Source organism: Bradyrhizobium sp. AZCC 2230 (genome assembly GCF_036924495.1).
Lineage (GTDB): Bacteria > Pseudomonadota > Alphaproteobacteria > Rhizobiales > Xanthobacteraceae > Bradyrhizobium > Bradyrhizobium rifense.
This window is the reverse complement of the sequence record NZ_JAZHRS010000001.1, coordinates 2,610,506-2,722,158: the sequence shown is the minus strand read 5'-3', so window position 1 is coordinate 2,722,158 and position 111,653 is coordinate 2,610,506. Positions and strand designations below refer to the sequence as shown.

At 63.9% G+C, this 111,653-nt stretch carries 111 protein-coding genes and 1 riboswitch (1 of these 112 cut by a window edge); of the genes, 52 read left to right on the top strand and 59 right to left on the bottom strand.

The genetic code is table 11. The features are described from left to right. On the top strand, nt 1–317 hold the end of the coding sequence (locus V1280_RS13360; RefSeq protein ID WP_334524250.1) for a dihydrodipicolinate synthase family protein. Its footprint begins 613 nt before the window's first position; only the last 317 of its 930 coding nucleotides appear in the window; the start codon falls outside the window, past its left edge; it ends in the stop codon at nt 315–317. On the opposite strand, the gene V1280_RS13355 is transcribed toward V1280_RS13360, so the two are convergent. The 6 genes from V1280_RS13355 to V1280_RS13330 are packed head-to-tail and all read right to left on the bottom strand — an operon-like array spanning nt 314 to nt 5,869. Then, nucleotides 314–1,618 carry an LLM class flavin-dependent oxidoreductase gene (locus tag V1280_RS13355; protein WP_334524247.1) on the bottom strand — a complete coding sequence of 435 codons (1,305 nt, stop codon included), beginning with the start codon at nt 1,616–1,618 and terminating at the stop codon, nt 314–316. The genes V1280_RS13360 and V1280_RS13355 overlap by 4 nt on opposite strands. Before the next feature lie 4 nt (nt 1,619–1,622). Then, the gene (locus tag V1280_RS13350) at nt 1,623–2,381 is read right to left on the bottom strand and encodes an ABC transporter permease (protein WP_334524244.1); all 759 of its coding nucleotides are present in this window, start codon (nt 2,379–2,381) and stop codon (nt 1,623–1,625) included. Continuing rightward, entirely contained in the window at nt 2,378–3,193 is an 816-nt protein-coding gene (locus V1280_RS13345; RefSeq protein WP_334524241.1) for an ABC transporter permease, read from the bottom strand. Before V1280_RS13345 ends, V1280_RS13350 begins: the two co-directional genes overlap by 4 nt. Continuing rightward, nucleotides 3,190–4,206: an ABC transporter substrate-binding protein gene (locus tag V1280_RS13340; RefSeq protein ID WP_334524238.1), complete on the bottom strand. Its 1,017-nt coding sequence runs from the start codon at nt 4,204–4,206 to the stop codon at nt 3,190–3,192. Before V1280_RS13340 ends, V1280_RS13345 begins: the two co-directional genes overlap by 4 nt. Nucleotides 4,207–4,229: 23 nt before the next feature. Then, nucleotides 4,230–5,009, bottom strand: a complete 780-nt coding sequence (locus V1280_RS13335; protein ID WP_334524235.1) for a class II aldolase/adducin family protein — start codon at nt 5,007–5,009, stop codon at nt 4,230–4,232. Continuing rightward, entirely contained in the window at nt 5,006–5,869 is an 864-nt protein-coding gene (locus V1280_RS13330; RefSeq protein WP_442895231.1) for an ABC transporter ATP-binding protein, read from the bottom strand. Before V1280_RS13330 ends, V1280_RS13335 begins: the two co-directional genes overlap by 4 nt. A gap of 263 nt (nt 5,870–6,132) precedes the next feature. On the opposite strand from V1280_RS13330, the gene V1280_RS13325 reads away from it, so the two are divergent. The 8 genes from V1280_RS13325 (at nt 6,133) to V1280_RS13290 (ending at nt 13,179) form a co-directional block, all read left to right on the top strand. Continuing rightward, the gene (locus V1280_RS13325) at nt 6,133–6,810 is read left to right on the top strand and encodes a GntR family transcriptional regulator (protein WP_334524229.1); all 678 of its coding nucleotides are present in this window, start codon (nt 6,133–6,135) and stop codon (nt 6,808–6,810) included. A 66-nt stretch (nt 6,811–6,876) separates the two neighbouring features. Next, entirely contained in the window at nt 6,877–7,656 is a 780-nt protein-coding gene (locus V1280_RS13320; RefSeq protein WP_045007058.1) for an SDR family oxidoreductase, read from the top strand. A 7-nt stretch (nt 7,657–7,663) separates the two neighbouring features. Next, nucleotides 7,664–8,809: a pyridoxal phosphate-dependent aminotransferase gene (locus tag V1280_RS13315; RefSeq protein WP_334524221.1), complete on the top strand. Its 1,146-nt coding sequence runs from the start codon at nt 7,664–7,666 to the stop codon at nt 8,807–8,809. Between the two features lie 11 nt (nt 8,810–8,820). Further along, nucleotides 8,821–9,702 (top strand): alpha/beta fold hydrolase, encoded by an 882-nt coding sequence (locus V1280_RS13310; RefSeq protein ID WP_334524218.1) that lies wholly within the window; start codon nt 8,821–8,823, stop codon nt 9,700–9,702. A gap of 4 nt (nt 9,703–9,706) precedes the next feature. Next, a complete protein-coding gene (locus V1280_RS13305) occupies nt 9,707–10,960 on the top strand; it encodes a Zn-dependent hydrolase (RefSeq protein ID WP_334524215.1) in 1,254 nt (417 codons plus the stop codon). Between the two features lie 2 nt (nt 10,961–10,962). Further along, complete coding sequence (locus V1280_RS13300) at nt 10,963–11,493, top strand: flavin reductase (protein WP_334524212.1); 531 nt, start codon at nt 10,963–10,965, stop codon at nt 11,491–11,493. Between the two features lie 122 nt (nt 11,494–11,615). Next, a complete protein-coding gene (locus tag V1280_RS13295; protein WP_148772216.1) occupies nt 11,616–12,437 on the top strand; it encodes a helix-turn-helix domain-containing protein in 822 nt (273 codons plus the stop codon). A 76-nt stretch (nt 12,438–12,513) separates the two neighbouring features. Continuing rightward, nucleotides 12,514–13,179 (top strand): DsbA family oxidoreductase, encoded by a 666-nt coding sequence (locus tag V1280_RS13290; protein WP_334524205.1) that lies wholly within the window; start codon nt 12,514–12,516, stop codon nt 13,177–13,179. A 7-nt stretch (nt 13,180–13,186) separates the two neighbouring features. Here V1280_RS13290 and V1280_RS13285 read toward each other — a convergent pair whose 3' ends face one another. Further along, the gene (locus V1280_RS13285) at nt 13,187–14,350 is read right to left on the bottom strand and encodes a GNAT family N-acetyltransferase (RefSeq protein WP_334538291.1); all 1,164 of its coding nucleotides are present in this window, start codon (nt 14,348–14,350) and stop codon (nt 13,187–13,189) included. A gap of 172 nt (nt 14,351–14,522) precedes the next feature. On the opposite strand from V1280_RS13285, the gene V1280_RS13280 reads away from it, so the two are divergent. Together V1280_RS13280 and V1280_RS13275 are read left to right on the top strand one after the other, a co-directional pair. Beyond that, nucleotides 14,523–14,951 (top strand): YeeE/YedE family protein, encoded by a 429-nt coding sequence (locus V1280_RS13280; RefSeq protein ID WP_334524202.1) that lies wholly within the window; start codon nt 14,523–14,525, stop codon nt 14,949–14,951. A gap of 5 nt (nt 14,952–14,956) precedes the next feature. Then, a complete protein-coding gene (locus V1280_RS13275) occupies nt 14,957–15,424 on the top strand; it encodes a DUF6691 family protein (protein WP_334524199.1) in 468 nt (155 codons plus the stop codon). 56 nt (nt 15,425–15,480) lie between these two features. Here the strand turns inward: V1280_RS13275 and V1280_RS13270 are convergent, their stop codons facing one another. Both V1280_RS13270 and V1280_RS13265 read right to left on the bottom strand, forming a co-directional pair. After that, complete coding sequence (locus V1280_RS13270) at nt 15,481–15,816, bottom strand: hypothetical protein (protein WP_148772220.1); 336 nt, start codon at nt 15,814–15,816, stop codon at nt 15,481–15,483. 112 nt (nt 15,817–15,928) lie between these two features. Beyond that, nucleotides 15,929–16,333, bottom strand: a complete 405-nt coding sequence (locus V1280_RS13265) for a hypothetical protein (RefSeq protein ID WP_334524182.1) — start codon at nt 16,331–16,333, stop codon at nt 15,929–15,931. A 152-nt stretch (nt 16,334–16,485) separates the two neighbouring features. On the opposite strand from V1280_RS13265, the gene V1280_RS13260 reads away from it, so the two are divergent. Both V1280_RS13260 and V1280_RS13255 read left to right on the top strand, forming a co-directional pair. Then, nucleotides 16,486–16,719, top strand: a complete 234-nt coding sequence (locus V1280_RS13260; RefSeq protein WP_334524180.1) for a hypothetical protein — start codon at nt 16,486–16,488, stop codon at nt 16,717–16,719. Further along, nucleotides 16,667–18,766 carry a pyrroloquinoline quinone-dependent dehydrogenase gene (locus V1280_RS13255; protein ID WP_442895123.1) on the top strand — a complete coding sequence of 700 codons (2,100 nt, stop codon included), beginning with the start codon at nt 16,667–16,669 and terminating at the stop codon, nt 18,764–18,766. Before V1280_RS13260 ends, V1280_RS13255 begins: the two co-directional genes overlap by 53 nt. A gap of 44 nt (nt 18,767–18,810) precedes the next feature. Here the strand turns inward: V1280_RS13255 and V1280_RS13250 are convergent, their stop codons facing one another. Further along, the gene (locus tag V1280_RS13250; protein ID WP_442895122.1) at nt 18,811–19,059 is read right to left on the bottom strand and encodes a PilZ domain-containing protein; all 249 of its coding nucleotides are present in this window, start codon (nt 19,057–19,059) and stop codon (nt 18,811–18,813) included. Nucleotides 19,060–19,238: 179 nt separating this feature from the next. Here V1280_RS13250 and V1280_RS13245 point away from each other — a divergent pair, with 179 nt between their 5' ends. After that, nucleotides 19,239–19,532 (top strand): HdeA/HdeB family chaperone, encoded by a 294-nt coding sequence (locus V1280_RS13245; protein ID WP_187436784.1) that lies wholly within the window; start codon nt 19,239–19,241, stop codon nt 19,530–19,532. A 116-nt stretch (nt 19,533–19,648) separates the two neighbouring features. Here V1280_RS13245 and V1280_RS13240 read toward each other — a convergent pair whose 3' ends face one another. Next, nucleotides 19,649–20,113 carry a PaaI family thioesterase gene (locus V1280_RS13240; protein ID WP_334524175.1) on the bottom strand — a complete coding sequence of 155 codons (465 nt, stop codon included), beginning with the start codon at nt 20,111–20,113 and terminating at the stop codon, nt 19,649–19,651. A 343-nt stretch (nt 20,114–20,456) separates the two neighbouring features. Here V1280_RS13240 and V1280_RS13235 point away from each other — a divergent pair, with 343 nt between their 5' ends. Together V1280_RS13235 and V1280_RS13230 are read left to right on the top strand one after the other, a co-directional pair. Beyond that, a complete protein-coding gene (locus tag V1280_RS13235; protein WP_334524172.1) occupies nt 20,457–20,756 on the top strand; it encodes a hypothetical protein in 300 nt (99 codons plus the stop codon). 102 nt (nt 20,757–20,858) lie between these two features. Further along, the gene (locus tag V1280_RS13230) at nt 20,859–21,113 is read left to right on the top strand and encodes a hypothetical protein (protein WP_334524169.1); all 255 of its coding nucleotides are present in this window, start codon (nt 20,859–20,861) and stop codon (nt 21,111–21,113) included. 42 nt (nt 21,114–21,155) lie between these two features. Here the strand turns inward: V1280_RS13230 and V1280_RS13225 are convergent, their stop codons facing one another. Next, complete coding sequence (locus V1280_RS13225) at nt 21,156–21,344, bottom strand: hypothetical protein (RefSeq protein WP_334524166.1); 189 nt, start codon at nt 21,342–21,344, stop codon at nt 21,156–21,158. A 964-nt stretch (nt 21,345–22,308) separates the two neighbouring features. Beyond that, complete coding sequence (locus V1280_RS13220; protein WP_334524163.1) at nt 22,309–22,476, bottom strand: hypothetical protein; 168 nt, start codon at nt 22,474–22,476, stop codon at nt 22,309–22,311. Between the two features lie 210 nt (nt 22,477–22,686). On the opposite strand from V1280_RS13220, the gene V1280_RS13215 reads away from it, so the two are divergent. After that, nucleotides 22,687–22,866 (top strand): hypothetical protein, encoded by a 180-nt coding sequence (locus V1280_RS13215; protein ID WP_334524160.1) that lies wholly within the window; start codon nt 22,687–22,689, stop codon nt 22,864–22,866. Nucleotides 22,867–23,590: 724 nt separating this feature from the next. Here V1280_RS13215 and istB read toward each other — a convergent pair. From istB to V1280_RS13195, 4 genes are all read right to left on the bottom strand, one after another. Continuing rightward, nucleotides 23,591–24,334, bottom strand: a complete 744-nt coding sequence (gene istB, locus V1280_RS13210) for an IS21-like element helper ATPase IstB (RefSeq protein ID WP_334518610.1) — start codon at nt 24,332–24,334, stop codon at nt 23,591–23,593. Between the two features lie 11 nt (nt 24,335–24,345). Next, nucleotides 24,346–25,884, bottom strand: a complete 1,539-nt coding sequence (istA, locus tag V1280_RS13205; protein WP_334538124.1) for an IS21 family transposase — start codon at nt 25,882–25,884, stop codon at nt 24,346–24,348. Nucleotides 25,885–26,244: 360 nt separating this feature from the next. Continuing rightward, nucleotides 26,245–26,409 carry a hypothetical protein gene (locus tag V1280_RS13200; protein ID WP_334524157.1) on the bottom strand — a complete coding sequence of 55 codons (165 nt, stop codon included), beginning with the start codon at nt 26,407–26,409 and terminating at the stop codon, nt 26,245–26,247. 114 nt (nt 26,410–26,523) lie between these two features. Further along, nucleotides 26,524–26,724: a hypothetical protein gene (locus V1280_RS13195; protein WP_334524154.1), complete on the bottom strand. Its 201-nt coding sequence runs from the start codon at nt 26,722–26,724 to the stop codon at nt 26,524–26,526. Nucleotides 26,725–27,834: 1,110 nt separating this feature from the next. Between V1280_RS13195 and recA the strand changes: the two genes are divergently transcribed. The 3 genes from recA (at nt 27,835) to V1280_RS13180 (ending at nt 30,962) form a co-directional block, all read left to right on the top strand. Then, on the top strand, nt 27,835–28,923 hold the full coding sequence (gene recA, locus V1280_RS13190) for a recombinase RecA (RefSeq protein WP_334524151.1): 1,089 nt from the start codon (nt 27,835–27,837) through the stop codon (nt 28,921–28,923). A gap of 289 nt (nt 28,924–29,212) precedes the next feature. After that, nucleotides 29,213–30,013 (top strand): hypothetical protein, encoded by an 801-nt coding sequence (locus tag V1280_RS13185; protein WP_334524148.1) that lies wholly within the window; start codon nt 29,213–29,215, stop codon nt 30,011–30,013. 10 nt (nt 30,014–30,023) lie between these two features. After that, nucleotides 30,024–30,962 (top strand): hypothetical protein, encoded by a 939-nt coding sequence (locus tag V1280_RS13180; RefSeq protein WP_334524145.1) that lies wholly within the window; start codon nt 30,024–30,026, stop codon nt 30,960–30,962. 211 nt (nt 30,963–31,173) lie between these two features. Here the strand turns inward: V1280_RS13180 and gcvP are convergent, their stop codons facing one another. The 3 genes from gcvP to gcvT form a co-directional block, all read right to left on the bottom strand. After that, entirely contained in the window at nt 31,174–34,053 is a 2,880-nt protein-coding gene (gcvP, locus tag V1280_RS13175) for an aminomethyl-transferring glycine dehydrogenase (protein ID WP_334538288.1), read from the bottom strand. 176 nt (nt 34,054–34,229) lie between these two features. Further along, nucleotides 34,230–34,598, bottom strand: coding sequence for a glycine cleavage system protein GcvH (gcvH, locus tag V1280_RS13170; protein WP_334524143.1), 369 nt, complete (start codon nt 34,596–34,598; stop codon nt 34,230–34,232). 246 nt (nt 34,599–34,844) lie between these two features. Beyond that, nucleotides 34,845–35,993 (bottom strand): glycine cleavage system aminomethyltransferase GcvT, encoded by a 1,149-nt coding sequence (gene gcvT / locus V1280_RS13165; protein WP_334538287.1) that lies wholly within the window; start codon nt 35,991–35,993, stop codon nt 34,845–34,847. Nucleotides 35,994–36,138: 145 nt separating this feature from the next. Continuing rightward, nucleotides 36,139–36,227: riboswitch (glycine riboswitch) on the bottom strand. Between the two features lie 222 nt (nt 36,228–36,449). Here gcvT and alaS point away from each other — a divergent pair. Then, nucleotides 36,450–39,128, top strand: coding sequence for an alanine--tRNA ligase (alaS, locus tag V1280_RS13160; RefSeq protein WP_334524141.1), 2,679 nt, complete (start codon nt 36,450–36,452; stop codon nt 39,126–39,128). Between the two features lie 25 nt (nt 39,129–39,153). Here alaS and V1280_RS13155 read toward each other — a convergent pair whose 3' ends face one another. The 3 genes from V1280_RS13155 to V1280_RS13145 form a co-directional block, all read right to left on the bottom strand. After that, nucleotides 39,154–39,657 carry a DUF3455 domain-containing protein gene (locus tag V1280_RS13155; RefSeq protein ID WP_334524138.1) on the bottom strand — a complete coding sequence of 168 codons (504 nt, stop codon included), beginning with the start codon at nt 39,655–39,657 and terminating at the stop codon, nt 39,154–39,156. 97 nt (nt 39,658–39,754) lie between these two features. Continuing rightward, nucleotides 39,755–40,969 carry an NADP-dependent isocitrate dehydrogenase gene (locus V1280_RS13150; protein ID WP_334524135.1) on the bottom strand — a complete coding sequence of 405 codons (1,215 nt, stop codon included), beginning with the start codon at nt 40,967–40,969 and terminating at the stop codon, nt 39,755–39,757. 219 nt (nt 40,970–41,188) lie between these two features. Next, nucleotides 41,189–42,916, bottom strand: coding sequence for an alpha/beta hydrolase family protein (locus V1280_RS13145; protein WP_334524132.1), 1,728 nt, complete (start codon nt 42,914–42,916; stop codon nt 41,189–41,191). 297 nt (nt 42,917–43,213) lie between these two features. On the opposite strand from V1280_RS13145, the gene V1280_RS13140 reads away from it, so the two are divergent. Beyond that, nucleotides 43,214–44,413, top strand: a complete 1,200-nt coding sequence (locus V1280_RS13140) for a TrmJ/YjtD family RNA methyltransferase (RefSeq protein WP_334524129.1) — start codon at nt 43,214–43,216, stop codon at nt 44,411–44,413. 216 nt (nt 44,414–44,629) lie between these two features. After that, entirely contained in the window at nt 44,630–45,685 is a 1,056-nt protein-coding gene (locus V1280_RS13135; RefSeq protein ID WP_334524126.1) for a hypothetical protein, read from the top strand. 87 nt (nt 45,686–45,772) lie between these two features. On the opposite strand, the gene V1280_RS13130 is transcribed toward V1280_RS13135, so the two are convergent. Continuing rightward, nucleotides 45,773–46,156: a nuclear transport factor 2 family protein gene (locus V1280_RS13130; RefSeq protein ID WP_334524123.1), complete on the bottom strand. Its 384-nt coding sequence runs from the start codon at nt 46,154–46,156 to the stop codon at nt 45,773–45,775. Between the two features lie 45 nt (nt 46,157–46,201). Continuing rightward, nucleotides 46,202–46,954: an SDR family NAD(P)-dependent oxidoreductase gene (locus V1280_RS13125; protein WP_334524120.1), complete on the bottom strand. Its 753-nt coding sequence runs from the start codon at nt 46,952–46,954 to the stop codon at nt 46,202–46,204. Between the two features lie 115 nt (nt 46,955–47,069). Here V1280_RS13125 and V1280_RS13120 point away from each other — a divergent pair, with 115 nt between their 5' ends. Both V1280_RS13120 and cynS read left to right on the top strand, forming a co-directional pair. Then, nucleotides 47,070–47,963, top strand: a complete 894-nt coding sequence (locus V1280_RS13120) for a LysR substrate-binding domain-containing protein (protein ID WP_334524115.1) — start codon at nt 47,070–47,072, stop codon at nt 47,961–47,963. A gap of 294 nt (nt 47,964–48,257) precedes the next feature. Then, nucleotides 48,258–48,746 (top strand): cyanase, encoded by a 489-nt coding sequence (gene cynS, locus V1280_RS13115; protein ID WP_334524110.1) that lies wholly within the window; start codon nt 48,258–48,260, stop codon nt 48,744–48,746. Between the two features lie 67 nt (nt 48,747–48,813). On the opposite strand, the gene purB is transcribed toward cynS, so the two are convergent. Beyond that, nucleotides 48,814–50,265 (bottom strand): adenylosuccinate lyase, encoded by a 1,452-nt coding sequence (gene purB / locus V1280_RS13110; protein ID WP_334524107.1) that lies wholly within the window; start codon nt 50,263–50,265, stop codon nt 48,814–48,816. A gap of 83 nt (nt 50,266–50,348) precedes the next feature. Further along, on the bottom strand, nt 50,349–50,672 hold the full coding sequence (locus V1280_RS13105; RefSeq protein ID WP_334524104.1) for a DUF1476 domain-containing protein: 324 nt from the start codon (nt 50,670–50,672) through the stop codon (nt 50,349–50,351). A gap of 322 nt (nt 50,673–50,994) precedes the next feature. Between V1280_RS13105 and purC the strand changes: the two genes are divergently transcribed. Both purC and purS read left to right on the top strand, forming a co-directional pair. Beyond that, nucleotides 50,995–51,762, top strand: coding sequence for a phosphoribosylaminoimidazolesuccinocarboxamide synthase (purC, locus tag V1280_RS13100; RefSeq protein ID WP_173015815.1), 768 nt, complete (start codon nt 50,995–50,997; stop codon nt 51,760–51,762). 11 nt (nt 51,763–51,773) lie between these two features. Next, nucleotides 51,774–52,013 (top strand): phosphoribosylformylglycinamidine synthase subunit PurS, encoded by a 240-nt coding sequence (gene purS / locus V1280_RS13095; RefSeq protein ID WP_148773046.1) that lies wholly within the window; start codon nt 51,774–51,776, stop codon nt 52,011–52,013. Nucleotides 52,014–52,028: 15 nt separating this feature from the next. Here the strand turns inward: purS and V1280_RS13090 are convergent, their stop codons facing one another. Continuing rightward, nucleotides 52,029–53,045: a magnesium and cobalt transport protein CorA gene (locus V1280_RS13090; protein ID WP_334524098.1), complete on the bottom strand. Its 1,017-nt coding sequence runs from the start codon at nt 53,043–53,045 to the stop codon at nt 52,029–52,031. A gap of 167 nt (nt 53,046–53,212) precedes the next feature. Between V1280_RS13090 and purQ the strand changes: the two genes are divergently transcribed. From purQ to V1280_RS13075, 3 genes are all read left to right on the top strand, one after another. Continuing rightward, nucleotides 53,213–53,914 (top strand): phosphoribosylformylglycinamidine synthase subunit PurQ, encoded by a 702-nt coding sequence (purQ, locus tag V1280_RS13085; RefSeq protein WP_334524095.1) that lies wholly within the window; start codon nt 53,213–53,215, stop codon nt 53,912–53,914. Further along, nucleotides 53,911–54,882 (top strand): tripartite tricarboxylate transporter substrate binding protein BugD, encoded by a 972-nt coding sequence (locus V1280_RS13080; RefSeq protein ID WP_334524092.1) that lies wholly within the window; start codon nt 53,911–53,913, stop codon nt 54,880–54,882. Before purQ ends, V1280_RS13080 begins: the two co-directional genes overlap by 4 nt. A gap of 199 nt (nt 54,883–55,081) precedes the next feature. Beyond that, the gene (locus tag V1280_RS13075) at nt 55,082–55,819 is read left to right on the top strand and encodes a tetratricopeptide repeat protein (protein ID WP_334524089.1); all 738 of its coding nucleotides are present in this window, start codon (nt 55,082–55,084) and stop codon (nt 55,817–55,819) included. 42 nt (nt 55,820–55,861) lie between these two features. Here the strand turns inward: V1280_RS13075 and V1280_RS13070 are convergent, their stop codons facing one another. Together V1280_RS13070 and V1280_RS13065 are read right to left on the bottom strand one after the other, a co-directional pair. Beyond that, nucleotides 55,862–57,949, bottom strand: a complete 2,088-nt coding sequence (locus V1280_RS13070) for an alpha/beta hydrolase domain-containing protein (RefSeq protein ID WP_334538286.1) — start codon at nt 57,947–57,949, stop codon at nt 55,862–55,864. A gap of 148 nt (nt 57,950–58,097) precedes the next feature. Then, nucleotides 58,098–58,583, bottom strand: coding sequence for a PaaI family thioesterase (locus V1280_RS13065; protein WP_334524086.1), 486 nt, complete (start codon nt 58,581–58,583; stop codon nt 58,098–58,100). Between the two features lie 184 nt (nt 58,584–58,767). On the opposite strand from V1280_RS13065, the gene purL reads away from it, so the two are divergent. Next, nucleotides 58,768–60,978: a phosphoribosylformylglycinamidine synthase subunit PurL gene (gene purL / locus V1280_RS13060; protein ID WP_334524083.1), complete on the top strand. Its 2,211-nt coding sequence runs from the start codon at nt 58,768–58,770 to the stop codon at nt 60,976–60,978. A 110-nt stretch (nt 60,979–61,088) separates the two neighbouring features. Here the strand turns inward: purL and V1280_RS13055 are convergent, their stop codons facing one another. Further along, a complete protein-coding gene (locus tag V1280_RS13055; protein WP_334524080.1) occupies nt 61,089–62,279 on the bottom strand; it encodes an acyltransferase family protein in 1,191 nt (396 codons plus the stop codon). A 190-nt stretch (nt 62,280–62,469) separates the two neighbouring features. On the opposite strand from V1280_RS13055, the gene V1280_RS13050 reads away from it, so the two are divergent. Beyond that, nucleotides 62,470–62,643: a DUF1328 domain-containing protein gene (locus tag V1280_RS13050; RefSeq protein ID WP_027534540.1), complete on the top strand. Its 174-nt coding sequence runs from the start codon at nt 62,470–62,472 to the stop codon at nt 62,641–62,643. A gap of 18 nt (nt 62,644–62,661) precedes the next feature. Here the strand turns inward: V1280_RS13050 and V1280_RS13045 are convergent, their stop codons facing one another. Further along, nucleotides 62,662–63,765 carry an alpha/beta fold hydrolase gene (locus V1280_RS13045; RefSeq protein ID WP_334524067.1) on the bottom strand — a complete coding sequence of 368 codons (1,104 nt, stop codon included), beginning with the start codon at nt 63,763–63,765 and terminating at the stop codon, nt 62,662–62,664. A gap of 67 nt (nt 63,766–63,832) precedes the next feature. After that, nucleotides 63,833–64,192 carry a DUF427 domain-containing protein gene (locus V1280_RS13040; protein ID WP_334524064.1) on the bottom strand — a complete coding sequence of 120 codons (360 nt, stop codon included), beginning with the start codon at nt 64,190–64,192 and terminating at the stop codon, nt 63,833–63,835. A 210-nt stretch (nt 64,193–64,402) separates the two neighbouring features. Here V1280_RS13040 and V1280_RS13035 point away from each other — a divergent pair, with 210 nt between their 5' ends. Both V1280_RS13035 and V1280_RS13030 read left to right on the top strand, forming a co-directional pair. Further along, nucleotides 64,403–64,639: a BolA family protein gene (locus V1280_RS13035; protein WP_015685068.1), complete on the top strand. Its 237-nt coding sequence runs from the start codon at nt 64,403–64,405 to the stop codon at nt 64,637–64,639. 38 nt (nt 64,640–64,677) lie between these two features. Beyond that, nucleotides 64,678–65,871 carry a low temperature requirement protein A gene (locus tag V1280_RS13030; protein ID WP_334538285.1) on the top strand — a complete coding sequence of 398 codons (1,194 nt, stop codon included), beginning with the start codon at nt 64,678–64,680 and terminating at the stop codon, nt 65,869–65,871. 13 nt (nt 65,872–65,884) lie between these two features. Here the strand turns inward: V1280_RS13030 and egtD are convergent, their stop codons facing one another. Then, a complete protein-coding gene (gene egtD, locus V1280_RS13025) occupies nt 65,885–66,856 on the bottom strand; it encodes an L-histidine N(alpha)-methyltransferase (protein WP_334524056.1) in 972 nt (323 codons plus the stop codon). A 51-nt stretch (nt 66,857–66,907) separates the two neighbouring features. Continuing rightward, complete coding sequence (gene egtB / locus V1280_RS13020; RefSeq protein ID WP_334538284.1) at nt 66,908–68,206, bottom strand: ergothioneine biosynthesis protein EgtB; 1,299 nt, start codon at nt 68,204–68,206, stop codon at nt 66,908–66,910. A 240-nt stretch (nt 68,207–68,446) separates the two neighbouring features. Here egtB and grxD point away from each other — a divergent pair, with 240 nt between their 5' ends. Genes grxD through V1280_RS13000 form a run of 4 tightly spaced genes read left to right on the top strand, consistent with a single transcriptional unit; the run spans nt 68,447 to nt 71,925 of the window. Continuing rightward, nucleotides 68,447–68,773, top strand: a complete 327-nt coding sequence (grxD, locus tag V1280_RS13015) for a Grx4 family monothiol glutaredoxin (RefSeq protein ID WP_148773058.1) — start codon at nt 68,447–68,449, stop codon at nt 68,771–68,773. A 3-nt stretch (nt 68,774–68,776) separates the two neighbouring features. Continuing rightward, nucleotides 68,777–69,328, top strand: coding sequence for an O-acetyl-ADP-ribose deacetylase (locus tag V1280_RS13010; protein ID WP_334524051.1), 552 nt, complete (start codon nt 68,777–68,779; stop codon nt 69,326–69,328). Nucleotides 69,329–69,374: 46 nt separating this feature from the next. Continuing rightward, nucleotides 69,375–70,661, top strand: a complete 1,287-nt coding sequence (locus V1280_RS13005) for a serine hydrolase domain-containing protein (RefSeq protein ID WP_334524048.1) — start codon at nt 69,375–69,377, stop codon at nt 70,659–70,661. 1 nt (nt 70,662) lies between these two features. Next, a complete protein-coding gene (locus tag V1280_RS13000) occupies nt 70,663–71,925 on the top strand; it encodes a serine hydrolase domain-containing protein (protein WP_334524045.1) in 1,263 nt (420 codons plus the stop codon). Between the two features lie 113 nt (nt 71,926–72,038). Here the strand turns inward: V1280_RS13000 and V1280_RS12995 are convergent, their stop codons facing one another. The 6 genes from V1280_RS12995 to murI form a co-directional block, all read right to left on the bottom strand. Continuing rightward, complete coding sequence (locus V1280_RS12995) at nt 72,039–73,106, bottom strand: threonine aldolase family protein (RefSeq protein WP_334524035.1); 1,068 nt, start codon at nt 73,104–73,106, stop codon at nt 72,039–72,041. Between the two features lie 353 nt (nt 73,107–73,459). After that, complete coding sequence (gene rpsD / locus V1280_RS12990; protein ID WP_334524032.1) at nt 73,460–74,077, bottom strand: 30S ribosomal protein S4; 618 nt, start codon at nt 74,075–74,077, stop codon at nt 73,460–73,462. Between the two features lie 198 nt (nt 74,078–74,275). Continuing rightward, on the bottom strand, nt 74,276–75,043 hold the full coding sequence (locus V1280_RS12985) for an acyltransferase (RefSeq protein WP_334524029.1): 768 nt from the start codon (nt 75,041–75,043) through the stop codon (nt 74,276–74,278). Between the two features lie 123 nt (nt 75,044–75,166). Continuing rightward, a complete protein-coding gene (locus V1280_RS12980; protein WP_334524026.1) occupies nt 75,167–75,550 on the bottom strand; it encodes a cupin domain-containing protein in 384 nt (127 codons plus the stop codon). Nucleotides 75,551–75,621: 71 nt separating this feature from the next. Continuing rightward, the gene (locus V1280_RS12975; RefSeq protein ID WP_334524023.1) at nt 75,622–76,395 is read right to left on the bottom strand and encodes an HpcH/HpaI aldolase family protein; all 774 of its coding nucleotides are present in this window, start codon (nt 76,393–76,395) and stop codon (nt 75,622–75,624) included. Between the two features lie 61 nt (nt 76,396–76,456). Continuing rightward, nucleotides 76,457–77,254, bottom strand: coding sequence for a glutamate racemase (murI, locus tag V1280_RS12970; RefSeq protein ID WP_334524020.1), 798 nt, complete (start codon nt 77,252–77,254; stop codon nt 76,457–76,459). A gap of 170 nt (nt 77,255–77,424) precedes the next feature. Between murI and V1280_RS12965 the strand changes: the two genes are divergently transcribed. Further along, nucleotides 77,425–77,976 (top strand): cytochrome b, encoded by a 552-nt coding sequence (locus V1280_RS12965; protein WP_334524017.1) that lies wholly within the window; start codon nt 77,425–77,427, stop codon nt 77,974–77,976. A gap of 234 nt (nt 77,977–78,210) precedes the next feature. Beyond that, the gene (locus V1280_RS12960; protein WP_334524014.1) at nt 78,211–78,852 is read left to right on the top strand and encodes a glutathione S-transferase family protein; all 642 of its coding nucleotides are present in this window, start codon (nt 78,211–78,213) and stop codon (nt 78,850–78,852) included. Nucleotides 78,853–78,859: 7 nt separating this feature from the next. Here V1280_RS12960 and V1280_RS12955 read toward each other — a convergent pair whose 3' ends face one another. Together V1280_RS12955 and V1280_RS12950 are read right to left on the bottom strand one after the other, a co-directional pair. Then, nucleotides 78,860–79,666: a Crp/Fnr family transcriptional regulator gene (locus V1280_RS12955; protein ID WP_187436907.1), complete on the bottom strand. Its 807-nt coding sequence runs from the start codon at nt 79,664–79,666 to the stop codon at nt 78,860–78,862. 268 nt (nt 79,667–79,934) lie between these two features. Further along, entirely contained in the window at nt 79,935–81,014 is a 1,080-nt protein-coding gene (locus V1280_RS12950; RefSeq protein ID WP_334524009.1) for a SecDF P1 head subdomain-containing protein, read from the bottom strand. 247 nt (nt 81,015–81,261) lie between these two features. Between V1280_RS12950 and V1280_RS12945 the strand changes: the two genes are divergently transcribed. Then, nucleotides 81,262–83,169: an acyl-CoA synthetase gene (locus V1280_RS12945; RefSeq protein WP_334524006.1), complete on the top strand. Its 1,908-nt coding sequence runs from the start codon at nt 81,262–81,264 to the stop codon at nt 83,167–83,169. 69 nt (nt 83,170–83,238) lie between these two features. On the opposite strand, the gene V1280_RS12940 is transcribed toward V1280_RS12945, so the two are convergent. Then, on the bottom strand, nt 83,239–84,579 hold the full coding sequence (locus tag V1280_RS12940; RefSeq protein WP_334524003.1) for an ABC transporter substrate-binding protein: 1,341 nt from the start codon (nt 84,577–84,579) through the stop codon (nt 83,239–83,241). Nucleotides 84,580–84,811: 232 nt separating this feature from the next. Here V1280_RS12940 and V1280_RS12935 point away from each other — a divergent pair, with 232 nt between their 5' ends. Beyond that, nucleotides 84,812–86,665: an ATP-binding protein gene (locus V1280_RS12935; RefSeq protein ID WP_334524000.1), complete on the top strand. Its 1,854-nt coding sequence runs from the start codon at nt 84,812–84,814 to the stop codon at nt 86,663–86,665. 140 nt (nt 86,666–86,805) lie between these two features. Then, on the top strand, nt 86,806–88,131 hold the full coding sequence (locus V1280_RS12930) for an LVIVD repeat-containing protein (protein ID WP_334523996.1): 1,326 nt from the start codon (nt 86,806–86,808) through the stop codon (nt 88,129–88,131). Between the two features lie 127 nt (nt 88,132–88,258). Here the strand turns inward: V1280_RS12930 and V1280_RS12925 are convergent, their stop codons facing one another. Next, nucleotides 88,259–89,431 carry a M20 aminoacylase family protein gene (locus V1280_RS12925; RefSeq protein ID WP_334523993.1) on the bottom strand — a complete coding sequence of 391 codons (1,173 nt, stop codon included), beginning with the start codon at nt 89,429–89,431 and terminating at the stop codon, nt 88,259–88,261. A 618-nt stretch (nt 89,432–90,049) separates the two neighbouring features. On the opposite strand from V1280_RS12925, the gene V1280_RS12920 reads away from it, so the two are divergent. Next, complete coding sequence (locus V1280_RS12920) at nt 90,050–90,637, top strand: TetR family transcriptional regulator (RefSeq protein ID WP_334523990.1); 588 nt, start codon at nt 90,050–90,052, stop codon at nt 90,635–90,637. 444 nt (nt 90,638–91,081) lie between these two features. On the opposite strand, the gene V1280_RS12915 is transcribed toward V1280_RS12920, so the two are convergent. The 3 genes from V1280_RS12915 to V1280_RS12905 all read right to left on the bottom strand — a co-directional run bounded on the left by V1280_RS12915 (nt 91,082) and on the right by V1280_RS12905 (nt 94,398). Continuing rightward, nucleotides 91,082–92,113, bottom strand: coding sequence for an MBL fold metallo-hydrolase (locus tag V1280_RS12915; RefSeq protein WP_334523987.1), 1,032 nt, complete (start codon nt 92,111–92,113; stop codon nt 91,082–91,084). A 259-nt stretch (nt 92,114–92,372) separates the two neighbouring features. Then, complete coding sequence (locus V1280_RS12910; RefSeq protein ID WP_334523984.1) at nt 92,373–93,023, bottom strand: response regulator transcription factor; 651 nt, start codon at nt 93,021–93,023, stop codon at nt 92,373–92,375. Between the two features lie 7 nt (nt 93,024–93,030). Next, complete coding sequence (locus tag V1280_RS12905) at nt 93,031–94,398, bottom strand: sensor histidine kinase (protein WP_334523981.1); 1,368 nt, start codon at nt 94,396–94,398, stop codon at nt 93,031–93,033. A 181-nt stretch (nt 94,399–94,579) separates the two neighbouring features. Here V1280_RS12905 and V1280_RS12900 point away from each other — a divergent pair, with 181 nt between their 5' ends. The 5 genes from V1280_RS12900 to V1280_RS12880 all read left to right on the top strand — a co-directional run bounded on the left by V1280_RS12900 (nt 94,580) and on the right by V1280_RS12880 (nt 98,944). Further along, entirely contained in the window at nt 94,580–95,365 is a 786-nt protein-coding gene (locus V1280_RS12900) for a MotA/TolQ/ExbB proton channel family protein (protein WP_334523978.1), read from the top strand. Further along, nucleotides 95,362–96,048, top strand: coding sequence for a hypothetical protein (locus tag V1280_RS12895; protein ID WP_334523975.1), 687 nt, complete (start codon nt 95,362–95,364; stop codon nt 96,046–96,048). The genes V1280_RS12900 and V1280_RS12895 overlap by 4 nt, the downstream gene beginning before the upstream one ends. After that, on the top strand, nt 96,041–96,646 hold the full coding sequence (locus tag V1280_RS12890) for a hypothetical protein (RefSeq protein ID WP_334523972.1): 606 nt from the start codon (nt 96,041–96,043) through the stop codon (nt 96,644–96,646). The genes V1280_RS12895 and V1280_RS12890 overlap by 8 nt, the downstream gene beginning before the upstream one ends. A gap of 117 nt (nt 96,647–96,763) precedes the next feature. Further along, entirely contained in the window at nt 96,764–97,504 is a 741-nt protein-coding gene (locus V1280_RS12885; RefSeq protein ID WP_334523969.1) for a metallophosphoesterase family protein, read from the top strand. A 6-nt stretch (nt 97,505–97,510) separates the two neighbouring features. After that, nucleotides 97,511–98,944: a serine/threonine protein kinase gene (locus V1280_RS12880; protein WP_334523966.1), complete on the top strand. Its 1,434-nt coding sequence runs from the start codon at nt 97,511–97,513 to the stop codon at nt 98,942–98,944. A 6-nt stretch (nt 98,945–98,950) separates the two neighbouring features. Here V1280_RS12880 and V1280_RS12875 read toward each other — a convergent pair whose 3' ends face one another. The 4 genes from V1280_RS12875 to rpe all read right to left on the bottom strand — a co-directional run bounded on the left by V1280_RS12875 (nt 98,951) and on the right by rpe (nt 100,339). Then, nucleotides 98,951–99,142 carry a hypothetical protein gene (locus V1280_RS12875; protein WP_334523963.1) on the bottom strand — a complete coding sequence of 64 codons (192 nt, stop codon included), beginning with the start codon at nt 99,140–99,142 and terminating at the stop codon, nt 98,951–98,953. A gap of 22 nt (nt 99,143–99,164) precedes the next feature. Further along, nucleotides 99,165–99,344, bottom strand: a complete 180-nt coding sequence (locus V1280_RS12870) for a hypothetical protein (protein ID WP_334523960.1) — start codon at nt 99,342–99,344, stop codon at nt 99,165–99,167. Nucleotides 99,345–99,348: 4 nt separating this feature from the next. Next, entirely contained in the window at nt 99,349–99,486 is a 138-nt protein-coding gene (locus V1280_RS12865; RefSeq protein WP_334523957.1) for a hypothetical protein, read from the bottom strand. Nucleotides 99,487–99,637: 151 nt separating this feature from the next. Then, nucleotides 99,638–100,339, bottom strand: a complete 702-nt coding sequence (gene rpe / locus V1280_RS12860; RefSeq protein ID WP_334523954.1) for a ribulose-phosphate 3-epimerase — start codon at nt 100,337–100,339, stop codon at nt 99,638–99,640. A 255-nt stretch (nt 100,340–100,594) separates the two neighbouring features. Between rpe and V1280_RS12855 the strand changes: the two genes are divergently transcribed. After that, the gene (locus V1280_RS12855) at nt 100,595–101,431 is read left to right on the top strand and encodes an EF-hand domain-containing protein (protein WP_334523951.1); all 837 of its coding nucleotides are present in this window, start codon (nt 100,595–100,597) and stop codon (nt 101,429–101,431) included. Between the two features lie 16 nt (nt 101,432–101,447). Here V1280_RS12855 and V1280_RS12850 read toward each other — a convergent pair whose 3' ends face one another. Continuing rightward, on the bottom strand, nt 101,448–102,443 hold the full coding sequence (locus V1280_RS12850) for a P1 family peptidase (RefSeq protein WP_334523948.1): 996 nt from the start codon (nt 102,441–102,443) through the stop codon (nt 101,448–101,450). Nucleotides 102,444–102,494: 51 nt separating this feature from the next. Next, nucleotides 102,495–105,299: a PAS domain S-box protein gene (locus V1280_RS12845; RefSeq protein ID WP_334523945.1), complete on the bottom strand. Its 2,805-nt coding sequence runs from the start codon at nt 105,297–105,299 to the stop codon at nt 102,495–102,497. 239 nt (nt 105,300–105,538) lie between these two features. Here V1280_RS12845 and V1280_RS12840 point away from each other — a divergent pair, with 239 nt between their 5' ends. Continuing rightward, complete coding sequence (locus V1280_RS12840) at nt 105,539–105,925, top strand: response regulator (RefSeq protein WP_334523942.1); 387 nt, start codon at nt 105,539–105,541, stop codon at nt 105,923–105,925. A gap of 75 nt (nt 105,926–106,000) precedes the next feature. On the opposite strand, the gene V1280_RS12835 is transcribed toward V1280_RS12840, so the two are convergent. From V1280_RS12835 to V1280_RS12815, 5 genes are all read right to left on the bottom strand, one after another. Continuing rightward, nucleotides 106,001–107,119, bottom strand: coding sequence for a branched-chain amino acid ABC transporter substrate-binding protein (locus V1280_RS12835; protein ID WP_334523939.1), 1,119 nt, complete (start codon nt 107,117–107,119; stop codon nt 106,001–106,003). 171 nt (nt 107,120–107,290) lie between these two features. Next, nucleotides 107,291–108,034 carry an ABC transporter ATP-binding protein gene (locus tag V1280_RS12830; RefSeq protein WP_334523936.1) on the bottom strand — a complete coding sequence of 248 codons (744 nt, stop codon included), beginning with the start codon at nt 108,032–108,034 and terminating at the stop codon, nt 107,291–107,293. Beyond that, on the bottom strand, nt 108,031–108,864 hold the full coding sequence (locus V1280_RS12825; protein WP_148773095.1) for an ABC transporter ATP-binding protein: 834 nt from the start codon (nt 108,862–108,864) through the stop codon (nt 108,031–108,033). The genes V1280_RS12830 and V1280_RS12825 overlap by 4 nt, the downstream gene beginning before the upstream one ends. Beyond that, a complete protein-coding gene (livM, locus tag V1280_RS12820; protein WP_148773096.1) occupies nt 108,861–110,186 on the bottom strand; it encodes a high-affinity branched-chain amino acid ABC transporter permease LivM in 1,326 nt (441 codons plus the stop codon). The genes V1280_RS12825 and livM overlap by 4 nt, the downstream gene beginning before the upstream one ends. Nucleotides 110,187–110,199: 13 nt before the next feature. Then, nucleotides 110,200–111,117 (bottom strand): ABC transporter permease subunit, encoded by a 918-nt coding sequence (locus V1280_RS12815; RefSeq protein ID WP_148773097.1) that lies wholly within the window; start codon nt 111,115–111,117, stop codon nt 110,200–110,202. Between the two features lie 286 nt (nt 111,118–111,403). Between V1280_RS12815 and V1280_RS12810 the strand changes: the two genes are divergently transcribed. Beyond that, on the top strand, nt 111,404–111,562 hold the full coding sequence (locus V1280_RS12810) for a hypothetical protein (RefSeq protein ID WP_187436909.1): 159 nt from the start codon (nt 111,404–111,406) through the stop codon (nt 111,560–111,562). Nucleotides 111,563–111,653: the final 91 nt, after the last annotated feature.

Genomic DNA, 111,653 nt, shown 5'->3' with positions numbered 1-111,653 from the left:
TGACGAGCTATCTCGTCGGTTCCGCCGGCAGCCAGGTGAGCCTTGCCTGCGTCGTGCCGGAGCTTGTCGTCAGCCTCTGGAACGCGGCGGAGGCCGGCGATTGGGAGCGGGCGCGGGCGGCGCACGAGAAGCTCTATCCGCTTGCTGTCGCGATCTACCGCGATGCGCCGGGAGGTCGGGCGACGGTGCGACTCAAGGCCTCCCTGAAACTGCTCGGGCGTCTCTCGTGCGACGCAGCACGTCCACCGCAGCCGCCGGCGAGTTCAAACGAATTGCAGGCGCTCGAACAGGCGCTGCGGAGCGCCGGCGCGCTCTAGGTTGCGAAGAACGGATTGGCCGGCCGCGCGAGGCCGAGGTGATCGCGCAGCGTGGTTCCCTCGTAGTCCGCGCGGAACAACCCGCGCTCCTGCAAGATCGGCACGACGAGCTGGACGAAATCCTCGAAACCTTCGTGGAAATAGGGCGGCATGACGTTGAAGCCGTCGGCGGCATGCTCTTCGAACCAGAGCTGGAGCGTGTCGGCGATGCGCTCGGCCGAGCCGCACAGCACCCAATGGCCGCGGGCGGCAGCTGTGAGGTTGTAGAGGTCGCGCAACGTCATGTTCTCACGGCGGCCCTTGGCCAGCATGACGCTGGCGAAGCTGTGGTAGCTGTCGGACGGCGCGATGTCGGGGATCGGCCCGTCGAGATCGTAGGCAGACATGTCGCGCCCGAAGCGGTCGGACAGGATCGCGAGCGCATTGCTGCCGCTGACGAAGCTCTGGAGTACGTTGAGCTTCTCGAACGCTTCCTTGTCGGTACGGCCGACGACGGGCATGACGCCCGGCAGCACCGTGACATCCTCGGCCTTGCGGCCGCACGCCGGCAGCCGCGTCTTCAGCGAGGTGTAGCCGGCTTTGGCTTCGTCGATGTCCTGCACCACGGAGAATACGATGTCGGCGGTGCGCGCGGCGAGCGCTTGCCCGGCCTCGGAGCCGCCAGCTTGCAGCACGACGGGGCGGCCTTGCGGGCTGCGGCCGATGTTGAGGGGGCCCTTCACCTTGAAGAACGCGCCGTCATGGTCGATCGCACGGAGCTTCGCCGGATCGATGTAGACGCCGCTGGTGCGGTCGGCGACGATGGCATCATCCGCCCAGCCGTCCCACAGGCCCTTGACGATGTCGAGGAACTCGCCGGCCATCTCGTAGCGGCGGGCGTGGTCGGGATGGGTGGTGCCGAAATTTGCCGCCGTTGCCGGATTGGCCGTCGTCACCGCATTCCACGCGGCGCGGCCGTTGGAAATGTGATCGAGCGAGGCGAACACGCGCGCAACCGAGAACGGATCGCTGTAGGTGGTGGAGACGGTGGCGCCGAGGCCGATATGGCTGGTCGAGGTCGCAAGCGCGGCCAGCATCGTCAACGGCTCCAGCCGCAGCGTGTAGGAGGGATGGGCGGCGGCATCGGCATAGAGATTGTCGCCCATGAAGATCAGGTCGAACTTGCCGCGCTCGGCGGTGCGGCCGATCTCCAGGATCGCTGGGAAGTTCTGGAAGCTGTCGACAGCGCCGGGATAGCGCCAGCCGGCGACGTGGCTGCCGGTGCCCAGGATGAACAGGCCGAGATGCATCTGTCGTTTCATGGCGTCATGTCCAGAACAGGATTTTTCGCTCGAGGAAGCCGATCAGGCCGAAGAAGGCGAGGCTCGCGGCAGAGGCGACGAAGATCGCCGACCAGACCTGGACGAAGTCGATCTGGAGCACGGCCTGGTAGATCACCCAGCCGAGCCCACCCTGCGCGCCAAGCATTTCGGTGACGATCGCCACGATGACGCTGCGTACCGTTGAGACGCGCATTCCGGCCAGCAGCAACGGCAGCGCGGTCGGCAGCCGCAGGCGCCACAGCACACCGAAGCGGCTCGCACCAAAACTCTTCATGAGGTCGACGGCGCGGCGATCGACACGGTCGAGCCCGGCCAGCATCGACAGCAGGATGGTGAAGCTCACCGCCATCGCCACCATCACGATCTTCGAGCTGACGCCGATGCCGAACCAGAGCAGGATCAGCGGTGAATAGCCGACCACGGGCACCGAATTGATCGCGGTTGCGAGCGGCAGGATCGAGCTACGCAGCGCCGGCACCAGTGCGATGGCGACGGCTAGCCCGATGCCGATCAGGCAGCCGAGCCCATAGCCCGCGAACGCTTCGAGCAGCGTGTAGCCTGCGGCTTCAATGAGGACCGCGCGCTTGGACCAGAGGCCGAGGAGGATGTCGCTGACCGCGGGGAGCACATAAGCCGGCAGATGCAGTCCGCGCGCAGTGCCCTCCCAGCACGCGATCAGGAGGACGGCGCCAAGAATGCCGCGCTGGACGGCGAGCGAGGGGGAAGCGAGCGCGCGGCTCATTGCTCGGCGTTCCAGAACACGAGGCGCCGCTCGACTGCGGCGACGACGGCATAGAAGCCGGTGCCGAGCAGGGCGGCGGCGAGCAGTGCCGCCCAGATCGCGACGACGTTCTCAGTAAACATGGCCTGGAGCAGCAACACGCCAAGCCCGGTGGTGTCGCCGAACCATTCGCCGACGATGGCGCCGACGAGGCTCAGCGATGCGGCCAGTCGCAGCGCCACGAAGATCTGCGGCAGGGCAGTCGGAAGCTGCAAGCGGAGCAGGAGCTGGCGGTTGGAGGCACCAAAGCTGCGCATCAGGTCGACCTGCTTGGGGTCGACGGTCTCGAGGCCCAGCAGCGTGTTCACCGTCACCGGGAAGAAGGTCAGGTAGAACGCGATGATCGCCTTGGCGAGCAGCGTGTTGCCGAACCACAGCACGACCAGCGCGCCGAAGGCGATGACTGGAATGGTCTGCGACACCACGAAGATCGGAAAGATCATCTCGCGCAGCGCGCGGACGCGGAAGAACACGACGCCCATGAACACGCCGAATGCGCCGCCGGAGGCAAAGCCGATCAGCGTCTCGGCGAGGGTGCGCAGGAAGCCGTCGACATAGGCGCGGGGCGTCGCCGCCATCGCCATCAGGATCGTGCTGAGGCGCGGCAGATAATAGGGGCGGATGCCGAACAGCAGCACCGCACCTTCCCAGATCACCGCTGCGATGGCGAGGCCGAACAGGAGCCGGATCAGCTTGCGCAGCGAATCCGGCATCGTGATCGACCGTGCAGCCGCGCGGCCGTCACCAAGCGATGTCGCGGCCGGGCTACTCACGGCAGCCGGTCCGCCGCCGGGATGCTTTGGATGAAGCTGGCGTCATAGGCGGCGGCGAGGTCGAGCGGCTTGGAGATCACGCCGTATTTCAGGAAGAAGTCGTGGGCGGTCTTGACCGCGTCGGCGTCGATCCAGAACATGCCGTTCTTCGAGGCTGTGCCCGCTGTCATCAGGCGCTTCACCTCGGTCAGCATGAACTCCTGCTGTGCGCGGTCAAGCGTCGGGGCTACGGCCATCACGGTGTCGACGGCGCCCTTCGGATCGGAGAACGCATCCTTCCAGCCCTTCAGCGAAGCACGCAGGAAGGCCTTGACGAGCTCCGGCTTCTCCTTGGCGGTCGCCTCGGCCACGATCAGCGTGTCGCGCGGGAAGGTGATGCCGTAATCTTCGGCGACGAAGGTCTTCAGGCTGTCCTTCGGCATGCGCGACTGGATGGTGTAGAACTCGTTGTAATAGGTCGCCGTGATCACGTCGACGTTGCCGTCGACGAAGGGCGTCACTGACACCTGCTGCGGCTGGATCTTCAGTTCATCCGGCTTGATGCCTTCCTTGGCCAGCATGCCGTTCAGCACGTGATTGGCGCCGGTGAACCAGGTGGTGACGGTCTTGCCCTTGAAGTCCTGGATCGTCTTCACTGGGCCGTCCTTGCGGGTAACGAAGATGAACGGCGTGATCTGGTGCGAGATGCCGATGCAGACGATCGGCAGTCCCTTGTCACGGGCGGCAAACACGCTGTCGGTGCCGCCGGAGAGGCCGAATGTGTCGGCACCGGTCGCAACCAGGTTTTCGGTGAGCAGATTGGGCCCGCCCGGATTGATGGTGAGGTCGATGCCTTCGGCCTTGTAATAGCCCTTGGCGGCCGCGACGTAGAAGCCGGCGAACTGCGCTTGCGGCAACCATTTCAGGCGCAGGCTCGCCTTCTGCAACTCGGCGGCGGGCGCAGGCGCGACGAGCGAGCCGGTCGCCAGTGCGATGGCGGAGAGGACGGAGAAGGCGTGGCGTCGGCTCAACATGGTCATACTCCAGGCAATGACAATCAATTGCGATAGGATGGATCGGTGCGGTCGAGCTGGCGCATCAGTGCCGGCCATTCGCGTTCGCCGGGCACGAGAATGTCGCCCTGCAGTTCCCAGAATTGGCGGGCTGCCTTCTCGCAGACCTCGTGCGGCGGCATCACGAGCTTGGCGCCGGCTGCGGTCGCGGCCTGCATCTGGAGCTGGATCCGCGCGGCGCGCTCGAAATAATAGAGCAGCATGAAAGCTTCGCCTGGCGTCCGGCCGACAGTGAGGATGCCGTGATTACGCATCAGCATCACCTTGTGCGGGCCGAGATCGCGCACCAGGCGAACTTGCTCGTCCAGGTCGATGGCGACGCCCTCGTAATCGTGAAAAGCCTGGCGATCGTAGAAGCGCATCGCGAACTGGCTGAGCGGCAGCAGGCCCTTCTCCTGTCCGGAGACTGCAACGCTCGCGTCGGAATGGGTGTGCAGCACGCAGGCCGCATCATGGTTCGAGGTGTGGATCGCGGCATGGATGACGAAGGCGGCGACGTTGACGGCCTGCGGCGTGTCGTCGAGCTTGTTGCCCTTGGTGTCGATCTTCACCAGGCTCGAGGCTGTGATCTCGTCGAACAGCAGCCCATAGGGATTGATCAGGAACTGATCGTCATGGCCGGGAACGCGCATCGAGATGTGATTATAGATCAAGTCGTCCATGCCGAGCTTGGCGACCATGCGATAGCAGGCGGCGAGCTTGATGCGAGCGTCCCACTCCGCCGGATCGATCCCCCGCGGTTCTCTCGCTGACATCGCGTTCATTGCGACTTCTCCTGCGCGATGGAGGATTGGAACGATTTCATGCTTTCCTCCTCGATCGCATCGAGCAGCGTGCGCTTGAGGCGCACGAATTCAGGGGAGGTGACGATCTCGGGCTTGCGCGGGCGAGGAAGATCGACGACCTGTTCGAGCTTCACCGAGCCGGGACGTGCGGTCATGACCAGCACGCGGTCGCCGAGGAAGATCGCCTCGTCGACGTCGTGGGTGATGAAGAGAATGGTGCGGCGGTATTTCTGCCAGACATCGAGCAGCCAGCGCTGCATCATCGCCCGCGTCAGCGCGTCGAGCGCGCCGAACGGCTCGTCCAGCAGCATCAGGTCGCGCTCGAACAGGAAGGTGCGCATCAGGGCGACGCGCTGGCGCATGCCACCCGATAATTGATTGGGATATTGCTTCTCGAAACCTGCGAGCCCGAACTCGGGCAGCATCTTCAGCGCCTTGGCACGCGCCTGGTCGCGCGGCATGCCCTCGACCTCTAGCGCGAGGATGGCGTTGTCCACCACGTTACGCCAGGGAAACAAGAGGTCGCGCTGCGGCATGAAGGAGACGCGGCCGAGCAGGTCGGCGGCATGGCAGCTCTTGCCTTCGAAGCGCAGGATGCCGCCGGCGTCGGGCTCCTCAAGGCCGGCGACGATGTTGAAGAGGGTGCTCTTGCCGCAGCCGCTGGGGCCGACGACGGTGACGAACTCGCCGGGGGCGACGCTCGCCTGAAGTCCGGACAGCGCCACGACGGAGCCAAAGGTCTTGTTGATCGCACGCATTTCAAGCAGCGGCTCAGGCTTCGGCTGGGCCTGCGGGGCTTCGGTGGTCGGTCCGGGATTGGGGAGGCGGGCGGCCTGCACCGGCATGTCCTTGTATAATGGCGGCGGCCATTCGCATACGACAGCGGACCGCATCGAAATCTCTTAGCAACTCGTGTGCCAGTGCCATTTCCAGGCAAATCAGGCATAAGACTTGCGAGCCTCTGAGACGAAGGCGCGCGAGTCGTGTGTGTCCGAGACGGAAATCAGCCGTTTCGCTGGAGTGTGGGTGCCATTTTGTATACGTATATTGTTCTTGGAGAAACATGATGGCGGATATTGGTGCACATAACGGAGGCAGGCGCGTGAAAAATGGGCACGATGCCTTGGCACCAGGCCCCGGCATGACGCTCGCCGAGAGCCTGCGCCAGAAGCTCGAAGGGGCGATCGCGGCGGGGCATCTCGAGCCGGGCAGCCGGCTCGACGAGCAGGAGATCGCCCAGCGTTTCGGGGTCTCGCGCACGCCGGTTCGGGAGGCGTTCCGTCTGATGGCCGCCAACAATCTGGTCGAACTGCGCGGGCGGCAGGGAGCGACGGTCCGCAGCATCAAGGCGCAGGCGCTGATCGAGATGTTCCAGGTGATGGCGGAGCTCGAAGGCCTCTGCGCGCGGCTCGCGGCGCGGCGCGTCTCCCAGGCCTGGGGCAGTGAAATCGGCGAGATTCATCAGCGGCTTATGACGGCAGGCGAAACCGGCGACGTCGATGTCTTCTACGACATCAATCAGGAATTCCACGAGGCGATCTACGAGGCCTCGCGCAATGCCTTCCTTGCCGACCAGACCCGCAAGCTGCGCAATCAGGTCGCCGCCTATCGCCGCCGGGTGACGCGCATGCCGAACCGGATCGCCGACACCATCCGTGAGCATGAGGCGATCATGCAGGCGATCCTGGCCCATGATCCGGACCGCGCGCACACCGCCATGCGGGACCACGTCAACCTGCTCGGCGACAATTTGCTGGACTTCCTGGCCGCCTTCGAATGACCTCCCGGCCTCTTGGTATGCAAATTGCTAGACCTTGTATATCTAGCTCGCATCCTGGAGACCCCTGTGGACCTGAAGCTGACGAACAAGACCGCCTTGATTACCGGCGCGTCGAAAGGAATTGGACTTGCGGTGGCCGAACTCTTCGCCGCGGAGGGGTGCCATCTGCATCTGGCCGCCCGCAACGGCGAGGCCATGCTTCAGGCCAAGCGGGAGCTGGAATCCCGCCACGGCGTAAAGATCACGATCCATGCGCTCGACCTGTCGAGCACCGCTGCGATGGAGAAGCTCGCGGCCGAAGTCGGCGACATCGACATCCTCATCAACAATGCCGGTGACATCCCAGCAGGCTCGCTGGAGATCCTCGACGACGCGGCCTGGCGGCGCGGCTTCGATCTCAAGGTGTTCGGCTACATCACGTTGTCGCGTCTTTATTATCCCCGCATGAAGGGCAAGGACGGCGTCATCATCAACATCATCGGCAATTCGGGTGAGAACTGGGACGCGAGCTACATCGCGGGCTCGACCGGCAATGCGGCGCTGATGTCCTTCACCAAGGCGCTCGGCGGCCGCAGCCTCGATCACGGCGTGCGCGTCGTCGCGGTCAATCCGGGGCCGGTGGCCACCGACCGCATGCTCAAGATCATGAAGCGGAAGTCGATCGACATGCTCGGCGACGAAAGCCGCTGGGAGGAGCTGTTCGACAAATATCCCGGCAAGCGCCCGGCAACATCTGAAGAGGTCGCCGATCTCGTCGCGTTCCTGTCCTCACCGCGGTCCGGCTACATCACCGGCACCGTAGTGACGATCGACGGCGGCATCGCCGCGCGCGGCTCGGTGATCTGAGGCGCCGATGTCAGGACCTCAATCGGCGGCGCTCGTCCGCAACCGCTATTTCGACGAGCTCTCGGCGACGCCGGGACTCTGCTGGCTCGGCCAGAACACCAACCACATCGAGAGTCACCCCGCCGTGCGCGAGGCGATGCTGCGTTCGATCGAGGCTGGCGAGTTCAATGCCTACGCCCCGCCGCTTGGCTTCGAGGCACTGCGCGCCGCGATCGTCGCTGATCTCGGGACGCCCGGCGCTGAGGCACTGGTGACTGAGGGCGGCGTCAACGCGCTGGCGATGATCTGCCGCGCCCGCTGCAAGCCCGGCACCACGCTGGTGACGACCGATCCGACCTGGAAATGGCCGTGCCTGTTCGCGCGCCAGCAGGGCGCCGAGGTGATCGAGATTCCGATCTACGATCCCGCCTGCAATTACCGCCTGACGCCCGAGGCGTTGAAGGCGCATGTCGATGAGCGCACCGCGATCATTTATCTGGTCGATCCCAACAATCCGCTCGGCATCCGCTACACCCGCGAGGAGATCGAAAGCTTTGCGGCGATCGCGCGCGATTGCGGCGCGCTGCTGGTGCACGACTGCACCTATCGCGATTTCGCCGACGGCCACACGCCGGCACTTCATGTGGCGCCGAAAGGCTCGGTGGTCTCGACCAGCTTTTCGAAATGGCTCGGGCTCGCCGGCCTGCGCATCGGTGCGCTTGTCGCAGCGCCCGACCTGTTCGAGGAATTGGCGCAGACCTCCACCAGCGTGCTCGGCGCGAGCGTCATCGCCCAGCGCGCCGCGCAGGCGGGCTTGTCGGTCAAGGCCGAATGGATGAAGAAGGTCCGCAGCACCGACCGCGCCAACAAGGCGATGATCCAGGAGGCGGCGGCCGGTATCGAGGGACTCGCGCTGCCGATCATGCCCTCGCACGGAAACTTCCTGGTGCTCGAAACCATCGCGGCGGGCATCCGCCCCGAGGCGCTGGTCGAGTGCTATCGCCGCCAGGGCATCATGATCCGCCAGGGCACTTATCACACCCAGCGCTTCGGCGACCGTTTCGTGAAGATCAGCACCTCGGTGCCGCAGGCCTGGGTCGAAAAGCTCTGCACGCTCCTGCCGGAGATGGTCGCGCAGGCACGCACGCTCAACGACCTGCCGCCGCAATTCTAGGGACGATGCCGATGACGATGATCACAACGAAGGACGGCGTGAAGCTTCATGTGGAAGAGGCGGGCGAGGGCACGCCGATCCTCTTCATCCACGAGTTCGGCGGCAATCACGAAAGCTGGGAGCCGCAGCTCCGCTATTTCAGCCGCCGCCACCGCTGCATCGGCTACGCCGCGCGCGGCTATCCGCCGTCGGACGTGCCCGACAGCGTGGAGGCCTATTCGCAGGCGATCGCTGCGGACGATGCGGTCGCCGTGCTCGACGCGCTCAAGATCGAGAAAGCGCACATCGTCGGCCTCTCCATGGGCGGCTTCTGCACGGTGCATTTTGGCCTGCGCACGCCGGAGCGCGCTTTGTCGCTCACCGTTGCCGGCGCCGGCTATGGCTGCGAGAAGGAGTTCGAGGAGTATTTTCGTGGCGTCTCGTTGGAAGTCGCGGACAATTTCGAAAAGCAGGGCGCGAAAGAGTTTTCGAAGATCTATGCGCTCGGTGCGAGCCGCGTTCAGTTTCAGAACAAGGATCCGCGCGGCTGGCAGGAATTCGCCGATCGCCTTGCCACCCATTCCGATCGCGGTGCCGCCAACACTATGCGCGGCGTCCAGGCGCGCCGACCGTCTTTCTACGATCTCGAAGACGGCTTGAAGAAGATGACGGTGCCGACGCTGGTCGTCGTCGGTGACGAGGACGATCACTGCCTCCAGCCCGGCATCTTCCTGAAGAAGACTATTCCGGCCTGTGGCCTCTCGGTGTTCCCCAAGACCGGCCACACGCTCAATCTCGAAGAACCGGCGGCATTCAACGCACTGCTCGCCGAGTTCATCGCCCAGGTCGAGGCCGGACACTGGCTGCCGCGCGATCCCCGCGCGCTGCCGGGCCAGATTATGCGTACGAAGTAGGTCGATGACGAGCCAGCCTCTGATCAACGCAGATCGGCTTTGGGCGCGACTGATGTCGCTCGCCGAGATCGGCGCGACGCCGGCCGGCGGGGTCAACCGCCAGGCGCTGAGCGATGGCGAGATCGCGGCGTGGCGACGTGTCATCGGCTGGGCGCTTGAGGCAGGATTGACACCGTCGACGGATGCCGCGGGAAACCTGTTCCTGACGCTGGCCGGCCGCGACCGCGCCGCGCCGCCGCTTCTCCTTGGTAGTCATCTCGATAGCCAGCCGACCGGCGGCAAGTTTGACGGCGCGGCCGGCGTGATGGCGGCGTTGGAGGCGGCCGTCTCACTCGCCGAGCAAGGCGAGAAGCCCGCACGCGATGTCGTCGTCGTCGCATGGATGAACGAGGAAGGCTCGCGCTTCGCCCCGGGCATGATGGGTTCGGAGGCCTTTACCGGCGAGCGCGACATGGACGCGATCCGCGCCGCGCGCGATGCAGACGACATCACCGTCGGCGAGGCGCTCGATCGCCTCCATCAGGCTTTTCCCGATATGCCGCATCGACCACTCGGCTTTGCGGTCGGAGCCTATCTCGAATTTCACATCGAGCAGGGGCCGTTGTTGGAAGCCGCCGCCTGCACCATCGGTGTCGTCACCGGCATCCAGGGCAAGAAGACCTTCCAGGTGGTGGTCGAGGGTGCCGAGGGCCATGCCGGCACGCTGGCGCAGTTGGAGCGGCGGGATGCGCTCGCGGCCTTTGCCCGGATGGCGAAGGCGCTGCATACCGAGATCGGCACCATTGACGCGGACGTCAAATTCACCATCGGCCGGGTTATAGTCTCGCCGAATGCGCCGTCCGTGGTGCCGTCGCGCGTCAGCTTCAGTATCGATCTGCGTCACCCTGACAATGCCGTGCTCGAAGCGGCCGGTGCGCGTATCAAAGCTCTTTGCGAGGAGAACGCCTCACCGTGCACGGTCACGGTGACGCCGCTCGTCGATGCGCCGTCGAACGCCTTCGATGAGCGCCTGCGGGCGAGCATCGCAGAGGCGGCGCGTGAGCAGGGACATTCCGCCATGACGATCCTTTCCGCGGCCGGTCACGATGCCCGTCATCTCGCCAAAATCTGTCCCGCTGCGATGATCTTCATCCCGTGCCGCGACGGCGCGAGCCATGTCGAGCACGAATGGGCCGAACCTGATCACGTTGCCGCCGGCGCGTCCGTGTTGGTGCAGGTGTTGCGCAGGCTCGCCTTTGCGCCTGCCGTCGAGGCGTAAGGATGCAGGACGTCGCCCCTCAAGACTACCGCGACGCGATGGCTTGTCTCGGTGCGGTCGTCAGTATCGTCACGACCGACGGCGGCGCGGGCCGTGCCGGATTTACTGCATCTGCGATTTGCAGCGTCACCGACGATCCGCCGACGCTGCTGGTCTGCATCAACCGCGGCTCCTCGGCCTATGCCAGCGTGACGCGCAACAAGTTGGTGTGCGTCAACGTGCTCTCGGCCCGGCACGAGCCACTGTCCCGCCTGTTCGGCGGCAAGGTGCCAGCGGAGGAACGGTTTGCCGCGGCCGCGTGGTCGACGCTCGAAACAGGCGCGCCGGTGCTGGCCGACTGTGCTGCCGCGTTCGACTGCCGGATTGCCGATATCGTCAATGTCGGCACGCATGATGTGCTGTTCTGCCGCGTCGTGGCCCTGCAAAAATCCGGCTGCACCGACAATCTGATCTATTTTGGCCGCGCCTATCATACGGTCGGGGTGACCGATCCAGCCTGGACTGGACCCGAATCCGCTCTTGGCCGATCCTGATGGGGCCGGCGGCGCGACGTGCGGCACTTTTGATGGTCGATGAACCATTGGTGGTTGCATAGCAATATCCATTACCTCGGGGGTAATGGATGGGCCGAAATGCACGTGGTAGGTTTGTGACCATGAACGCACATGCATCCACGGCACGCGCCGAACCCAGCCAGCCGGTCCATATCGGCGACCATTTGCGCGAATGGCGGCAGCGCCGCCGCATGAGCCAGCTCGATCTCGCCGGCGAGGCCGAGATCTCCGCGCGCCATCTCAGCTTCGTCGAAACCGGCCGCGCCGCGCCGTCGCGCGACATGGTGCTGCGGCTTGCCGAGCGCCTCGACGTGCCCTTGCGCGAACGCAACGTGCTGCTGGTCGCGGCCGGCTACGCGCCGGCCTTTCCGCAACGCCCGCTGGAGGATCCCGCCTTGAAATCAGCCCGTCAGGCGATCGACCTCGTGCTCAGGGCCCACGAACCCAATCCGGCACTGGCCTATGACCGGCACTGGAATCTGGTGACCGCCAACCGCATGGTGGCGCCGCTGCTCGAAGGCGTTCCGGAGCGGTTGCTCGGCCAGCCCTTCAACGTGCTGCGGCTCGCCTTTCATCCGGAGGGGCTCGCACCGCGCACGGTCAATCTCGCGGAATGGTGCGCGCATCTGCTCGAGCGCCTGCACCGGCAATGCGAGGCGACGGCCGATCCGGAGCTGATCAAGCTCTATCACGACCTCAAGAGCTATCCGATTCCGGCGCGCTCGGGGCCGCTGGGAAGCGACAATGTCGCGATCCCCTTCAAGCTGCGCCATGACGGGGGGATACTAAGTTTCTTCTCCACCACCATGGTGTTCGGGACGCCGGTCGATATCACCCTGTCGGAGCTCGCGCTGGAGACGTTCTTTCCGGCGGACGAACGCACCGCCGAATGGCTGAGACAGACGGCCGCAAAAGTGGCCTAGCACCCTCTAGCACCCTTGCCTCGGGCGGCGTTCGGCTTATCTTCCGACAAAACCGCACCGCCCGAAGGAGGCGCAAATGAGCACGCTGAAACCGCTTCAGATCGATGTCGTCTCCGACGTGGTGTGCCCGTGGTGCTATATCGGCAAGCACCGGATCGAAAGCGCGCTCGCGCTCGTGCCCGACGTCCCGGTCAAGCTGAATTTCCGTCCCTTCTTCCTCAATCCCTGGGTGCCCCGCGAGGGCATCAGCCGCGAGGACTATCTCACCCAGAAGTTCGGCTCGGTCGAGGCCTACAAGGGCATCGCGGGGCGCGTGGTCGCTGCCGCCAGCGAGGAGGGGCTCGTCTACAAGCCTGAGCTCGTCGCGCGCCAGCCCAACACGACAGACTGCCACCGCCTGATCCTGTGGGCCGAGGCGGTCGGCAAGGCGCCCGAGATGAAGCAGCGCCTGATGGAGCTGTATTTCCGCGACGGCGGCGATCTCACCGACGTCAACGTGCTGGTGCAGGCGGCCGCCGATGTCGGCCTCGGTGCCGACGACGTGCGCAAGCGCCTTGCCACCGACGAGGACGTCGCACGCGTCTCGGCCGACGCGCAGGAGGCTGCCGAGAAGGGCATCTCGGGCGTGCCGACCTACGTGTTCGCGCAGAAATACGCCGTCTCCGGCGCGCAGGATCCGAACCTGCTTGCGCGTGCCATCCGCCAGGTCTCGGCGGAGATCAACGCGCAGGCGGCGGAGTAGCCCACGTCTACTTGCGGAGCAAATGGATCGCGCGGCGTGCTGTGTCGCGCGCGAAGCTGCGCGCAATCAGCGCCGCATGGATGAGTGCCACCATCGGATTGTTCCGCCGCAGCGGGATCAGCACATCACCGATCGCAAAGCGGCCGCGCCAGATCGGGTTGATCATGGGGTGATCGGCGCTCGCGGTGGAGTCGGCGCTCGCAATGGTCGGATCGGCACAGAGATGACGCGTCAGGTCGAGCGTGAGCTGCACGCCCGGCGAATATTTTGCAAAACGCTCGTCGATGCCGAGCTTGAAGAAGAAGGCGCGATCCTGATGGCGCAGCACGATGCCTGCGGCAACCGGCGTCGCGCCGGTGCGCAAGGTGACGATCTCGCATTGCGCGGTCTCGGCGAGTGCAGGGACGGCGCGGCGGATGAAGGTCGCATCGCCCGCGTCCTGAATCAGGGCAGTGCCGCGTTCGCCCTTCCAGCCGCTGACTTCGAGTTGCAGGAACGTCTCGAGCGCGGGCTTGATCTCGTCCGGCTTGCGCGCAACGTCGAAGCTGATCGCGCCGTACTCCTGCAGGCGATGGCGCTGCCGGCGCAGCTCCTTGAGCTTCTTCGTACCAAGCGCCTCGTGCAGCAGCCGGTCGCCATCCTGTGTCGCATCGAGGCTGGCGCGGACATAGGAGCCGAGCACGCGTGGCTTCAGGCCGGCCTGGCCGAGCGCTTGCTTGAGCGATGCCATCGCCGCGCCGTCGAGCGCGACGTCGCGCAGGATCAGCGCATGTGCGCCGGCCTCGCGCGCCCGCTGCAGCAGGCGCGTCGCGGCCTCGAGCGAAGCATCGCGATCGATCAGCGGGCTGCACAGCGTGCCATAGGGATGCGCGCTCACCAGCGCGGGTAGGGGGATCTTCCAGGCCTGCCAGAGCGACACAACCGGCATCAACCCGATCAGCCGCGTCGAGGAACCGCTACAGACGGACAAGGCCGAGGCGCCGATCCGCCCCCGCGCGGTTGCGCTGACGGCGAGCTCCCAGGCGGGCAAATAATAGCCGTTCGGCTCGACCGTCCGCTGCGCCAGCGCGCGCCATTGGCCGGGCTCGATCGCCGTCAGCGAGACGAGCGCGGGCGTTGCATCCTTCGCCGATGCCGGATTGATCGCAGCCTGATGCGCGATGTCGACCACGTCCCGTCGTTCCCCGTTCACGCCGGCATTAGCCTGCGTTACGCGAGTATGCTTAGCGCAAAGATTGGAAAATCCCGTTGGGACGCCGCTTCAATTCGAGTGGTATTGTTAACGTCTCATTGAGCATCCGGCCGGCCCGCTGGCGGATGCTGTCTCGATCCGGAGGATCAAAATGGTCGCCACGTCTTTCACGCCGATTGCCTCGCTCCTCGGGGGCGCGCTGATCGGCTTGTCCGCCGTGCTGCTGATGTGGGCGACGGGACGGATCGCCGGCGTCAGCGGCATCGCGGCGCGGTTGTTTCCGCCCTACGAGGACCGCGAATTTGCCGGCCGGCTCGCCTTCGTCGCCGGCCTCATTGCTGCCCCTTTGCTGGTGCGACTCGTAACTGGAAGCCTGCCGGCTCAGACGATCGCCGCAGGAACGCCAGTGCTGATTGTCGCAGGGCTGCTCACCGGCTTCGGCGCGGTGTGGGGCAGTGGCTGTACCTCCGGCCATGGCGTCTGCGGCCTGTCGCGATTGTCGGTGCGCTCGCTGGTCGCGACCATCACCTTCATGGCGACGGGCGTCGCCACCGTCTTCGTGATCCGGCACTGGAGCTGAAGGCAATGACCATTCTCGTTCAATTCGCAATCGGGCTGCTGTTCGGCCTCGGGCTGATCGTCTCCGGCATGTCGAATCCGGCAAAGGTGCTGAACTTCCTCGACCTCGGCGGCATCCCGGCGGGGATATGGGACGCGAGCCTCGGCTTCGTGATGGCCGGCGCGGTCGCTGTGACCTTCGTCGGTTTCAGGCAGGTCCTGAAACTTGCACACCCCTTCTTCGCCGAACGCTTCTACGTGCCGACACGCCGCGACATCGATCCGAAAATCATCGTTGGTCCCGCGACCTTCGGCATCGGTTGGGGATTGGCCGGCTTCTGTCCTGGACCGGCCCTGACCGCGCTGGGCTTCGGCTCGACCTCGGCCGTCATCTTCGTTGTTGCGATGTGCGCCGGCATGGTGCTTGCTCGCTTCGCCGCGCAGCCGCAATCATCGACGCGCGTCGCTGCGCCGGTTCATCCGCTCGAGTCCTGACGCAGGCAGGACCGGACGAGCGATCTCGTCCGGTCCCGTCCATCATGCTGTGTTGCTTACCAGCGGCCGCCGCCGACACCGACGCCCACGCTGACGCCCGGCGCGCGAATGCCGACGCCGCCGTGCGGACCATCGTCCCAGTCGTGATCGCGATAGGTGCGGCGCTCGTAATAACGCTCGCGCGGCATGGCGTCATAGGAGTCGCGTACGATCACGCGCGCGCCGCCGCGGGTGCGATAGCAATTGCCGGCGTCATCGCAGACGAGACGGACCTCCTGAATGAGATCCGGGCTGGTGTATTCGCTGGTCGTGTACAGATCCGCAGCCTTAGCGCCGCTCGCCGCAGCGAGAGCCCCGACACCGGCCAGCAGTGCAATTGTGAACGTCCTCATCCTGTCCTCCTCCGAAACTGCCCTCTGCGGTAACAAGAATGGGAGGCGACGATCGTTCCGGCAAAATGACATGTTTTTCCCGGAACTTATCGTCGTGTGTTGCGATCAATCGCTAGATCGGCTCGTAGGCTTCCGACCCGCAGATGTCATCGACTTCCGCGCGCCGCCGGTCGATGACCTTTCCGCCGTTGATCGTCACGACGTAGGTCTGGGCACCCAGCGCCGAGCCGGTGGCCGAGGTGAGTTGCGCGCGGACACAGGCCGTCCAGCCTGGTCCGCGGACCTCGTGATGGGGCAGGGCGACTTGCACCTCGCGCGGGTAGGAGGTGTTGAGGAAGACCACATCGATCTGTTCGCGGACCACGCGCTTGACGTCGGGCGGCGGTTCGGGCGGCGGCTGGTCGGCTTCCTTGAGGCGCATGAAGTCGGGCACGGGCGCGCGGCTGTCGGCAAAGCCGCACGCGCCGAGCGCGAGCGCACTGGCGAGCAGCGCCACATGAGCAACAATCCGCAACATTCGTGAAGGTCCCCTGCGGGCCAACAGATAGGCGCGAATTCGACGGGACGAAGTCCCGGCCGATCAACATTTGCTGAAGGGATAGAGCCCGCCACATTTGCTATTACGGGATTGCAGGCTAGTTTGTACCCCGGATGAAGGGGATTGCACCAATGAGAATTCTGGTCATAGCGGCCGCGGTGCTGGCACTGACGGTTGCTTCCGCGCAGGCGCAGATGGGCGGCGGCCGGCGCCACCAGCAGGATAGCGACCAGAAGGCGGACAACAAGCCCAAGGTCGATGACAAGGCCTACAAGGCCGCGCTCGAGCGCATTCCGGACCCCAAGGAAAAGTATGACCCGTGGGGCGGAGCGCGTCCGAGCGAGCCCGCCAAGAAGCCGAAATAGCGCGAGGCGCGTGGTGGCGGGCCGGCTGCGATACCTGATTGGCCTCGTCGTTCTGCTTGTTGCGCGGCCGTGCGTCGCCTGGGAGAGCTGGGGTGGCGATCCCGGCGGTTCGCGCTTCTCGCCATTGCGCGAGATCACGTCCGACAATGTCGGCCAACTGATCCGCGCTTTCGAATTTCGCACCGGCGATGTGACGGCGCGTCCGCCTGAGGTGATGCGGCGAACCAAGTTCGAGGCGACACCGCTGTTTGTCGAGGACAGCCTGATCTTCTGCTCGCCCTTCAACGAAGTGATCGCCCTCGATCCGGGCACGGGAGCGCAAAAGTGGCGCTACGATCCGAAGATCGCCATCAACCAGCGTCCGGCCAATCGCTATGTCTGCCGTGGTGTCACCTACTGGGTTGACGACACCGCGCCGCGAGGCGCCGCTTGCCGATCGCGCATCTTCATGGGAACGAACGACGTTCGCTTGATCGCACTCGATGCCAGGACAGGTCTTCCCTGTGCGGATTTCGGCAAGGGCGGCGAGATCAAGATCGATATCGGCATGCCGCTGGAGTGGCCCGGCGAATTCCAGATCACGTCGCCGCCGGCGGTCGGCCGCGGTGTTATCGTGGTCGGCTCCTCGATCGGCGACAACCGCCGCGTCGATGCGCCGAGCGGCGTGGTGCGCGCGTTCGACGCGCGCAGTGGTGAACCGCGCTGGATCTTCGAGCCGCTCAAGCGCGACGGCATCGAGGCTGGCCATGCCAATGTCTGGGCGGCCATGTCGGTCGATGCAGCGCGTGGGCTCGTATTCCTGCCGACGTCTTCACCGTCGCCGGATTTTTGGGGCGGCAAGCGGCCCGGCAATAACGCGCACGCCAATTCGGTTGTCGCGTTGCGCATCGAGACCGGCGAACTCGTCTGGGCATTTCAGACCGTGCATCACGACGTCTGGGATTACGATCTGCCGGCGCAGCCGACGCTCGCGCGCATCGACGCGGACGAGGGTTCGCGCGATGTCGTGATCCAGCCGACCAAGCAAGGTTTTGTCTTCGTGCTCGACCGCGACACGGGCAAGCCGGTGTGGCCGGTCGAGGAGCGCGCGGTGCCGCAAGGCGGCGCCGAGGGTGAACGACTTTCGCCGACGCAGCCGTTCCCGACACATGTGCCGGCGCTGACGTCGCAGACGATCTCGACCGACGATGCACTCTCGCTGCTGCCCGGCCTGCGCCGCTCGTCCTGTGAACGTCAGTTCGCAGAAGCGCGCAACGAAGGTCTGTTCACGCCGCCCTCGACGCAAGGCACGCTGGAGTTTCCCTTTACCGGCGGCGGGGTGAACTGGGGCAGTGCGGCGTTCGATCCCGTCAACCAGATCCTCTATGCCAACACCAGCCGCGCCGCTCATCTCATCAAGCTGATCCCGCGCGCGGAGGCGGCCGGATTCAACCCGCCGCCCGGTCATGATTTCGGCCAGCAAAGAGGCGCGCCCTATGCGATGTCGCGGTCGGTGGTGATGTCGCCGCTCGGGCTGCTCTGCAACAAGCCGCCCTGGGGCGAAATGGTCGCGGTCGATCTCAAGGCCGGCAAGATCCTCTGGCGTTCGACCGTCGGCACCACCGAGGATGTGGCGCCGCTCGGCGTGCCGCTGCCCTTCGGCGCGCCGCTGATGAACGGGCTCGCGGTGACCGCAGGCGGTGTCGTCTTCACCGGCGCGATGGATGCTTACTTGCGTGCCTTCGATGCGCGAAGCGGACGAGAGCTGTGGCAGGGGCGGCTGCCGGTGCCCGGCGTTGCCAACCCCATGACCTATGTCTGGAAGGGCGAGCAATATGTTGCGATCGGCGCCGGCGGTCATTCCGAAGCCGGCACCTCGATTGGCGACAGCCTCGTCGCGTTTCGTCTCGCGCGCCCGGGCGAAGCGCCGTCATTGTGGTCGTGCACAATCGATCGCCCCGGCGGGCGATTCTTTGCGGCATCGTCGGCGGTTGCACTCGCGATTGTCGCGCTGGTCGTCGCGTGGCTGCGCTGGCGTCGTCGACGTCGTCGTATCAGGTCGACATGATGATTGCGTGCATGCGATGCGAACAGTCATTCACATCGTACGCGCTATTGCACGAAGGCGAGGCCGATGCGCTTGTCGTTGCGCCACACGGTGCGGCAATTCCGCACGAAATTGTCGCGTGAAATCGACAACGTGAACGATTGCGGCAATATGACAGGGTTTTCGAGATCGATCGCGGCGCCGCTGTCAGACATGTTGCGTACGGTGCACGCGATACCGCTGTTTTCATAGGTGATCGTGCCACCCTTGAAAACCCGGTAACGTTGCGCTGCACGCTTCTCGATCATCGGCATTAATCCATAATGATGATTGTGAAATAGTGCATGGAAATTGCGTTGATCTAAACTCAATACTGGCGCTACTTGCACAGCGCTTCAGACTTCGTTTACGACGTTGAAGCGTCGAGTCACTTCCCGCCGAGTTTATCCCGCAAGCCTTTCCTTTATGGCGTTACGCGCCGATGGAGATTCCGATGAAGACCACGCTTTCGCTTCTGTTCGCCGCAGCGCTCTCGCTGTCGTCCATGCCCGCCCACGCCACCAAGCTCGATCTCGCGACCATGAGCTGCAAGCAGTTCCTCGAGAGCGGCGACGACACCATCAAGATGGTGCTGACCTGGATGGACGGCTGGTACAAGGGCGACGAGGACAACGCGATCATCGACACCGACGTGTTCGTCGAGAACGCCAAGAAGTTCGGCACCTATTGCGGCACCAATCCGAACGTCAGCATCGTCACCGCCGCCGACGAAGTGCTCGGCAAGTAATTCTTGAAGCGTGTCGACTGAGGCGTGATCGCGATCGCGCCTCAGTCTCGCTTCGACGTCATCGAGAGCCGCGGTGCGTTTTGCGCTCATGCGGCTCTCTTCGTTTCGGATGATGCTCAGCCCGGCAGCATCGCGAACGCGCTCGACACCATCGCCACCTGCTTGTTGTCCGTAGCAGAGAGCAGGGTGACGCGGCCAAAGCTCATGGTGCGTCCGAGCCGCACCACGCGCGCGTCCGCCAGCACGTCGGACGAGGAGACCGCGCGCATGAAATGCGTGGTCTGGTCCACCGTCGTCATCGGACGATAGCCGCGATTGGCGGCGAGGTTCGCGATCACCATCGCGGTGTCGGCGAGCGCCATCAGCGCCTGGCCGCAGACCACGCCGCCGTTGCGGCACAGCCGCTCCGAGAACGGCATGCGGAGCAGCGCGCCTGGCTGCCAGTCCGGCGCGTCGGCAGGTGGGGTGTGCTCAAGGCGCTCGACGGAGAGGTTGAGATCCTGGACCCAGGGCGCAAAGACCTCGCCGAGGATGCGTCTGGCCTCGGTGATGCCGAACTCGGCGTCTGGCTGCGGTGGCATGGCTATCGTTCCCTCCTGTGTTGCCGGATGTTTCGCTCATTCTCCCCGCTCGGGCGCGGCAAAGTCACCTTGGCCGTCGGCTTGAAAATGCCCGACTTCGCCCGATATGATGGCACGCTTGGGAGCGGGTGGACGATGTTGCGTCGATGTGTCCTTGTCATTTGCCTGGCCGTGCTTGGTCTGGCGCTGAACGGCTGCACCAGGTGCGGCCCGATCTGGGACGACTGGCTCCACGGGCCGAAATCGTGCAGATCGGACCGGCTCTAGCGGATTGATGCGGCGCTCGGAGCCGTGAAGAAGGTCAGGGTGCGGCGCCCCTCTATCGATGATCAAGGAGTGAATGATGAAGCTTTTCCGTATGGCGGCGGTGCTGGCGCTGGTGGCTGGACCGGCCTTCGCGCAGGAGTCGCCCCATATCAATCTGATGGCGGATGGCCCCTCCAAGACCGAGGACGAGAAGGCCGCCGATGCCGCGCGCGACAAGGCCTACAAGGAGACGTTGAGGAAGATTCCGGACGCCAAGGCGTCCAGCGATCCCTGGGGCGGCATGCGCGCCGACACGCCGAAGCAGCCCGCGCCGAAGGCCGCGGCCGCCACCGGCGCGCCCAAGAAGACCACCAAGGCCGGTACGGCCGCCAATTGACCGTGGGCGGCCCCGGAGGCGGGTGATGTCTCCGTTCGGGACTCCCCTTAGGCAAGCCTTGATCCTACATTCCTTCGCAGTGTTGCGTTGAGGAGGCAGGATATGGCGGATCGCCCGCGGGACCTCGCCGAGCGGATGGCGCGCCGGCGCAAGCCGGCCACTGGGGCGGGCGGCAAGGCCGGCGACGGCTATCTGCGCGAGAGTTTTACTCTGCCTCGCGCCGCGGCACGGGCAAGGGCGCAGGCCTTTTTCGCGCGCTATCCCAAGGCCGGCTATATGAGCGAAGTCGAGAACTGGCGCGAACTGCCCGGCGGCGACATCGAATTCACCATGCGACGGCTGCCCAGCGCCGACTAGCCCTGGTCCGGCCGCTCGACCTGCCGGTTCAGGCCGTCTTCTTCAGGCCGTCTTGCGGCCGATGGCCTTCAGTTCCCGGTCGATGCGCAGTTGCACGCGACGGATCGCCAGCAGGTCGATCTTCGTTTCGGTCTTGCCTGTCTTGGTCTCGTCGCCGATCCGGAACTGCCACTGCCAGACCCCCGGGATCGCCGTCTTTACAACCGTGAACTCAACGCCCCTGTGATCCATGGTCACCTCCACGATTCACCTTGCCGTGTCGGGTAACATGTTGGGTCTCGCAATATTCCATCGACAAGCAAAAATTGCTGTTAAGCCGTGGATAGTTCATCGGAATTCAGCAAACGCGCGTGGCTCGAAACAAGCGAAATCGGATTCCGAAAGATGGAACCGACGGGTGCGTTTTCGCGGCACCTCAGCCCTCCCGCCAGGAACTCCGTTCATGGTCGGAGAACCACGGACAGATATGCGGGGAAGCACGCGATGGATCCATGCGCGCGCAAGAAAAAACCCCGCCAGGGGAGAGCCGGGCGGGGGTAGAAGGTTATTGGAGGCTGAGGTGCTGGGCTGCAACACCATAGCCAGACGACCGTAGCCCGTTCAGCTTACGACAGCCTGACAGACCGGGACGGATCGGATCGCAAACCGAATCTCAAGTCGGATTCCACGAGTCTAATTCCGAGAGTCGGCGACGCGTCAGGTCGGCGAAAACAGAAAACCCCGCTCGGGGCAGAGCGGGGTCGACTGGGTATGGAGGCCCGGTGTTGGTCCACCGGGCAATGCGACGCTAGAGCATTCGGCTGACAGGTGCCTTACGCAAGCTTGTGCGAAGCTTGCGGTCGCATTTAGATCCGCTCTCACGTCCCAATTCAGACATCCCCCCGCACAACTTCAGACACATCCGTTGGCGACACTTTGCGGGCACGGCGAAGCCATGGGGGAAACGTGGCGCGCTGCTAGCGGGGTGGCATCATGGACAAGGTAGAGCGGTCATTCGCCGCCGCGACGGCGGCTGGCTTCGTGGTGGCGGTCATCGGCATCGTGCTGCTGGTGCTGATGTAACGGCAGCCTTGATGTAACAGCACCCTTATGTAACAGCACCCTTGGCGGCACGTGCCGCCAAAAGCTCTTGAAAACAACCCCATGCACAGTAGGCAACAGCCTGTTTTGGCTGGCGTTTCCTAGTGCACATTTCCTAGTGCACCTGGATCTCGTCCAGCGGCAGGCGGAGATCGGCAGCACGCTCCGCGCGGTCCTTCTTGCGGAACTCGGATTCCTGGCGCTCGAACTTCAGCATCTCCTCGAGCGCCGTCTCGAGCAGAGAATTGCGCCTGACTGCATCGGCTTGCGTGTTTTCCGTCATGATCCAATCCCCATTGTGCCGGCGCCGTTTCAAGTCGGCAGCCGCAGAAAAGTTCGGTGCTACAGGATTGCAGAATGATGACGGCGCGTCTTTGATGCGCGTCATCTTCGAAGGAGGAGCGTGGCCTCACATTTTGCGGAGGGCGGGGGCGCCGGTTGCCTTCATGCTATCGTGCCGCGTCGCACCGGAGATGGTGCAGCGGAGATGGTCATGGGCTTTTGGCTGTTCGTCATCGTCTCGATTGGATCGATCCCGCTCGCAGGCGCAATGGCGCGCGAGCGTAACAGGCCGTCCGGCAAATGGCTTTGGATCGCCGCCGCGGTCGGTCCCCTGGCGCCTCTGGCGTTGCTGATTCTGGGGAATGCGAATGGACCGGCCTCGGCCAATTGAGGCGGCCTATTTCTTCGGCCGAGCAACGCACCAATGCAGCGTCAGAAGAGCCGCGAAAGCTCCGAACAGGGAATCGCAAGGGCGATCGAGTATTTGCGAACCGCTTGGGCTGGGGCTTTTTCGTTTCCCAGAAGTAAAAACGCCGCCCGCTTAAATGATCGCGGGCGGCGGCGTTCCAGCCCCGAGAGGGATTAGCAAAATCCCGGATACTGATTAGTCCGAATGGATGACGAGAAGGTTCAACGGCACAACGCGACCAGGCTCAAATCAATGCTTGGCGGCGCTGCGTTGAACTGGGCACTGAAATCCCCCAGCCCACCAGATACGGGTAGGGGACGAGGCCGTTTCACACTGAGGCGGCCTTATCCGGCTCCTCCTAAGAGCTTGTCAAAGCCTACCAGGGCACCGAAGACGATCCCGGTGACGACGATAAAGGTGGCAAAATACCAGATGCGATTCATGCGGTGCGGATTCCGATGATCTCGCCCGGGTGTACCGATTTGATCTCGCCCAGGATTCCGAGATGATCTCGCCCACCATTCCGATTTGATGTCGCCCGGGGCGCGAGGCGTTCTGGCTGTCTGGTTTCTGGCATCGGCGAAGCCGCGTGGTCAATCTTGAATCGCGGCTCGAAGGACTTGTTTTTTGCTGCTCCTGCTGTGGGCATGTGGGCAACGCCCTTCGCGTTGTCCAAGCGCAGCGGCATGTCCACAGGGCCACGGGCTCAGGCCTTTCGGCCGGGCTTACGGGTTCGCCGCAGGCTCTCGCCATTGAGATCGATCCGGTGGGCGTTATGGACCAGGCGGTCGAGAACGGCGTCGGCGTAGGTGGGGTCGCCGATCAGCGCGTGCCATTGATCGACGGGAAGCTGGCTGGTGACGATGGTGGAGCGGTGGCCGTAGCGGTCCTCGAGGATCTCCAGGAGGTCGTGGCGGGCCGCGGCGTCGAGCGGCTCGAGGCCCCAGTCGTCGAGGATGAGGAGATCGACGCGGCCGAGCGCGCGCAGCAGGCGGGGGTGGCGGCCGTCACCGCGCGCCAAGGCCAGATCGCTGAACAGTCGCGGGACGCGCTGATAGAGCACGGAGCGATTGTCGCGGCAGGCCTTGTTGCCGAGCGCTGAGGCGAGCCAGCTTTTGCCGACGCCGGAGGGCCCGCAGATCAGCAGGTTGGCGTGGTCATCGATCCAGCGGCCTTCGACCAGCATCGTCAGCAGGCTGCGGTCGAGGCCGCGTGGAGTGCGGTAGTCGATGTCTTCGACGCAGGCCTCCTGGCGCAGCTTGGCGTATTGCAGCCGCTTCGACAGCCGCTTGTCGCGTCGCAATGACGCTTCGCGTTCGAGCAGGAGCGCGAGCCATTCGGCGTGGCCGAGGCTTGCGGCGTCGCCGCCGGCTTCGATGTCGGCGAAGGCCTTGGCCATGCCGTGAAGGCCGAGCGCGTGGAGCTGATCGAGGGTCGGATGGGTAAGCAAGATGAGATCTCCTAATTGTAGTAGCGCGGCCCGCGGATGTTGGGATGAAGGATCGGCGCGTCGTCCGCGGAGCGCTTGGGTGAAGGACGCCGATCGAGATTGTTGGCGAGGATCGATTTGACCGAGCCGTAGGTGCGCGCGCCGATATCGATCGCCCGCATGGCGGCGGCATCGAGCCGCTCGTGCCCGTAGGATCGGGCGAGCCGGATGATGCCGAGACAGGCGCGGAAGCCCTGTTCCGGATGCGCGCGCTCGTCGAGGATCAGGTCGCACAGCGCCGCGGTCGCCGGCCCGATCGAGGCTGCGTCCTTGCGGATGCGCTCGATGGTCCAGCCGGCGTAGCGCCGATGACTGGATGCCATGTGCTCCGGCACGGTCGTGTGCTTGTGGTTGCCGCTCATGCGCTGATGCGCGGCGATCCGCTCACCCTTGTGGAATATCTCGACGGTGCGGGCCGTGAAGCGCACCTCGACCTCGGCGCGGACGAAGCGATGCGGAACGCTGTAATAATGCGCCTCGATCTCGACGTGATAATCGATGCTGACCCGGCAGATCCGCCACTCAGCGAACACGTAAGGGCTCTCCGGCAAGGCCTGGAGTGCCGGCCGGTCGATCTCCTCCAGCAGCTTGCGGCGAGTGACGCCGAGCCGCCGGATCGGCCGCTCCTCGTTGAGCCGGGTCATTAACTCGGCGATCGCCGCGTTGACCTCGGCGAGGCTGTGGAAGATCCGGTGGCGCAGCCGTCCGAGCAGCCAGCGCTCGACCATGAGGACCGCCTGCTCGACCTTGGCCTTGTCCCGTGGCCGTCGCGGCCTCGCCGGCAGAATGGCGGTGCCGTAATGCGCCGCCATATCGGCGTAGCTGCGGTTGATCTGCGGATCGTAGAGGCAGGCCTTGATCACCGCGACCTTGGTGTTGTCCGGCACCAGCAGTGCCGGCACGCCGCCGATCGCCTCGAAGGCGCCGACGTGCCCGCTGATCCAGTCGGCGAGGCCCTGCGTCCAGGTCGCCTGCGCGTAGGTGAAGCTCGATGCGCCGAGCACTGCGACGAAGATCTGCGCGGTGCGCCGTTCGCCGGTGAACCGGTCGATCACCACCGGCACGCCGTCGCCGGCATAGTCGACGAACAGCTTGTCGCCGGCCGCATGCGACTGGCGCATCGTCACCGACAGCCGGCCTTCCCAGGCCCGGTAGAGCTCGCAGAACCGCGAATAGCGATACCCGCCGGGTTCGCCCGCGATGTACTCCTCCCACACAATCGACAGCGTCACGTGCTTGCGCTTGAGCTCGCGATGCACCGCCGCCCAGTCCGGCTCGGCCTGCCGCCGATGGCCCCGCCGGGTGCCCGGACCGGCTCCGGCGCTGGCGAACAGCCGGGCCTCCAGCACCGTGTCGGTGACGTCGTCTGGCAACGGCCAGGTCAGCCCCGCCGCCTCGAACCGGCGGATCGTCAACCGCACCGTCGAAGGCGCCGTCCCCAACCGCCGCGCAATCTCGCGGGTCGGCATCCCAGCCGACTTCAATCTGATCACTTCGCGCACGTGGCGCATCGCAAGCCTCTCCGTCGGCATCCAGGTCCCCCTTCGCAAAGCCGAAAGGCGGGACCGTATCGGAGCCAGAAGAGGCCTCGTCACCCCGGGCGACATCATCCCGGAATGGTGGGCGAGATCATCTCGGAATGGTGGGCGACATCAAATCGGAACGGTGGGCGAGATCATTCCGGAAAGGTGGGCGACATCGAGCGGAATCAGCAATGCGGGGATAACCCGCGCGCGTGCGGATGGTTCTCAGGGGCAAGCTCCCCGTCCAGTCTGGTGGTCTAGGCCGAAGATCAGGACGGGGAGCTGCGCGCCGGACCCCCGTCGCATGACAATGCTAGGAACGTGCCATGACAGTCCTGTGACTGCTGCTCAGTGCACGTTCATCCTATCCAGAGGAAGGCGAAGCTCAGCGGCGCGCTCGGCCTGATCCTTTTTGCGGAAGTCGCTTTCCCTACGCTCGAACTCAATCATTGCTGCCGTGGCGGCTTCCAACAACCGAGTGCGCCTGTCCGCTTGCTGCGTGCTTTCCGTCATCACCCAGACTCCCCAAAACTAACCGTACCCAGCAGAAAGGTTCGCGGAAGATTGCGAACTTATGACGGCAGCGTTCAAAGCAGGCCATCGCCTCAGTTGGGGAATTTATGGGTACTACTCTGGCGCCTGCAGCCCGGGCGACCTCAGCCACTCGCTCATGTGAGAGCCGGTTTCTGCCTGTCTGGCTTTGCGGAGGAGGGCTTCGCGCTCAGGGCCGGGCGAAAGCTGTTTGGCTTGCTCTCTTAATCGTTCGGCTTCTTGGGCAAGGCGTTCTTCCAGGGAAAGGGACTGTTTAAAACGACGACGTTTCGACATGACACAACCTCGTCCAACGGGTCCTAACCGCAGAGTTTGAGTTCTTGCGAAATGAATATGCAGACGACCGACCCACAGTTCCAAAGCGAACATTTCAAAACAGGCCACCGTGGTTTTGAAACCAGGCCACTGCGGTCGGAAACAGGCCAGCACCTGGAATTTGGCGCTGGCCTGTTTAACCCTCAGTGGCCTAAGTCGAATTTCCCAGTGGCCTGTTTTGGATTGGATGAACCTTGAGGAAGATCAAGGAATGCGGTCACAGAGAACATGCCGCGAACTAACGTATCCACTGGTGGAACATGCCTGTAGGGAAGGTGCCGAATTGACTCGTATTCGGAACTTATGAGGCGCACAATGTCCCCCATCACCGCCCGGCCCTCGGCTTTTATCGGTGACTGAGAACGCCCGGTTGCGCTCCCGCCCCACTCAAACAGGGAGCAGCGTCATGCAAGAGCACCGACGCCGTTTCAACCAAATCGATCCCCTCGACCAGCGCCTTTCGGAAGAGGCCGAACGTCTGCGGAAAGAAGCCAGAGGCACCCCGCCCGGGGTAGAGCGCGCCAGGCTTCTTCGCAGGGCCCAGCTTGCGGAGACCGCTTCGCACATAAGTGAGTGGCTTTCGTCGCCCGGATTGAGGCCGCCCGCCTAAGCAAGCCGAGGGTGGCGGTGTGGCCCATCTGATTTTCAAACTCGCCATCATTGGACTGTGCGTCTTTTCAGCAGTCCTGGCATCCATACTGTTCTTCAATTTGTGAAAGGCCGCCTCAGTCGGCGGCCTTGTCTTGCTCGATCTTCATTTCAACGGGGTTCTCGTCCCCATCATAGATTTGAGAGACGTTCATTGCGAACGTCTTGAACCACCGTACCCGTTGAGCAGCGGGCCATTCCTTCGGCGCGGCGTATTCCCGCGTCCAGCTCCAAATCCGTTGCCGGAGCAAACTGCTCTAGTGGCTCGATTTGATTTTCAGAGTGGCTCATTTAGGCCAGTGCCAAATTCCACAAAAGAACATATTGCGAACTTAGAACAAATAGTGTACGTTGTTTTTATCGACGACCCGCCGCCAATCGTTTGTCCCGCACCCGAATCCTCGCCATAAGGAGCACGACCCAATGTCCACCACTGCCCTGCGTATCGTCGAAGGATCCTCCATGGACAAGAGTAAAGCTCTGGCTGCCGCGCTCTCCCAGATCGAGCGCCAGTTCGGCAAGGGCTCGGTGATGAAGCTCGGCAAGAACGACCGCTCGATGGATGTCGAGGCGGTGTCGTCCGGGTCGCTCGGGCTGGATATCGCGCTCGGCATCGGCGGCCTGCCGAAGGGGCGTGTCGTCGAGATCTACGGGCCGGAATCCTCGGGAAAAACCACGCTGGCGCTGCACACGGTCGCGGAAGCGCAGAAGAAGGGCGGCATCTGCGCCTTCATCGACGCCGAGCACGCGCTCGATCCGGTCTATGCGCGCAAGCTCGGGGTCAATATCGACGAGCTGCTGATCTCCCAGCCCGACACCGGCGAGCAGGCGCTGGAAATCTGCGACACGCTGGTGCGCTCCGGTGCGGTGGACGTTCTGGTGGTCGATTCGGTTGCGGCGCTGGTGCCGAAGGCCGAGCTCGAGGGCGAGATGGGCGATGCGCTGCCGGGTCTTCAAGCGCGATTGATGAGCCAGGCGCTGCGCAAGCTCACGGCCTCGATCAACAAGTCCAACACCATGGTGATCTTCATCAACCAGATCCGCATGAAGATCGGTGTGATGTACGGCTCGCCGGAAACCACCACCGGCGGCAACGCGCTGAAATTCTATGCCTCCGTCCGCCTCGACATCCGCCGCATCGGCGCGATCAAGGAGCGCGACGAAGTGGTCGGCAACACCACCCGCGTCAAGGTGGTGAAGAACAAGCTGGCACCTCCCTTCAAGCAGGTCGAGTTCGACATCATGTACGGCGAGGGCGTCTCCAAGATGGGCGAGATCCTCGATCTCGGCGTCAAGGCCGGCATCGTCGAAAAATCCGGCGCCTGGTTCTCCTATGACAGCCAGCGCCTCGGCCAGGGCCGCGAGAACTCGAAAGCGTTCCTGAAGGCCAATCCCGACATCACCGCCAAGATCGAAACCTCGATCCGCCAGAACTCCGGCCTGATCGCCGAGCAGATTCTCGCCGGCGCCCCCGAGCGCGACGCCGACGGCGAGGAGCCGGCGGACGAGTAAGTCCTAACGCGAAGAACTTTCGCGAGGAGCGGGCGCTGAGGACGTTGAGTTGCCGACGTCGTCAGCGCCCGTTTCGTTTTGTGCTGCGTTGATCGGGTGGTGTGATGAAGCGTCTGATCTTGACCAGTTCGTCCGGCGCTGATCTTGCCAAATCGAAGTTGGCTGAGATCGTCGTTTTTTTCTTTTTCGTTTCACGTGGGATCCGCTGCCTTCACCCGAATATTTCGCAGCTTATTTCGGGGCGCGCTCAGGAACGCTCAGGACGGGCGATCACTGGTCGCATTGGGGCGTGGTATGGCCTCCCGCCTTCAAGGATCGCAGGAACCTGCCTTTTGCCGAGTTTTGCGAGCGCTATGACGAGATTGAACTTTGGTTTGACCCGAACCCCGAAGATCAATTGCAGTTGATTTGGCTGCTCGACTATCTCGCTTCATGCCCCCAGCTGCTGGAAAAGCTTCGATTGCGTTTGCTGGCGAGTGATTTTTTCGACGTGAGAATCGAAAGGCTCGGAAATTCCGCGTCATATATTCCTGTCGTGGACGTCACGGCCAATGAGCTTGCGACCGCCAAGATGGCTTGGCAGGCCTATTGCGCGCCGACACCCGAGGCTTGCGCTGATCTGGTCCACAAGGACCTTAGCGCGTTGCCGATGTTGAGGCCGGCTCTGCTCGATCTGTTGGAAGAGCTTCCGTCGCCTTTGACAGGACTTGGTGTAACTGAGTTGCGGTTTCTGGAACTCATTGCGCGAGGGTTCACGCTCACAAATGCGCTGTTTCACCTGCGCTCACTCCGAGGCACGCGGATATTCGGCGAAGTTGAGTCGGGAAGGTTGCTTCAAGGGTTAGCACATGGTCCGAAACCCGCGGTGGCGGGGCTGGACGATGAACTGCGGACAATCGACCTGGAGAATCATCGGGACCGGCACGTCGCTTTTCTGCGCAGCCGGTTGTCGCTGACCGAGTTCGGCAAGGCCGTTCTGGCCCATCAGGAAGATTTTAGCCGCTACAATCCGATCGACCGCTGGTGGGGCGGCACGCATCTGACCAGCGACCGACTGTGGCGCTACGGCGCTGTTCTGACGAAGCCTTGAGGTCGCCGGCATGACGCGGCTCATTGTCACGACAGACTCGGCCACCGCCGGCGCCATTCAACAGGCGGGCCTTGCTGATCGCGTGATTGCGATCGACCGCCGGCTGGTCTGGGGACCGTTGCCAACCGCTGCTGAGCGCGAGGCGTTCTTTGCACCACGCGCAACGCAGCCACATGGCGTTCATTGGCTCGACGATACGCCGCGCTGGCGGCTCGATGAATCGGGTGCGAAAGATCGCGGATTGATCGAATTGTTCGCGGAATGCGACTCGGTCGAACTGTGGATGGGGCCAGAGCCGAATGCGCAATTGCTTCTGCTCTGGTTGCTCGACTACTGCGGGAGTGGGAAATCGGCGGTTTCCAAGCTCGTCATGCGTCAGCTGGACCTCTCCGTTGGCGGCGTCGATGCCGAGCGACTTGCGACGCTCAACCCGCCGACCGTCAAGCTCACGCAAGATCACCTTGATCTGGCCGGCCGTGCGTGGCGCGCCTATCGCGCGCCGACGCCGCAAGACTGGTTTGATCTCCTCAAGGCAGATCTAAATCTGCTGCCGCAACTCGGTCAGTGTGTGCTGGGCGTGCTCGAAGAACTTCCGAATGTCACTACCGGTCTTGGAGCGATGGAAACGCGGATACTGGAGTTGATCGCACCAGGCGGCGTGCAACCCTTTGATGTCTTTCCGGGCGATCAGAAGCGCAATGAGCGGCGCATTTTTGGTTACTGGGAAGTCGGAGCGCTGCTCAATGGCCTCGCGCGCTGTCCAGTGCCGGCCCTATCCGGGCTGGAAGAAGCGCGTTCTCGCTCGACATGCACAACGATCCGCTCCGTCACGCACGGTACAAGCAGTCGCGTCTGTCGCTTACTCAACTCGGAAGGGCGGTGTTGGCAGGGGAAGAAGATTTCCTCCGTCACAACCCGATCCATCGCTGGTGGGGCAGCACGCTTCTGACCAACGAACGGCTGTGGCGATGGGATCGCGAAAGCCGATTGTTGGTTGCGCCGTAGCTACGCATTCAGTGCCGTAGGGTGGGCAAAGGCGCGTAAGCGCCGTGCCCACGATCTTTCAACGTGGCGAAAGGTGGTGGGCACGCTTCCGCCTTCGCTCTTCGAGCTACGGCGGACAAGTCGCTTTGCCCACCCTACGAGACCTCCGTCGCGTCCTACTCCGCGGCTTCCGCGTAATCGCTCACCGGCGGGCACGAGCACACCAGATTGCGGTCGCCATAGACGTTGTCGACGCGTCCCACGGGGCACCAATATTTGTCGGTGCGTGAGGAGCCCGCGGGGAAGCAGCCTTCAGAGCGGGTGTAAGCGCGCTTCCAGTCGTCATCGGCGATGTCGTGTACGGTGTGCGGGGCGTGGCGCAAGGGCGAGGCCTCGATCTTGAAGTGGCCGGCCTCGACTTCGGCGATTTCCTTGCGGATCGCGATCATGGCGTCACAGAAACGATCGAGCTCCGCCTTCGATTCCGACTCGGTCGGCTCGATCATCAGCGTGCCCGGCACCGGAAAGCTCATGGTCGGAGCATGGAAGCCGTAATCGATCAGGCGCTTTGCGATGTCGTCGACGGTGACGCCGGATGTCGTCTTCAGCGGACGGGGGTCGACGATGCACTCATGCGCGACGCGGCCCTTCTCGTTCTTGTAGAGCACCGGGAAGTGCGCATCGAGGCGTGCTGCGATGTAGTTGGCATTGAGGATCGCGATCTCGGTCGCGCGCTTCAATCCTTCGCCGCCCATCATCAAAATGTAGATGTAGGAGATGGTCAGGATCGACGCCGAGCCGAACGGTGCGGCCGAGACCGGGCCGACCGGGGCATCCGCGCTTGTCGCGGAATGGCGATTTTCAGGATGATTTGGAAGGAACGGCGCAAGATGCGCCTTGACGCCGATCGGGCCCATGCCGGGGCCGCCGCCGCCATGCGGGATGCAGAAGGTCTTGTGCAGATTGAGATGGCTGACATCGGCGCCGTAATCGCCGGGCCGGGACAGGCCGACCTGCGCGTTGAGGTTGGCGCCGTCGAGATACACCTGGCCGCCATGGCCATGCACGATGTCGCAGATTTCGCGGATGTGCTCCTCGAACACGCCATGCGTCGAGGGATAGGTGATCATGACCGCGGCGAGATCGTTCGAATGCTTCTCCGCCTTGACGCGGAGATCGTTGACGTCGACGTCGCCGTTGGCCTCGCAGGCGACCACCACCACGTCCATGCCGACCATCGCGGCCGAGGCCGGGTTGGTGCCGTGGGCGGAGGAGGGGATCAGGCAGATTTTCCGGTGCGTCTCGCCGCGCGCGGCGTGATAGCCGCGGATCGCAAGCAGGCCGGCATATTCACCCTGCGCGCCCGAGTTCGGCTGCAGCGAGATCGCGTCGTAGCCGGTGATGTCGCACAGCCATTTTTCAAGCCGCGCAAACAGCGCGTAATAGCCCTTGGCCTGCTCGCGCGGGGCGAACGGGTGGAGGCTACCGAACTCCGGCCAGGTCAGCGGCATCATCTCGGTGGTCGCGTTCAGCTTCATGGTGCAGGATCCGAGCGGAATCATCGCGCGGTCGAGCGCGAGGTCGCGATCGCTGAGCTTGCGCATGTAGCGCAGCATCTCGGTCTCCGAACGATGGGCGTGGAACACCGGATGGGTGAGGAACGCGGTGGTGCGCTTCAACGCCTCCGGCAGCGCCTCGCGCGTGGTGGCGTCGATCTCGGCGTAGGACAGCTGGCCGCCGAAGGCGCGCCAGACGGCTTCGACCGTCGCGGGCGTCGTGGTCTCGTCGAGCGCGATGCGGAGCGCGCTTTCACCGACGCCAAGATTGATTGTCTCGGCGGTGGCACGCGCGATGATCTCGGAGCGCCTGGCGCCGGCATCGACGCTGAGCGTATCGAAGAAGGTTTCGCTGGTCAGAGCAAAGCCGAGCTTGCGCAGGCCGGCCGCGAGCACGGCGGCGCGGCGGTGCACATTGCGCGCGATCTGCGTCAGCCCTTCGGGGCCGTGATAGGTCGCGTACATTGCCGCAATCACGGCGAGCAGCACCTGCGCGGTGCAAATGTTGGAGGTCGCCTTCTCGCGGCGGATGTGCTGCTCGCGGGTCTGCAGCGCGAGGCGATAGGCAGGCATCCCGCGGGAGTCGACGCTGAGACCGACGATGCGGCCGGGCAGCGAGCGCTTCAGCGCATCGCGCACCGCCATATAGGCCGCGTGCGGGCCACCGTAACCCATCGGCACGCCAAAGCGCTGCGCGGAGCCGATCGCGATGTCGGCGCCGAGCTCGCCGGGCGAGGCGATCAGCGTCAGTGCCAGCAGATCGGCGGCAACGATCGCGAGCGCGCCTTTGGCCTTCAGCGCCGCGATCGCGGGCCTGAGGTCGCGCACCGCACCGGATGAGCCCGGATATTGCAGCAGCGCGCCGAGCACGTCGGCCTTGTCAAGATCGGTGAGGGGGTCGCCGACGACCAGCGACCAGCCGAGCGGCTCGGCGCGGGTGCGCATCACAGCCAGCGTCTGCGGATGCACGTCCTTGTCGACGAAGAAGGCTTTTGCTTCGACCCGCGAATGCCGTTCGGCGAGCGCCATGGCTTCGGCTGCGGCAGTGGCCTCGTCGAGCAGCGAGGCGTTGGCGACGTCGAGCCCGGTGAGATCGCAGATCATGGTCTGGAAGTTGAACAGCGCTTCCAGCCGGCCCTGGCTGATCTCGGGCTGGTAGGGCGTATACGCGGTGTACCAGGCGGGGTTTTCGAGGATGTTGCGCTGGATCACCGCAGGCAAAATCGTGCCGGAATAGCCCTGGCCGATCAGCGAGGTGAAGACCTGGTTCTGGGCTGCGAGCTCGGCCATATGCGCGATCGCCTCGGTCTCGCTCAGCGGCTTGCCGAGATCGAGCGGCGCGGCCTGCCGGATCGAGGCCGGCAGCGTCTCTGACATCAACGCGTCGACGCTCTTGGCACCGACGGTTTCGAGCATTGCGGTGACATCGCGCGCCGACGGGCCGATGTGGCGGCGAACGAAAGTGGCGGTGTCGCCATTGGATTTGCGGTGCGCGGTCATCATGGGTCCTCGCTCAGGAGTTGCTGTCATCGCCCGCCTTGTGCGCATTGCGCACAGGGGCGGGCGATCCAGTACGCCGCGGCCTCTCGGTTCTAGCCGAAGCGGCTGCGTTTACTGGATGCCCCGCCTTCGCGGGGCATGACAGTGAGTATGGGGAGACGGTTCGGCTCATATCCTCACGCCGTATGGGCCTTGTAGGCGGCTTCATCCATGAGGCCGCCGAGCTCGCTCTTGTCGGCAATCTTGATCTTGAAGAACCAGGCCGCCGCTTGCGCGTCAGAGTTCACCAGCGCGGGCTCGGCGGCGAGTGCGTCGTTGGTCTCGAGCACGTCGCCCGAGATCGGCGCGTAGACGTCGGAGGCGGCCTTGACCGATTCCACGACGGCGGCGGCTTCGGCCTTCTTCAGGCTGCGGCCGACCTTGGGCAGTTCGACGAACACGACGTCGCCGAGCTGCGACTGCGCGTAATCCGTGATGCCGACGGTTGCGACATCGCCGTCGATCGCGAGCCATTCGTGGTCGGTGGTGTACAGCGTCGTGGTCATTGTCTGTTTCCTGAAGCGGTATGAAGTTGAGTTGAAAGCCGCGGGCTCGGTCTTAACCTCTCCCGTAGGGAGGTCGGATCGCATCGAAGATGCGATCCGGGTGAGGGGATCTGGTCTCACTGGGTGCCGCGGCCCCTCACCCGGATTGCACTGGACGATGCTGCGCATCGCCAGGCGCAATCCGACCTCTCCCCGCTGGGGAGAGGTGACCGTGGGGCTGCCAATTGTGCTCAATCTCATCATGCGTCAGCGTTTGTAGGTGTTTTTCACGAACGGCATGGCGGCGACGGTGAGGGCGAGACGTTGCCCGCGCACCTCGGCGAAGAGTTTTGTGCCGAGCGCGCTCAGGCCTGTGGGCACATAGCCCATCGCGACCGGCGCATTCAGGGTCGGGCCGAAACCGCCCGATGTGACCTTTCCGATCGGCTCGCCGCCCGCGCTGTCAGCGAACAGCAGCGCACCTTCGCGCACCGGCGCGCGGCCCTCAGTGCGCAGGCCGACGCGGCGGCGGGATGCACCGTGATCGAAATGAGCGAGGATCTTCTCGGCCCCGGGAAAGCCGCCGGCGCGGGCGCCACCGGTGCGGCGGCTCTTCTGCACCGACCATTCCAGCGCGGCCTCGACCGGCGTGGTTTCGGTGTCGATGTCGTGGCCGTAGAGGCAGAGCCCGGCTTCCAGCCGCAGGCTGTCGCGGGCGCCGAGACCGATCGGCATCACATCAGGATTTTCCAGCAGCGTCTTGGCGAGGCGTTCGGCGTCGCTAGCTGCCACCGAAATCTCAAAGCCGTCCTCGCCGGTATAGCCCGAACGCGAGACGAAACAGGCGAGGCCGGCAACCTGATGCGGGCCGGCGTCCATGAACTTCATGGCGGGGGCCTCTGCACACAATTTCGCCAGTGCTGACTCGGCCTTCGGGCCCTGCAGCGCGATCAGCGCGCGATCGGCGAGCGAATCGATGACGCAGGCGTCTGACAGATTCGTGCGCAGATGCGCCTCGTCCTCTTCCTTGCAGGCGGCGTTGACGACCAGGAACAAATGATCGCCGAAATTGGCGACCATCAGATCGTCGAGAAGGCCGCCATCCACATTGGTGAACTGGGCGTAGCGCTGCCGTCCCGGTGCAATCGCCAAAATATCCTGCGGCACCAGCCGCTCCAGCGCGCGGGCGGCGTCCTCGACCTTCCCCGACTTCGGCCGAAGGGCGATCTGGCCCATGTGGGAGACGTCGAACAGGCCGGCGGAGGAGCGGGTATGGAGGTGCTCTTTGAGCACGCCCGCGGGGTACTGCACGGGCATGTCATAGCCCGCGAACGGCACCATCTTGCCGCCAAGCGACACATGCAGGTCGTAAAGGGGGGTACGTCTAGGGGACTCTCGGTCGTCGCGCGCAAGCATCACGGGGCCCTCGGCGGTTCCCCGGAGACGATTCCCCGGCGGACACCAGTCGAAGCCCCATCTGTCGCTGTGCCTGAGAGTATTATCCCGTCGGCGGACGCAGTCCGGGCTTTAAGCCCGTCGGCGCCTCTTTCCAGATGTCGTCAAAGCCACGCGGTCCTTTTGCCTGAGAGTTTCCGGGGCGGTTGCTCCTTCGGCGCCGGCAGTGAAGCCGGTCTCTCCCGACGTGGCCGTACGATACAGATGGGTACAGACCACAGCCCGGCCAAGCCTGTCAACGCGCACCTGGCGGCTTTCAACGGGATTGCGCTGATACTGCAACCCTCTGATCTCCCTGCACAGTTTCTGGACAGCGAGACTGGCCTTGTCTAAAAGCGCTTTGGCCCGCAGATATCAGCCCAAATCACAGGTTTGGACGGCACGGAAGCGGGCCCAAGCACACCCGATTGGATGAACATGAGCGGCGTCAACGAGATCAGGTCGACCTTTCTGAACTTCTTTGCCGAGAACGGCCACGAGATCGTGTCGTCCTCGCCATTGGTGCCGCGCAACGACCCGACATTGATGTTCACCAATGCCGGCATGGTCCAGTTCAAGAACGTCTTCACCGGCGTCGAGAAGCGGCCCTATCAGCGCGCGACCACGTCGCAGAAATGCGTGCGCGCCGGCGGCAAGCACAATGACCTCGACAATGTCGGCTACACCGCGCGCCATCTCACCTTCTTCGAGATGCTCGGCAACTTCTCGTTCGGCGACTATTTCAAGGAGCGCGCGATCGAGCTGGCCTGGAAACTGATCACCAAGGAATACGGGCTCAAGAAAGACAAGCTGCTCGTCACCGTCTATCACACCGACGATGAGGCCGCCGATCTCTGGAAGAAGATCGCGGGCTTCTCCGACGACCGCATCATCCGCATCCCGACCTCGGACAATTTCTGGGCGATGGGCGACACCGGCCCGTGCGGCCCGTGCTCGGAGATCTTCATCGATCGCGGCGACCACATCTGGGGCGGCCCTCCGGGCTCTCCGGAGGAGGATGGTGACCGCTTCCTCGAATTCTGGAATCTCGTCTTCATGCAGTACGAGCAGGTGACGAAAGAGCAGCGCGTGGATCTGCCGCGTCCCTCGATCGACACCGGCATGGGCCTGGAGCGCATGGCCAGCATCATGCAGGGCGTCGACAGCGTGTTCGAGACCGATTTGTTCCGTCATTTGATCGACGCGACATCGTCCGCGCTGGGCCACGGGCCGAACGAGCAGACCGTCGCCTCGTTCCGCGTCATCGCCGACCATCTGCGCTCGTCTGCCTTCCTCGTCGCGGACGGCGTGCTGCCCTCGAACGAGGGCCGCGGCTATGTGCTGCGCCGGATCATGCGCCGCGCGATGCGCCATGCGCAGCTGCTGGGTGCGAAAGAGCCGCTGATGCATCGCCTGGTGTGGGCGCTGGTGCGCGAGATGGGCCAGGCCTATCCGGATTTGATGCGCGCGGAAAATCTGATCGAGGAAACGCTGCGGCTGGAAGAGACCCGCTTCCGCAAGACGCTGGTGCGCGGCCTTGCCATCCTCGACGAGAAGAGCGCGTCCCTGAAGAAGGGCGACATGTTCGACGGCGACGTCGCCTTCACGTTGTACGACACCTACGGCTTCCCGCTCGACCTGACCCAGGACGCGCTGAAGTCGCGCGGCATCGGTGTCGACCAGGCCTCCTTCACCGACGCGATGGAGCGCCAGAAGGCCAAGGCGCGCGAGTCCTGGAAGGGGTCTGGCGAGGCGGCCTCCGAGGCGATCTGGTTCCCGCTGCGCGAAAAGCTCGGGGCCACCGAATTTCTGGGCTACGAGACCGAGAGCGCCGAAGGCGTGGTGTCCGCGCTGGTGAAGGACGGCCAGGAAGTCGCCCACCTCAAGACCGGCGACACCGGCGCACTGCTGCTCAACCAGACGCCGTTCTATGCGGAGTCCGGCGGCCAGGTCGGCGACACCGGCGTGCTGACGGGTGAGGGCGGCATCAAGTTCCGCGTCACCGACACCCAGAAGAAGCTCGGCGATTTCTTCGTTCATGTGGGCACATTGGAGAGCGGCGAGCTGAAGGTCGGCACCGCGCTGCAGCTCGAGGTCGATCACGGCCGACGCTCCTCGATCCGTGCGCATCACTCGGCGACGCATCTCATTCATGAGGCGCTGCGCCAGGTGCTCGGCGATCACATCGCCCAGCGCGGCTCGATGGTCGCGCCGGACCGCCTGCGTTTCGACTTCGTGCATCCGAAGCCGATCACGGCGGAAGAGCTCGCCCGCGTCGAGGACATCGCCAACGACGTGGTGCTGGAGAACGACGAGGTCACGACCCGCGTCATGGGCGTCGACGAGGCCCGCGAGGCCGGGGCGCGCGCGCTGTTCGGCGAGAAATACGGCGACGAGGTTCGCGTCGTCTCGATGGGCAAGACCGCGCGCGAGCGTGGTGTCAACGCGCTCGGCTGGTCGGTCGAGCTCTGCGGCGGCACGCATGTCAGGCGTACCGGCGACATCGGCCTGATCACGTTGACCGGCGAGAGCGCGGTCGCCTCCGGCGTGCGCCGCATCGAGGCTTTGACCGGCAACTACGCGCGAAAACACGCCAACAAGACCATGGCGCTGGCGAAGACCGCGGCCAACGAACTGCGCACCTCGATCGACGACGTCCCGGCGCGCATCACCGCGCTGATGGAGGAGAGCAAGAAGCTCGAGCGCGAGCTCTCCGACGCCCGCAAGAAGCTCGCGATGGGCGGCGGTGCGTCTGCCGGTGATGGCGGAAATTCCAACGTCGTGGAGATCGGTGACGTCAAGTTCTACAAACTTCACGTGACGGGATTGCCGAGCGACGAACTCAAGTCTCTCGTCGATCAAGCCAAGGCAGAGATCAAGTCGGGTGTCGTCGCGGTTGCAAATACCACGGCTGACGGAAAAGCCAGCCTCGTTGTCGGCGTGACCAAGGATCTATCAGCCCGTTTCGACGCCGCAAGCCTTGTCAAGATTGGCGTGCCCGTCGTAGGCGGAAAGGGCGGCGGCGGTCGGCCTGAGATGGCGCAAGGCGGTGGGCCTGATGGGGCAAAGGCTCTGGACGCCCTGTCGGAGATCCAAAAAGCCATAGCCGGCGCGTAAAGCGCCGACCCGTGCGCCTAGTTCCTCAGCCCTTCTTCAGGAAAATATACTCGGCCGAGTAGGGCGCGCTTCTGAACTCGCCGGCCTTGTCGCAAGCGCCGTCGAGCTTGCCGCCATGGGTGTTGATGCGCTGGACCGTGGTGACCGGCGTCAGCACGCCACTGCCGCGGCGGGAGGCGACCTCCAGCTTCAGCCAGGCGATATCGGCCCCCGTTGCGCCGGGCGCATTGCCGATCGCCTTGCCCACGACGGCGCTGCCGTCGGCGTGCTCCCAGTTCGGCCCGGCATAGTGACGGCCGATGGTCTTGCCCTCGACAAGCAGCGTCGCGATTGGCTCGCGAAACGCCCAGGCGAGCTTGCCGTCGGCGCCGGCCTTGCACTCATAGACCTGCGCGCCCTCGGCGTGGACGCTGAGCACGACGCTCTCGCCGGCTGCGGCGATGGCGGCGGGCAGCGTCTCGGCGGCGGAGGCGGGCCCGGCCATAGCGGCGAGCAGCAGGCAGGGGATTGCGAACTTGGGGATGGACATGGGGGACCTCCACACATGGTATCAAAATGAATGGGCCGCGCCTGGGCGCGGCCCATAATGATGTCTAACCCCGATCGGGCGAAAATAATGCGCAGGCTTACGCCGCCAACGCTTTCGCGAGATTCTCCGCGACCTTGTCGAGGAAGCCGGTGGTCGACAGCCAGCGCTGGTCGGCGCCGACCAGCAGCGCAAGGTCCTTGGTCATGTAGCCTTCCTCGACGGTGTCGACGCAGACCTTCTCCAGCGTGGCGGCGAACTTGGCGAGTTCGGCGTTGTTGTCGAGCTTGGCGCGGTGCGACAGGCCGCGGGTCCAGGCGAAGATCGACGCGATCGAGTTGGTCGAGGTCTCCTTGCCCTTCTGGTGCTCGCGGTAGTGGCGCGTCACGGTGCCGTGAGCGGCTTCGGCTTCGACCGTCTTGCCGTCCGGGGTAAGCAGCACCGAGGTCATCAGGCCGAGCGAGCCGTAGCCCTGCGCGACGGTGTCGGACTGCACGTCGCCGTCGTAGTTCTTACAGGCCCAGACGTAACCGCCGGACCATTTCAGCGCCGAGGCGACCATGTCGTCGATCAGGCGGTGCTCGTAGGTCAGGCCCTTGGCCTCGAATTCGGTCTTGAACTCGCGGTCGTAGATGTCCTGGAAGATGTCCTTGAAGCGGCCGTCATAGACCTTCAGAATCGTGTTCTTGGTCGAGAGATAGACCGGGTAGTTGCGCAGCAGGCCGTAGTTCAGCGAGGCGCGGGCAAAGTCGATGATGGAATCGTCGAGATTGTACATCTCCATGGCGACGCCGGCGCCCGGAGCCTTGAACACTTCCTTCTCGATCACGGTGCCGTCCTCGCCGACGAACTTCATCGACAGGGTGCCCTTGCCCGGGAATTTGATGTCGGTGGCGCGGTACTGGTCGCCATAAGCGTGGCGGCCGATGATGATCGGCTTGGTCCAGCCGGGAACCAGGCGCGGCACGTTCTTGCAGATGATCGGCTCGCGGAAGATCACGCCGCCGAGGATGTTGCGGATGGTGCCGTTCGGCGACTTCCACATCTGCTTGAGGTTGAACTCCTTCACCCGGGCCTCGTCCGGGGTGATGGTGGCGCACTTGACGCCGACGCCGACCTTCTTGATCGCCTCGGCGGCGTCGATGGTCACCTGATCGTTGGTGTGGTCGCGGTACTCCATGCCCAGGTCGAAATACTGCAGCTCGACATCCAGGAACGGGTTGATCAGCTTGTCCTTGATGTACTGCCAGATGATCCGGGTCATCTCGTCGCCATCGAGTTCGACGACGGGATTGGATACCTTGATTTTTGCCATGATCGGAGAAGCCCTCTTGGGAACGGCGCCTTTTGACGGCCGCGGTGGAAATCTCCCGCGCTATAGCACCGCCCGGGGGCGGGCGGAAGCGGAGCGGTTATGCAGTTTCAGCCCATCTTTTCGCCGAGAACCGCCATTCCGAACGGGTCGGAATGACGGCTGTCGCACCCTGTTTGGGCACCTGTCCCGCGAGCCAACCGGCGCCGTTCAAGAACGCCTCTAGAAGGCGGCCTGCGTGGCCGTGCCGGCGACGATGTACCAGGTCACGAACAGGCCGGAGATCAGGGCGCCTGGAAGGCTCGATCCGGTTCGTCGCCAGGTGAAGGTCGCGATCACGGCGACGATCGCAAGCAGCGGCACAAACTGGATGGCGACGATGGTCGAGAGCGGCACGAAGCCGGGATCGGGGAGCGGGTTGAAAAGCTTTCCGGTCAGCCAGAGCGCGCCATATTGCAGGAGCAGCAGCACGATGAAGCCGAACGTCAGCGCCAGGGTATTGGTCAGATAGAGCGCGAGCCGCGGCGCCTCCATGGTCGAGAAATTCCGGTGCAGCACATGCAGCGCCACGACGAAAAACGCCGTGAACGGAATCAGGTAGATCAGGAAGATCACAAACTGCTTCGGGTTCATCAGCTTCAGGGCGATGATCCAGAAGCGGAAGTCGATCTTGAAAACGGCGTCGGCGAGCCACAGCGCGGCATAGCCGACTGCGACCGAAGCGACCGTGATCACGAGGGACTGGCCGAGCAGCCCGGTCCGGCCTTTGCGCTTCGGGGCGAAGCGCATCAGCGCCAGCGTAATCAGGCCGTTGATGATGGCCCAGACCAGGATCTGGTTGGTGATGCCCTGCGGCAGGAACGCCGTCGGCGTCACGAAGGTCCCGCCCAGCGCGAAGGCCGGGTAATAGGTCAGCGCCGGGATGAAGGCGGACAGGATCAACGCCGCGGTCCAGCTCCGGCCGGTGGCGGCGTGATGCAGCGGCATGGTGCCGTCAGCGCCCGCGGGCAGGCGCAGCCGGGAGAACATTGGCGCCTCGAGCAGGCCGTCGAAGGTGCCGATCAACAGCGCGACGAAACCAGCAAATGCGATCAGTGTGCCGAGCTCCTTGCGGAACCAGATCTGGTCGTCGGCCGGCCGCGGCGTGCCGCCCTGCAGCGTCTTGGCGAACCAGTCGAGACTGTAGCCGATCGCCTCATGCGAGATGTGTTCGGCCGGGTGAGTTATGGCCGGCGTGTACAGCACCCGGGCGGTCCCGGCCGCCGGGTCGCCATAGACCTTGCCCGGCTCGACCGGCCCCTGCGTGCCAAACATCGCCCACAGCTTGGGGCTCTTGGTGACATCGCGGGCGAGATCGACGCCCCACATCAGGGTGGAGAATTCCTCGTACTGGGCAAACACCAAAGCGGTGTTGCGCGGCCAGCTGGGGGTGCCGTCGGCTGCGAACGGCTTGCCGGTCGAGGAGCCCTCCAGCACCATCGACTTGTAGTCATTCGGCATCGCGGTGGCTGCGGCCAGCACCGTCCAGCCGCCCATCGAGTGACCCTCGAGGCCGATATTGGCCTTGTCGACGATATCAAGGCTGCGGAGATAGGCGAGGCCGTCAGGGCCGCCAAAGCCGTTGGCAAAGGCGGGTGGGTCACTATAGCCATGGCCGGTCTGGTCCAGCGCCAGCACGACATAGCCGCGGCGGGCGAATTCGATGGCGAAGCCGTCCTGGGTCTCGCGCGAGTTGATGTAGCCGTGGACGGCGAGGATGCCCGGTGCCGGGGTCTGCGCGGTGGCATTTGTGGGGATGTAGAGCAGGGCACTCATGGTGTTGCCCTTGGCGCCCTTGAACCTGACATCCTGGATCCGGATGCCGCCGGCGGTCTGCGTCAGATGGGCGATGAGGCCGCCCACCACGATCAAGACCGCTCCCAGAATTGCCAACGTCCATCGACCGCGCATCACCACCCCCCTGAATTGTGTTTTTAGCTCCGCCCTTTCGGCTTCGCTTTAGTTGTGGTTGATAAGCCATATCCGAAAGCAAATCGCGCACAAGCTGGCGAAAGAAACCGTCCCCAGTTGAGATGCCGATTTCGGATTAGCAAACGGCGCTAACCCTGTTATCTCCGTTGCAGAAATTGCCCTGCACGGAAGGCGGGCCGGCCGCGTGGATGAAGGCTTGGATCAGCGTCTTCAGACAGGAGTTCAAACCGTTCGGAAGCTGAACGAGAAGAACGCTGAATCAGAAAGTGGAATGAGATGTCCGGCACCGACAAGACCAAGGCGGGCCTCGCCCTCGACGGTCCCATCGTGATCCTGGTCGAGCCGCAGCTCGGGGAAAACATCGGCATGGCCGCGCGCGCCATGGGCAATTTTGCCCTGAGCCGCTTGCGCATCGTCAACCCGCGCGATGGCTGGCCCAACATCGCCGCCCAGCGCGCCGCCGCTGGCGCCGACCATATTCTGGAAAAGGTCGAATTGTTCGACACGGTCGGTGAGGCCGTCGCCGACCTCGACCTGCTGTTCGCCACGACCGCGCGCCCCCATGATCAGGCCAAGCCGGTGGTGGGGCCGGAAGCGGCCGCCGCGGAGGTTTCGGGGCACGTTGCTACCGGCGGCAAGGCCGGCATACTGTTCGGCCGGGAGCGCTGGGGCCTGACCAACGAGGAGGTCGGGCTCTCCAACCGCATCATCACCTTCCCGGTCAATCCGGGGTTTGCCTCGCTCAACCTCGCCCAGGCCGTGCTGCTGGTCGGCTACGAATGGTTCAAGCGGGCGACATCGGGCGAGCTGCCGCACGCCATGCCGGAGCGCTCCGAGCGCGCCTCGCAGCACCAGATGCAGGCCTTCTTCGACAACCTCATCCGCGAGCTCGACCGGGTCGAATTTTTGCGCCCGGCCGAGAAGCGCGACACCATGCTGATCAATCTGCGCAACATCTTCAGCCGGATGGAGCCGACCAAGCAGGACATGCACACCCTGCATGGGGTGGTGATGGCGATCGCCGAAGGGCGCAAGGGTCCGGCCAAGGGCGGTGTGCTCGACGGCGAGCAGGCCACGCGCCTGCGCGCGCTGCTGGCCGAGCACGGGCAGGGCGGCGGTGTGCCCGACAGCGGCTCGACCGTGCGCGGTCTCGCCCGCCTGCTCCGCCGCAACCCGACCGATGCCGAGCGCCTGCTGTGGCAGGCACTCACGCGTGATCGCCGCTTCGCAGGAGGGTTCAAGCGCCAGACCCCGGTCGGCCGCCACATCCCGGATTTCGTCTCGTTCCCGCACCGGATCGCGATCGAGCTGGTCAACCCCGGCGAGGGCGAGACGATTGCCGCTGATCGTGCGTCGCGGCGAGCATGGCTGGAGGCGAGGGATTATCGCGTGCTGGAGATCCGGGCCGCGGATGTGGAGCGGGATCTTGAGGTGGAGCTGGCGCGGCTTGAGGAGATGATCGCGAAGGCGAAGTGATCGGTCCGCATCAGTGCGGATGGATCAGCGGGCAGCCCTCAACTTTCCTTTTGACACGCTTTACCCAAGGTATAGCATCGGCGAGATACTTATCTTGGGTTGAGGCAACTCGCGCGTTGTCTTTTGGGGCCGCTATTTTTCAAATTTTTGTCGACGGGGCATGAGGCCCCCTTGCTTGCGCGTGTCACGCCCTGACCCAGCTCGTTGGGGGACACCATGCATTCAGGTTTGGACGGAATTCGGAGCCGTATTTTAGGCCGTGGCAAAGGCTTGCTGCCCGGATGGAGGGGGGCGCGATTTCTCGCGTTACTGATTGCCGGCGCGTCCGCCGGATGCTCTCTGCATCCGGTTCAGCAGGAGGTCACGGGCGTCAAGACGCCCGACCTTGTGCAATTTATCCGTTGCGAGACGCGGCTTGCCATCCAGGACAAGGCGATCGAGCTTCTGAACAATGAGGATCCTCCCAATCCACCCATCATCGAGCAGCTTACGCTGCTGCGCGGGCGGCCTTGGAATCCGCAAATGAGAACGCGAATGAACGCTCACGAGCGTGCCATCTACGACAAATATATCCAGACTGGTATCGCGTTTGATTTTTCGTTTGATATCACGGTGGACAATGCGGCCGCCGGTTTCGCCGACCCCGTCAAGTTGATTTCGAACGGAACCGCAGGCGCTACTCTGTCGGCGGGCGGCGATTTCAAGCGCGAGAATCTCCGACATTTCGTTGTGAGTGAAACGGCAAAGGATTTGTTGGAGAACGTCAAGCTTGGGTTTGCGCTGGAAGATGGTAGCGTCCAGTGCCCATCGGATTATCGTTCGTCAAACTATGCCTATCCAATTTCCGGCAATATCGGAATGAAGGAACTGATCTCGACATTCTTCGACCTCAATGAAGTCAAGACATTGGCGGTCGACAAAGCGACGTCGGATGTTTTTGTCGATACGCTGACATTTACGACGATGGTTTCCGGGGGAGTTACGCCCCATGTCTTCGTGTCGCCCGTTGGAAACCGCTGGGGCCTGGCCGCGCCCGCGACGTTGACGGCTTCCGGCCAGAGGACCGACGCGCACAAGCTGATCGTCGGCTTGTCCCTGGATAATACGAGACGAATCGCAGGACCGTGGGTTGCCGCGGCCGCATTCATCCCGGCTCGCTATGGGCGATCCGCGCTCCAGAGAAGCGACGTGCGTTCTGCCGCTGAGCAAAGTGCGCTCGATGCCGTGTCACAGGCACGCATCGATGCGTATCTGGATCGTGCCTTCCGATAGTCTTTTGGGTGCGCGGGCGGACTTGGTTCAAGGCGCCACGCGCTGCCCGGTGCTCTCTGCCTTTGATTGGCTGGATAGCATCAGCGTTCATTTGCCCGGCCGGTCAAGAAACACATAGAGCGCAGCGATCCTGCCATCTTCCACGATGATGACGTCCCATCCGGTGTAATCAGGTGCTTCGCCGCGGGGACCTGATGTCCAGGCTAGCCGTCCGGCGTTGTGAAGCGCCTGGGGCTCGCCTATTGGCGTGTAGACGAAGTGCGGATGCGTGGCCCGCAGATCGCCGGCGAATTTGTCGATCGCGTCGCGGCCGATAACGACGCCTGGCGGGACGTACAGGGCGGCGTTCTCCGTCCAGAGCTCGTCGATTGCGGCGCGGCGGCGCTTTGCGTCGCCCTCGCCGAAAACCTCCTGAAGGTTGCGGTGAAGCAGTTCGTGGATGCGATCTGCCGATTCATTGGTCCGGGTCATCGGTTGTCTCCAATTTCGATAAGTTGTGCTGACGTCAGGCGCGCTTCAGATCTGAGTCTGGCCGCCGTCGACGAAGAGCTCGACGCCATTGACGAAGCTTGCCTCGTCGGAGGCCAGGAACAGCACGGCCTTGGCGATCTCCTCGGGCTGGCCGATGCGACCGGCCGGAATGAGTCCCGCGAGATACGTCTTCGTGCCTGCCGCCTGCTCACCGCCGCCGAACAGATGGTTCAGCGCAGGCGTGTCGGTGACGCCGGGGCTGATCGCGTTGACGCGGATGTGCCGGTCCTTCAGGTCGAGGATCCAATTACGCGCGAAGTTGCGCACCGCCGCCTTGGTTGCCGAATAGACGCTGAAGGCCGGCGTACCGGAGATGCTGGTGGTCGACGCGTTCAGCACGATGGAGGCACCTTCGCGAAGCAATGGCAGCGCCTTCTGGACCGTGAACAGGACGCCCTTCACGTTGGTGTCGAATGTGCGCTGATAGTGCTCCTCGGTGATCGCGCCGAGCGGCGCGAACTCGCCGCCGCCGGCATTGGCGAAGATCACGTCGATCTGCGGGTGCTTCTTCTGGACGGTGTCGTAGAGGCGGTCGATGTCGGCGAGATTGGCCATGTCGCCCTGCACGCCGGTCACGCGACCGCCGATCGATTTCACCGCCGCGTCCAGCGCGTCCTGGCGGCGGCCGGTGATGAACACCGAGGCGCCCACAGCCGCAAAAGCCTTCGCGGTCGCAAGGCCGATGCCGCTCGTGCCGCCGGTCACCACCACGACCTTGTTGTTGAACCTGTTCGTCATCGTCCGTCTCCTGCGAAAGCACGTGGCGAAATCGCCGTTGCCCGTCGTAAATGCCAATGGAACGATGGTGCGAACAGACGGGAGATATGGTACTCAGCGTTCTATGAGAGGAACGATGAAGGCTGATTTGAACGACTTTGCCTATTTTGCCGAGGTGGTTGGGCACGGCGGATTCACCGCCGCCGGGCGGGCTTTACGCGAGCCCAAGTCAAAGCTCAGCCGGAGGATTGCAGGGCTGGAGGAGCGCCTGGGCTTGCGCCTCATCGAGAGATCAAGCCGACGCTTTCGCGTCACCGAGGTGGGGCAAGCCTTCTACGAGCGCTGTCGAGCGATCCTGACTGAAGCCGAGCAGGCCGAGGCGCTGGTGACGCAAGCGCAGGCCGAACCGCACGGCCGCATTCGTTTCAGTTGCCCGACCGGCATGGTCGCGGAAATGTCCGGGCTCATCGCAAGCTTCCTGACGCGCTATCCCAAGGTGCGCCTGCAACTCGTCGCCATCGACCGGCCGGTCGACCTGATCGACGAGCGGATCGACGTGGCCTTGCGCATTCGGTCCGAACTCACGGGTGATGCAGCGCTGACGATGCGATCGCTCGGCACCTCCACGCGCATTCTTGTTGCAAGCCCCCAGCTTGCAGGCCGGCTGCGAACGCTGGATGACCTGACCGCGCTTCCTATCCTGGCGACATCAGATAACGACGCGCTGGTGGAATGGCATCTGCAGACCGACGATGGACAGGCGCGCGTTCTCAAGCTCGAGCCGCGCATGGGATGCGGCGACTTTTGCGCGGTGCGTGATGCGGCGGTCGCCGGTCTCGGTGTTGCGTTGCTGCCCAATCACCTCTGTCGGGATGCGCTTGACCAAGGCAAGCTTGTCCATGTGCTCAGGGAGTGGCGCGGTCACCGCGGCATGGTGCATCTCGTCTTCACAACGCGACGCGGCCTGCCGCGGGCCGTTCGCGCGCTGATCGATCATCTCGCGGCGGGGTTTTCCAAGACGTTGGTGTAGCGCGGCCTCTTGGGCGGTCTCGTGGGCGGTCTCGTAGCGGTGGGCAAAGCGAAGCGTGCCCACCGTTGCTTCCGACGAAACTCAGACAGAAATGGTGGGCACGGCGCTGTGCGCCTTTGCCCACCCTACGAGACCGTTACTCGCGTTCCAACTCCATGTCGTCTTGGCCACGGCCAGCAATTTTCCAGCTTCATCATGCGGCGGGACGTAACCGTAAGCCTCATTTTTTGGCACGTTTCGTGCCTCCCAAAGCGGCACGTCCGTCACATTAGCCTGGCCAAGGGAGACCCCGACATGAAACGCGAAGACCTCACCGAGAAGCTGCTCGACATCAAGCGCGAGAAAGGCTGGAGCTGGAAACATATCTGCGAGAAAATCGGCGGCTATTCTGAGGTGCTGATCGTCGGCGCGATCATGGGCCAGATGAAGCTGACGAAGCCTCAGGCGGCCAATGCGGCTGAAATGTTCGGCCTGTCGAAGACCGAGACTGCGATGCTCAACGAGGTGCCGATGCGCGGCACCGGCACGCCGATGCCGCCGACCGATCCGCTGATCTACCGCTTCTACGAGATGGTGATGGTGAACGGTCCGGCCTGGAAGGCGTTGATCGAGGAGGAATTCGGCGACGGCATCATGTCGGCGATCGACTTCGACATGGCGATCGAGCGCGTCGCCAACCCGAAGGGCGACCGCGTCAAGATCACGATGTCAGGCAAATTCCTGCCGTACAAATATTACGGCGCCAGCGGCAATGTGCCGGAGTACGGCTTCAAGGAAGAGTAAGAGGGCGAATGGCGAATTGCGAGTAGCGAATGGATATTGCACTCGCTATTCGCCACTCACCATTCGCTTACAGGATCGCGCCCGGCGCGTAGCTCGCCGCTTCAGGCTTCGCCTTCGCCAGCGCATCGACCTGCTCGGCGAAGTAGTCGACCTGGGCGCCGGCATCGCCGGAATTGGCGCGGCCGTGATCGAGCACGCGCTGCAGTTCACCTTCGCTCAGGCCGAGACGCTGATCGGCGACGAGACGCTTGAGCAGGTCGTTCTGCACGATCTTGCCGGTACGCAGGTCGCGAATGGCCGCGACCGCATGTTCCTTGATCGCCTCATGCGCGCCTTCGCGCCCCGAGCCCTTCTTCACCGCTTCCATCATCACCGTGGTGGTCAGCAGGAAGGGCAAATAACGGTTCAGCTCGGTCGCGACGACGGCGTCGAACACTTCCATCTGGTCGAGCACGGAGAGCAGGGTCTCGAGCAGGCCATCCATCGCGAGGAAGGCATCCGGCAGCATGACGCGTCGGACGACCGAGCAGGAGACGTCGCCTTCGTTCCACTGATCGCCGGCGAGGCCGGCGGCCATCGCGAGATAGCCCTTCAACACGACATGCAGGCCGTTGATGCGCTCGCAGGAGCGGCTGTTCATCTTGTGCGGCATCGCGGAGGAGCCGACCTGGCCCTTGGCAAAACCTTCGCTGGCGAGCTCGTGGCCCGCCATCAGGCGAATGGTCTTGGCGAAATTGCCGGGACCGCTGGCAAGCTCCGTGAGAATGCTAACCGCGCGGAAGTCGAGGCTGCGCGGATAGATCTGGCCGACCGCATCAAAGCTCTTGGGCAGGCCGAGATGCTTGAGGATTTGCTGCTCGAGCGCGCGCGCCTTGCCGGCATCGCCGTTGAACAGCGTGATCTGGTCGAGCCTTGTGCCGACCGCGCCCTTCAGGCCGCGCGCGGGATAGGTGTCCAGCACGTTGACCAGGCTCTGATGCGAAACCAGCATCTCCTCGCCGAACATGGCGATGCGCTTGCCGAGTGTCGTGACCTGCGCCGCCACATTGTGCGTACGCGCCGTGAACGGCATGTCGCGCAATTGCTTGGCGTGCTTCGCAAAGCGAATGAGCGCGGCGATGCTCTTGGTCTCGATCAGCTGCAGCCCGCGGAAGACCTGCAGCTGCTCCACATTCTCGGTGAGGTCGCGGCTGGTCATGCCCTTGTGCAGGTGCTCATGACCGGCCAGTTCGCAGAACTCCTCGATCCGCGCCTTGACGTCGTGGCGGGTGATGCGCTCGCGCCGCATGATGGAGTCCAGGTCGACCTGGTCCTTGACGCGCTCGTAAGCCTCGATCACGCCATCGGGCACGGGAATACCGAGATCGCGCTGGCCTTTCAGCACGGCGATCCAGTAGTCGCGTTCGAGGCGAACCTTGCCTTCGCCGCTCCAGATGGCGCGCATGGCGGGCGAGGCATAGCGCTGGGCGAGAACGTTGGAAATGTGATCTTGATGGTTTTCCTGGGACATGCCGCCCATTTGGCACTGCCAGGGGCCGGCTGCAAGCCCGAGAGGGCGAGCGGCGGAGGCCTTCCAAGGCTATCCGCCGTCAGCTGTTAAGCTTACTTCCCGGCCTTCACCTCGGCGGCCGCGACGGCGAGCAGCTCGCTCATCTTGCCGCGAATCGCCTGTTCGGTGACGGCGACGTTCCTGGCGGCGAAATCGGCCATGAGCTTGCGCAGGACGTCGCCATCGCCGGCCTCCTCGAAATCGGCCGCGACGACCTCCTTGGCATAGGCCGTGGCGGCTTCGCCTGATATTCCGAGCTTTTCGGCCGCCCACAGCCCCAGCAGCCGGTTGCGGCGGGCCTCCGCCTTGAATTTCTGCTCCTCGTCGAGGGCAAACTTCTTCTCAAAGCCTTCCTCGCGCTTGTTGAATTCGCTCATGCGTCTTCCAATTCCCTAAGGGCTGCCGGACGTGGCGGCCCTCGTTGCGAGGGCCCCTGCGCATGCCTAGATAGGGGGCACGAATCGGCGAAACAACGAGCCGTAAAGCCGCAGGCAAGGTGGTATAAGTCAGCGTCGGATGGGCCGGATCGATTGTGCTGGGACAGCCAATCGGATAGGTTGCCTAAAGGCTTGGTTCCCGTTCTGTTTCCAAGGATTCGGATGGGGGTCCAGGCCGTTCACGGCAGCTCCGCTGTGGGTCGTAACCTGGTAACCGGAGCACACCAAATACATGGATTTCAACAAAACACGGTACATCCCAATGAGCCGTCGGCGTCGCATTTATGAAGGCAAGGCAAAGGTTCTCTATGAAGGTCCTGAGCCCGGTACCCTGATCCAGCACTTCAAGGATGACGCCACAGCGTTCAATGCGAAGAAGCATCAGGTGATCGAGGGCAAGGGTGTCCTCAACAACCGGATCTCGGAGTACCTGTTTCAGCACCTCAACGACATCGGGGTGCCGACCCACTTCATCCGCCGCCTCAACATGCGCGAGCAGTTGATTCGCGAGGTCGAGATCGTGCCGCTCGAAGTGGTGGTGCGGAACGTTGCTGCCGGCTCGCTGTCGCAGCGCCTCGGCATCGAGGAGGGCACCCAGCTGCCCCGCTCGATCATCGAATTCTATTACAAGAACGATCAGCTCAACGACCCGATGGTGTCGGAAGAGCACATCACCGCCTTCGGCTGGGCCACGCCGCAGGAGATCGACGACATCATGGCGCTCGCCATCCGCGTCAACGACTTCCTCACCGGCCTCTTCCTCGGCATCGGCATCCGCCTCGTCGACTTCAAGATGGAGTGCGGCCGGCTGTTCGAGAACGAGATGATGCGCATCATCGTTGCCGACGAGATTTCGCCGGACAGCTGCCGGCTGTGGGACATCAAGTCGAACGAGAAGCTCGACAAGGATCGTTTCCGCAGAGATCTCGGCGGCCTGCTCGAGGCCTACACGGAAGTTGCCAAACGCCTCGGCATCCTCATGGAGAACGAGCGTCCGCAGGGCTCCGGCCCGGTGCTGGTGAAAAGCTAAGGGGATTTGACGTGAAGGCACGTGTTACCGTTACCCTGAAGACCGGCATCCTCGATCCGCAGGGAAAGGCCATCGAAGGCGCGCTGAAGTCGCTCGGCGTCGACGGCGTCGCCAGCGTGCGGCAGGGCAAGGTGTTCGACATCGAACTCGCCGGCGCCGACAAGGCCAAGGCGGAAGCCGCGCTGAAGGACGCCGCCGACAAGCTGCTGGCGAATACCGTGATCGAGAATTATCGGGTCGAGATCGTCTGACGTCGGCGTGGCGCTTCACAGCCACCCGACACGGCGGAAGCGCCAGTACAATCCGAGGCAGGCGAGCGCCATCATCCCCATGACGACGAAATAGCTGTACTCCCATTGCAGCTCGGGGATGTATTTGAAGTTCATCCCGTAGATGCCTGCGACTGCGGTGGGCACGGCGAGGATCGCGAGCCAAGAGGCGAGCTTCTTCGACACCGCGGTCTCCTGCGCCTGGCCGACCAAGAGGCTCGCCTCGAAGGCGAAGGCCAGCACCTCGCGCATGGAATCGATGCGCTCCTGGATGTTGCGGACGTGGTCGGTGACGTCGCGAAACAGCGTCTGCATCGCCGGCCGAACCATCGACAGCTCGTCATGCTCCAGCCGGCGGCAGACTTCGACCAGGGGCCCGATCGCGTTGCGGAGCCGCAAGAGGTCGCGGCGCAGCATGTACAGCCGTTCGATCTGCGCCTTGGTGATCGCGGTCGAGAGCACGTCGTCCTCGATGCCCTCGACCTCGTCGTGAATGCTCTCGAGCACGGGGGAGTAGTTGTCGACGATGAAATCGAGGATCGCATAGAGGATGTAGTCCTCGCCGCGCGCCAGCGCCCGCGGACAGCTCTCACAGCGTTCGCGCACCGCCGTATAGGAAGTCGAGGCACCGTGACGGACGGTCACGAGATAGCCGTCGCCGATGAAGATGTGGGTCTCGCCGAAGGCGATGCGGCCCTCGATCAATTGCGCGGTGCGCGCGACGATGAACAGGGCCTCGCCATATTGCTCGATCTTGGGCCGCTGATGAGCGTTGTTGGCGTCCTCGATGGCGAGCTCGTGCAGGTCGAACTGCTTCTGCACCGCGCCGAGCAGCGCCATGTCGGGCTCGTGCAGCCCGATCCAGACCACATGGCCGGGCTTGGCTCGCCAGCTCGACGCCTCGCTGATGGCGATGTTGGCGACGCGCCGGCCGTCGACATAGGCGCCGGCGGCGACGACGCCCTCGGCGGACACCGGTTCGGACTGGGATGTGGGCAGTGACGGGACGTTCATGGCTTCAATCCCCGGCAAAATCGTTGGGCAGGAGTGCCGTGGCCATGGCCTGTGTACAAGGCCGCCCGGCGAGGCTAGCACTGGTAAAATTCCCGTCAAATGGCTATGTCTCCTGACGAATTGGCCCGCGGGCCAACCCGATTCCCACCCTAGTCGGAACCTGAATCATGAAAGCCGCCATCCTCGTCTTTCCCGGAATCAACCGCGAACGCGACATGGCGCGCGCGCTGAGGCTGATCTCGGGCCACGAGCCTGCGATGGTGTGGCACGCCGAGACGTCACTGCCTGCGGGCACCGACCTCGTGGTCGTGCCCGGCGGCTTCTCCTACGGCGACTACTTGCGCTGTGGTGCGATTGCGGCGCGGGCGCCGGTGATGGATGCGGTGCGCGACTATTCCGCCAAGGGTGGCCTCGTGCTCGGCGTCTGCAACGGTTTCCAGATCCTCTGCGAATCCGGCCTGCTGCCGGGCGTGCTGATGCGCAATGCGCGGCTGAAATTCATCTGCAAGGACGTGCATCTGCGCGTCGAGCGCTCGGATACGCCGTTCACCCGCGGCTACAATGCCGGCCAGGTGATCCGCGTGCCCGTCGCGCACGGCGAGGGCAATTACGAGGCGGACGAAGAGACCATCAAGCGGATCGAGGGCGAGGGGCGCGTGCTCTATCGCTACTGCTCGGCCGACGGTGCGGTGGACGAGAGCCACAATATCAATGGTGCCGCGCATTCGATCGCCGGCCTCGTCAACGACAAGGGCAACGTGCTCGGCATGATGCCGCACCCGGAAAACCACGTCGAAGACATCATGGGCTGCACCGATGGCTGCGGCCTGTTCGCAGGCCTCACCGCGCATCTGGAAAAGGCCGCGTGATTTCGTTCGTGGTGAAGCGTGCGCTCGCCGCAATCGCGGCGTCCTTGTTCGCGACTGCTGCGTTCGCGCAGGATTTTCCAAAACATCCGATCACCATGATCGTGCCGTTCGCAGCCGGCGGCACGTCGGACGTGATCGCGCGGACGGTGGCCGAGCAGATGGGCGTGGCGCTCGGCCAGTCCATCGTGATCGAGAACGTTGCGGGCGCCGGCGGCTCGACCGCGCTGGCGCGCGCCTCGCGCGCTGAGCCGGATGGCTACACCATCGCGATCGGCAATGCCGGTACCAATGCGGCGACCTACACGATCTATCCCAAGCTGCCGTTCACGCCGGACTCGTTTGCGCCGATCGGCATGGTGGCCAAGACCTTCGGCATCATCGCGCTGCGCAAGGATTTTCCGGCGAAGGATCTGAAGGAGTTCATCACCTACGCCAAGGCCAATCCGGGCAAGATCAATCTCGGCCATGCCGGCGTCGGCTCGTCGAACTACCTCATCTGCAAGAGTTTTGTCACGGCCGCCGGCATCGACGCGACGCTGGTCGGCTATCGCGGCGCATCGCCCGCGCTCACTGATGCGATCGGCAGCCAGATCGACGGCGTCTGCGACGCAGCGGCCTCCGTGTCGCAGTCGATCAACGAGAAGCTGGTGCGGGGGCTCGTGGTCGGCTCGACGGTGCGGCTCGCCACGCTGCCCGATCTGCCGACGTCGGCTGAGGCGGGCCTGCCGGAATTCGAGGCGCAGGGCTGGAACGGCCTGTTCGCGCCCAAGGGGACGCCGCCGGCCATCATCGCCAAGCTGAATGCGGCGGCGCGCACGGCGGTTGAAACTGACGCGGTGAAGAAGCGTTTTGGCGAGCTCTCGACCGTCGCGCCCGATCCCGACGAGCACACGCCCGAGGTTCTGCAAAAACTCGTGACGCGCGACGTCGAGAAATACCGGAAGATGCTGGCGGACGACGCCAAATAGTAGCGCCCAAGCCATCGTCGCGTTGGGCTGCGGCCTCGTGAACCTCCATCGCGTCTGACGCGACTGACTCCTCGTCGCCATCAAGGCGCATGCGTCCCACGTCGCGGATTTTTCGCGGGGAGGGGCAACTCAAAGTTGTTCCGTCGCGCCGATTGCGATATCAGGAAGCCTGCGCTGTCGTTGTGCTCCCGGATGTCACATGCCCGTTGCCCTGGTCGTTCTGCTGCTCGATATCACGCTGATTTACCACGCCTCGCGCACCAGGCGATTGCGGCCATGGGCTTTCATCATTCTGCTGGTGCCGATGATGGGCGCGATCGCCTATATCGCGGTCGAGCTCATTCCCGAATGGTTCTCGAGCCCCGGCGCGCGGCAGGCGCGCCAGCGCGTCGCCAACCGGCTCGATCCGGAGAAGCGCTATCGCGAATTGTCCGACCGGCTGGCCGGCACCGACACCATCGCCAATCGCGCGGCGCTTGCCGAAGAGTGTACAAAGGTCGGTCGGTTCAGTGAGGCCGAGCAGCACTATGACCATATCCTGTCGCTGCCGATGGGCCACGATCCCATCTATGCGCTTGGCAAGGCGCAGGCCGAGTTTTCCGCCAGGCGTCCGGCCGATGCGCTCGCGACGCTGGACGATCTCCAGAAGCAATGGCCGGAGTTCGACTCCGCCGACGCGCATCTGTTGTACGCTCGTGCGCTCGCCGAGGTCGGCCGGCTCGACGAGGCGCTCGAGGAATTTCACGCCGTCGCCGGCTATTTTCCGGGCGCCGAAGCGCGGGTGCGTTACGGCATGCTGCTGCAAATGGTCGGCCGCACCGCCGAGGCGCGCGTGGTCTTCAACGAGCTCCTGATCCAGATGCGCCGCGCGCCAAAATATCTGCGCGACGCGCAGGCCGAGTGGCTCTCGATTGCCGAGAAACAGATCTCGGCGTGAGCGGGCGAAAGAAGCCGCATCCACCGGCGCTTTCGGCTCAGCCTAGTTCTTGCAGAGCGCCTCGCCCACGCTGCTCCTTTCCGGAGTCGGCGATAGGCCGGACAACTTGTCAACGGCAGCCGCCGCTGCGACCAGGCGGTCGGCGTCTTCAGGTCTCAGGAACCTAAGCGCAACTTGCTGTTTGGCGGCAGTTTTCACGGCGCAGACATACCCCGCCTGGGTGCCGTATCGCTCCTCCAACGACGGCCTCGGATCGCCGGCGGCCTCTCGCTCGCTTTTCACCTTGGCGAATGGGATGTAACCCCCGGTCAATCCGCCGCCACAAGGCTGGCCCTTGAAGAATCCGGTCGCTGTTGCGTTCCATCCCGTATAAGTCCCGAGCGGCACCTGATGGAGGACTGAGGCCACACCAGCCAGTTCGTTGCCGTCCTGATTAACGCGAGGCATCAAAGCGGGTATGATTTGCCTGATGGTCGGCGGTTGCTGCGTGATGACGCCTGAAAAATCTTGGTAGTCCAGACTCTCTCCGAAGTCGTAGTCGAATAGCCCAACCGCCATACCGGTGGGCGATGGCACGCCGGGGATCGATGGAAAGTGCATGGCTTGCATCGTATTGGGTACGAGATCGCCACGAGCCAATGTCGGATAGACGCTTGGCGGCGGCTCCGTTCCTTGCACGACCCAGTCAACCAACGCGATTTGCAGCGCGTTCATCGTTTCATCTTCGGGATTGGGGTTCTGAGCAAGAACGCAACCGGCCGCTGGCCGTGCAAGCAGATCAAAGCCGCCTGGTCCTCCGCCGTGTGTGGTGCCCGGGAAATAATAGCGCCTCACGTTTGCGGGAAGAGGGAGGTCGGCATTGCCATCAGTCCCCGTTTCGGCGACCGTCATCAATCGAGCGTTATATTCGCTTGCGCCAAACGTCTCGAAAATCTTCGGGCATGTCGCAGTCGCCGTACAGCGGTCCAGCAGGCTCGCCTCATGGCGCCCCCGCTTGGCGTCCGTGTAGGACGTCCACCACAGCACGCCTTCTCCGCCGGGTTCGTAAAGGGTGCCAGAGCCACTCGGCAATCCAAAGCGCACGTTGACGGACGTCAGCCTCCCGGCAATGTGGGGATTGGCGCCGTCGAATACGCGGCGTTTTTGTTCGTCCTGGTTGAAGCCGAGCAGGATGAACGTCTTCAAAGCGTTTCCCGACTGCGAAATCCCTTGCACGACCGCGTTGTGAATTCTTCCCGCAATCGGGTTTGGCGTCCCCTCATCGTCGGCGGTTTCAAAGCGGAAGAACGAAGCAACATCACGCATCGCGGCAAAGCCAACGCCCAACACCTTGGGGTCTTTGGCTTCGTAGACGAGCTGATAAAGCAGGTTCGGATCGAATCCATTCTTCAGACACAGCGAACGCGGATTCGGCTCGCCCGGAAAAGGAACTCTCGTGCAGTCGGCGAAGGCCCAATCGGCGTCGGCGATCCTGTCCGAGACGCCGGTTTCGCCCGTCCGTGTTTCCGAGCTCTTTGTCATCAAATGGGCTTTTGCCGTATCGAGTGACGCGGCATCGTAAGGGATCAAAGTCGCGAGCATCCCGAGCGGACGCGTGTTGGTGCCCTTGGGGACGTTGGCGATACGTGCCAGCACAACCCCCGTGATCGAAGATCCGTCCGAATTGCGCGCGACAGGAACCTGGACGGTCCAATTGTCTGTCGTCTGCTCAATATCCCCCTGCCAACCGCTGATCAGCGCCACGTGACCAAAATCCTGCGGCTTGGTGGCAGATGGCCCAATTGAACTCGGGCTGTTGTTCATGGCGACCGGACGACCGCGATTGACGACGTCGTACCAGAGCACGCCGCTCGCGTTGTGCATGTCCGTCGGCTTGGTCAGAGTGAATCGAGATACATATTCGACCCGGCCGCGTGCATTCAGCGGTGCGTATTGGATGTCCGTGATGACGGCGTTGAGGGGGTCTTTGGGGTCCAATTCCCCGTAAGCGCGACCCGAGAGACTCTCGTTGCGCCCGTCGGGAAGGGCAACCGTCTGATCGATGACAATACGGGCCACCCGCGCCATCGCCTTATCGACAGGCAGGGCGATCATCAGAACGCCAATCGAGATGCGAACCCAATGAATCATCACTGACGTTTCCTCCCTGTCGCGCTTATGTAACCAACCTCGCTTGGCCTTGACACATCGGTCAATCGAATACTGGTCTCAGAGCGCGCTCGGGAACGTGCTGTTTGATTGCGTCGCCGCAGATTTCGCGAGGAGCGCTGCAGTCAAATCAGGTGGTAACGGCGCCCGCAGGCGGCACCTTCCGCTTCACCCGCTTGATCGTGCCGGAGAAGGTGAACAGCCGGCGCTCGCCGGCCATCATCTCGCCCCGCAGGAAGATCAGCGAACCGCCGGCGCGGGTGACCTCGCCGGTGCACTCGATCAGCTCGCCCTCGTGCCCGGCATCGAGGAATTCGCAGGCGAAATTGACGGTGACGCCCTTGCTGTTCAGGGCATTTCGGCCGATCGCGAACAGGCAATAGTCGGCAAACGCCATGAAGCAGCCGCCATGAACGTTGCCGGACCCGTTCAGGTGCTTCTTTTCGACCCGGAAGGCGCAGCGGACGCTGCCATCGGCCTCCAGGCGGTGCCAGAAGGGGCCGATATGGTTCTCAAAGCTGTCGCGGATCCAGGTCTGCCAACCCGTGAATTCCCCCTCGGTGGCGATGTGCAGGTCGGGGCGCTGGGGCGAGGCCGTTTTGGTCAATTCATGCAAGGAAATGGGCCTTCAATTGCGGGTCTTTAGCCCTTAAATCCGATCCGTCCGCCCCGTGCAATTCCTGTTCCCGCACCCCCCGGCCGCAAAACGTGGGACAGCGGGAAAATGCGCCATAAAGGGCTTTTCGTCAGCCCCTGATGTTCCTAAGAACGGCCAACCGCCCGCCGAAAGCCCCGAATCCATGAAGAACGAACCCAAGATCACCCCCGAGCTGGTTGCCGCCCACGGGCTCAAGCCCGACGAGTACGAGCGCATCCTGAAGCTGATCGGGCGGGAGCCGACCTTCACCGAGCTCGGCATCTTCTCGGCGATGTGGAACGAGCACTGCTCGTACAAATCCTCGCGCATCCATCTGAAGGGTCTGCCGACCAAGGCGCCCTGGGTGATCCAGGGCCCCGGCGAGAATGCCGGCGTGATCGACATTGGCGACGGCCAGGCCGTGGTCTTCAAGATGGAGAGCCACAACCACCCGAGCTACATCGAGCCCTATCAGGGCGCGACCACCGGTGTCGGCGGCATCTTGCGCGACGTCTTCACCATGGGCGCGCGCCCGATCGCCTGCCTCAACGCGCTGAGCTTCGGCGCGCCCGAGCACGTCAGGACCCGGCATCTCGTGTCCGGTGTCGTGGCCGGCGTTGGCGGCTACGGAAATTCCTTCGGCGTGCCGACGGTCGGCGGCCAGGTGCGTTTCCACACCCGCTACGACGGCAACATCCTCGTCAACGCAATGGCGGTCGGCCTCGCCGATGCCGACAAGATCTTCTATGCGGCCGCTTCCGGCGTGAACATGCCGATCGTCTATCTCGGCTCCAAGACGGGCCGTGACGGCATCCACGGCGCCTCGATGGCCTCGGCCGAGTTCGACGACAAGTCCGAGGAGAAGCGCCCGACCGTGCAGGTCGGCGATCCCTTCGCCGAAAAACTTCTGCTCGAAGCCTGCCTCGAGATCATGGAAGCCGATTGCGTGATCGCGATCCAGGACATGGGCGCGGCAGGCCTGACCTGCTCAGCGGTCGAGATGGGCGCCAAGGGCGATCTCGGCGTCGACCTCGATCTCGACGCGGTGCCGACCCGCGAGACCGGCATGAGCGCCTACGAGATGATGCTCTCGGAGAGCCAGGAGCGCATGCTCATGGTGCTCAAGCCCGAGAAGGAAAAGGAAGCCGAGGCGATCTTCAAGAAATGGGGCCTCGATTTCGCCGTGGTCGGCTACACCACGCCGAGCAAGCGCTTCGTGGTCAAGCATGGCGGCGACGTCATGGCCGATCTGCCGATCAAGGAGCTCGGCGACGAGGCGCCGCTCTACGACCGTCCGCATGTTCCCTCCGCCGCGCTGCCGACCGTGCATGCGCGCGAAGTGCCGGCGCCGATGGCGCTCGGTGCGGCGCTGGAGAAGCTGATCGGCACGCCCGACATGTGCAGCAAGCGCTGGGTCTGGGAGCAGTACGACCATGTCATCCTCGGCAACACCATGCAGCGCCCCGGTGGCGACGCCGCGGTCGTGCGCGTGCAGGACGGGCCGAAGGGCCTGGCGCTGACCGTCGACGTCACGCCGCGCTATTGCGAGGCCGATCCGTTTGAGGGCGGCAAACAGGCAGTGGCGGAAGCCTGGCGCAACATCACGGCCGTCGGCGGCAAGCCGCTCGCGATCACCGACAATCTCAACTTCGGCAATCCTGAGCGCCCCGAGATCATGGGCCAGTTCGTCGGTTGCCTGAAGGGTATCTCGGAAGCCTGCCGCACGCTCGACTTCCCGGTCGTCTCAGGCAACGTCTCGCTCTACAACGAGACTAACGGCAGCGCGATCCTGCCGACGCCCTCGATCGGCGGCGTCGGCCTGCTCGACGATTTCACCAAGTCTGCGTCGCTCGCCTTCAAGGCCGAGGGCGAGGCGATCCTCCTGATCGGCGACACCCATGGCTGGCTCGGCCAGTCGGTTTATCTACGCGACATCTGCGGTCGCGAGGAGGGCGCGCCGCCGCCGGTCGACCTTGCGGCCGAGAAGCGCAACGGCGACTGCGTGCGCGGCATGATCCATGCGGGCACTGCGACCGCCGTGCACGATCTCTCCGACGGTGGCCTGCTGATCGCGCTCGCCGAAATGGCGATGGCGAGCGGCATCGGTGCAAAGCTGCTGGCGGCGCCGAGTTCGCTTGTCTCGCAGGCCTACTGGTTCGGCGAGGACCAGGCACGCTATCTCGTCACCGTGCCGGAAACGGAAGCCGGCCGCGTGCTCGCCAAGATGCGCGGTTGCGAAGTGCCCTGCGTGCGCATCGGCACCACCGGTGGCGATGCGATCGCGATCGGGGGCGAGGCGCCTGTTTCAATTGATGCGCTGCGGACGTCGCACGAGCGCTGGTTGCCGGATTATATGGGCGGGAAGGCGGCGTAGGCGCCGCCTTGTTCTCACAGCCGTAGCCCGGATGGAGCGCAGCGTAATCCGGGAGCGCTGTTGCTTGTGGCAAGATCCCGGATTGCGCTGCGCTCCGGGCTACACGGCGGCTATAGCACCCGCGTCGCGCCCGGAATCTTGCGCAGTGCCACGGTCGCGGCCCAGCTCAGAAATACTGTCAGCACGAACACGGTGAATGCCTTCGCGATGGCAGGCCAATTGTAGTCGAACAGCCAGTATTGCAGCCACAGCGTGATCGGATAGTGCACCAGGAACATGCCGAAGGCGCTGACCTGCATTGGATCGAGCAGCTTCGCTGAGCCTGACTGCCTGAACCGCTGGAAGAAGGCCAGGATCAGAAACATGATGGCGACGCTGAAGATGGTGACGCAGACAGCGTAGCTTCCTTCATACCAGTTCGGCAGTGGCGACGGATTCCCCAGGATTTCTCGCTTGATGAAGATCAGCACCCACAGCAGGCAATACGGAACGATTGCCAGGACCAGCCACTCCCAGCTCACCTTCGCCATCCTGCCCTCAGCCGAGAGCAGTCCGCGATCCATATTGGCAACGCCGATTCCGGCGCCGAAAAAGAAGTAGGTCGCATAGAGCAACACGCGCCCGTGCTGGACCGAAAACGGTCCGAACTGGAACCAGTCGCTGGGGCCGAAATACATCAGCCCGGGTACATAGAACGCGGCGCTGACGGCCAGCATGACCGCGAAGAATTCGGCAGGTCGGCGCCGCCCGCGCACCGAGAGGCGGTTGATAGGGTCGAGCAGATTGGGCCGCAGGCGATACAGAAGGCACGCGATCAGGTCGAAGGCGAACAAGACCCAGAGGAACCAGATCGGCCCGCTTGGCCACGGGCCTTTCGTGATCGTGGTCCACCAGAACTGCGAAAATCCGATCTCGGGATTGAGCCGCAGCGAGATGGCGTAATACGCGACCGGAATGACGGTGAACGCGCAGATCACGAACGGTATGCCGAGCCGACGGACGCGGTCTTCCAAATAGCTCGCAGGTCCCTTGCGAGCGATTCCCGACCACGCAAACAAGCCCGACAGGAAAAAGAACATCGCCATGAAGAAGCTGTCGGTGGCGAGCACGATCATGTCGAAGCCGAAGAAGAACTTCGGGTCGGTATGACCGAAATAGGTATAGGGGATGACAGCATGGTGCAGCAGCACCACCAGCGTCAGGAAGGTGCGGGCGCGATCGAGCGACATGTTGCGCGTCTTGCTTTTGGGCGCAGCATGCGCTTCGGCGCCAATCGTCGCTGACTGTGAGATCGTGCTCATGGTTGCCCCGGTTGTGCCTCTGTCCCTGCACGACTCTGCTGCCAGGAACCGAATTCAGCAAGCGCTGTTTATGCCATTCGTTGCTCCCGACCGGCAGCCTCAGGAACCAGTTCCGTGTGGCCAAGTTAGCGTTCACGAAATGGTTGAGGGCCGCCCGCCAAAAGGCGGCACAGACGCGTCGGAGCTGGCGATGACTATCCTGAAATGGGCGCTGATCTTCCTGCTGATCTCGATCGTGGCCGGTGTGCTCGGCTTTACCGGTATCTCGGCCGCCTCCGCCGATATCGCCCGCTTCCTGTTCTATATCTTCGTCGTGATCTTCCTGGTGCTGCTGATACTCGGGCTCACGATCTTCCGGGCGTAACAGGCCGTAACGCTCCCCTCAATTGCGCGTGAACGGCATGACGTGGGCCACCAGCTCCGCCAAGAACTCGTCGGGACGATCGAACGGAATGAAATGATCGCCGCCGCGAATCCAGACAAATTCCTTATGCGGGGCCGTGATCTGATTGAAGAGCTGTTCGGCCGGCCCACCCGGTGTGTTGTAGTCCGCATCGCCCTCGATGAAGATCACCGGGATCGGAAACGCGAGCCCCAGCGCGGCGACGTCGCGCTTGAACATGGGGCCTTCTCGTCCGCGCAGATATTTTGCGGAGAAGGCCATGCCTTTTCTCCAGTTGTACCAGTCCAGCAGCGAAAAATCCGGCATGAACGGGGGTGGGACGGGACCCGCCAACTGGAGGCTCTCGATGGAGGGTAGCCCCAGCGCCTTGCTCCACTTGTCCGCAACCGATCGATTTTGTGGATTGATCAGAGGGCGGGCGACGATTGGTGCCAATTCCGCTTGGGCCTCGCTGTTGCCGGCGGACTGCGCCAACGCTTGGAGATGCGCGATCGTGATCTCGAATTGCTTCTCGAACGTCACCCGGCCGACCACTTGTCCCGTGCCGACATAAGCATAAAACAGATCGGGGCGTTGCTTGACGATGTGAATGCCCAGAAACGAGCCCCAGGAATGCCCGACCAGGATAATTTTGTCCTTGTGCAGATGTGCCCGCAGGTATTCGACCAGTTCGACGCCATCCTGTGTCATCCGCTCCAGCGTCATGGTTGGCGCGAGCGTGTCCCCAGCCGCGCCATAGGTGCGGCCGGCGCCGCGCTGGTCCCACTGCACCACGGTGAAATGCTTTTCCCAGGGACGCCAGCCCGACGAAATTGCCAAGGTTGAGCCTCCGGGCCCACCGTGGACGAACAGGAGAACCGGATTATCCCGATCCTCGCCGCGGATTTGAATCCATTGCCTGATGCCGCCGATATCGACGAACGCCCCCTCCTGCACGCCGTTGGGGGAGTGGATCGCGAGAGTTTCGGCGGCAAGATGCTGGCGATAGGCGCGAAAACCCAGCCCGGCAGCCGCCACGACAATCAACAGGCCGGCCAACCCCAGCAACGAGACCCCAATCAGTCGTGCGGCCTTGCGCGGCATCTCGTGCCTTGTGTCGACTGGGAGGAGGCGACCTGATGATCGCCCCGGCGTCACAGCGCCAGTGAGCTTAGCCCACTTCCTCGATCTTCACCTTGTCCGGATAGAAGGCGAGATGGCCTGATATCTCCGTCATCGCGGGGAACGGCGTCTCGTAGGTCCAGATGGCGTTGTCGAGCGTCTTGCCGTCGGCCTTGATGCTGTAATAGCTGGCGTCCCCCTTGTAGGGGCAGTGGGTGGTGCGCTCGGTGCGTTCCAGCAGCGCCATGTTGGCATCCGCCCGCGGCACATATTGCACCGCCGGATATTTGGCCTCTTTCAGCGTCAACGCCTTGGCGCTCTCGGCAATCACGATATCGCCCGCCGTGACGCGGACGCGCCGGGGGTTCTGGGTGATGGTGATGGGGTGGTCCGGCCCGGGAAGTTTCATGATTTCACGCCTTTTCGTTCAATCTACCGCGCGCGGCACTTTGTCGTGCCTTTATCCTGATGGGATCAGGGATATAGTGCCTGAAGGCGTGACGTAGAAGGCCGTTCACGCTAAGTTTGGCCCTGCCGGCAAGTTCTGTTCTGCAGAGCCGGACCCCGGCAAAGCGATTCGACGCCGAGGCTGCAAGCCGACACAAGGAGCAAGACCAGAATGCCCATGGACGCCCACGATATCGAGGCGATGATCAAGGCAGCGATCCCCGATGCCGAGGTGACCATCCGTGACCTCGCCGGCGATGGCGACCACTATGCCGCGACCGTGATCTCGGAATCCTTCCGCGGCAAGTCCCGTGTCCAGCAGCACCAGATCGTCTACCGGTCCCTGCAGGGCCAGATGGGCGGCGTGCTGCATGCGCTGGCGCTGCAAACCGGCGTGCCAGGTACTTGATGAGTTGCGCCTGACCTGATCACGCGACGGGGACGATGATGGCGGCCGACAATCCGCGCGGCGCGATGTTTCGCGTGATCGTGCCGAACCAGCCCAGCCGCGTCACCAATGCCGAGCTGTTCTTCGATCTCGTCTTCGTCTTCGCCGTCACCCAGATTTCGCACACGCTGCTGCACCACTTCACGCCGCTCGGCGCGGTCGAGGTCACGCTGCTGTTCCTGGCGGTGTGGTGGGTGTGGGTCTACACCGCCTGGGTCACCAACTGGCTCAACCCCGAGCTGACGCCGGTCCGCATCCTGATCTTCCTGATGATGCTCGGCGGCCTCGTGCTGTCGACGACCATCCCGGGCGCGTTCGACGGCCGCGGCCTCTGGTTTGCGGTCGCCTATGCAACGATGCAGGTCGGACGGACCGCGTTCTGGCTGTTTGCGACCCCGCGCCATCGCACCGCCGTGCGGCACAATGCGATCCGCATTCTGGTCTGGCTTTGCGGATCCGCGATCTTCTGGATCCTCGGCGGTCTGGCCCATGGCGAGGAGAGGCTGTGGTTCTGGATCGCGGCGCTGACAATCGAATACGTCTCGCCCGCGGTGCGCTTCTGGGTGCCGAAGCTGGGCTTCTCGTCGGTCGAGGCCTGGGCGGTCGAGGGCAACCACATGGCCGAGCGCTGCGCCGGCTTCATCATCATCGCGCTCGGTGAAGCCGTCGTCGTCAACGGCGCGACCTTTGCGGAATTAGACTGGACCGCGGACAACATCCTGGCCTTCGTCTCGTGCCTTGTCGGCAGCATCGCGATGTGGTGGGTCTATTTCCACAAGGGCGCCGAGGCTGGCTCTGAGTGGATTTCGAAGAGCGCCGAATCCGGCCGGCTGGCGCGGCTCGCCTACACCTATCTGCACATGCCGATCGTCGCCGGCATCATCCTGACCGCGGTTTCGGACGAGCTGGTGCTGAAACATCCGACCGGCCATTCCGACGTCCGCACCATCGTCAGCACGATCGGCGGACCGTTGGTGTTTCTGGTCGGCACCGTCCTGTTCAAGCACGCGATCCGCGGCTTCCTCCAGCTCTCCCACGGCATCGGCATCATCCTGCTGATGGTGCTGTGGTGGTTTGCCGCTGATCTCTCGCCCTTATGGCTGTCGGTCGCGACGAGCGTGATCATGATCGTCGTCGCAGTGTGGGAGTCGGTGTCGCTGGGGCCGAAGCCGGAAGAGGCTGAGGAACGCTAAAGCGCCGGAGTAATTACTCCGCCGCCTCCAGCGCGTGCACCGAGAACATCTTTGCCGCGTCCGTCCAGCTTTCACGCACGCGCCAGCCGGCGCCTTGCGCCAGCGCGGCAAAGCGCTCGAGGCTGTATTTGTAGCTGTTCTCGGTGTGAATGCTCTCACCCGGCCGGAACGAGAAGCTGGTGCCGAGCAGGCGAACGGTCTGGCTCTTCCGGCTGATCAGGTGCATCTCGATGCGGTGGCGCGCGTGATTGTAGATTGCGCCATGGGTGAAGGCGGAGAGGTCGAAATTGCCGCCGAGCTCGCGGTTGATCCGCACCAGAACATTGAGGTTGAAGCGCGCGGTGACGCCGGCCGCGTCGTTATAGGCGGCATGGAGCAGGCGCTCCTCTTTCTCCAGATCCGCGCCGATGATCATCTGCGCGCCCCGGCCCAGGATCTGACGGGCGCTTTTCAGGAAGGCCTGCGCCTCATGCGGCTCGAAATTGCCGATGGTCGAGCCCGGGAAGAAGCCGACCTTGGGCATCGACGCGACCGCCTTCGGCAGCTCGAACGGCGTGGTGAAGTCGGCGGCCACCGGATAGATGCCGAGCGAGGCGAAGTCCCGCTTCAGCCCGTTGGCCTGTGCCTTCAGGAAATCGCCGGAGATATCAACGGGCACATAGGCCGCGAACTTGCAGTGGTTGAGCAGCAGGCGAACCTTCGTCGTCGCGCCGGCGCCGAACTCGACCAACGCCGCATGCTCTGGAATGATCTTTGCGATCTCGCTGCCGCGCTCCTTCAGGATCGCAAGCTCGGTGCGCGTCGGATAATATTCCGGCAGGCGCGTGATCGCCTCGAACAGCTCCGATCCGGTCGCGTCATAAAAATATTTCGGCGACAGTTTCTTCGGCTGCTGCGAAAGATCCTCGATGGCCTCGCGGGCGAAGGCGGTCGTCTGCTCGTCGGGGAGATGGGCTTCGGCCAAAGCGCTGGCGTGCACATTCATGATACTCTCCTGAACGCGCTGTCCGGCGCGCATTTGTCGTCGGATGAAACTTCAGACGTAGTCGGCGAGCCGCAGTCCCGTGAACTGCCAGCGGTGATGCGGATAGAAGAAGTTGCGGTATGTGACACGGCTGTGACCGTCCGGCGTCGCGAGCGAGGAGCCGCGCAGCACCAGCTGGTTGACCATGAACTTGCCGTTGTACTCGCCGAGCGCGCCCTCGATGGCGCGGTAGCCGGGGTAGGGTGAATACGATGAACGCGTCCACTGCCAGACGATGCCGAAGGCGTCGTTGAGCTGGCCGGCGCGCGCGGCGACCTCCCATTCCATCTCGGTCGGCAGGTGCTTTCCGGCCCAGCGCGCGAATGCATCGGCCTCGTAATAGCTGATGTGGCAGACGGGCGCGTCGGGATCGACCGGCTTGAGGCCGGCGAGCGTCATCACCTGCCATCCGCCATCGACCTCGCGCCAATGGCCGGGAGCCTGCCAGTCTTCCTTGCTGGCCGCGGCGAAGCCGTCCATCAGCCACAGCGTTGCGGTCCGGTAGCCGCCGTCGCGCATGAAGGCGAGCCATTCGCCATTGGTGACGAGATTGCGGGCGATCTTCACGGGGCCGACCAGCGCGCGATGCGCGGGTTTTTCGTTGTCGAAATGAAAGCTCTCGTCGACATGGCCGACGGCGTGGATGCCTTCGTTGAGCGTCAGCCAGTCGTCGCCGGCGCGCGTCGCGGACGGAAAGCGCCAGTCCTTGTCGTAAGCCGGATAGATCGGATTCTGCGCGAAGGCGTGCAGGATGTCGGTGAACATCAATTCCTGATGCTGCTGCTCGTGGTTCAGCCCGACCTCGACCAGTGGCGCCAGAGCGCGGAGCTTGTCTTCGTCAGCCTCACGGAAGAATTTGACCACCGCCGCATCGACATGGCTGCGATAGGCGCCGACCTCGTTGGCGCTGGGCCGGGTGATGTCGCCGCGATGATTGCGGGCATGGCGGGGCCCGGCGCTGACGTAATAGGAATTGAACAGGAAGGCGAAGTCGGGGTGGAAGGGCCGGTAGCCGGGCGCGTGCTCGCCGAGCAAGAACTGCTCCCAGAACCAGGTGGTATGCGCCCGGTGCCATTTCGCGGGGCTCGCGTCCGGCATGGACTGGATCTGCTGGTCTTCGGGCGAGAGCGGTGCGGCCCGGCGCTCGGTCTCGTTGCGGACGCCGAGAAAGGCGGCCTCGAGCCGCTGGGCGAGGCTGCCCTGGTCGGAAGAGGGTGACGAAAGCGGCGGACTGGCCGTTGCTGAGGCTTGTTTCGTCACGTTTTTCTCCAGACAGGACAAGAGAACGTTGTTGGCGAGACCCGGTTCCAAAACCAAGGTTCGTCCTAGATAGGGGCTCCGTTACGGTATGAAAGTCCTCCCCGGTGATGATATTCGTGCCATCATGCAATGGGGCCGGGGCCTCCCGGACCGCCCGCCCGAGGGCTGTTCGCCGCCATTTTACTTTGGATGCACAACGGTTTGGGCTACATATATAGGCAGGTATCGGGTTAGATCGGCTGAGCCGGCCCGGAATGATAGGTGAGGGCTCTGCCCCAGAAGGACACGAATATGAACATCGCGGAATTCATCGCCAACGAAGTGAAGTCGAACGACGTGGTTCTGTTCATGAAGGGTACGCCGCAATTTCCGCAGTGCGGATTCTCCGGCCAGGTCGTGCAGATCCTCGACCACATCGGCGTCGGCTATAAGGGCCTCAACGTCCTCGAATCCGCCGAGCTCCGCAACGGCATCAAGGAATTCTCGAACTGGCCGACGATCCCCCAGCTCTACGTGAAGGGCGAGTTCATCGGCGGCTGCGACATCGTCCGCGAGATGTTCCAGGCTGGCGAATTGCAGCAGCTCCTCTCCGAGAAGGGCGTCGCGGTCGCGGCCTGATCCGTGACGGTGCTGACGCGCCGGATCGGCGCCGTCCAGCTCGACGTCATTGTTGCTGACATCACCGCGCTCGGCGTTGACGCCATCGTCAACGCCGCCAATACGTCGCTCCTTGGCGGGGGCGGCGTGGACGGTGCTATCCATCGCGCCGCCGGGCCCGAGCTCGTCGCCGAATGCCGCATGCTTCATGGCTGCAAGACCGGCGATGCCAAGATCACCAAAGGCTATCGGCTCAAGGCCGCGCATGTGATCCATACCGTCGGACCAGTCTGGAACGGAGGCACGATCGGCGAGGACGATCTGCTCGCCTCCTGCTATCGCCGCGCGATGGAGCTGTGCGGACAGCACAAGCTGACCTCGGTGGCATTCCCCGCGATTTCGACCGGCATATATCGCTTTCCGGCCGACAGGGCGGCCGAGATCGCCGTCCGTACGACGGTCGAAATGTTGCCGGCCGCGCCATCCGTTGATGGGGTCGTTTTCTGCTGCTTCTCCGAGCCAAGCGCTAAACTCCATGCCGAGGCGCTCGCGCGACACAGCGGCCCTTGTGCCTGATGGCGTCGTCAGTACACTCCGCCCGGCCATGTTCCGGGGAGGGGATATGATTTTACGTTTTGGACGATTTGCGTTGGTCTGCGGCGCGCTTGTCTCGCTTGGCGCGATGTCGCTCGCGCGCGCGGAAGGCACCTACGAGATTCCGGCCGGCGCGCATTTCAATCAGGACAAGCTGGGCAAGATCAGCGAGTTCTTCAAGAACGAGGTCGCGACCGGCAAGATCGCCGGCGCGACCGTGCTGATCAAGCAGCGCGGCAAGCCGGTCTATCATGAGGCCTTCGGCGTGCAGGACGTGGTCAGCAAGGCGCCGATCACCGACAAGACGATCTTCCGCCTGTTCTCGATGAGCAAGGCGATCACCGCCGTGGCCGCGATGAAGATGCTCGAGGACGGCAAGATCAAGCTTGACGACCCCGTCTCGAAATACATCCCGTCCTTTGCCAATGTGAAGGTCGGCGTCGAGAAGAAGGCCGACGACGGCACCAAGTCGCTTGAGCTCGTGCCGCCAAACCGGCCGATGACGGTGAAGGATCTGATGACGCACACGTCGGGCGTCACCTACGGCTTTTATGGCGACACCCTGGTCCGCAAGGCCTATCGCGACGCCAATATCTATGCCGGCGATTTCGACCTCGCCGAGTTCGCCGAGCGCATCGCAAAACTGCCGCTGCACAATCAGCCGGGTGCGCTCTGGCAATACGGCCATTCCACCGACATTCTGGCGCGCGTCATGGAAGTCGCGGCCGGCAAGCCGCTGCTCGATATCGAGCGGGAGACGCTGCTTGGTCCGCTCGGCATGGTCGACACCGGCTTCCTCGTCACGGACCCGGAGAAGCAGAAGCTCCTGGCGCAACCGGTGCCGAACGACAGCGATTTCCGGGTCGGTCGCATCAACGATCCGACGGTCGTCAAGAAGATCCAGTTCGCCAGCGGCGGCATGGTGACGACCATGGCCGATTACGAGCGCTTCGCGCAGATGCTGCTCAACGGCGGCACGCTCGACGGCAAGACCATCCTCAAGCCGGAGACGTTCAAGCTGATGACGACCGACCAGGTCGGCCCGAATTCCGGCGTCAGTCGTGACTATTTCTATTTCCCCGGCGACGGTTTCGGCTTCGGACTCGGTCTCGCCGTCCGCACCGATCCCGGCAACGCAAAACCGCCGCCGCCCGGCGATCTCGGGGAATTGAAGTGGGACGGCGCCTCCGGCTGCTATTTCGTGATCGACCCCAAGCAGGACATGTTCTTTGTGCTGCTGGAACAGACCCCGACCGAGCGCCAGCGCATCCAACGGACATTGAAGCAACTGGTCTATGAAGCCATGGAGAACTGACATGTTCGGGCGCCGCGCGCTGATTGCGACGCTCGTCCTTTTGTTCGGCGTTGTCGGTGCGCAAGCGGGCTCCGAGAACCGCGGGCACAAATTCACGCCGGAGGGCCTGGCAAAAGTCTCCGACTACATCAGGAACGAGATCGCGACGGGCAAGTTTCCGGGCGCGATCCTGCTGCTCCAGCAGCACGGCAAGCCGGTCTATTACGAGAATTTCGGCGTCCGCGACGTCGCAACCGAACTCTCGATGAGCGCGGATACGATCTTCCGGCTCTACTCGATGTCGAAGCCGATCACCTGTGTCCTTGCGATGATGCTGGTCGAGGAGGGCAGGCTCGCGATCAGCGATCCCGTCTCGAAATACATTCCGGCCTTTGCCGGCATGAAGGTCGGCGTCGAGAAGAAGGCCGAGGACAACAAGATCTCGCTGGAGCTGGAGCCGCTCAATCGTCCGGTGACGATCGAGGATTTGATGCGCCACACCGCAGGGATTCCTTACGGCTATTACGGCGGGGGCCTGGTGAATAAGGTCTATGCCGACGCCGGTCTGTTCGACAACAAGGATTCGACCAACGCCGACCTCGTCGCGAAGATCACTGCGCTGCCGCTTGCCGAACAGCCCGGCACGATCTGGGACTACGGCCATTCCACCGATGTGCTCGGCCGCGTCATCGAGGTGATATCGGGGAAATCGCTGTTCCAGTTTGCGAAGGAGCGATTGCTTGATCCGCTCGGCATGAAGGACACCGCGTTCTATGTTGCCGATCCCGCCAAGTGGCCGCGCATCGCCGAGCCGATGCCGGATGATCGCGCGATCAGTCCGATGACGCAGGTCCGCGATCCCCGGAAACCACTGAGGTGGGAGTCGGGCGGCGGTGGCCTCGTCGGCACCGTCGGCGACTATGCGCGCTTCTCACAGATGCTGCTCAACGGCGGCACTCTCGACGGCCGACGCTATCTCAAGCCGGAAACCATCGCCTTGATGGCGTCGGATCACGTCGGTCCCGAAACCCACGTCGAGCGCGACAGGAATTATTACCCGGGGGAGAACTCCGGCTACGGCCTCGGCCTCGCCGTGCGGACTTCCGTGCCGGCAGGCACGTCGTGGCCGCTCGGCGAATATCGCTGGGATGGCGTCGGCGGCACCTTCTTCTTCATCGATCCCGAAGATGATCTGTTCGGGATCTTCATGGTGCAGACCCCGTCGCAGCGCGGCCGGATTCAGCTCGCGCTGAAGACGCTGATCTATCAGGCGATGGGGCGGTAATCGCTGAAGGTTCGTGGCTTGCGTAGCCCGGATGGAGCGAAGCGCAATCCGGGACACTCTGGCCGATCGGATAGATCCCGGATTTCGCTGCGCTCCATCCGGGCTACAGAACTTTACGCCCCGCGCACGATCTCTCTGACATAGCCGATCGTTTCCTCGATCTGGCTCGCATTGACGTCGAGATGGGTGCAGGCGCGGATACGGCCGTCCATCATCGCGAGCGTCACGCCGCGCTGGCGCAGTGCGGCGACCATCTTGTCGCCGGGGATGCCGGCGCCGTCGGGCTTGAAGAACACGAGGTTGGTTTCGGGCTCCTGCACCTCGACGCCTGAGATCTGCGACAGGCCGCGGGCCAGAGCCCGTGCATTGGCGTGGTCGTCGGCGAGACGATCGACGTGATGATCGAGTGCGTAGATGCAGGCCGCCGCGCAGACGCCGGCCTGCCGCATCGAGCCGCCGAGGCGCTGCTTCCACTGCCACACTGCGTCGATGAAGGCCCGCGAGCCCGCGAGCACGCCACCGATCGGCGCGCCCAGGCCCTTGGAGAAATCGATCCAGGCCGAATCCCAGCCTGCGGTCATGTCGCGCGGAGAGATGCCGCTCGCGACAGTAGCGTTCAGCAGTCGTGCGCCATCCATGTGGGTGACGAGGCCGTGTTGTTTCGCGATCGCGACGATCTCGTCGAGGGCGACCTTCTTCCAGATCGTGCCGCCGCCGATATTGGCTGTCTGCTCGACGCTGACGACCGTCTGGGTCGGCTGGTAGCGCGTGCGCGGATGCAGCGCCTTGCGGAACGTCTCCGGCGTGAACTGGCCGTCGGCGCCCTTGAGCTGTGTCACCTGGAAGCCGCCGATCGCCGCATGCGCGCCGCCTTCGCGAGCGATGATGTGCGCGGTCTCATGGGCGAGGATCTCGTCGCCGGGACGGCAATGCACCAGCGTCGCGGTGACGTTGCACATCGTGCCCGAAGGCATGTAGACGGCCGTCTCCTTGCCCATCAGCTCGGCCACGCGCTCGCACAGCGCATTCACGGTCGGGTCGTCGCCGACCTGCTCGTCACCGACCTCCGCGCGCGCCATCGCATCGCGCATCGCAACCGTCGGCTTGGTCTGGGTGTCCGACAGCAGATTGATGCGCACCGGCGGCGCTTTGGGATCGATCGGGGGAGGGGTGTAGAGCATGGCTGTTCTCGTCATTTCATCTAGTCGAACAATTGCGACGTATTGCGAGGCCGTTCCGATGAGAGGTGCTTAGTCGCGAGAACGTTGAGCGACGCGGTCTCGCGCGGCGAGGAGGATGTCGTCTGGCGTGTCGGCTGTGAAGATATTGCAATCAGGCTGAGCGAACAGCCCCCGATATCGGCAGATCTGCTCGTCGCGGGAGAGGGCCCCCCACGCTCGAAGCGCCGCTTCGGTCGGCGCTGCCGAAGGCAGAATATTGGCGAACTGGTCGGCCGTGCGAGACATCAATGGCATGCTACCAAACAAAAAGGCCCCGGTGAACCGGGGCCTTTGATGTTGAACTGCTGAGCCTATCAGCGCGAATAGAATTCGACGACCAGATGGGGCTCCATCTGCACCGGGAACGGCACGTCGGAGAGGGCGGGGATGCGCACGTACTTTGCGGTCATCTTGCCGTGGTCGACTTCGAGATAGTCGGGGGTGTCGCGCTCGGGGAGCTGGCTGGCTTCGAGAACGTGGGCGAGCTGCTTGGAGGCTTCCTTGACCTCGATCACGTCGCCGACCTTGACCTGGTAGCTCGAGATGTTGACCTTGCGGCCGTTCACCCTGATGTGGCCGTGGTTGATGAACTGGCGCGCGGCGAAGATCGTCGAGACGAACTTGGCGCGGTATACGACTGCGTCGAGACGACGCTCGAGCAGGCCGATCAGGTTCTCGCCGGTGTCACCCTTGAGGCGGCTCGCCTCGACATAGATGCCGTGGAACTGACGCTCGGAAATGTTGGCGTAGTAGCCCTTCAGCTTCTGCTTGGCGCGCAGCTGCACGCCGAAATCGGAAAGCTTGCCCTTGCGGCGCTGGCCGTGCTGCCCGGGGCCGTACTCGCGGCGGTTGACGGGGCTCTTCGGGCGGCCCCAGATGTTCTGGCCCATACGGCGATCGAGTTTGTACTTCGCCTCACTGCGCTTAGTCATCGCGTCCTCTTCGGTTGCATGGTTTGAGGAAACGCGCCCTCCTGGGTGACGGGCTAGCCCGGCACTGACAGGTCCGATCCCCAAAGCTTAAGGGACAGGACCACGGGTCGCGAAACGCTTCGCGGGCCGAAATCGGCCCGCGAGCAGGCGGCTTTTAGGGCGGTTTGGGTCGTTCTGTCAATGCGAATGGTCCCGGAATCAGGTCCCGACGGCCCGGATCGGCTTTGGGCCGGCCGCGCGCAATTCGGCAGCGATTTCAGTGTTCAGCACCTGTTCCAGCTGGGTCAGGACCCGGGCGATGGGGGCGGCGTCGGTGACCCGGTGATCCCAGCGGATCACGACATGGATGGTCTGGTCAGGCTCGACCACCCCATAGCTGACGATGAAGGGGCCGGGCGTGATGGGGTGGAGCTCGCCGCCGCCATAGGCGGCCACCGAGCTCACCTGGAAACTGCCGAACCAATTGCCCCGCTGCCGGCCGAAATTTAAGCCCACCGCCCAGGACAGCCGCCGCAACGGCAGCGGCAGGCGGGTCGCCCGCATGATCTTGCGGAACATCGGGACCTCGTCGATCGGCGCGGTCTTGGCACGCCGGATTTCGGCGTCGACCGCGGCAAGCGCCATGGTCTCCGGGGCCGCGATTCGCTGCGGCATCACGCATTCCTCGCCGTCCTCGACCCGGGCGATGGCGATCAGCGCCACGCTCTTCGGCAGCTCGTAGAGCGACGGCCAGGGCCATTTGGCGTAGACGGTGCGCAAGACCGGCTCGTCCCTGGCGACCAGGGCGAACGCCTTGACGAACATCGCGGCCCAGCCGGCCGGCGCCATCGCGCCCGCACGGGCCTCCAGCAGGGGCCGGATATTGAGCGAGCGGGACAGCGAGACGAACGGCACGCCCATCGAGGCGCGCATGAGGTCGATAATCAGGCGGCGCGGCAGCGAAATGTTCTTAGGTTGACCGCGCATCGTTCTCCGGTTCCCGCGGATTGACTTGGGGGACTGATATTGGGGGACGGCGAGGGGGCGCCCGCTCGCCGACTGCTCTAGCATGAACCAACCCGCTTGGGTGCGGATCGGTTCGGCCCTTAATCAGGGTGCCGGCGAAGCCAGCGGCTTGGTCTTGTCGACGATGTAAACTCCCAGCACTTTCATAGCCTTATCGCCATGGGCCTTGGCGTCGTGCGCGACGCCTGCCGGGATTTGATAGGAATCGCCGGCCTTCAGGGTCCTGTCCGGCTGCCCCTCGACGAGAAGATTGAGCTCGCCTTCCAGCACGTAGCCCGTCTCAATTCCAGGATGGGTGTGGCGTCCGGCCGCGCCACCTGCAGGGACTTCCGCGATGGCCGTGATGGTGTTGTAGCCGTCTGGGAACTCGACCTTCTGGAGCGGGGTGCGCTGGATACCGCTCTGCTGGGCAAAGGCGGCGACGGCGAGGCCGGCGAAAGCAAGAACGAGCAGGCTCTTCTTGAGCATTGATTGTTTCCTCCCTGGAACGGCCGACCGTAGCAGCGCCGCCGTTCCCGGCAAGGTGGCAATCGGCCTGTTCAGCGCTTGATACCGTCGAAGGCCGCCATGATACCGCGCTGGAACAACGACCAGTCGAAGCCGAGCGCGATCGCGCGGTAGCCGCGGTCGATCAGGGCGTTGGCCTGGTCCGCGGTTCGGGCCACGCCGCCGATCGGCACGCCGCTTCTGAGGATGCCGGCTTCCGCGCGGGCGACCAGTTCGAGCAGCTCGGGATCGCCCATCTGTCCGCGCTTGTTGATGGACGTGGCGAGGTCGCCGGGGCCGATGACGGCGACGTCGATGCCCGGCGTCGCCATGATTTCGTCGATGCGGTTGACGGCCTCGACATGCTCGATCGTGATCATGCAGATCATCTCGTCGTCGGCTGACGCCATGTAGTCCGGCATCGACTGGCCCCAGCGGAACGGCGCGTGGAACGGACCCCACAGACGATCGCCGCGCGGTGGGTAGCGTACGCTGCGCACCGCCTTCTCCGCCTCGCTGCGGTTCGTGATCATCGGGAAATTGATGCCGAAGGCGCCGATGTCCATCGGCGCTTTCGCGAGCCACGGCTCGTTCGCCGCGATCCGCACCAGCGGCGTGCACGGCGTGCCCGTCGTCGCGGCGATCATCGCATGCGCTTCGGTCAATCCAATCGGGCCGTGCTCGAGATCGACGATGATCCAGTCGAGCGAGCGCGCCATGATCTGCACCAGCTGGACGCTCGGGATCGTTGCGATCGCGCCGAAGGCGGGGCGGCCTTCGCTCCACAATTGGCGGAGGCGATTGAGCGGCGTGGCGGGGACCGGCATGTGATGACCTTGCGCGAGATGACGACGGCCAAGCCTAGCAGCGCGCCGTGGCTGCGAAAAGTCAGGCCAGCGCGCGGCCGCCGAAGAACGGCATCAGGGTCGCCCCGAGCCCATGTGCGCGGTTCGATGTAAAGATCATCTCGGCGCCGGATTGCACGATGTCGCCACTGTATGGGCCGAGCAGATCCGAGACGCGGCGGGCGATGGCGGGTGCCGGGTCGATCCACTCGACCGGCCATGGCGCGAGCCTCTTCATCCGGTCGAGCAGCAGCGGATAATGCGTGCAGGCAAGCACCACGGTGTCAGTACGCGTGCCCGCGTCTGCGGCATCGCCGACGAAGCAGGGGGTGAGCTCGGCGAGGACATCGCCGTCGCTGATCGGGTGGCCGCTGAGTTCGCGCTCCGCAAGCGAGGCCAACTCGGGCGAGCCGACCAGCGTGACCTCGCAGCCTAGCGCGAAATCGCGGATCAGTGCCTTGGTGTATTCGCGCTTCACGGTGCCCTTGGTGCCGAGCACCGAGACGCGGCGGGTTTTCGAGCGGGCGCAGGCCGGCTTGATCGCCGGCACCGTGCCGACGAAGGGCGCGGAATAAGCGGCACGCAGATGCGATAGGACCAGGGTGGAGGCGGTGTTGCAGGCGATGACGACGAGGTCAGGATCATGGGTGCCGATCAGCTCCCCCATCAGCGGCACGACGCGGGCGATGATCTCGTCCTCGCTGTGATGGCCATAGGGGAAGAAGGCATCGTCGGCGACGTAGACGTAATGCGCATCCGGACGCGCGGCCACGACCTCACGCAGCACGGTGAGGCCACCAAGGCCGGAGTCGAATACGAGGATCGTCGGAGAATTGGTCACGTCATAACTCTAGCCCGCCATGGTTACCATTCGGTTTTTGGGCGGTTTTGGGGCGGGGATGGCCGGCGCCCAGTTTGGAACGATTCAATTTCACCTTTGCCGCATGTTCCCGCTATTTGCAGCCGTGCTGCGCTGCGGTTGGGACATCCGCAAATTTTCGGGGAGCCGACATGATCAGAAACACGAAGGCCGGCTGGGGCAGCGTCGCCCGGGGGCTGCACTGGGTTTTGGCGCTGGCGATCCTCGGCATGATCGCCTTCGGCTGGTGGATGAACCACTTCCCGGCACGGCCTGATCGGTTCTTCTACCGTTCGATCCACGCCGACATCGGCTACATGATCCTGCTGCTGACGGTGCTGCGCCTGGTCTGGCGCGCCATCAATCCGACGCCGGCGCTGCCGGCCGAGACCTCGCGCTGGCAGAAGATTGCCGCCCATGTCAGCTATGGCGCGCTCTATCTTGTCGTCATCCTGGTCGCGACGCTGGGTTGGGCGCATTCCGGCGCGCGCACGCAAAATTACTCGGACTTCTTCGGCCTGTTCAACGTGCCGCAATTCACCTCTCCGGACAAAGCGGCGGCGGACGCCTATGAGGACCGCCACATCTTCTTTGCCTATGTGCTGCTGGCCCTGATCGCGGTTCACGTGATCGCAGCCCTCTGGCACCACTTCATCCGCCGCGACCGCGTCGTAGCGCGCATGGTGACGGACGAGGCGGCGTAGGGGACATAGTGCTTCCAAGCGTTCCGTCATCCTGAGGTTCGAGGCATGGGACGCAGGGCGTCCCTTGGTGAGCCTCAAAGGATGAGCGGCCCGTTTGCAGCCGGGCCGTCACCCTTCGAGGGCCGCTGAAGAAGCGGCCGCCTCAGGGTAACGGTGATGGGTCGTCGTTGCTTCGACATCGCAATGACGAAGTAGTATGGGGATCACATCCAGCTTACGCCCGCAGGAGGCCTTATGCTCACCGTTCATCACCTCGGCAAATCGCAATCCGAACGCATCGTCTGGCTTTGCGAGGAGCTTGGGATTCCCTATGAGCTGAAGCGCTATGCGCGCGATTCCGTCACCATGCTGGCGCCGCCCGACTACAAGGCGCTGCACCCGATCGGGGCAGCGCCCGTCATCGTCGACGGCGATCTCGTGCTCGCCGAATCCGGCGCCATCGTCGATTACATCATGGCCAAATACGGCAAGGGCCGCCTCGTGCTTGGCCCGGACGCGCCCGATTTCGCGCAATTCCTGTACTGGTTTCACTTCGCCAACGGCACGCTGCAAGCCGGCATGGGCCGGCTGATGCTGCTGAACCGGCTCAAGCTCGCCGAGGACAATCCGATGCTGGCCGCGACCAAGGCGCGGGTCGATCGCGCATTCGACCTGGTCGATGCGCGCGTGCGCGATGCCGAATATCTGGCCGGCAGCAGCTTCACCACGGCCGACATCATGATGGGCTTCTCGCTCACCACGATGCGCTATTTCCAGCCCTACGATCTCGCGCGCCGCCCGAACGTGGTCAAATATCTCGCCCGTATCGGTGCACGTCCAGCCTATCAGCGCGCGATGGAAAAGGGCGATCCCGGAATGGCGCTACTCTTGAGCTGAGCCGTGGTCACGCGGTCCTGTTCGTGGTCGGCGCCCGCGCCGCGGTCAGCTGCTTCTGCAGGCGATCGATGTTCTGCAGCAGGCGCTGGCTGGTCAGCACCAGGAAATAATAGCCGAACTGCGGGTCCTGGAAGTAGATCTCCAGCAGCCGGTCATAGGTGATCGTCAGCACCTGGCCGTCTTCGATGCATTCGATCGTTCCGGTGCGCCGGTTGTCTGGCGTGAGGAAGCCGAGCTCGCCCATCAGCGCGCCGGGCCCGATCTCGACATTGATTTCCTTGACCAAGAACTTGCCGGTGACGGTCAGGAGCATCTCCTTGGCCGGATCGCCGAGCTTGAAGAGCGTGTCGCCGTGGCGATATTTGCGTTCGGTCATGAACGGCTTGAGCCATTCGATCGACATGTCGCCTTCGGCCGCATGCCGCGCCTTCTTGACCAGCTTGAGCATTTGTCGCAGGCGGATGGCGTTGATCGGCAACAGCAGCAGATATAGGACGAACGTCGAGACATTTGCGGAGAGCGCACCGAAAATGGCGAAGAACGCACAGCCGATCATGTTGGCGACGCGCAGCGGAACCATCGTCCGCATCAGCAAGGTTGCGACGAAGAAGCCGGCGCCGACCGTAGCGAACATGTTGGCCAGCGTGATGTTATGGACGAAGATCTCCAGCAACCGGTTGAAGATCGCGTCGTAGGTGACGTTGTTGGGGTCGAGGCCCATCTGGACCAGGATCTTCGCGATCCTGAGGTTATCCGTCGCCGCATCCAGAATGCGGTCGAGGATCGAGGAAATGTCTGCGCTGCCGGACGGCATGGTCCTATCCCTGCGTAAGGCTTTCAGTCCTGCTCGGTATTCGTATAGCCGAAATCGAATGACGACCGCTTGAATGAAGCCTTCGGCCGTCATGCTGCAAGAGGCAAATTTTAGCCTGATCGGGCATTTCGGCAATTGCCCGTTGGTTGCGCGTATGGCCTCGGGCGGCCCGTGATTCGGGGCCGCCGCGGCGCGGGCCTGGGCGTCGTGAACGGATTTTGGACGAACTTGGGCGCCCGTGCGGCGGGGGCGCGGGGTGATCTCCGCCTCAGGGCTTGGCGGCGGCCTGGATGACCTGCTGCTCGACGAGGGTCAGGTGCCCCGGCAGCGCGCCGGCGCGCAGCAGCATGGCGACGCTGTTGGCCTCCTCGAGGGTGAAATTGCCCGAGATCTGGACCGAGCCGCCGGTGATGGGCTCGCGGATCACGGGGGCGGCTATCACCTTGTCGTCGAGCGCGATGGCGAAGGATCTGCCGACGTTCTCTTCCGTGACATGGGCGAGGCGCCGCGTGCCGCGTCCGTTGAAGCGGAACGAGGCGACCGGGTCCTTGGTGCCGGCCGCAAAGCCGGGCGCCGCATAGTTGATGTCGTCGCCGTCGAGCACGCTGTCCTTGGCGACCAGATAGGGGCGCTTGTCCTTGAAGCCGAGCAGGACTTCGGAGCCTTCGGGCGGCGTGCCGGATTGCGCCTGCTCCGGCGACATCGAAGCGTCGATCAGGCGGAAGCTGACCTTGACCTTCCGTGCGAAGGTCGCGGTGATGCGCTCGGGGTCGGTCACACCAGGCAGGAAGATGCGGATGCGGTCGGTCCCGTCAGGGACGACGCTGACAAGCTTGACGCCGGAATCCTTGAGGCGCTGCTCGATCATGGCGATGGAATCTTCGACGAGTTCACTCAGCCGTGCAGCGGATGCGGCATCGGTCGGCGCGAGCCTGACCGCCCCGTCGCCGCCGTCGGTCACGGCGAGCGCATGGGAGGGCAGTCCGTCCGCGGCCGAGGCGAGCTTGCGCGCGAGCTGATCGCGGCCTTTGGCGTCCGCGATCTTGACATCGACTCCGCCGTCGCGGATCGCAAGATTGGAGAAGGCGATATGGCCGTCGTGCAAATTCTTGTAGACGTCGTCGCGCAGATCCGTGGCGACGCTCTCGCGCAGGCCATCGCCGTCAACCTTGTAGACGATGCGTGACCCACCCAGTGTCTGCATCTTTTCGCCGATGAAGGCCGTGATCTTGGCGCGCATCTTGTCGAGCGGGCCATCGGCGAGCGCGGCGCGCGGCTGGGCGATCATCGTTGCGATGGTGAGTGCGACGATCAGCCGTGTGGCGCGGTCCCGCAGGGGCGTGGTCATGATCACCTCAAGTCTTGCGGCAGGACGCTGGCAGGCGAATCCGACGCATGTTCTTGGTCCCGGGATCGGGCGAGGAGGTTCAAAGGCCTCGAATACCAGTGCTACGACCGTGCCGTTAGGCCATGGACGAACGCCAAATCATCCATCATTCTGTCCGCGCTCGACCGGTTACCGGTCGGGGCCTCGCCGAACCAAAATGTCAAAAGACAGGCGGCGAGGGAATGCATCTGAGGGAGGACGGAATTCCATGGCGGGCATCCACGCGCTCGATCGGCTCATCGGCAACGACTATCCGGAGCTTCTGACGGACGAGGAGGTCCGGGCCTTCGAGCAGGTCCCTTACGCGGACCGTATCGCGGCACAGAGCACCTATGATGCCATCAAGCTCGGGGCTGCGCGCAACCCCGACGGGGCGGCGATCCAGTTTCTGCAAAATGCCGATCCGGCCGATACGCCGCTCGTGGTCACCTACCGCGACTTCATCGCGCGCGTGACGCAGGCCGCCAACATGTTTCACGCGCTCGGCGCGGAAAAGGGCGACGTCATCTCCTTCATGTTGCCGCTGCTGCCCGATGCCTTCGTGACGCTGTTCGGTGCGGAGGCCGCCGGCATCGCCAATCCCGTCAACCCGCTGCTCGAGCCGCACCAGATCGCGGAAATTCTGGAAGCGGCGAACACGAATATCCTGGTGGCGCTCGGGCCGATGCCGGGCACCGACATCTGGCAAAAAGTCGAGCAGATCCGCCCGCAGCTCAAGCACCTCAAGGCGATCGTGCAGGTGGCCGGCGGCGGCGACCCCGCCAATAGAATTTTCGCGTTCAGCGACCTGATCAAGCAGCAGCCGTCCGACCGGCTTATCAGCGAGCGCAAGATTTTGGGCAGCGACATCGCGGCCTATTTCCACACCGGCGGCACCACCGGCACACCAAAACTGGTGCGGCACACCCACGCCAACCAAGTCTATCAGGCCTGGGCGCTCAATCTGCTGCTGAAGACAAAGCCGGGCGCCAACATGCTGTTCGGCATGCCGTTGTTTCACGTCGGCGGATCGTTGACCCAGGTGCTGCTGACACTATCCGCAGGCGGCTCGCTGGTCGTGCTGTCGCCGAGCGGCTGGCGCAATCCGAATGCGGTGAAGAACATCTGGGGGCTGGTCGAGCGCTTCAAGCCGGAGGCGCTGTCGAGCGTGCCGACGGTGCTCGCCGCAACGCTCGCGGTGCCGCCTGGGAACGCCGACATCTCCAGCCTGAAATATGCAGCCGGCGGCGGCTCGGCGATTCCGGTCGCGGTCGGATCTGCGATCCAGGAGAAGCTCAAGCTGCCGGTGGTCGAGGTCTACGGCATGACCGAGACCTCGAGCGTGCACACGCTCGCTTATCCCAGCCGGCCGATCCGGCTCGGCTCGGTCGGCCTGCCCATGCCTTACGCGCGTGTCCGCATCGTGCAACTCGACGCCGATGGCAACCTGATTCGTGATTGCAAGCCGGACGAGATCGGCGTCGTCATCATGGCCGGGCCCGGCGTGTTCGGCGGCTATCTCAACGACGCCCACAACAAGGGGGCTTTTGTCGATGAGGTCTGGGTCAATTCCGGCGATATCGGCCGGCTCGATGCGGATGGCTATCTCTGGATCACCGGCCGTGCCAAGGACCTCGTGATCCGCGGCGGCCACAACATCGATCCGGCGCCGATCGAGGAGATCATGTTCCGCCATCCCGCCGTCGGTTTCGCTGCGGTGGTCGGCCAACCCGACGCCTATGCCGGCGAATTGCCGGTGGGCTACGTTCAGCTGAAGCCGGGCGCCAAGGTCGAGCCGGGCGAATTGGAGACATGGGTGCGCGAGCGCACGCCGGAGCGCGCCGCCGTGCCCGTGCAGATTATCCCGATTGATCCGATGCCGGTCACGGGCGTCGGCAAGGTGTTCAAGCCGCAACTGCGCTGGGACGCCGCGCAGCGCGTGTTCACGAAGGTGCTGGCGCCGCTCGCCGAGCGCGGCATCGACTGCAAGGTCAAGGTCGGCGCCCATGGCAGTCATGGCTCGATCGCGACCGTGACGGTTGTGGGCGCGCCGGAGGACAAGCAGGGGGCGGTCGCCGGCGAGGTGCACAAGCTGCTCGACCCGTTCGTGATGCGGCATGAGGTGGTTTTCGGCTAGTTGGGGGTAAGCCCGATGGGGCCGCGCACGGCGTGGCCCCACTTCTTCCGATTGCATTGCGCATCGCCGCTACCCGCGGATCGCCGCATTGGCCCTTTCGGCTGCGCCCGTCATCGCATCCTTCGCCGATTTCGCACCGTTGACCACTTCATTCACGCCGATCATGAAGGCGTCCAGGATCGGTCTCGATTGCGGATGGAAAAGGATCGCCTTGGCGCGGTCGACATCGGCATTCTGCAAGTTGGTCAGCGCCGCCTCGGCTGCCTCCGAGCCGAACGCCGTCTTGAAGCCCTTGCTCGACCAGGCCGACACGCGTGTCGTCGCCAGCCCCGCAGCAGCAGTCCGCAACGAGGTCGCCTTGCTCGTCGCCCAGAGCAGGAACAGGAAAGCCGCCCGCTTGTTTCGGGATTTGGAATTGATGCACGCCTGCCAGTGCGACATGAAGGGGACGGGTCCGCGACCGGCGAGATGCGGAAAGGTTGCAAATCCCGCCTGCTTGGCGACACGGCTTTTCGCTGGATTGGAGATGTCGGTAGCGAAGTTGCTGCTGTCGATTGCCATCGCCGTCCGCCCCTGGAGGAAGTCGTCCAGCACGTTGTACCATTCATAGCTGCCGACGCCGGCAGGCCCGGCCTGGCTGAGCAGCTGTCCGTACATCTCGACGGCCGCGATCGCCTCCGGGCTCGCGAAAGCGACCCTGTCGTGCTCGACCATGGCCCCACCGTAGGAGAACACGAAGCCCATGGCCGGTGGGGAGGAATTGCCGCCGGCCTGGGCCCGCATGGCGATCCCCGACATCCCGTTGGTCTTGACCGCCTTGGCGGCGACTAGCAGCTCTTCGAAAGTCTGGGGAAGCGGCTGGTCCTTGGCTGCCAGCGCCTCCTTGTTGATGAAAAGCGTCATCGCCTCGGAGGTAATCGGGACGGCATACCGTTCGCCGTCCGACCACAGCGGGAAAGCTCGAGCCGTCTTGAGCAGATCGCTCTCGTCATACCACGCGGGATCGGTCAGCGACCTCTGGGAAAAATAGCCGTTGAGCGGCTCCAGCCATCCATTCGAGATGCCCTGGCCATAGGTCGTGAACATGAAGACGTCGGGCGTGCTGCTGCCGCGGGCGAGCCTGATCGGCAGCGCACCGAGGTACGTGGTTTCCAGTTGGAAATCGACGGTGACGTTAATGCCGGTGAGTATGGTGAACTCCGGCAACAGCGGCGCGATCGCATTCGACCACGGATGGATCGCGCCCGAAAGCGCGATCGTCTGTCCCGCAAATTGCTTCCAGTCGATCGCGGCGGCATCGGCCGGTGGCGCATCCTCCGCTACGCCTCGCCCTGGCAACAGCCCGACTGCCGGCAAGACGGCTCCCGCCGCTCCCAATCCCTTGACGAAGCTCCGACGGCTGGTTGACACCCCACCGCTCCCTGAGTTTCCGCCTGGCACCATGTTGGCGCTCCTAATTGCGGGCAGTCAATTGCAACAAAGGAGACGTCGCCCGTGACATTGTGCCCCGCCAACTGGCGGATTTCGGCGCCGGTGTAGCGTGCGTCGAGAATGGCGTGGTTCCCCGCTCACCTGCGCGGACCCGCCCATGCTATCGTTCCGGCATCGCTCCGGTCCGACGCGCGTCGAAGATACACGGCCAATGTCAGTCCTTGCTCCTGGCTATTATCTGCGGTGGTTTGCTCGTCCGCTGATCCTCGCGGTCGCAGTGCTTGTGACCCTGTTTGCCGCGACCGGCTTCCTCGGCCTGCAATATTGGCAGGAGCGGCAAGCAGCTCATCATTTCACCGAGCACAGCCGCCAGGTCCTCGAAACGCTCGATCGGCTGCGGGCGATCATCGCGGAATTGGAGACCGAAAGGCGCGGGTATCTCATGACCCTCGATCCCGCCTATCTCAAGGCCTACGGCGTCTCTGACGAAAGTGTACGACGGGAGGCTCAGGCGCTACAGACGCTGGTCGCGGACGATCCGTTGCAGGGCCTGCGGGCCGGACATCTGGCACTGACCGTTGCGGCAACACTACGCGAAATCGACGAGCTGCTGAAGACGGCCGGCACGTCCGGGCTGGCCGCGCTGGCAATGATCCGCAGCATGGACGAGATCCGCTCGCAAATCGACCAGATGGTGGATCACGAGCGCTTTCGGCTCGCCGACCGGGAGGCGCGCGCTGAAGCATTCGAGCGACGCTGGACCTGGCTGATCGCCGGCGCCGTTGTCCTCGTCGTCGCGCTGGCCGGAGCGGCGTTGGCGCTCGCCCGGCTCGAAGCGAAACGGCGAAGGAAGGCGACCGAGGAGAACATCCAGCTCCAGAGTGATCTTGCAGCACGAGATATCAAGATCAGGCGCCTGTTCGATGCCAACATCATCGGCATCATCATCTGGGAAGTCGAGGGGCGCATTCTGGAGGCCAACGATGCATTCCTTCGCATCGTGGGATACGACCGGGAGGATCTCGCCTCAGGGCGTCTGCATCGGACCGACCTCACGCCGCCGGAATGGCGCGACCGCGATTTGCATACCGTGGCGGAATTGAAGCGGGTCGGGTCGGCCCAACCATTCGAGAAGGAGTATGTGCGGAAGGACGGAAGCCGTGTGCCGGTGCTGATCGGCGGGACCATGTTTGGGGAAGGTACGGATAATGGCGTCGGCTTCGTCCTTGATCTGACGGCTCTCAAGCGGGCGGAAGCCGAAGGCCGCGAACACGAGCGGCGCTACCGTGAAGCCCTGATGGAGCTCGCGCACGCAAATCGCGTCACCACGATGGGGCAACTCACCGCTTCGATTGCCCATGAAGTCAACCAGCCTATCGCCGCGATGGTGGCGAACGCCGAGGCCGGGTTGAACTGGCTGGAGGCCCAACCGCCAAATTTGGAGCGGGTTCGACAGACGTTCGGCTGGATTACCAGTGACGGCATGCGAGCCGGCGACATCATCGGCCGGATTCGGGCGCTCATCAGGAATGCTCCTCCGCAAAAAGAGAATCTGGAGATCAACCCGGCGGTGCTTGAGGTCATCGCGCTGACCCGCAGCGAAGCATTCAAGAACGGCGTCTCGGTGCGAACGCAATTCGCCGAGGGCTTGCCGGCCGTTCAGGCGGATCGGGTTCAACTTCAGCAAGTGGTGCTCAACCTGATCGTCAACGCGATCGAGGCGATGGCCGCGGTCGGCGAGGGGGAACGCGAGTTGCTGATCAGCACCGGTCGGGATGCATCGGACGGCGTGCACGTCACTTTGCGGGATTCCGGTCCGGGGCTGGATCCGAAGAACGTGGAGCGCCTGTTCGAAGCCTTCTACACCACCAAGCCCACAGGTATGGGGATGGGCCTCGCGATTTGCCGCTCGATCATCGAGGCGCATGGTGGACGGATGTGGGCTGGTGCAAACGAGCCTCGGGGCGCCGTCTTCCAGTTCACCTTGCCTCTCGCGTCAGACCAGACCGCATCTCGCCCGATGAGGGCGGATGAGCCAATAGGTCTACGCTCTGCGGTCCGATGACGGGCGCCACGTAGCGCGTCTTCACCAACGTGCTGACGCCGCTCGTCGATCGCGACCGTGACGCTTGCGCGGCGGACGACACAAGGCTTGCATGCCTCGCCGCAAGCGAGCATCATCCTCTAAAAAAATGGGGGAAACCGATGCCTGAACTCACTCGCCGCAGCCATCTTCGGCAATTGTCGGCCGTGCTCGGATCCGCCGCGCTGCCTGGTTGGTCGGGGTCGACATGGGCTTCAGAGGCGGACATTCCCCCCGAGGGCATCGGCAAGGGCATCCAGCACATCTCTTACAGCGATATCGGCGGGCGGCCCGACAGTGTGCAGGTGATGTTCAACCGGCAGCACATCTATGTCGGGCACATGTTCAGCGACGGCGTAACGATTTTAGACGCCTCCGATCCGCGTGCGCTGAAGCCGGTCAATTTCTTCACCGCGGGACAATACACCCGCACCCACCATCTCCAGGTGGCGGAAGACATGCTGCTGCTTGCCAACGGCGCCAATATCGTCGCGATGCAGTCCTACGACAACATGCGCGGCTATTTCGAGAACACGCTGGTCGACAGCATCACCAAGGCGAAGAAATTCCGCTCGGGCCTCTCCATCCACGACATCTCCAAACCCGCCGAGATGCGCGAGATCGCGTTTCTCGAAATGCCCGGCTTCGGCATCAACCGTCTGTGGTGGCCGGGCGGCCGCTATGCCTATGTGTCGGCGCATTTCGACGGCTTCACCGACCACATCCTCTGCGTGGTCGACCTCAAGACCATCACGAAGCCGGAGATCGTCGCGAAATGGTGGCTGCCGGGGATGAATCGCGCGACCGGCGAGCCTGCGACGCCGAAGGGCAAGCGCTACGCGCTCCATCACATGATCACGGCGGGCGATCGCGGCTATGCCGCCTGGCGCGACGGCGGCTTCACCATCCACGACATCAGCGATCCCACCAATCCAAAACTGCTGTCGCACATCAACTGGTCGCCGCCCTTCGCCGGCGGCACGCATACGCCGCTGCCGCTGCCGAAGCGTCAGCTTGCGATCGTCGCGGATGAAGCGAATGCGGATCAATGCGCCAAGGGCCTGTTCCACACCTTCGTGCTCGACGTGCGCGCGCCGGAAAACCCGGTGCCGATCGCAACCCTGCCGACGCCGCGCGACCGCGATTTCTGCACCAACGGCACCTTCGGCCCGCATAATCTGCACGAGAACCGCCCCGGCTCGTTCCAGAGCGAGGACACGATTTTCGCGACCTACAACAATGCCGGCGTGCGGGTGTTCGACGTCACGGACGCCTTTGCGCCGAAGGAGCTCGCCTACTGGGTGCCGCCGACGCCGAAGAAGCTCGTCGATCCCCGCCCGAACGTCGCGCTCGCGGCGAAGACCTGTGATGCCTATGTTCGGCCCGACGGAATGATGTTCGTCAGCGACTGGAACGCCGGCATGCACGTGCTGCAATATCAGGGATGAACTGCCGCCCGGGTGACGCTGCCGTAGGGTGGGCAAAGGCGCAACGCGCCGTGCCCACCATTTGCGGCGGAGAACGCAGTGGTGGGCACGCTTTCGCTTTGCCCACCCTACGAGACCGAGACCGACGCTACCCGACCGGCATCGCGGTTTCGATCAGGCGCACCCAGAACGAGGCGCCGTGGCCCAGGATGTTGTCGTTGAAGACGTAAGCCGGGTGATGGCATGCCGGGCTGTCGCCCATGCCGACCAGAATCATTGCGCCGGGGCGCGCTTCCAGCATGAACGAGAAATCCTCTGCGCCCATCATCGGGATGAGTTTGTCGTTGACGCGGTCGGCACCGACGATGTCGCGGGCCACGTCGGCGGCGACGCCGGCTTCGCGCGCATGATTCAAAGTCACCGGATACATCCGCGTGTATTTCGTCTCCGCCGAGCCGCCATAGGCGCGGGCGACGCTCTCGGCGACTTCGCCGATGCGGCGCTCGACGAGATCGCGCACATCAGGATCGAGCGTGCGTACGGTGCCGCCGAGCTCGGCGGTCTCGGGGATGATGTTGAAGGCGGTGCCGGCGTGGAATTGCGTGATCGAGATCACCGCCGACTGCAGCGGATTGACGTTGCGCGCGACGATCGATTGCAGCGCGTTGACGATCTGCGAGCCGATCAGGACGCTGTCGATCGCCTGGTGCGGGGTGGCGCCGGCATGGCCGCCTTTGCCGTGCACGGTGATGCGGATGTTGTCGGAGGAGGCGAGCAGCGGACCCGGCGTGGTCGCGAAATGACCTTCGGCGAGGCCCGGCATGTTGTGCATGCCGTAGACCTGGTCGATGTTCCAGCGCGTCATCAGCCCGTCCTCGACCATGGCCTTGCCGCCGCCGCCACCTTCTTCGGCGGGCTGGAAGATCACGACCGCGGTGCCGTCGAAGTTGCGCGTCTCGGCGAGGTATTTTGCGGCGCCCAGCAGCATTGCGGTGTGGCCGTCATGGCCGCAGGCGTGCATCTTGCCCGGGATCTTCGAGGCGTAGGGCACATCGGCGGTCTCCACGATCGGTAGCGCGTCCATGTCGGCGCGGAGCCCAATCGCCTTGCCGGAGCCGGATTTGCGGCCGCGGATCACGCCGACCACGCCGGTGCGGCCGATGCCCGTCACCACCTCGTCGCAACCGAACTCGCGAAGCTTGTCGGCGACGATGCCGGCGGTGCGGTGGACTTCGTAGAGCAGCTCCGGGTTCTCGTGGAAATCATGGCGCCAGGCGGCCATTTCATCGGAGAGGGCGGCGATGCGGTTGACGATGGGCATGGGGAGAATCCGTTTCTTCTTCGTAGGGCGGGTGAGCGCCGCGTAACCCGCCGAGGAGGCGGGCGGCGGCCCAGGGGGGGCGCCGGCCAAATGCCCTTTACGCCGTGATTTGGCAGAGGGGGAGGGCGAAACAAGCGGCGCGGCAAGGTGGCGGGGGATGACGGGGCTGAAAGGTATCATCGTCCGCGGATGGATGTGGCCGCCGATGGGCCGGCGACCCCGGCAGTGGCCCCCGCAAATAATCGCTGTCAATCACGGATCATTGAATGACAGATATTGAAATCTGTCAGCGTGACGTGTATATCCGTTCTCGGGCGCTCCGATTGGGCGTCTGGCGGCATCCCGGAACCCCGACATCCCAACAAATGGGGATCGAGGGTCGAAATTGAACAACGGGGACCGCCAATGATTGGAGACTTACGACAATGACGACCGAAATCATCAATCTCACCGGGACGATTGGGCATTGGCTCAATTTACTGGTTGCGCGCCAGATCGCGGCGCAGGCTGCAAAACTGCCTCATTAGGGCGAGAGCTTTCCGAGACGGCCGGCAAGGGCGCTTCGGAAGCAGCTCCATCGCCGGGTAACTGAGCCCTTAAAGGGAACATGGTGCTGGCATGAACGAAGCCGTTGTCTTGACGCCGGAGCGGATCCTCGAAGTCACCGAGGACGTTTTGCGGCGCTACGGACTCGCCAAGGCCACAGTGGTCGATGTTGCCCGTGCGCTCGATGTGAGCCACGGCAGTGTCTATCGCCATTTCCCGAGCAAGGCTTCGCTTCGCGAGGCCGTCGCCAAACGCTGGCTTGACCGCATCGACGCGCCGTTGCTGGCGATCGCTCAGGAGCAGGGCCCTGCGCCTGTGCGGCTGGACCGCTGGCTGCGCACGCTGTTCGCGGCGAAGCGTTCGCGTGTGCTCGACGACCCCGAGATGTTCGAGACCTATCTGACGCTGGCCCGCGAGGCCTGCGCGGCGGTCAAGTGCCACAAGGACACCATGATCGACCAGATCGCGGCGATCCTGATCGACGGCGTGAAGCAGGGCGTGTTCGCTGTGGACGATGTCAAGACGACCGCGCGCGCGATCTTCGATGCGACCGTCCGCTTCCACCATCCGGCCCATGCCGACGAGTGGAAGGATGCCGATCTGCCTGCGCGCGTCGACGCGACACTCGCGCTGGTGCTGCGCGGGTTGAAGGCCGCCTAGACCGACACGCTCCTTCCAAAGCGCGTAACTCCCGATTCAGCCTTTCGCCTTGCGCAGAAGGGCCTCCTCGCGAAGGGAAGGCGAGGGGGGCGATTGCCTCCGCGGGTGAAAAGTGGCGTCGGAGGATGCGACAACCGGCGGGCTCTCTGGATATGTATTCACCGCGATTTCGACAGCGTCCTTTGACCGCCTCCGAAGCCGGTAGAACGTGAGCTCCTGATCGAGTGCAGGGCAGCGGAAGTGGATGACGGCCGTATCTGGCAGGCGGCAAAGTTGGTCGATGAGTTCGCCCACGGTGAGGAGCGGAGGATCGACGAGGGGTCGGTGCATAGCCTTACTCATGGGGCAACTCCTTCACTGTGTTGCTAACCAAAGCGCGACGGTGTCGGTTCCATTCCGCTCGCCTCAAGCGTTGGATAAAGGTGCGAACTGTGCGCCGCCGCGCTAAAGCGCGGATCCCAACCGCAACCCGCGTGACCGCAATATGCCGAACGGGTCTTCGCGCGCGGCCAGTTTCCGATATGTCGCAAGGTCGTCAAGCGTCGGACCTTCCCCGCGTCTGGTATTCCCACTCGTTCCAACCGAAATCGACGTGCCGAGGCCGGCATAGAGATAGCTGTCGCCGAACGCCGTCTTGAGCGCGGCGAAAGTGGGCTCACCGGTGCAATGCCCCGGTGCTACGGCGTCGACCTTGAACTTGTCCTTCAGAGCGGTAACGACTTTCGCGATTGCCTCGTCAGGCGCGACGACCAGATGAAATCCGCCGGCGATGAGACGAATCCTGGGATTGATACCGGTCGCCGCTTCGACAATGCGCTCGATCCCGGGGTGCGAACAACCGACCAGAAGGACTACGCCTTCTGCGGTGTTGACGGCCAAAGACAGCTCCTTGAGTTCTCTTGTCCCGGGCGCGTCGGAGATCAGCGAAATAAGCGTGATACCAGGAGCAATCTCGGTCGTTTGATCGATCAGTTCGAAATTTGCGTTGGCCCATGCCGAGCCGGACTTCATCACCGCTGGGGGCTTGCCTCCATAGTACCGCATCTCCGGCGGCAAGGCCTCATCTTTCCGGTAGAAGCTGGACGGCAGCGAAGAGCCGTAGATGCCAAATCCTTCCTTCGGCGCGTAGATCTTGACGGTCGGATTGACGCTCAGGACGTAGGACAGACCCGCCATATGATCGGAGTGGCGGTGCGAAAGAACGACAAAGTCGAGCTCCGAGAGGTTGACACCCTTGGCCTTCACGTTTGCCGCGAAGATTTCGGGGTCGTTACCCGTGTCGAACAAGATGCGTTTTCCCGCGACTTCGACAAGGGCGGAAAAGCCCCAGTCCTTTGTCATCGCGTTATTTGTGCCGAAGGCGTCATAAAGAATGGTGATCTGGTCTTTCGCCTCAGTTGCTGCGCTTTCGGTCGTTCCGATCGCGAAAACATTGAAGGCGATCAGTGCTGCAAGAAGACTGTCCCTGATGTTCATGGAAGCGTCTCCTGTTGTCGTGCCAAACATACAACGGGAACGAGGGCGGCTTCGAAAGAGCAGGGCCAAAAGGCTCGCGTCAAGATCGGAGCCCAGCAGACATCCGCCGGATGCTATGCCTGCGATCGAGCCTAGCACAATCTGAGAGAGACTGGAGACGTTCGTTGGGGCGGCCGGCCGGAACCAGATATTCTCAGGCTTGGGTATTTCAGACCTGGGCGCTTCAGACTTGGGCGCTTCAACGTCCAGCCGACAAACTCTAGATCTTCGTCAGCCCGCAAGCCGCCGCCAGCCGCACCAGCTGTGCATCCGTGCGCGCGCCGGTCTTGGTCTTGATCAGATAGTGATAGTTCTGGACGGTCTTGACGCTGAGATTGAGATGCGTCGCGATCTCTTCGGTGGTGGCGCCGCCGGCGAACTGGCGCAAAATCTCGATCTCGCGCTCGCCCAGTTGATCCAGCGCCGATCCTGTCGACAGGCTGTCCTCGGCCAGCACATGCGCGATGTCGTCGCTCATGGCGCGCTCGCCGCGCGCGACACTGCGGATCGCGTTGACGACGGCGGACGGGGCGCTGCTCTTGGTGACGAAGCCGGAGGCGCCGGCATTGAAGGCGGCTTTCACCAGCACCGCCTCGTTGTGCATGGTGAAGACGAGAATCCGCGCCCGCGGATTGCGTGCGCGGATGTTGCGGATGGCCTCGAGCCCGCTGGCGCCGGGCATCGAGATGTCCATCAGCACGACGTCAGGGTCATGCGTCTTGAAGGCGCCGTAGGCATCCGCGGCATTGTCGGCTTCCGCCACGACATGGAGATCGCCCTGGCTCTCCAGCACGCGCCGGTAGCCCTGGCGGACGATCGGATGGTCGTCGACCAGCAGCACCGAGATGCCTGTTGCTGCGACCTCGCTCATGGCGGCCTCATGCAGCAAGCGGGATTGTCGCGGCGACACTGAGCCCGCGGCTTGCGGGCAGGATCGACAATGATCCGCCGGCAGCTGCGACACGCTCGCGGATGCCGGTGAGGCCGAAGCCGGCGGAGCGCGCCACGCGTGCCGCATCGCCGCCGCCGTCGTCCACGACGCGGATCAGTAGCGCATCGTCCTCGCCCGCGCACCGCTCGACGTGTAACGAGATCTCGCGGGCCGCACCGTGGCGCAGCGCATTGGTCAGGCATTCCTGGGCGACGCGATAGGCGGTCGTGGCGGCCGGACCGCTGATGTCGGTGAGGTCGCCCTTGAGGTCGAGCTGGATCGTCGGCTGCGTCGCGCTCTGCGAGCGCCAGCTGTCGACGAGGTTGACGAGGCTTGCCTCGAGCCCGAGTTCCTCGGGCAGGGGATTGCGCAGCCGCTTCAGCGCATCGCGCAGCGAGGCCATCAAATGATGCGTGGCCTGCGAGATCATGCGCGCATCCTGCGCGATGCCGTGATCCCTGTCTTTCACACTCGCCGTCTCGATCGTGTTGGCGAAAGCCAGGATAGCAGAGAGATTTTGCCCGAACTCGTCGTGCAGCTCGCGGGCGAGCGCGCGTCGCTCGTCGTCGCGGATCTCGATCAGGCGCCGCGTCAGCGCCGCGCGTTGTTCGACGGATTCTTCCAATCGGCTGCCGAGTTTCTCGACGGCGCCGCCGATCATCCCAAGCTCCATGGAGCGGAAGCGCGGCAGTTTGGTGCGATACTGGCCGCGCGCCATGCGTTGCAGGGCAAGCACAATAGCCCGCGCCGGCGCCAGCGTGTGCGCGATCGCCAGCGAAGCGAGCAGGGCGATCGCCGCCCCCATCAGCAGCGCGACGTCGATCACGTTGAGAATGTACTCCCAGGCGAGCGAGATTGCGGCCGCTTCATCCGGTGTCGCGACCACCGTTCCGGCGGCCGCAGCGCGGGGGCTCACGGGCCGCACCACCTCGGCGTGGCTGCCCAGGAAGGTCGGCACGATCGACGCGAACCAGCGCGGCGGCGTCCGGCCGATCCCCTGGCTCTGGCCGCAAAGCGGCTTTTCGAATGAGGTTGCCGGCTGGAACTCGACGCAGACACCGGGCGAGATCAGCTTCATCGTCTCCAGCGTCCGCCACTCCGGAACCGGCACGAGATGCTCGCGCATCCTGCTGCTGCGCAGCAAGAGCTCGTGCCAATACAATGCCTGAAGCGCCTGTGCGACCCGCTGCGCGGAGGCGGCAGTCGCCCGGTCGACGCTGCGATAGGCATCGAACGTGGCCCATATGGTCGCGGCTCCCAGGCAGAGCGCAACGATGAGAAGCAGGCGGGCGACAAGCTGAAGCACGAGGCGCATGCGATCACCCCAAAGTTTGGTAAGCTCAGCCTAACAACGCGGTCGCGCCTTGCCAATTGCGAGGCGCGGCAAGATTGCAGCTCGGGCAATTTTCCCAAGCCGGATTGGGCATGGGTCTTTGGACCGGGCGCGGCGGCTTTGATCTAATTGGGGTGGAATCGCGGGTCAGGAGCAGTGCAGCATGAGTTCGATGACGATTGGACCGATCGCGAACACCGCGACCGACCCATCCGAGCGCAGCGCGCTGCTGTTCTGGATGATTTTCACAGGGCTATCGATCTTCGCCGTCGTGCTGCTGTGGCGGTTCGGCCTGATCCATCTGATGCTGACCTCGGACCGGACCTACATTTCGAGCGTGATCGCGGTGCTCTATATCCTGACCTGCGGTCATTGCTTCCTGCGCACACGGGCGATTGCGCGTGAGGGGGCGGCTGCACGGCGCTGCCGCGCGGTGCTGGCGGCGCCCGACGGCGGCAAGGTGCTCGATGCGAGCGCGACTACGCTGCCGCGCGGGCTGGTCCGGGATCACATCGAGAGCCTCGTGACGAAAGCGGCCGCGCAGGATTACCGCCCGGTCGACCAGACGCTGCTGCTGCGGACGCTTGCCGACCGCCTGCGCGGCTCCAACGGGTTCGGTGCCTTCGTCTCCGACACGCTGATGAAGCTCGGCCTGCTCGGCACCATTATCGGCTTCATCATCATGCTGGCGCCAATTGCCGGGCTGGATGCCGCCGACAAGGTTGCGATGCGCTCCTCAATGGGGCTGATGAGCGACGGCATGGCGGTTGCGATGTACACGACGCTGGCGGGTCTCGTCGGTTCCATCCTGGTCCGCATCCAGTATTACATGCTGGATTCCGCGACCCAGCGGGTGTTCTCCGATGCCGTGGTGCTGACCGAGACCTATGTGACGCCGGTGCTGGAGCGCCATGGCGCTAAAATCAAAGGCGCTGGAACGCCGTCATGATGGATGATTTCGGTCTCTATCCGCGCGAGGAGCCGTTCGATCCGCTGGGCGTGATGCTGTTCAAGGCGCTCCAGGTGGTCGCCTTCCTGTTCTTCCTCGCGCTGCTCGCGGTCTCTCCCGATGCCAAGGAGGGCAAGATCGACTCCAAGGCCGAGCTCATGATCACGCTGGACTGGCCGGACAATCACCCTGACGATCTCGACCTGTTCGTGCAGGATCCCGCCGGCAACATCGCCTGGTATCGCCACCGCGAGGCCGGCTTCCTCACGCTCGATCGCGACGATCGCGGCGGGGCCAACGATTTCATCATGGTCAACGGCAAAAAGATCGCTTCGCCCATCCGCGAGGAGATCGTGACGGTGCGCGGCATCGTCGCCGGCGAATACACCGTCAACGTCTCGCATTTCGTCGCCACGACCGGCGAGCCTGTCACAGCCAATGTGAAGGTGCAGAAACTCAATCCGACCGCGCAGGTGGTCTTCGACAACAAATTCACGCTCGACCATACCGGCGATGAGAAGACCGCGGTGCGGTTCCGGCTCGATGCCGAGGGCAAGGTCATCGATGTCAGCCAAAGGCCGAAATCGTTGATGGAGACCTTCCGCAGCACCTGGCGCAACGGGGCCGATCTCGATCCGAGGACCGGTGTGAGCAAGAACGCTACGAGGATCCGCCGTGATTAATTTGCAGGCGGTGATCCTCTCGCTGTCGGTCGCCTATGCCGTGATCGGCGCGCTTCTTCTGATCGTGCTGGTCTATGCACGGCTGCACTGGTCGCTGAAGGCGGTCGCGGTGGTCGTGACCAGCGCCTTCTACGTCGTCAGCTTCACGGAAATGCGCGGGCTGCTCGGCTGGGCCAGCACCGATAGGCTGCCCACCGCGTTCAAGCTGCTGAAGGCGCGGATCGTCGAGCCACATTCGCGGGAGGGCGATCCCGGCTCGATCTATCTGTGGGTCGAGGAACTCGATGAAGATCACCGTCCGAGCGGCATCCCGCGCGCCTTCCGTGTCCCCTATAATGACACCCTGGCCGACAGGACCCATGCAGCCGAGAACGAGATCGCTGCGGGCCACCCGCAAGGCGGACGCGCGGCGGATTTCGGCGGCGGTGAGGGCAGCCTGATCGATATGGTCCGGGAATATGTAACGCCCAAGGTCATCATCGAGACCAGCGGCGGCGATTCCTCGACCGGAGAGTTCAATGCCCCGCCGGCCGGCGCGCAAGGCGCCGTCTTCACGCCACTGCCACCACCCCGGATGCCGCCCAAGGACGAGCAATAGGCTCTTCACCATTGCAGATGCGCGGCGCTGGTCAACCGCCCGGCGTTGGCGCATCTTGCCCGCCTCCCTCAAATTGGCTTTATCAGCGTCAATTAAGAATTTGAGGGTGGAGGGTGCGTGCTTCTCGCTGTCTTCTCGGATATCCACGGCAACCGGCAGGCGTTCGAGGCGTGCCTGAAGGCGGCCCGCGCGAAGGGCGCGGAGCGGTTCGTCATGCTCGGCGATTTCGTCGGCTATGGCGCCGATCCGGAATGGGTCGTGGATACCGCGATGGAGCTGGTCGCCCAGGGCGCGGTCGCCGTCCGCGGCAATCACGACCAGGCGGTGAACTCCTCGTCCGAGACCATGAACAATGAGGCCCAGATTGCGATCGAATGGACGCGCGGACGGCTCGACGTCGCGCAGCGCCGGTTTCTTGCCGAGCTGCCGATGCTCGTCGAGGACGGCGACCGTCTGTTCGTGCACTCGGAAGCGTCTCATCCCCAGCGCTGGCACTACATTCGCTCGACGGCGGACGCCGCCAGGAGCCTGATATCGACCCCCGCCCACGTGACCTTCTGCGGCCACATTCACCGTCCCGCGCTCTATTCGATGTCGGTGACGGCGAAGATGACGGGCCTCTTGCCCAAGACCGATGTTTCAGTGCCACTCCTGCGCGGGCGGCAATGGCTGGCTGTGCTCGGTGCGGTCGGCCAGCCGCGCGACGGCGATCCATCGGCGGCTTTCGTGCTGTTCGATACGGTCTCATGCCAGATCACGTATTGCCGCGCCCCCTATGACGTCGCGACCGCGGCGAACCGGATCCGCGAGAATGGGCTGCCGCACTGGCTCGCCGACCGGCTGTCGGAAGGGCGCTAGAGGCCGATGCCGAAACCCCTGGTCAAACCCGGCGCCGTCATCGACGGCTACATCATCGGCGAATGCGTGCATGCCGGCGGCATGGCAACGCTCTGGACCGTCACCCAAGCCGGCATAGACGCGCCGCTGCTGATGAAGATTCCGAGGGCGTCCGAGGGCGAGGACCCGGCGGCGATCGTCTCCTTCGAGATGGAGATGATGATCCTGCCCCGGCTGACAGGACCCCATGTGCCGCACTGCTACGGCACCGGCGATTTCGCGCATCAGGCCTACGCCGTGATCGAGCGCATTTCAGGGACGACCCTCTACAAGCGGCTGCCCGACCTGCCGCTGCCTTACGACGAGGTTCGGCTGCTCGTCGCGAAGATCGCGACCGCGCTCGCCGATTTGCACCGGCAGAACGTGATCCATCACGACATCAAGCCGAGCAGCATCATGTTCCGCGACAATGGTGAAGCGGTGCTGATCGACTTCGGCCTGTCGCATCATAACCATCTGCCCGATCTGTTGCAGGCGGAGTTCCGCCTGCCTTACGGCACCGCGCCCTATATGGCGCCGGAACGTATTCTGGGTGTGCGCGACGATCCGCGCAGCGATCTGTTTTCGCTCGGCGTGCTGCTCTATTTCTTCACCACCGGCGAACGTCCCTTCGGCGAGGGCGAGACGCTGCGCGCGATACGGCGCCGGCTGTGGCGCGATCCTTATCCGCCGCGTGCGCTCCGCAGCGACTATCCGCCCTGGCTCCAGGAGGTGGTGCTGCGGTGCCTCGAGATTGAGCCGGACTGGCGTTATCCGACAGCGGCCCAGCTCGCCTTCGATCTGACCCATCCGGACCAGGTCAAGCTCACGGCGCGTGCGGAGCGGATGAAGCGCGATCCCCTCAGCGTCGCCTGGCGGCGCCGTTTCAACCCCGACGTCAAGCCGTCGGGTGCGAGATCGGATCTCGCGACGCAGATCGCGATGAGCCCGATCGTGACAGTCGCGCTCGATACGGCGGAAGGTGCGCCGGAACTGAACGAGTCGCTGCGGGTCACCACGGAGCGCATCCTGGCGACGCTGCCGTCAGCCCGGCTCGCCTGCGTCAATGTGTTGAAGCTCAATCGCATTGCCGTCGACAAGACGCTGGACGAGCAGGGCTCCAACAAGCACATCGACCGCCTCGTCGCGCTCCGGCATTGGGCCACGCCGTTGAAGCTGGACGAGAACCGGCTGTCGGTTCATGTGCTGGAGGCGGTCGATCCTGCCACGGCGCTGCTGGAATTCGCCGAGATGAACTCGGTCGACCATCTCATCATCGGGGCGCGGCAAAATTCGTTCAGGCGTACCTGGCTCGGCAGCGTCTCGGCCAAGGTGGCTGCAGAGGCCACCTGCACCGTCACCGTGGTGCGGCCGCCGCGGATGGCTGCTGCGAAACCAGACGCCGGCGTGGTGTGGGGCTAGGAAAGATCAGGCCGCGTGGGCGGTGTGGACCGAGCGCTTGCGGCGGATCGGCCAGGAGAACTGGGGCCCCGGCTCGCCGTGATCCGCACTGCCGCCGAAATACTGAATGATCTCGCGGCAGGGTTCGCAGTTGAAGAGGTTACGCGACGCTGACGCCTTGGTCATTTCCTTGAGGCAGTTCGGGCAATGCGGTTTCATCAGTCTTGGTCCAGAAAAGATTTCAATGCCGGCGCGGTGACCGGAATGGGTGGTCCAGGTCCGCCGTCTCGGCGCCGGGATCATCGCGCATCTCGCCTTCGGTGCGCTCGATCCGGCCGAAGAAATAGTCGAGGTTTGGATGCGGACGACGCGGGATGCGGCACCTGCGTTTCGGCTGACGCTTCACGAGGGCGATCTGCATGGCATCAGGCCCGATAGCGGTGGCCGATGATGCGGATCGAACGCGCCGTGACCCTTACCGGTCCGGCCGACGGGCCGAACACAACGAACGCACAAAAACCGATCCACAACGCCACGCCAGTCCAAACCAGGGTCGTCGTCATGATGTGCTCCTGTCCAATCAGGCAGGAATCACTAGCGGTGATTTGCACGAATCAGGGAAGCCCGGAGGAGTACGGGTCGTGGTTGCAATTGTAGGCATTGCGCGCTGCAACACCCGTAAGTACCGCAGGTTTGCGGCCGCGTAGCGGTGCTTCAGATCGCTTCGCCGCGGGCCCCGAGCGCCGCATTGCGGATCGCTGCGATGTTGGCCTTGTAGGCTTCCTGCGTGCCGCCTTTGAACACGGAGGTGCCGGCGACGAAGGCATTGGCGCCGGCGGCTGCCAGTGCGCCCGCATTGTCGGGGCCGACGCCGCCGTCGACTTCGATGTCGATCGGCCGGCCCGCCGTCATCGCGCGGATGTCGCGGATCTTGCCGATCGCGGAATGGATGAAAGCCTGGCCGCCGAAGCCCGGATTGACCGACATCACCAGCACGAGGTCGACCAGGTCGAGCACGTATTCGAGCACGCTGATCGGCGTGCCCGGATTGAGCGAGACGCCGGCCTTCTTGCCGAGCGCGCGGATCGCCTGCAGCGAGCGGTGCAAATGCGGACCCGCCTCGGCATGTACGGTGATGTGGTCGCAGCCGGCCTTGGCAAAGGCCTCGAGATAGGGATCGCAGGGCGAGATCATCAGATGGGCGTCGAACACCTTCTTGGTGTGCGGGCGCATCGCCTTGATGACGTCGGGGCCGTAGGAAATGTTGGGAACGAAGTGTCCGTCCATCACGTCGAGATGGATCCAGTCGGCGCCTGCGGCGTCCACCGCGCGAACCTCCTCGCCGAGCTTGGAGAAATCCGAGGCCAGGATCGAGGGCGCGATTGCCAGGGGGCGGGGGGCGAAGGCTTGGGTCATGGCGCTGTTTCCCGTGGCGGCCGAAGGGACGAATGGCCTCGCCTAACATGGGCTCCTCGGCCGGGCAATGCAGGGAGGGCGAGCTTCCTGTGGGCGGAAAATTCTGCCGTCGGCGGCATGAATTGCCGATGTTCCCCGGTCCTGAAAAGTGCGGCGGATACGGATTTCATTGAGCTTTTCGCGCTGGCACGTCGCTTGCTGATCTTACGGCCAGAACATTGGCCGCGGCATGCCGCATGGGTTGGAGTTGTTGCAATGTTGTTTGCGCTTGGCGCCGTCTCGGGTGCGCTCGATGCCATTCAATCGCTGACGAACTCGAAGTCCTCGTCGTCGACACAGAAGACCGGATCGTCGCAAGGCGCGACCGATCCGTTCGCGATCGACACCAGCAGCAACAGCACGAGCAGTGGTGCGACCTCGTCGGTCAATTCCGGCAATTGCGCGCAGATCTCGCCGGAGACGATGAGCGCGCTGATCGCCGCGCAAAGCCAGTCGTCGGACAGTACGAGCGCCACCAGCAGCTCGACCAGCTCCACATCGTCGAGCGCGACGTCCTCGACATCGACCAGCCAGGACGACGCGTTGAAGGATCTGTTCTCGCAGATCGACGCCAATGGCGACGGCCAGATCACCAAGTCGGAGTTCGAGAACGCGCTTGGCGCCGGCGGCACCAATCTCGCGCAAGCCGACGACGTGTTCTCCAAGCTCGATAGCAATTCCGACGGCAGCGTCAGCCTCGACGAGATGTCGAAGGCGCTGAAGGGCGCCGGCGGCCATCATGGCGGCCACCATCACGCGCAGGCCGCGAGCGGCTCGGGCGATGCGTCCGGCAGCAACTCGGATTCCTCTTCGTCCTCGTCGAGCGGCGGGTCGACCTCGACCACGTCGACCGGCGCCGACGGCTCGACCACCACCACCGTCACCTATGCCGACGGCTTCAAGATGACGACCACGGTGCCGGGCGCCTCCAGCTCCTCAAATGGATCGGGCGCAGGCAATTCGCCCTATGACTGGTTTGCGCAGATGATGCAGCGCCAGGGGCAGGGATCGTCCGCTGCCTCGGCCTCTTCATCGATGTCGATGAGCGTGTAAACGCGCTCTGGAAGCCCTAGCCAAACCGGTCTTTCCACGCCGGCAGTGCGCCCGGGAACGGCAGCGCGGTCGCGCTGTAGATGCCGCGGGCGATCGCACGTGCGACGACGTTGGCGGCGACCATGCCGAGCTCGGTGAGGCCTGCGATCGGATCGATCGGCTGCGCGCATGTCGCGGCGGCGAACAGAACGTCACCATCGGTCGGGGCATGCACTGGATAGATCGCGCGCGCGAGGCCGGTATGCGCGATCATCGCCAGCCGCTTGGCCTGGGGCTTGGTCAGCACGGCGTCTGTGACGACGACGCCGATCGTGGTGTTTTCGCGCTCGGTTGCGGCGGGGCCACCCTTGATGCGCATCCTGAGCATGTCGTTGGTAAATTTGTCAGGCAGTCCACGGCCGCCGAACTCGCCGTCGACCTCGAACGGCGCCGCCCAAAACCATGGTCCGTCGCCGACGGTGGCGCTGCCGACCGCATTGACGGCGATGAGCGCCGCGACTGTGATGCCGCTGCTGGTGACGGCGGACGCCGAGCCGAGGCCGCCCTTGAAAGTCGCTGTGGTGGCACCCAATCCGGCACCAACGCTGCCGAGCGCGAACTCGGTGCCGGCGGAGACAGCAGCTGCGTAGCCGAGATCGCGATAGGGCGCGAAGCGGCCCCACGCCTTGTCGCCGCCATTGAGCAGATCGAACAGGATCGCGCCCGGGACGAGCGGGATCAGCGCCTCGCGGACGCGGAAACCGCGGCCCTGCTCGGCAAGCCAGGCCTGGATGCCGCCGCCGGCCTCGATCCCGAAGGCGGAGCCGCCGGACAGCGCGATCGCATCGACGCGATCCTGTGTGCTGGCAAGGTCGAGCAACGTGTCCTCGCGCGTGCCGGGACCGCCGCCGCGGACATCGATCGCCGCGACCGCCGGCTGGTCGAACACGATCGCCGTCGTGCCCGAGGCAAGTTTTGCATCATGGGCGTGGCCGACGCGGACGCCGGCGATATCGGTGAGGAGGTTCTTCAAGGACGGCACTCCGCTGCATCGCCTCAGCGATAGCGCAGGCGAGCGGCACGCTCAACTCGCCAGCGCCGTCCTGAGCATCTTGGCGAGCTCCGACTTGCGGTAGGGCTTTGCCAGCAGCAGCACGCCGGAATCGAGCCGGCCGTGATGGACGATGGCGTTTTCCGTATAGCCCGAGGTGAACAGCGTCTTCAGCTCGGGGCGCCGCCGCGCTGCCTCGTCGGCGAGCTGGCGACCGTTCATGTTGCCGGGCATGATGATGTCGGTGAAGAGCAGGTCGATGTCCTTGTCGGTATCGATGATGACGAGGGCTTCGGCCGCGTTGGCGGCTTCGAGCGCGGTATAGCCGAGGCTCTTGACCTGGGTCATGACATACTGCCGCACCAGCGTGTCGTCCTCGACGACGAGGATTCTCTCGTCGCCGCCGGTAATGGGCACGTTCTGGAGCGCTTCGTACTCGGTCTCCTGCACGCCGGTGGAACGCGGCAGGTAGATCTTCACGCTCGTGCCGTGGCCTTCCTCGCTGTAGATCTTGATGTGGCCGCCGGATTGCTTGACGAAGCCGAACACCATGCTCAGACCGAGGCCGGTGCCCTTGCCGACCTCTTTGGTGGTGAAGAACGGATCGAACACCCGCTCGATCAGGTCCGCCGGGATGCCTGAACCGGTATCGCTCACCGCGATCATCACGTAATTGCCGGCGACGACGTCGGGATTCATGCTGGCATAGCCGTCGTCGAGGAAGATGTTGCGGGTCTCCAGCACCAGCGTGCCGCCGTCCGGCATGGCATCGCGCGCGTTCAGCGCGAGATTGAGGATCGCGGTGGAAAGCTGGCCCGGATCGACCAGAGCGGGCCAGGCATCCTCGGTGAGCTGCGGCAGGATGGAGATCTGCTCGCCGAGTGTCGGGTGCAGCAGCTTGGCCGCCTCGAGCGTCAGCGCATTGACATCGATCTCGCGCGGCTGAAGCGGCTGCTTGCGGGCGAAGGCGAGCAGGTGCTTGGTCAGCTGCGCGCCGCGCTCGGCGGCATCGTCGATCAGCTTGGTGATGGCGGCGAGCTCTGGCCGGTCGGCGACCGCATCCGCCAAGATGCCGATCGTGCCGGTGATGACGGTGAGCACATTGTTGAAATCGTGGGCGACGCCGCCGGTCAGCTGGCCGATCGAATCCATCTTCTGGACCTGCCGGAACTGGGCCTCCGCAGCCTGCTTCTCGGTGAGGTCGCGGCCGATGAAGAAATGGCGCTTCACCGGCTCCGACCAGGTGCCCATCCAGTTCAGCGTGACCTCGTGGCCGTCAAAATGGTAGTAGCGCGCCTCGAAGCTGCGCTTGGTCTGGCCGCGGCGCGCCGCGCGCATCTCGCTGCGCGTATTCTCGAGGTCGTCGGGATGGATGAAGTCGGTCGCGCTGTGTCCGATCATGTCCTCCGGGCTCAAGCCGAGGATGTCCTTCACGCTCGGGCTGACCTGGATGAAATTGCCAAAACCGTCGGTGACCAGGATCAGGTCGCGCGACGTCTCGAAGATGCGCTGGCGCTCCTCGGTCTCGCGGCGTAGCTTCTCGCGCGATTGCTTTTCCTCGGTGATGTCATGGGCGATCTTGGACGCACCGATGATTTGCCCGCCGTCCGATCGCAGCGGCGAGACGTTCAGGACGACGTCGAGTTGACGGCCATCCTTGCGGATGCGCACCGTCTCGTGCTGGGCAATCGACTCGTTGCTGCTGATGCGGTTGAGCATGCCCCTGGCTTCGGCCCTCTGGTCCTCCGGCACAACGAGGTAGATCGACTGGCCGACGGCCTCGGCGGCAGGATAGCCGAACAGGCGCTCGGCAGCCTTGTTCCAGCCGGTGATGATGCCGTCGAGCGACTCGGTGATGATCGCATCGTTGGAGGACTCGACGACGGCGCCATACAGCGCGAGGCGTTTCGAGTAGAAGTCGCGATCCGAGGCCGACTGTTCGCGCAGCCGGCCGACCAGGTCCACCGTCGTCGCCTGGAGGCGGACGTTCTCGATCAGGAGCACGGCGAGCACGAAGCTCGCGGCGCAGAGGCCGTAAATGCGCCCGGCGTAGAAGCCGAGATCGTAGCGGGCGACATTGACGATCGCCGACAGCGCGATGTCGAACAGCCAGGCGCACATCGTGACCATGAGCCAGACGTCGATCACCGTATGCGGCTTGCGGAGCCACAGCGTGATCAGCGCCGCGAAACTCAACGACCAGACGAATGACACCACGCCGATCATGGTGGTGGTGTATCGGCCGTCCCTGAGCAGGACCGGCAGCAGATCGTGCTGCGCCGTGACGAACCAGGCAATGACGACCATCGCCGCAACCACGCCGAGGACGGCGAGCATGATCGGACGGCCAGCCGGTCCGTCGATCTTGTTGCCGCCGTTGCCGTCCTTGAGCCAGCCATAGGCCAGCACGAACAGCGGGAATCCCCCGTGCCAGATCATGTACAGCCAGACGGTGGTCTGCAAGCTCGCGCCCAACAGCCCGGTCGGTGCGAACAAGCCCGGGAAGGTGAGGGCGTGGGTCACCGCCGCTGCTGCGGTGAACAGATACCCGGTCGACAGCAGCAGCAGCGCGCGGCTGCGCAGCACTGCGAATTGCGACAGCAGCAGAACCGCGGTGATGATGTCGCTGACGGCAAGCGCCGATTGGTAGCTGGACACGAAGGCCGGTACCTGGATCAGCGGCGTCCCTGCGAAGGGGACAGCCAGCGCGAACAGGATCGCGGAGACGCCGACGATCGCCAATGCTGCAGTGCGATCGCTCTGCGCGGCCGGCAAGGTCGAAAGAAATGTGCTTCGGTCGTTCTTTGCGTGCACGTTGACCTCTCGCTGGGTCGGCATGGGTAGTCCACATGACTGCGTTGGCCGGCTGCCTTTGGTCTCCATGGTAGCCGGCTCCGGGCGCATGTCCTGAGGGAACGCGCCCACGACTCAACCGAGGGTTACAGCTTACTTAACTCGGACAGGGAATCGGAATAGGGAATCGGTAAGGTTGGCTTTACTGGACCGACCCATGCTGCCTTGGCGGACGTCGCCGTTGAATTGAACCAATTAATGATATGAATCTGGGAGTTGTTCCCATGCCCCGTGTCCTTGTTGTCGATGACCAGAAGGACGTCCGCGCCATGGTCTCGATCGTCCTTCGGGTCAACCGTTATGACGTAGTTGAAGCGGAGAGCGGCGCGGCCGGCCTAAAGGCCTTCGGCGAGGACGTTTTCGACGCTGCGATTGTCGACATTTTTCTGACTGACACCAGCGGTATCGAGGTTATGGCCGCTATTCGCGAGCGGGTTCCCGGATTTCCGATCGTGGCGGTATCGGGCATGACTGCGCTGGACTTCATCGGCGAGGCGCCCGGCCTTGACGGCGTGGTCTGCCTGCAAAAGCCGTTTCGGCCGAACGATCTGCTGCAAGCGCTCCAGAAGGCCCAAGAGGCTGCGGGCGGAGAATTGTCCGCAGCCGTCTGATCGGACTGCAAGAGAAAACGCCCCGGCGAACCGGGGCGTTGACGTCGGTCTGGCTAAAGGGTCAGCCGTCCTGTCTCAGGTGCCGGAGCCCTTGATCTCGGCGTAGTTGCCCTTGGCGTCCCACTTGTAGACGACGTAGTCGAGCTGCTTGATGTCGCCCTTGGCGTCATACTCGATCGGGCCGATCACGGTGTCCCACTTGCCGGCCTTCATCGCTTCCATGACCTTCTTGGCGTCGGTGGTGCCGGCCTTCTTGGCCGCCTGCGACCAGACCTGCATCGCCGCGTAGGTGTAGAGCGTGTAGCCCTCGGGGTCGATGTTCTTGGCCTTGAAGGCGTCGACGATCTTCTTCGCGGTCGGCTTGTTGCGCGGATCGGGGCCGAAGGTGAACAGCGTGCCCTCGCCGGCAGGGCCGGTGATGGAGGCGTACTCCTTGTCGGCAAGCGCGTCGCCGGCCATCAGGATCGTCTTGAGGCCCTGGTCGCGCATCTGGCGCAGGATCAAGCCGCTTTCCTGGTGGTAGCCGCCGACATAGACGAGATCGATGTTGTCACGCTTCAGGCGCGAGACGATCGCGTTAAAGTCCTTGTCGCCCTTGTTGTAGGACTCGTACATCTTCTCGGTGATGCCGGCCTTGTTGAGCGCCTTCTTGGTCTCGTCCGCCAGACCCTTGCCGTAGGTGGTCTTGTCGTTGAGGATCGCGATGTTCTTGCCCTTGAAGTTCTTGGCGATGTACTGCGCCGCGATCAGGCCCTGCTGATCGTCACGGCCGCAGACGCGCGCCACGTTCCAGAGCTTGCGCTCGGTGAAAAGCGGGTTGGTCGACGCAGGTGTAATTTCAAGCACGTTACCGTCGGCATAGGCTTCCGACGCCGGGATCGACGACGACGAGCAGTAATGCCCGGTGACGAAGGGGATCTTCGCACCGGCGATCTTTTCCGCAATCGAGCGCGCCTGCTTGGGATCGCAGGCATCGTCCTCGACATTGAGCGCGAGCTTCTTGCCGTTGACGCCGCCGGCGGCGTTGATATCAGCCACGGCCATCTCGGCGCCGTTCTTCATCTGCCGGCCGAATGCGGACTCCGTGCCTGTCATCGGGCCTGCGACTGCGATGGTGACATCCTGCGCGAATGCCGCGCTCGACAGCGCGATCGAAGCGCCGAATGCCAGACCGATGAGCTTCAGTGATTTCATGAGATACCTCGTGGGTGATCGCCTGTGGAAGTTGCCGGGTTGGCCCGGTTCAAACCGGCGCCATTCTTGATTGAATCCCGGGAGAAGTCACCGGCAAAATACGGGCACAAGCGCAGATATTTCGGCGCATTCCGCCGCACTGAACCGGGGCTCAGCCCCGACCTGGGCGGCTCAGCCGTGCCGGCCGCCTTCCAGATAGGCGGCGCGAATCTCGGGGCGCTGCAGCAACTCGGCGCCGGTTCCGGCAAGCGTGATCAGGCCATTGACCATGACGTAGCCGCGGTGGGCGAGCTTGAGCGCATGGTTGGCGTTCTGCTCGACGATCAGGACGGTCAGGCCGTCCTGCCGGTTCAGGGTCCGGATCGCGTCAAAAATCTGGCGGGCGATCAGCGGTGCGAGCCCGAGCGAGGGTTCGTCGAGCAGGAGCAGGCGCGGGCGGCTCATCAGGGCGCGCCCGATCGCCAGCATCTGCTGCTCGCCGCCGGACAGCGTCCCGCCGCGCTGGACGTAGCGTTCCTTCAGCCGCGGAAACAGCGTGAACACGCGCTCCAGCGTCGCCTCCCGCTCCGCATCGGTGCATTCGGTGGCGTCCGCGCCCATCTGGAGGTTTTCCGCCACGCTCATGCGCGGAAAGATGCGGCGGCCTTCCGGCGACTGCGCGATACGCAGATGCGCGATCTCGTGGGTGGATACGTCGGTGATGTCGCGGCCTTCGTACAGGATCTGGCCGGCACGGGCGCGCGGCTTGCCGAAGATGGTCATCATCAGCGTCGATTTGCCGGCGCCGTTGGCGCCGATCATTGCCACGATCTCGCCGGCATTGATCTCGACGTCGACGCCCTTCAGCGCCTCGATCTTGCCGTAGGCAGCGCGCAAGCTGCGAATCGCGAGCAGGGGAGCGGGGGCAGACGTCACGACCCGCTCTCCATCACGGCCACAGCCTCGTCCTCGTCGGTGCCGAGATAGGCGGCGATCACCTTGGGATCGTCGCGGACCTCTCGCGGCGTGCCCTGCGCGATCTTCACGCCGTGGTCCATCACCACGATGTGGTCGGAGATCTCCATGACCACGGACATGTCGTGCTCGATCAGCAGGATCGAGGTGCCGAGCTCGTTGCGGATCGACAGCAACAGCTCGCTCAGCGCGGCGCTCTCGCGCGCATTGAGGCCCGCGGCGGGCTCGTCCAGGCAGAGAAGCGCGGGCTCGGTGCACATCGCGCGCGCGATCTCGAGCCGGCGCTGGTCGCCATAGGCGAGATTGCCGGCAGCATCATCGGCGCGGTCGAGCAGGTTGATCCGCTTGAGCCAGTCGGTAGCAAGCGCGATCGCCCGCTTTTCGGCGTCGCGATAGGTGGGGACGCCGATCAGGCCGAGAAACGTAAAGCCAGAGGCAAGCATCAGCGCGTTGTGCTGCGCCACCATCAGGTTCTCGAGCGCGGTCATGCCGGGAAACAGCCGGATGTTCTGGAAGGTGCGGGCGACCTTGGCCTGCTTGGCGATGCGGAAATCGTTGAGCCGCTCCAGCGCGATCTGCCGGCCATCGTCATGGGTGAGGCGGATGGCGCCGCCGCTCGGCTTGTAGAAGCCGGTGATGCAGTTGAAGACGGTGGTCTTGCCGGCGCCGTTCGGTCCGATCAGCGCGGTGATCTTCTTCCGTTCGGCCGCAAACGACAATTCCTGTACGGCAACGATGCCGCCGAAGCGCATGGTGAGCTGCTCGACGCTGAGAATTGGTTCGCCGCTCATCCGTGCCCCTCCTTGACGAGGTCGGAGGAGATGGCTTGCGCCTTGGTCAGGTACACGGTCGGTGCACGATGGCCGATGATGCCGCGCGGCCGCCAGATCATGATCAGCACCATCGCCATGCCGAATACCAGCATGCGGTAGTTCTCGAGGCTGCGGAACAGCTCGAAGCCGCCGATCATTGTGAGTGCCGCAAGCGCGACGCCGAGCTGGGAGCCCATGCCGCCGAGCACGACGATGGCGAGCACCAGTGCCGATTCCTGGAAGGTAAAGGATTCCGGGCTGATGAAGCCCTGACGGGTCGCGAAGAACGCGCCGGCAAAGCCGCCGAACATCGCGCCTGTTGCGAACGCCGTGAGCTTGGTCGTCGTGGTGTTGATGCCGAGCGCGCGGCAAGCGACCTCGTCCTCGCGCAGCGCCTCCCAGGCGCGGCCGATCGGCAGGCGGCGCAGGCGGATCGTGACCCAGTTGGTCAGCAGCGCCAGCGCCAGGATCAGATAGAACAGGAAGACGATGCGATGGGTCGGCGAGTATTCGATGCCGAGTTTTGCAGCCAACCCGTCGTCGCTGTTGTCGAGCGGAATGCCGAAGAAGGAAGGGCGGGGAATGCCGGAGACGCCGTTCGGACCACCCGTCAGCTCCTGCCAGTTGATGATCACGAGACGGATGATCTCGCCGAACGCGAGCGTCACGATCGCGAGATAGTCGCCGCGCAGGCGCAGCACGGGAAAGCCGAGCAGCACGCCCCAGAACGCGGCAAGGATGCCGGCGAGCGGCAGGCAGACCCAGAACGACCAGCCGAAACTGGTGGCGAGCAGCCCGTAGGAATAGGCGCCGACCGCGTAGAAGGCGACGTAGCCGAGATCGAGCAGGCCGGCGAGCCCGACCACCACGTTGAGGCCCCAGCCCAGCATCACATAGGTGAGCACGAGGATCGCGAGGTCGAGGATGTAGCGCTGGTTATAGAAGATCACGGGCACCAGCAGCGTGAAGATCAGAAGCGCTGGCGCGAGGTAGCGGCCGATGAACGATATCCCGCTCTGCACGGCCGGCGGCACGAGTTTCTCGGCGCCCGTCGGGCCGATCCATTGCCTGAGCAGCTCGATCACGATCGAGCCGCCGAACACTGCGCCGACGAGCGCGGCGAGGTCGCCGAAGCGCGTCCAATAGGTGAGCTGGCCGTCGGAGCCCGCCTCGGTACGGATGCCGACCATCAGCGAGAACAGCACCAGCGCGATCGCTGCGTTGATGAAAGCGGTCTTCAGAAGGAAGGGGATGCCGGCGGTGCGACTTGCGTTGCTGGTCTTGTGCGGGGTGGCTGTCACGCGGGGCGGTCCGTCAGACTTTTTCGACTTCGGGACGGCCGAGCAGGCCGGTCGGCATGAAAATCAGCACGACGATCAGGATCGAGAACGCGGCGACGTCCTTGTACTCGACCGAGAAATAGGCCGACCAGAACGTCTCGATCAGGCCGATCGCGAGGCCGCCGAGCATGGCGCCCGGCAGCGAGCCGATGCCGCCGAGCACGGCGGCGGTGAAGGCCTTGATGCCGGCGACGAAGCCCATGAAGAAATCGACCAGGCCGTAATAGAGCAGGTACATCAGGCCGGCGACCGCGGCGAGCGCAGCGCCGATCACGAAGGTCATGGAGATGGTGCGGTCGACGTCGACGCCGAGCAGCGCCGCCATGGTCTGGTCCTGCTCGCAGGCGCGCATGTCGCGCCCGAGCCTTGTGCGCGAGACCAGCCAGGTGAAGATCGCCAGCAACACGATGGTGGTGATGACCACCAGGATCTGGACGTTGGAGAGCCGGATCACGAAGCCGTCCGCGCTCTCATGCAGCGTGTAGCCACCGGTGATAAGGGGAGGGATCGGCTTGACGCGCGCGCCTTGCGCTATCTGAGAGTAGTTGGTCAGCACGAAGGACATGCCGATCGCCGACAGCATCGGTGCGAGGCGGAAGGAATGGCGCAGCGGCCGGTAGGCGATGCGTTCGATGGTCCAGCCATAGAGCGCCGTGATCGCCATCGAGACCAGCAGCACCACCAGCAGGATCACAGGGATCGCGGTCAGGCCGAGCGAGATCAGGATCAGGAAGGTGATCAGTGCGATGAAGCCGCCGATCATGAAGATGTCGCCATGGGCGAAATTGATCATGCCGACGATGCCGTAGACCATCGTGTAGCCGATCGCGATCAGGCCGTAGATGGAGCCAAGCACGAGGCCGTTGATGAGCTGCTGGGTGAAATAATCCATAGGCTGCCGTTACCCAAACCTGACGCGACTCAAAGGGAGGTCTTCGAGAGAGTGCTTAAGTTTCTTCTCGGGCCCCGGCAGCCCTTGAGCGTTCTTCCCGTTTTGTAACAGGAGGGAACTGGCGGCTGCAACTGGTCATGTCTCGGCATAAAGGCTTGTACAGAGGTCATTTCGGTTTCGGGTGTCATATCGCAGTTCCCGCAACTGCGAGGAACCGGGTTCGCGGAGCAACCAAAGTCGATCCTGACGGTTATTCCGCACTGACGTCCAACAAGGAGTTCCCCCAATGACGAACCAGCAGAACCAGAAGCCGGGCCAGCAGAGCCAGAACCCCGGCCAGCAGGGCGGTGGCCAAAAGCCCGGCCAGCAGCAGCAGGATCCGCAGCGCCAGGGCGACAAGCCCGGTCAGCAGCAGGGCGGCCAGCACCGTCAGGACGACAAGTAGAGTTGGGGACCAGATCTGGGAGCCCGGGAGTGACGGAGGCCCCGCCGCAAGGCGGGGCCTCTTCTCGGGCGGCGGCACGCACCGGGCCGGT

Bases quoted from the DNA above. Each gene is read 5' to 3' on its own strand.
- V1280_RS13355 (WP_334524247.1), bottom strand. From the start codon at position 1,618: ATGAAACGACAGATGCATCTCGGCCTGTTCATCCTGGGCACCGGCAGC.
- V1280_RS13350 (WP_334524244.1), bottom strand. From the start codon at position 2,381: ATGAGCCGCGCGCTCGCTTCCCCCTCGCTCGCCGTCCAGCGCGGCATT.
- V1280_RS13340 (WP_334524238.1), bottom strand. From the start codon at position 4,206: ATGTTGAGCCGACGCCACGCCTTCTCCGTCCTCTCCGCCATCGCACTG.
- V1280_RS13335 (WP_334524235.1), bottom strand. From the start codon at position 5,009: ATGAACGCGATGTCAGCGAGAGAACCGCGGGGGATCGATCCGGCGGAG.
- V1280_RS13315 (WP_334524221.1), top strand. From the start codon at position 7,664: ATGTCAGGACCTCAATCGGCGGCGCTCGTCCGCAACCGCTATTTCGAC.
- V1280_RS13310 (WP_334524218.1), top strand. From the start codon at position 8,821: ATGACGATGATCACAACGAAGGACGGCGTGAAGCTTCATGTGGAAGAG.
- V1280_RS13305 (WP_334524215.1), top strand. From the start codon at position 9,707: ATGACGAGCCAGCCTCTGATCAACGCAGATCGGCTTTGGGCGCGACTG.
- V1280_RS13300 (WP_334524212.1), top strand. From the start codon at position 10,963: ATGCAGGACGTCGCCCCTCAAGACTACCGCGACGCGATGGCTTGTCTC.
- V1280_RS13295 (WP_148772216.1), top strand. From the start codon at position 11,616: ATGAACGCACATGCATCCACGGCACGCGCCGAACCCAGCCAGCCGGTC.
- V1280_RS13290 (WP_334524205.1), top strand. From the start codon at position 12,514: ATGAGCACGCTGAAACCGCTTCAGATCGATGTCGTCTCCGACGTGGTG.
- V1280_RS13280 (WP_334524202.1), top strand. From the start codon at position 14,523: ATGGTCGCCACGTCTTTCACGCCGATTGCCTCGCTCCTCGGGGGCGCG.
- V1280_RS13275 (WP_334524199.1), top strand. From the start codon at position 14,957: ATGACCATTCTCGTTCAATTCGCAATCGGGCTGCTGTTCGGCCTCGGG.
- V1280_RS13270 (WP_148772220.1), bottom strand. From the start codon at position 15,816: ATGAGGACGTTCACAATTGCACTGCTGGCCGGTGTCGGGGCTCTCGCT.
- V1280_RS13265 (WP_334524182.1), bottom strand. From the start codon at position 16,333: ATGTTGCGGATTGTTGCTCATGTGGCGCTGCTCGCCAGTGCGCTCGCG.
- V1280_RS13260 (WP_334524180.1), top strand. From the start codon at position 16,486: ATGAGAATTCTGGTCATAGCGGCCGCGGTGCTGGCACTGACGGTTGCT.
- V1280_RS13255 (WP_442895123.1), top strand. From the start codon at position 16,667: ATGACCCGTGGGGCGGAGCGCGTCCGAGCGAGCCCGCCAAGAAGCCGA.
- V1280_RS13250 (WP_442895122.1), bottom strand. From the start codon at position 19,059: ATGCCGATGATCGAGAAGCGTGCAGCGCAACGTTACCGGGTTTTCAAG.
- V1280_RS13245 (WP_187436784.1), top strand. From the start codon at position 19,239: ATGAAGACCACGCTTTCGCTTCTGTTCGCCGCAGCGCTCTCGCTGTCG.
- V1280_RS13240 (WP_334524175.1), bottom strand. From the start codon at position 20,113: ATGCCACCGCAGCCAGACGCCGAGTTCGGCATCACCGAGGCCAGACGC.
- V1280_RS13235 (WP_334524172.1), top strand. From the start codon at position 20,457: ATGAAGCTTTTCCGTATGGCGGCGGTGCTGGCGCTGGTGGCTGGACCG.
- V1280_RS13230 (WP_334524169.1), top strand. From the start codon at position 20,859: ATGGCGGATCGCCCGCGGGACCTCGCCGAGCGGATGGCGCGCCGGCGC.
- V1280_RS13225 (WP_334524166.1), bottom strand. From the start codon at position 21,344: ATGGATCACAGGGGCGTTGAGTTCACGGTTGTAAAGACGGCGATCCCG.
- V1280_RS13220 (WP_334524163.1), bottom strand. From the start codon at position 22,476: ATGACGGAAAACACGCAAGCCGATGCAGTCAGGCGCAATTCTCTGCTC.
- V1280_RS13215 (WP_334524160.1), top strand. From the start codon at position 22,687: ATGGGCTTTTGGCTGTTCGTCATCGTCTCGATTGGATCGATCCCGCTC.
- istA (WP_334538124.1), bottom strand. From the start codon at position 25,884: ATGCGCCACGTGCGCGAAGTGATCAGATTGAAGTCGGCTGGGATGCCG.
- V1280_RS13200 (WP_334524157.1), bottom strand. From the start codon at position 26,409: ATGACGGAAAGCACGCAGCAAGCGGACAGGCGCACTCGGTTGTTGGAA.
- V1280_RS13195 (WP_334524154.1), bottom strand. From the start codon at position 26,724: ATGTCGAAACGTCGTCGTTTTAAACAGTCCCTTTCCCTGGAAGAACGC.
- recA (WP_334524151.1), top strand. From the start codon at position 27,835: ATGTCCACCACTGCCCTGCGTATCGTCGAAGGATCCTCCATGGACAAG.
- V1280_RS13180 (WP_334524145.1), top strand. From the start codon at position 30,024: ATGACGCGGCTCATTGTCACGACAGACTCGGCCACCGCCGGCGCCATT.
- gcvP (WP_334538288.1), bottom strand. From the start codon at position 34,053: ATGACCGCGCACCGCAAATCCAATGGCGACACCGCCACTTTCGTTCGC.
- gcvH (WP_334524143.1), bottom strand. From the start codon at position 34,598: ATGACCACGACGCTGTACACCACCGACCACGAATGGCTCGCGATCGAC.
- gcvT (WP_334538287.1), bottom strand. From the start codon at position 35,993: ATGCTTGCGCGCGACGACCGAGAGTCCCCTAGACGTACCCCCCTTTAC.
- alaS (WP_334524141.1), top strand. From the start codon at position 36,450: ATGAGCGGCGTCAACGAGATCAGGTCGACCTTTCTGAACTTCTTTGCC.
- V1280_RS13155 (WP_334524138.1), bottom strand. From the start codon at position 39,657: ATGTCCATCCCCAAGTTCGCAATCCCCTGCCTGCTGCTCGCCGCTATG.
- V1280_RS13150 (WP_334524135.1), bottom strand. From the start codon at position 40,969: ATGGCAAAAATCAAGGTATCCAATCCCGTCGTCGAACTCGATGGCGAC.
- V1280_RS13145 (WP_334524132.1), bottom strand. From the start codon at position 42,916: ATGCGCGGTCGATGGACGTTGGCAATTCTGGGAGCGGTCTTGATCGTG.
- V1280_RS13140 (WP_334524129.1), top strand. From the start codon at position 43,214: ATGTCCGGCACCGACAAGACCAAGGCGGGCCTCGCCCTCGACGGTCCC.
- V1280_RS13135 (WP_334524126.1), top strand. From the start codon at position 44,630: ATGCATTCAGGTTTGGACGGAATTCGGAGCCGTATTTTAGGCCGTGGC.
- V1280_RS13130 (WP_334524123.1), bottom strand. From the start codon at position 46,156: ATGACCCGGACCAATGAATCGGCAGATCGCATCCACGAACTGCTTCAC.
- V1280_RS13125 (WP_334524120.1), bottom strand. From the start codon at position 46,954: ATGACGAACAGGTTCAACAACAAGGTCGTGGTGGTGACCGGCGGCACG.
- V1280_RS13120 (WP_334524115.1), top strand. From the start codon at position 47,070: ATGAAGGCTGATTTGAACGACTTTGCCTATTTTGCCGAGGTGGTTGGG.
- cynS (WP_334524110.1), top strand. From the start codon at position 48,258: ATGAAACGCGAAGACCTCACCGAGAAGCTGCTCGACATCAAGCGCGAG.
- purB (WP_334524107.1), bottom strand. From the start codon at position 50,265: ATGGGCGGCATGTCCCAGGAAAACCATCAAGATCACATTTCCAACGTT.
- V1280_RS13105 (WP_334524104.1), bottom strand. From the start codon at position 50,672: ATGAGCGAATTCAACAAGCGCGAGGAAGGCTTTGAGAAGAAGTTTGCC.
- purC (WP_173015815.1), top strand. From the start codon at position 50,995: ATGAGCCGTCGGCGTCGCATTTATGAAGGCAAGGCAAAGGTTCTCTAT.
- V1280_RS13090 (WP_334524098.1), bottom strand. From the start codon at position 53,045: ATGAACGTCCCGTCACTGCCCACATCCCAGTCCGAACCGGTGTCCGCC.
- purQ (WP_334524095.1), top strand. From the start codon at position 53,213: ATGAAAGCCGCCATCCTCGTCTTTCCCGGAATCAACCGCGAACGCGAC.
- V1280_RS13075 (WP_334524089.1), top strand. From the start codon at position 55,082: ATGCCCGTTGCCCTGGTCGTTCTGCTGCTCGATATCACGCTGATTTAC.
- V1280_RS13070 (WP_334538286.1), bottom strand. From the start codon at position 57,949: ATGATTCATTGGGTTCGCATCTCGATTGGCGTTCTGATGATCGCCCTG.
- purL (WP_334524083.1), top strand. From the start codon at position 58,768: ATGAAGAACGAACCCAAGATCACCCCCGAGCTGGTTGCCGCCCACGGG.
- V1280_RS13055 (WP_334524080.1), bottom strand. From the start codon at position 62,279: ATGAGCACGATCTCACAGTCAGCGACGATTGGCGCCGAAGCGCATGCT.
- V1280_RS13050 (WP_027534540.1), top strand. From the start codon at position 62,470: ATGACTATCCTGAAATGGGCGCTGATCTTCCTGCTGATCTCGATCGTG.
- V1280_RS13045 (WP_334524067.1), bottom strand. From the start codon at position 63,765: ATGCCGCGCAAGGCCGCACGACTGATTGGGGTCTCGTTGCTGGGGTTG.
- V1280_RS13040 (WP_334524064.1), bottom strand. From the start codon at position 64,192: ATGAAACTTCCCGGGCCGGACCACCCCATCACCATCACCCAGAACCCC.
- V1280_RS13035 (WP_015685068.1), top strand. From the start codon at position 64,403: ATGCCCATGGACGCCCACGATATCGAGGCGATGATCAAGGCAGCGATC.
- V1280_RS13030 (WP_334538285.1), top strand. From the start codon at position 64,678: ATGGCGGCCGACAATCCGCGCGGCGCGATGTTTCGCGTGATCGTGCCG.
- egtD (WP_334524056.1), bottom strand. From the start codon at position 66,856: ATGAATGTGCACGCCAGCGCTTTGGCCGAAGCCCATCTCCCCGACGAG.
- grxD (WP_148773058.1), top strand. From the start codon at position 68,447: ATGAACATCGCGGAATTCATCGCCAACGAAGTGAAGTCGAACGACGTG.
- V1280_RS13005 (WP_334524048.1), top strand. From the start codon at position 69,375: ATGATTTTACGTTTTGGACGATTTGCGTTGGTCTGCGGCGCGCTTGTC.
- V1280_RS13000 (WP_334524045.1), top strand. From the start codon at position 70,663: ATGTTCGGGCGCCGCGCGCTGATTGCGACGCTCGTCCTTTTGTTCGGC.
- V1280_RS12995 (WP_334524035.1), bottom strand. From the start codon at position 73,106: ATGCTCTACACCCCTCCCCCGATCGATCCCAAAGCGCCGCCGGTGCGC.
- rpsD (WP_334524032.1), bottom strand. From the start codon at position 74,077: ATGACTAAGCGCAGTGAGGCGAAGTACAAACTCGATCGCCGTATGGGC.
- V1280_RS12985 (WP_334524029.1), bottom strand. From the start codon at position 75,043: ATGCGCGGTCAACCTAAGAACATTTCGCTGCCGCGCCGCCTGATTATC.
- V1280_RS12980 (WP_334524026.1), bottom strand. From the start codon at position 75,550: ATGCTCAAGAAGAGCCTGCTCGTTCTTGCTTTCGCCGGCCTCGCCGTC.
- V1280_RS12975 (WP_334524023.1), bottom strand. From the start codon at position 76,395: ATGCCGGTCCCCGCCACGCCGCTCAATCGCCTCCGCCAATTGTGGAGC.
- V1280_RS12965 (WP_334524017.1), top strand. From the start codon at position 77,425: ATGATCAGAAACACGAAGGCCGGCTGGGGCAGCGTCGCCCGGGGGCTG.
- V1280_RS12960 (WP_334524014.1), top strand. From the start codon at position 78,211: ATGCTCACCGTTCATCACCTCGGCAAATCGCAATCCGAACGCATCGTC.
- V1280_RS12955 (WP_187436907.1), bottom strand. From the start codon at position 79,666: ATGCCGTCCGGCAGCGCAGACATTTCCTCGATCCTCGACCGCATTCTG.
- V1280_RS12950 (WP_334524009.1), bottom strand. From the start codon at position 81,014: ATGACCACGCCCCTGCGGGACCGCGCCACACGGCTGATCGTCGCACTC.
- V1280_RS12945 (WP_334524006.1), top strand. From the start codon at position 81,262: ATGGCGGGCATCCACGCGCTCGATCGGCTCATCGGCAACGACTATCCG.
- V1280_RS12935 (WP_334524000.1), top strand. From the start codon at position 84,812: ATGTCAGTCCTTGCTCCTGGCTATTATCTGCGGTGGTTTGCTCGTCCG.
- V1280_RS12930 (WP_334523996.1), top strand. From the start codon at position 86,806: ATGCCTGAACTCACTCGCCGCAGCCATCTTCGGCAATTGTCGGCCGTG.
- V1280_RS12925 (WP_334523993.1), bottom strand. From the start codon at position 89,431: ATGCCCATCGTCAACCGCATCGCCGCCCTCTCCGATGAAATGGCCGCC.
- V1280_RS12920 (WP_334523990.1), top strand. From the start codon at position 90,050: ATGAACGAAGCCGTTGTCTTGACGCCGGAGCGGATCCTCGAAGTCACC.
- V1280_RS12915 (WP_334523987.1), bottom strand. From the start codon at position 92,113: ATGAACATCAGGGACAGTCTTCTTGCAGCACTGATCGCCTTCAATGTT.
- V1280_RS12910 (WP_334523984.1), bottom strand. From the start codon at position 93,023: ATGAGCGAGGTCGCAGCAACAGGCATCTCGGTGCTGCTGGTCGACGAC.
- V1280_RS12905 (WP_334523981.1), bottom strand. From the start codon at position 94,398: ATGCGCCTCGTGCTTCAGCTTGTCGCCCGCCTGCTTCTCATCGTTGCG.
- V1280_RS12900 (WP_334523978.1), top strand. From the start codon at position 94,580: ATGAGTTCGATGACGATTGGACCGATCGCGAACACCGCGACCGACCCA.
- V1280_RS12895 (WP_334523975.1), top strand. From the start codon at position 95,362: ATGATGGATGATTTCGGTCTCTATCCGCGCGAGGAGCCGTTCGATCCG.
- V1280_RS12880 (WP_334523966.1), top strand. From the start codon at position 97,511: ATGCCGAAACCCCTGGTCAAACCCGGCGCCGTCATCGACGGCTACATC.
- V1280_RS12875 (WP_334523963.1), bottom strand. From the start codon at position 99,142: ATGAAACCGCATTGCCCGAACTGCCTCAAGGAAATGACCAAGGCGTCA.
- V1280_RS12870 (WP_334523960.1), bottom strand. From the start codon at position 99,344: ATGCAGATCGCCCTCGTGAAGCGTCAGCCGAAACGCAGGTGCCGCATC.
- V1280_RS12865 (WP_334523957.1), bottom strand. From the start codon at position 99,486: ATGACGACGACCCTGGTTTGGACTGGCGTGGCGTTGTGGATCGGTTTT.
- rpe (WP_334523954.1), bottom strand. From the start codon at position 100,339: ATGACCCAAGCCTTCGCCCCCCGCCCCCTGGCAATCGCGCCCTCGATC.
- V1280_RS12855 (WP_334523951.1), top strand. From the start codon at position 100,595: ATGTTGTTTGCGCTTGGCGCCGTCTCGGGTGCGCTCGATGCCATTCAA.
- V1280_RS12845 (WP_334523945.1), bottom strand. From the start codon at position 105,299: ATGCCGACCCAGCGAGAGGTCAACGTGCACGCAAAGAACGACCGAAGC.
- V1280_RS12840 (WP_334523942.1), top strand. From the start codon at position 105,539: ATGCCCCGTGTCCTTGTTGTCGATGACCAGAAGGACGTCCGCGCCATG.
- V1280_RS12835 (WP_334523939.1), bottom strand. From the start codon at position 107,119: ATGAAATCACTGAAGCTCATCGGTCTGGCATTCGGCGCTTCGATCGCG.
- V1280_RS12825 (WP_148773095.1), bottom strand. From the start codon at position 108,864: ATGAGCGGCGAACCAATTCTCAGCGTCGAGCAGCTCACCATGCGCTTC.
- V1280_RS12815 (WP_148773097.1), bottom strand. From the start codon at position 111,117: ATGGATTATTTCACCCAGCAGCTCATCAACGGCCTCGTGCTTGGCTCC.
- V1280_RS12810 (WP_187436909.1), top strand. From the start codon at position 111,404: ATGACGAACCAGCAGAACCAGAAGCCGGGCCAGCAGAGCCAGAACCCC.